General features: G+C 35.1%; 101 protein-coding genes and 1 riboswitch (2 of these 102 only partly in view). Of the genes, 55 read left to right on the top strand and 46 right to left on the bottom strand.

Translation table 11 applies throughout. The features are described 5' to 3' along the window. Nucleotides 1-1,626, top strand: the 3' portion of a protein-coding gene (locus QWY91_RS02910) for a mechanosensitive ion channel family protein (RefSeq protein ID WP_290231536.1). It extends 144 nt beyond the left edge of the window; 1,626 of the gene's 1,770 nt are visible here — the last part of the coding sequence; its start codon lies beyond the left edge, outside the window; it ends in the stop codon at nucleotides 1,624-1,626. Nucleotides 1,627-1,694: 68 nt separating this feature from the next. Then, the gene (locus QWY91_RS02905) at nucleotides 1,695-2,747 is read left to right on the top strand and encodes a mechanosensitive ion channel family protein (protein ID WP_353958644.1); all 1,053 of its coding nucleotides are present in this window, start codon (nucleotides 1,695-1,697) and stop codon (nucleotides 2,745-2,747) included. A 14-nt stretch (nucleotides 2,748-2,761) separates the two neighbouring features. Here the strand turns inward: QWY91_RS02905 and QWY91_RS02900 are convergent, their stop codons facing one another. Continuing rightward, the gene (locus tag QWY91_RS02900) at nucleotides 2,762-4,561 is read right to left on the bottom strand and encodes a glycoside hydrolase family 15 protein (protein ID WP_290231532.1); all 1,800 of its coding nucleotides are present in this window, start codon (nucleotides 4,559-4,561) and stop codon (nucleotides 2,762-2,764) included. A gap of 95 nt (nucleotides 4,562-4,656) precedes the next feature. On the opposite strand from QWY91_RS02900, the gene QWY91_RS02895 reads away from it, so the two are divergent. The 5 genes from QWY91_RS02895 (at nucleotide 4,657) to QWY91_RS02875 (ending at nucleotide 10,410) form a co-directional block, all read left to right on the top strand. Then, nucleotides 4,657-6,864, top strand: a complete 2,208-nt coding sequence (locus QWY91_RS02895) for a bifunctional alpha,alpha-trehalose-phosphate synthase (UDP-forming)/trehalose-phosphatase (protein ID WP_290231530.1) — start codon at nucleotides 4,657-4,659, stop codon at nucleotides 6,862-6,864. A gap of 124 nt (nucleotides 6,865-6,988) precedes the next feature. Then, nucleotides 6,989-7,279 (top strand): YtxH domain-containing protein, encoded by a 291-nt coding sequence (locus QWY91_RS02890; RefSeq protein ID WP_290231528.1) that lies wholly within the window; start codon nucleotides 6,989-6,991, stop codon nucleotides 7,277-7,279. Nucleotides 7,280-7,624: 345 nt separating this feature from the next. Further along, nucleotides 7,625-8,977, top strand: a complete 1,353-nt coding sequence (locus QWY91_RS02885) for a M28 family metallopeptidase (RefSeq protein WP_290231526.1) — start codon at nucleotides 7,625-7,627, stop codon at nucleotides 8,975-8,977. A 320-nt stretch (nucleotides 8,978-9,297) separates the two neighbouring features. Then, entirely contained in the window at nucleotides 9,298-9,495 is a 198-nt protein-coding gene (locus QWY91_RS02880; protein ID WP_290231524.1) for a hypothetical protein, read from the top strand. A 30-nt stretch (nucleotides 9,496-9,525) separates the two neighbouring features. Continuing rightward, nucleotides 9,526-10,410, top strand: coding sequence for a hypothetical protein (locus tag QWY91_RS02875; RefSeq protein WP_290231521.1), 885 nt, complete (start codon nucleotides 9,526-9,528; stop codon nucleotides 10,408-10,410). Nucleotides 10,411-10,455: 45 nt separating this feature from the next. On the opposite strand, the gene QWY91_RS02870 is transcribed toward QWY91_RS02875, so the two are convergent. Beyond that, nucleotides 10,456-12,582 carry a Tex family protein gene (locus QWY91_RS02870; RefSeq protein WP_290231520.1) on the bottom strand — a complete coding sequence of 709 codons (2,127 nt, stop codon included), beginning with the start codon at nucleotides 12,580-12,582 and terminating at the stop codon, nucleotides 10,456-10,458. Nucleotides 12,583-12,656: 74 nt separating this feature from the next. Continuing rightward, nucleotides 12,657-13,625 carry an App1 family protein phosphatidate phosphatase gene (locus tag QWY91_RS02865; RefSeq protein WP_290231518.1) on the bottom strand — a complete coding sequence of 323 codons (969 nt, stop codon included), beginning with the start codon at nucleotides 13,623-13,625 and terminating at the stop codon, nucleotides 12,657-12,659. Between the two features lie 48 nt (nucleotides 13,626-13,673). Between QWY91_RS02865 and QWY91_RS02860 the strand changes: the two genes are divergently transcribed. From QWY91_RS02860 to QWY91_RS02830, 7 genes are all read left to right on the top strand, one after another. Next, the gene (locus QWY91_RS02860) at nucleotides 13,674-14,570 is read left to right on the top strand and encodes a diacylglycerol/lipid kinase family protein (RefSeq protein ID WP_290231516.1); all 897 of its coding nucleotides are present in this window, start codon (nucleotides 13,674-13,676) and stop codon (nucleotides 14,568-14,570) included. Between the two features lie 286 nt (nucleotides 14,571-14,856). Further along, on the top strand, nucleotides 14,857-17,940 hold the full coding sequence (locus tag QWY91_RS02855) for a SusC/RagA family TonB-linked outer membrane protein (RefSeq protein ID WP_290231514.1): 3,084 nt from the start codon (nucleotides 14,857-14,859) through the stop codon (nucleotides 17,938-17,940). Nucleotides 17,941-17,949: 9 nt separating this feature from the next. Further along, the gene (locus QWY91_RS02850) at nucleotides 17,950-19,491 is read left to right on the top strand and encodes a RagB/SusD family nutrient uptake outer membrane protein (RefSeq protein WP_290231512.1); all 1,542 of its coding nucleotides are present in this window, start codon (nucleotides 17,950-17,952) and stop codon (nucleotides 19,489-19,491) included. A gap of 106 nt (nucleotides 19,492-19,597) precedes the next feature. Next, on the top strand, nucleotides 19,598-22,948 hold the full coding sequence (locus QWY91_RS02845) for a VCBS repeat-containing protein (protein WP_290231510.1): 3,351 nt from the start codon (nucleotides 19,598-19,600) through the stop codon (nucleotides 22,946-22,948). Continuing rightward, nucleotides 22,948-26,214 (top strand): VCBS repeat-containing protein, encoded by a 3,267-nt coding sequence (locus QWY91_RS02840; RefSeq protein ID WP_290231508.1) that lies wholly within the window; start codon nucleotides 22,948-22,950, stop codon nucleotides 26,212-26,214. Before QWY91_RS02845 ends, QWY91_RS02840 begins: the two co-directional genes overlap by 1 nt. Nucleotides 26,215-26,216: 2 nt before the next feature. Beyond that, on the top strand, nucleotides 26,217-27,557 hold the full coding sequence (locus QWY91_RS02835; protein WP_290231506.1) for a vanadium-dependent haloperoxidase: 1,341 nt from the start codon (nucleotides 26,217-26,219) through the stop codon (nucleotides 27,555-27,557). Between the two features lie 3 nt (nucleotides 27,558-27,560). Further along, the gene (locus tag QWY91_RS02830; protein ID WP_290231505.1) at nucleotides 27,561-28,454 is read left to right on the top strand and encodes a GyrI-like domain-containing protein; all 894 of its coding nucleotides are present in this window, start codon (nucleotides 27,561-27,563) and stop codon (nucleotides 28,452-28,454) included. A gap of 239 nt (nucleotides 28,455-28,693) precedes the next feature. On the opposite strand, the gene QWY91_RS02825 is transcribed toward QWY91_RS02830, so the two are convergent. Together QWY91_RS02825 and QWY91_RS02820 are read right to left on the bottom strand one after the other, a co-directional pair. Continuing rightward, a complete protein-coding gene (locus QWY91_RS02825; protein ID WP_290231503.1) occupies nucleotides 28,694-29,347 on the bottom strand; it encodes a gluconate 2-dehydrogenase subunit 3 family protein in 654 nt (217 codons plus the stop codon). Between the two features lie 9 nt (nucleotides 29,348-29,356). After that, the gene (locus QWY91_RS02820) at nucleotides 29,357-31,063 is read right to left on the bottom strand and encodes a GMC oxidoreductase (RefSeq protein ID WP_290231501.1); all 1,707 of its coding nucleotides are present in this window, start codon (nucleotides 31,061-31,063) and stop codon (nucleotides 29,357-29,359) included. A 148-nt stretch (nucleotides 31,064-31,211) separates the two neighbouring features. On the opposite strand from QWY91_RS02820, the gene QWY91_RS02815 reads away from it, so the two are divergent. The 8 genes from QWY91_RS02815 (at nucleotide 31,212) to QWY91_RS02780 (ending at nucleotide 38,680) form a co-directional block, all read left to right on the top strand. After that, on the top strand, nucleotides 31,212-32,213 hold the full coding sequence (locus QWY91_RS02815) for a sugar phosphate isomerase/epimerase family protein (protein WP_290231499.1): 1,002 nt from the start codon (nucleotides 31,212-31,214) through the stop codon (nucleotides 32,211-32,213). Nucleotides 32,214-32,222: 9 nt separating this feature from the next. Beyond that, nucleotides 32,223-33,449 (top strand): nucleoside permease, encoded by a 1,227-nt coding sequence (locus tag QWY91_RS02810; RefSeq protein WP_290231497.1) that lies wholly within the window; start codon nucleotides 32,223-32,225, stop codon nucleotides 33,447-33,449. A 15-nt stretch (nucleotides 33,450-33,464) separates the two neighbouring features. After that, a complete protein-coding gene (locus tag QWY91_RS02805) occupies nucleotides 33,465-34,604 on the top strand; it encodes a Gfo/Idh/MocA family protein (RefSeq protein WP_290231495.1) in 1,140 nt (379 codons plus the stop codon). A gap of 19 nt (nucleotides 34,605-34,623) precedes the next feature. Next, on the top strand, nucleotides 34,624-35,679 hold the full coding sequence (locus QWY91_RS02800) for a sugar phosphate isomerase/epimerase family protein (RefSeq protein WP_290231493.1): 1,056 nt from the start codon (nucleotides 34,624-34,626) through the stop codon (nucleotides 35,677-35,679). Between the two features lie 22 nt (nucleotides 35,680-35,701). After that, nucleotides 35,702-36,451 carry a 3-keto-disaccharide hydrolase gene (locus QWY91_RS02795; protein WP_290231492.1) on the top strand — a complete coding sequence of 250 codons (750 nt, stop codon included), beginning with the start codon at nucleotides 35,702-35,704 and terminating at the stop codon, nucleotides 36,449-36,451. A gap of 179 nt (nucleotides 36,452-36,630) precedes the next feature. Next, nucleotides 36,631-37,242 carry a superoxide dismutase family protein gene (locus QWY91_RS02790; RefSeq protein ID WP_290231490.1) on the top strand — a complete coding sequence of 204 codons (612 nt, stop codon included), beginning with the start codon at nucleotides 36,631-36,633 and terminating at the stop codon, nucleotides 37,240-37,242. A 101-nt stretch (nucleotides 37,243-37,343) separates the two neighbouring features. After that, the gene (locus QWY91_RS02785) at nucleotides 37,344-37,874 is read left to right on the top strand and encodes an RNA polymerase sigma factor (RefSeq protein WP_290231488.1); all 531 of its coding nucleotides are present in this window, start codon (nucleotides 37,344-37,346) and stop codon (nucleotides 37,872-37,874) included. Then, nucleotides 37,874-38,680, top strand: coding sequence for an anti-sigma factor (locus QWY91_RS02780; RefSeq protein ID WP_290231486.1), 807 nt, complete (start codon nucleotides 37,874-37,876; stop codon nucleotides 38,678-38,680). Before QWY91_RS02785 ends, QWY91_RS02780 begins: the two co-directional genes overlap by 1 nt. Nucleotides 38,681-38,956: 276 nt before the next feature. On the opposite strand, the gene QWY91_RS02775 is transcribed toward QWY91_RS02780, so the two are convergent. The 7 genes from QWY91_RS02775 to QWY91_RS02745 form a co-directional block, all read right to left on the bottom strand. Beyond that, nucleotides 38,957-39,709, bottom strand: coding sequence for a LytR/AlgR family response regulator transcription factor (locus QWY91_RS02775; RefSeq protein ID WP_290231484.1), 753 nt, complete (start codon nucleotides 39,707-39,709; stop codon nucleotides 38,957-38,959). Between the two features lie 9 nt (nucleotides 39,710-39,718). After that, the gene (locus tag QWY91_RS02770) at nucleotides 39,719-40,015 is read right to left on the bottom strand and encodes a 2TM domain-containing protein (RefSeq protein ID WP_290231482.1); all 297 of its coding nucleotides are present in this window, start codon (nucleotides 40,013-40,015) and stop codon (nucleotides 39,719-39,721) included. Nucleotides 40,016-40,026: 11 nt separating this feature from the next. Further along, nucleotides 40,027-40,305, bottom strand: a complete 279-nt coding sequence (locus QWY91_RS02765) for a 2TM domain-containing protein (protein ID WP_290231480.1) — start codon at nucleotides 40,303-40,305, stop codon at nucleotides 40,027-40,029. Nucleotides 40,306-40,316: 11 nt separating this feature from the next. Then, the gene (locus QWY91_RS02760; RefSeq protein ID WP_290231478.1) at nucleotides 40,317-41,657 is read right to left on the bottom strand and encodes a 2TM domain-containing protein; all 1,341 of its coding nucleotides are present in this window, start codon (nucleotides 41,655-41,657) and stop codon (nucleotides 40,317-40,319) included. 56 nt (nucleotides 41,658-41,713) lie between these two features. Then, complete coding sequence (locus QWY91_RS02755; protein ID WP_290231476.1) at nucleotides 41,714-42,334, bottom strand: hypothetical protein; 621 nt, start codon at nucleotides 42,332-42,334, stop codon at nucleotides 41,714-41,716. A 100-nt stretch (nucleotides 42,335-42,434) separates the two neighbouring features. Further along, complete coding sequence (locus QWY91_RS02750; protein ID WP_290231474.1) at nucleotides 42,435-44,585, bottom strand: TonB-dependent receptor; 2,151 nt, start codon at nucleotides 44,583-44,585, stop codon at nucleotides 42,435-42,437. A gap of 151 nt (nucleotides 44,586-44,736) precedes the next feature. Beyond that, nucleotides 44,737-46,044, bottom strand: coding sequence for an NAD(P)/FAD-dependent oxidoreductase (locus QWY91_RS02745; RefSeq protein ID WP_290231473.1), 1,308 nt, complete (start codon nucleotides 46,042-46,044; stop codon nucleotides 44,737-44,739). Between the two features lie 126 nt (nucleotides 46,045-46,170). On the opposite strand from QWY91_RS02745, the gene QWY91_RS02740 reads away from it, so the two are divergent. Together QWY91_RS02740 and QWY91_RS02735 are read left to right on the top strand one after the other, a co-directional pair. Continuing rightward, the gene (locus QWY91_RS02740; RefSeq protein WP_290231471.1) at nucleotides 46,171-46,665 is read left to right on the top strand and encodes an RNA polymerase sigma factor; all 495 of its coding nucleotides are present in this window, start codon (nucleotides 46,171-46,173) and stop codon (nucleotides 46,663-46,665) included. Between the two features lie 3 nt (nucleotides 46,666-46,668). Further along, nucleotides 46,669-47,310: a DUF8845 family protein gene (locus QWY91_RS02735; protein ID WP_290231469.1), complete on the top strand. Its 642-nt coding sequence runs from the start codon at nucleotides 46,669-46,671 to the stop codon at nucleotides 47,308-47,310. A 26-nt stretch (nucleotides 47,311-47,336) separates the two neighbouring features. Here the strand turns inward: QWY91_RS02735 and QWY91_RS02730 are convergent, their stop codons facing one another. Together QWY91_RS02730 and QWY91_RS02725 are read right to left on the bottom strand one after the other, a co-directional pair. Then, on the bottom strand, nucleotides 47,337-48,149 hold the full coding sequence (locus tag QWY91_RS02730) for a lysophospholipid acyltransferase family protein (RefSeq protein ID WP_290231468.1): 813 nt from the start codon (nucleotides 48,147-48,149) through the stop codon (nucleotides 47,337-47,339). Between the two features lie 100 nt (nucleotides 48,150-48,249). Continuing rightward, a complete protein-coding gene (locus tag QWY91_RS02725) occupies nucleotides 48,250-48,888 on the bottom strand; it encodes an NUDIX hydrolase (protein WP_290231466.1) in 639 nt (212 codons plus the stop codon). Here QWY91_RS02725 and QWY91_RS02720 point away from each other — a divergent pair. Beyond that, entirely contained in the window at nucleotides 48,887-49,645 is a 759-nt protein-coding gene (locus tag QWY91_RS02720) for a peptidylprolyl isomerase (protein ID WP_290231465.1), read from the top strand. The two genes, QWY91_RS02725 and QWY91_RS02720, sit on opposite strands and share 2 nt — an antisense overlap. Nucleotides 49,646-49,916: 271 nt before the next feature. Here QWY91_RS02720 and QWY91_RS02715 read toward each other — a convergent pair whose 3' ends face one another. Next, nucleotides 49,917-50,630, bottom strand: coding sequence for an RDD family protein (locus QWY91_RS02715; RefSeq protein WP_290231463.1), 714 nt, complete (start codon nucleotides 50,628-50,630; stop codon nucleotides 49,917-49,919). Nucleotides 50,631-50,668: 38 nt separating this feature from the next. Here QWY91_RS02715 and QWY91_RS02710 point away from each other — a divergent pair, with 38 nt between their 5' ends. From QWY91_RS02710 to QWY91_RS02670, 9 genes are all read left to right on the top strand, one after another. Then, complete coding sequence (locus QWY91_RS02710; RefSeq protein ID WP_290231461.1) at nucleotides 50,669-51,634, top strand: stage II sporulation protein M; 966 nt, start codon at nucleotides 50,669-50,671, stop codon at nucleotides 51,632-51,634. Beyond that, nucleotides 51,624-52,487, top strand: a complete 864-nt coding sequence (locus tag QWY91_RS02705; RefSeq protein ID WP_290231460.1) for a hypothetical protein — start codon at nucleotides 51,624-51,626, stop codon at nucleotides 52,485-52,487. The genes QWY91_RS02710 and QWY91_RS02705 overlap by 11 nt, the downstream gene beginning before the upstream one ends. Beyond that, on the top strand, nucleotides 52,484-53,251 hold the full coding sequence (locus tag QWY91_RS02700) for a DUF4129 domain-containing protein (protein ID WP_290231458.1): 768 nt from the start codon (nucleotides 52,484-52,486) through the stop codon (nucleotides 53,249-53,251). The genes QWY91_RS02705 and QWY91_RS02700 overlap by 4 nt, the downstream gene beginning before the upstream one ends. Next, nucleotides 53,244-54,482 (top strand): DUF4350 domain-containing protein, encoded by a 1,239-nt coding sequence (locus QWY91_RS02695; protein ID WP_290231456.1) that lies wholly within the window; start codon nucleotides 53,244-53,246, stop codon nucleotides 54,480-54,482. The genes QWY91_RS02700 and QWY91_RS02695 overlap by 8 nt, the downstream gene beginning before the upstream one ends. Before the next feature lie 55 nt (nucleotides 54,483-54,537). Further along, nucleotides 54,538-55,551: an AAA family ATPase gene (locus QWY91_RS02690; RefSeq protein WP_290231455.1), complete on the top strand. Its 1,014-nt coding sequence runs from the start codon at nucleotides 54,538-54,540 to the stop codon at nucleotides 55,549-55,551. A gap of 2 nt (nucleotides 55,552-55,553) precedes the next feature. Beyond that, nucleotides 55,554-56,882, top strand: coding sequence for a DUF58 domain-containing protein (locus QWY91_RS02685; protein ID WP_290237052.1), 1,329 nt, complete (start codon nucleotides 55,554-55,556; stop codon nucleotides 56,880-56,882). 226 nt (nucleotides 56,883-57,108) lie between these two features. Continuing rightward, a complete protein-coding gene (locus tag QWY91_RS02680; protein ID WP_290231452.1) occupies nucleotides 57,109-57,663 on the top strand; it encodes a hypothetical protein in 555 nt (184 codons plus the stop codon). Between the two features lie 233 nt (nucleotides 57,664-57,896). Next, nucleotides 57,897-58,322: a DUF2141 domain-containing protein gene (locus QWY91_RS02675; RefSeq protein WP_290231450.1), complete on the top strand. Its 426-nt coding sequence runs from the start codon at nucleotides 57,897-57,899 to the stop codon at nucleotides 58,320-58,322. Between the two features lie 171 nt (nucleotides 58,323-58,493). After that, complete coding sequence (locus QWY91_RS02670; protein WP_290231448.1) at nucleotides 58,494-59,456, top strand: LysR family transcriptional regulator; 963 nt, start codon at nucleotides 58,494-58,496, stop codon at nucleotides 59,454-59,456. Between the two features lie 62 nt (nucleotides 59,457-59,518). On the opposite strand, the gene QWY91_RS02665 is transcribed toward QWY91_RS02670, so the two are convergent. The 3 genes from QWY91_RS02665 to QWY91_RS02655 all read right to left on the bottom strand — a co-directional run bounded on the left by QWY91_RS02665 (nucleotide 59,519) and on the right by QWY91_RS02655 (nucleotide 61,180). After that, nucleotides 59,519-59,716, bottom strand: a complete 198-nt coding sequence (locus QWY91_RS02665; protein ID WP_290231446.1) for a hypothetical protein — start codon at nucleotides 59,714-59,716, stop codon at nucleotides 59,519-59,521. 127 nt (nucleotides 59,717-59,843) lie between these two features. Continuing rightward, nucleotides 59,844-60,644 carry a TIGR00266 family protein gene (locus QWY91_RS02660; RefSeq protein WP_290231444.1) on the bottom strand — a complete coding sequence of 267 codons (801 nt, stop codon included), beginning with the start codon at nucleotides 60,642-60,644 and terminating at the stop codon, nucleotides 59,844-59,846. Nucleotides 60,645-60,718: 74 nt separating this feature from the next. Further along, nucleotides 60,719-61,180 (bottom strand): DUF4442 domain-containing protein, encoded by a 462-nt coding sequence (locus tag QWY91_RS02655; RefSeq protein ID WP_290231442.1) that lies wholly within the window; start codon nucleotides 61,178-61,180, stop codon nucleotides 60,719-60,721. Between the two features lie 270 nt (nucleotides 61,181-61,450). Between QWY91_RS02655 and QWY91_RS02650 the strand changes: the two genes are divergently transcribed. From QWY91_RS02650 to QWY91_RS02625, 6 genes are all read left to right on the top strand, one after another. Then, the gene (locus tag QWY91_RS02650; RefSeq protein WP_290231440.1) at nucleotides 61,451-61,945 is read left to right on the top strand and encodes a DUF4870 domain-containing protein; all 495 of its coding nucleotides are present in this window, start codon (nucleotides 61,451-61,453) and stop codon (nucleotides 61,943-61,945) included. A gap of 5 nt (nucleotides 61,946-61,950) precedes the next feature. Beyond that, complete coding sequence (locus QWY91_RS02645) at nucleotides 61,951-62,346, top strand: hypothetical protein (protein ID WP_290231438.1); 396 nt, start codon at nucleotides 61,951-61,953, stop codon at nucleotides 62,344-62,346. Between the two features lie 70 nt (nucleotides 62,347-62,416). Further along, nucleotides 62,417-62,761 carry a PadR family transcriptional regulator gene (locus QWY91_RS02640; RefSeq protein ID WP_290231436.1) on the top strand — a complete coding sequence of 115 codons (345 nt, stop codon included), beginning with the start codon at nucleotides 62,417-62,419 and terminating at the stop codon, nucleotides 62,759-62,761. Further along, entirely contained in the window at nucleotides 62,754-64,484 is a 1,731-nt protein-coding gene (locus QWY91_RS02635) for a PspC domain-containing protein (protein ID WP_290231434.1), read from the top strand. Before QWY91_RS02640 ends, QWY91_RS02635 begins: the two co-directional genes overlap by 8 nt. Before the next feature lie 34 nt (nucleotides 64,485-64,518). Further along, nucleotides 64,519-64,674, top strand: coding sequence for a hypothetical protein (locus tag QWY91_RS02630; RefSeq protein ID WP_290231432.1), 156 nt, complete (start codon nucleotides 64,519-64,521; stop codon nucleotides 64,672-64,674). Nucleotides 64,675-64,797: 123 nt separating this feature from the next. Further along, on the top strand, nucleotides 64,798-65,616 hold the full coding sequence (locus QWY91_RS02625; protein ID WP_290231430.1) for a GIN domain-containing protein: 819 nt from the start codon (nucleotides 64,798-64,800) through the stop codon (nucleotides 65,614-65,616). 77 nt (nucleotides 65,617-65,693) lie between these two features. Here the strand turns inward: QWY91_RS02625 and trxB are convergent, their stop codons facing one another. Then, nucleotides 65,694-66,674 carry a thioredoxin-disulfide reductase gene (gene trxB, locus QWY91_RS02620; protein WP_290231428.1) on the bottom strand — a complete coding sequence of 327 codons (981 nt, stop codon included), beginning with the start codon at nucleotides 66,672-66,674 and terminating at the stop codon, nucleotides 65,694-65,696. Nucleotides 66,675-66,859: 185 nt separating this feature from the next. Between trxB and QWY91_RS02615 the strand changes: the two genes are divergently transcribed. After that, nucleotides 66,860-67,489, top strand: coding sequence for a trimeric intracellular cation channel family protein (locus QWY91_RS02615; RefSeq protein WP_290231426.1), 630 nt, complete (start codon nucleotides 66,860-66,862; stop codon nucleotides 67,487-67,489). 136 nt (nucleotides 67,490-67,625) lie between these two features. On the opposite strand, the gene QWY91_RS02610 is transcribed toward QWY91_RS02615, so the two are convergent. The 8 genes from QWY91_RS02610 to QWY91_RS02575 form a co-directional block, all read right to left on the bottom strand. After that, on the bottom strand, nucleotides 67,626-68,039 hold the full coding sequence (locus QWY91_RS02610; RefSeq protein ID WP_290231424.1) for a YeeE/YedE family protein: 414 nt from the start codon (nucleotides 68,037-68,039) through the stop codon (nucleotides 67,626-67,628). 3 nt (nucleotides 68,040-68,042) lie between these two features. Beyond that, on the bottom strand, nucleotides 68,043-68,603 hold the full coding sequence (locus QWY91_RS02605) for a YeeE/YedE family protein (protein WP_290231422.1): 561 nt from the start codon (nucleotides 68,601-68,603) through the stop codon (nucleotides 68,043-68,045). Nucleotides 68,604-68,805: 202 nt separating this feature from the next. Continuing rightward, nucleotides 68,806-69,705 carry an NAD(P)-dependent oxidoreductase gene (locus tag QWY91_RS02600; protein WP_290231420.1) on the bottom strand — a complete coding sequence of 300 codons (900 nt, stop codon included), beginning with the start codon at nucleotides 69,703-69,705 and terminating at the stop codon, nucleotides 68,806-68,808. A gap of 242 nt (nucleotides 69,706-69,947) precedes the next feature. Beyond that, the gene (locus QWY91_RS02595; protein ID WP_290231418.1) at nucleotides 69,948-71,492 is read right to left on the bottom strand and encodes an acyl-CoA carboxylase subunit beta; all 1,545 of its coding nucleotides are present in this window, start codon (nucleotides 71,490-71,492) and stop codon (nucleotides 69,948-69,950) included. Nucleotides 71,493-71,727: 235 nt separating this feature from the next. Next, nucleotides 71,728-73,188: an acetyl-CoA carboxylase biotin carboxylase subunit gene (gene accC / locus QWY91_RS02590; protein ID WP_290231416.1), complete on the bottom strand. Its 1,461-nt coding sequence runs from the start codon at nucleotides 73,186-73,188 to the stop codon at nucleotides 71,728-71,730. Between the two features lie 27 nt (nucleotides 73,189-73,215). Beyond that, nucleotides 73,216-73,701: an acyl-CoA carboxylase biotin carboxyl carrier protein subunit gene (locus tag QWY91_RS02585; RefSeq protein ID WP_290231414.1), complete on the bottom strand. Its 486-nt coding sequence runs from the start codon at nucleotides 73,699-73,701 to the stop codon at nucleotides 73,216-73,218. Nucleotides 73,702-73,891: 190 nt separating this feature from the next. Then, the gene (locus QWY91_RS02580) at nucleotides 73,892-75,229 is read right to left on the bottom strand and encodes an MBL fold metallo-hydrolase (protein ID WP_290231412.1); all 1,338 of its coding nucleotides are present in this window, start codon (nucleotides 75,227-75,229) and stop codon (nucleotides 73,892-73,894) included. Between the two features lie 3 nt (nucleotides 75,230-75,232). Next, nucleotides 75,233-76,120 carry a sterol desaturase family protein gene (locus QWY91_RS02575; RefSeq protein WP_290231409.1) on the bottom strand — a complete coding sequence of 296 codons (888 nt, stop codon included), beginning with the start codon at nucleotides 76,118-76,120 and terminating at the stop codon, nucleotides 75,233-75,235. A 230-nt stretch (nucleotides 76,121-76,350) separates the two neighbouring features. Here QWY91_RS02575 and QWY91_RS02570 point away from each other — a divergent pair, with 230 nt between their 5' ends. Together QWY91_RS02570 and QWY91_RS02565 are read left to right on the top strand one after the other, a co-directional pair. Then, nucleotides 76,351-77,343, top strand: coding sequence for an aldo/keto reductase (locus QWY91_RS02570; RefSeq protein ID WP_290231407.1), 993 nt, complete (start codon nucleotides 76,351-76,353; stop codon nucleotides 77,341-77,343). Between the two features lie 230 nt (nucleotides 77,344-77,573). After that, nucleotides 77,574-79,136 (top strand): M1 family metallopeptidase, encoded by a 1,563-nt coding sequence (locus tag QWY91_RS02565; protein ID WP_290231405.1) that lies wholly within the window; start codon nucleotides 77,574-77,576, stop codon nucleotides 79,134-79,136. A gap of 1 nt (nucleotide 79,137) precedes the next feature. Here QWY91_RS02565 and QWY91_RS02560 read toward each other — a convergent pair whose 3' ends face one another. After that, nucleotides 79,138-79,743 (bottom strand): YidH family protein, encoded by a 606-nt coding sequence (locus tag QWY91_RS02560; RefSeq protein WP_290231404.1) that lies wholly within the window; start codon nucleotides 79,741-79,743, stop codon nucleotides 79,138-79,140. A 40-nt stretch (nucleotides 79,744-79,783) separates the two neighbouring features. After that, nucleotides 79,784-80,815, bottom strand: coding sequence for an MBL fold metallo-hydrolase (locus tag QWY91_RS02555; RefSeq protein WP_290231403.1), 1,032 nt, complete (start codon nucleotides 80,813-80,815; stop codon nucleotides 79,784-79,786). 173 nt (nucleotides 80,816-80,988) lie between these two features. Between QWY91_RS02555 and QWY91_RS02550 the strand changes: the two genes are divergently transcribed. Together QWY91_RS02550 and QWY91_RS02545 are read left to right on the top strand one after the other, a co-directional pair. Further along, nucleotides 80,989-81,402, top strand: a complete 414-nt coding sequence (locus tag QWY91_RS02550) for a hypothetical protein (RefSeq protein WP_290231402.1) — start codon at nucleotides 80,989-80,991, stop codon at nucleotides 81,400-81,402. Then, nucleotides 81,399-81,593 carry a helix-turn-helix transcriptional regulator gene (locus tag QWY91_RS02545; RefSeq protein WP_290231400.1) on the top strand — a complete coding sequence of 65 codons (195 nt, stop codon included), beginning with the start codon at nucleotides 81,399-81,401 and terminating at the stop codon, nucleotides 81,591-81,593. Before QWY91_RS02550 ends, QWY91_RS02545 begins: the two co-directional genes overlap by 4 nt. A 50-nt stretch (nucleotides 81,594-81,643) precedes the next feature. Here the strand turns inward: QWY91_RS02545 and QWY91_RS02540 are convergent, their stop codons facing one another. The 7 genes from QWY91_RS02540 to QWY91_RS02510 all read right to left on the bottom strand — a co-directional run bounded on the left by QWY91_RS02540 (nucleotide 81,644) and on the right by QWY91_RS02510 (nucleotide 88,276). Next, on the bottom strand, nucleotides 81,644-82,699 hold the full coding sequence (locus QWY91_RS02540; RefSeq protein WP_290231398.1) for a glycoside hydrolase family 43 protein: 1,056 nt from the start codon (nucleotides 82,697-82,699) through the stop codon (nucleotides 81,644-81,646). 79 nt (nucleotides 82,700-82,778) lie between these two features. After that, nucleotides 82,779-83,819, bottom strand: coding sequence for a cytochrome d ubiquinol oxidase subunit II (locus QWY91_RS02535; protein ID WP_290231396.1), 1,041 nt, complete (start codon nucleotides 83,817-83,819; stop codon nucleotides 82,779-82,781). 2 nt (nucleotides 83,820-83,821) lie between these two features. Further along, nucleotides 83,822-85,123: a cytochrome ubiquinol oxidase subunit I gene (locus QWY91_RS02530; RefSeq protein WP_290231394.1), complete on the bottom strand. Its 1,302-nt coding sequence runs from the start codon at nucleotides 85,121-85,123 to the stop codon at nucleotides 83,822-83,824. Nucleotides 85,124-85,333: 210 nt separating this feature from the next. Continuing rightward, nucleotides 85,334-86,149 carry a sulfite exporter TauE/SafE family protein gene (locus tag QWY91_RS02525; RefSeq protein WP_290231392.1) on the bottom strand — a complete coding sequence of 272 codons (816 nt, stop codon included), beginning with the start codon at nucleotides 86,147-86,149 and terminating at the stop codon, nucleotides 85,334-85,336. 79 nt (nucleotides 86,150-86,228) lie between these two features. Then, on the bottom strand, nucleotides 86,229-86,861 hold the full coding sequence (locus QWY91_RS02520) for a Crp/Fnr family transcriptional regulator (RefSeq protein ID WP_290231390.1): 633 nt from the start codon (nucleotides 86,859-86,861) through the stop codon (nucleotides 86,229-86,231). Nucleotides 86,862-86,923: 62 nt separating this feature from the next. Beyond that, complete coding sequence (locus tag QWY91_RS02515; protein WP_290231389.1) at nucleotides 86,924-87,568, bottom strand: HD domain-containing protein; 645 nt, start codon at nucleotides 87,566-87,568, stop codon at nucleotides 86,924-86,926. Nucleotides 87,569-87,925: 357 nt separating this feature from the next. Beyond that, nucleotides 87,926-88,276 carry a winged helix-turn-helix transcriptional regulator gene (locus QWY91_RS02510; RefSeq protein ID WP_290231387.1) on the bottom strand — a complete coding sequence of 117 codons (351 nt, stop codon included), beginning with the start codon at nucleotides 88,274-88,276 and terminating at the stop codon, nucleotides 87,926-87,928. Between the two features lie 172 nt (nucleotides 88,277-88,448). On the opposite strand from QWY91_RS02510, the gene QWY91_RS02505 reads away from it, so the two are divergent. Continuing rightward, nucleotides 88,449-89,093 carry a DUF2652 domain-containing protein gene (locus QWY91_RS02505; protein ID WP_290231385.1) on the top strand — a complete coding sequence of 215 codons (645 nt, stop codon included), beginning with the start codon at nucleotides 88,449-88,451 and terminating at the stop codon, nucleotides 89,091-89,093. A gap of 86 nt (nucleotides 89,094-89,179) precedes the next feature. Here the strand turns inward: QWY91_RS02505 and QWY91_RS02500 are convergent, their stop codons facing one another. Then, nucleotides 89,180-90,055, bottom strand: a complete 876-nt coding sequence (locus QWY91_RS02500; RefSeq protein ID WP_290231383.1) for a sugar phosphate isomerase/epimerase family protein — start codon at nucleotides 90,053-90,055, stop codon at nucleotides 89,180-89,182. Nucleotides 90,056-90,256: 201 nt separating this feature from the next. After that, nucleotides 90,257-90,348, top strand: a riboswitch (TPP riboswitch). Between the two features lie 61 nt (nucleotides 90,349-90,409). On the opposite strand from QWY91_RS02500, the gene thiM reads away from it, so the two are divergent. From thiM to tenA, 4 genes are read left to right on the top strand one after another with little or no spacing between them, the layout of a single operon-like run. Continuing rightward, nucleotides 90,410-91,204, top strand: a complete 795-nt coding sequence (gene thiM / locus QWY91_RS02495; protein ID WP_290237051.1) for a hydroxyethylthiazole kinase — start codon at nucleotides 90,410-90,412, stop codon at nucleotides 91,202-91,204. Further along, complete coding sequence (thiE, locus tag QWY91_RS02490) at nucleotides 91,204-91,851, top strand: thiamine phosphate synthase (protein WP_290231381.1); 648 nt, start codon at nucleotides 91,204-91,206, stop codon at nucleotides 91,849-91,851. Before thiM ends, thiE begins: the two co-directional genes overlap by 1 nt. Continuing rightward, entirely contained in the window at nucleotides 91,838-92,671 is an 834-nt protein-coding gene (thiD, locus tag QWY91_RS02485; protein ID WP_290231379.1) for a bifunctional hydroxymethylpyrimidine kinase/phosphomethylpyrimidine kinase, read from the top strand. Before thiE ends, thiD begins: the two co-directional genes overlap by 14 nt. Beyond that, nucleotides 92,658-93,305 carry a thiaminase II gene (gene tenA, locus QWY91_RS02480; protein ID WP_290231377.1) on the top strand — a complete coding sequence of 216 codons (648 nt, stop codon included), beginning with the start codon at nucleotides 92,658-92,660 and terminating at the stop codon, nucleotides 93,303-93,305. Before thiD ends, tenA begins: the two co-directional genes overlap by 14 nt. On the opposite strand, the gene QWY91_RS02475 is transcribed toward tenA, so the two are convergent. Beyond that, nucleotides 93,306-94,157, bottom strand: a complete 852-nt coding sequence (locus tag QWY91_RS02475; protein WP_290231375.1) for a universal stress protein — start codon at nucleotides 94,155-94,157, stop codon at nucleotides 93,306-93,308. A 63-nt stretch (nucleotides 94,158-94,220) separates the two neighbouring features. Next, nucleotides 94,221-95,243 (bottom strand): helix-turn-helix domain-containing protein, encoded by a 1,023-nt coding sequence (locus QWY91_RS02470; protein ID WP_290231373.1) that lies wholly within the window; start codon nucleotides 95,241-95,243, stop codon nucleotides 94,221-94,223. Between the two features lie 295 nt (nucleotides 95,244-95,538). On the opposite strand from QWY91_RS02470, the gene QWY91_RS02465 reads away from it, so the two are divergent. The 3 genes from QWY91_RS02465 to QWY91_RS02455 all read left to right on the top strand — a co-directional run bounded on the left by QWY91_RS02465 (nucleotide 95,539) and on the right by QWY91_RS02455 (nucleotide 99,024). Further along, entirely contained in the window at nucleotides 95,539-96,615 is a 1,077-nt protein-coding gene (locus QWY91_RS02465; protein ID WP_290231372.1) for a glycosyltransferase, read from the top strand. A gap of 74 nt (nucleotides 96,616-96,689) precedes the next feature. After that, nucleotides 96,690-98,447, top strand: coding sequence for a metallophosphoesterase family protein (locus QWY91_RS02460; RefSeq protein ID WP_290231370.1), 1,758 nt, complete (start codon nucleotides 96,690-96,692; stop codon nucleotides 98,445-98,447). A gap of 226 nt (nucleotides 98,448-98,673) precedes the next feature. Further along, nucleotides 98,674-99,024 carry a hypothetical protein gene (locus tag QWY91_RS02455; protein ID WP_290231369.1) on the top strand — a complete coding sequence of 117 codons (351 nt, stop codon included), beginning with the start codon at nucleotides 98,674-98,676 and terminating at the stop codon, nucleotides 99,022-99,024. A 182-nt stretch (nucleotides 99,025-99,206) separates the two neighbouring features. Here the strand turns inward: QWY91_RS02455 and QWY91_RS02450 are convergent, their stop codons facing one another. From QWY91_RS02450 to QWY91_RS02425, 6 genes are all read right to left on the bottom strand, one after another. Beyond that, the gene (locus QWY91_RS02450) at nucleotides 99,207-100,985 is read right to left on the bottom strand and encodes an alkaline phosphatase (RefSeq protein ID WP_290231367.1); all 1,779 of its coding nucleotides are present in this window, start codon (nucleotides 100,983-100,985) and stop codon (nucleotides 99,207-99,209) included. After that, a complete protein-coding gene (locus QWY91_RS02445; RefSeq protein ID WP_290231365.1) occupies nucleotides 100,975-102,093 on the bottom strand; it encodes an alkaline phosphatase in 1,119 nt (372 codons plus the stop codon). Before QWY91_RS02445 ends, QWY91_RS02450 begins: the two co-directional genes overlap by 11 nt. Nucleotides 102,094-102,159: 66 nt before the next feature. Continuing rightward, a complete protein-coding gene (locus QWY91_RS02440) occupies nucleotides 102,160-103,968 on the bottom strand; it encodes a RagB/SusD family nutrient uptake outer membrane protein (RefSeq protein ID WP_290231363.1) in 1,809 nt (602 codons plus the stop codon). A 16-nt stretch (nucleotides 103,969-103,984) separates the two neighbouring features. Beyond that, a complete protein-coding gene (locus tag QWY91_RS02435; protein ID WP_290231361.1) occupies nucleotides 103,985-107,011 on the bottom strand; it encodes a SusC/RagA family TonB-linked outer membrane protein in 3,027 nt (1,008 codons plus the stop codon). A gap of 590 nt (nucleotides 107,012-107,601) precedes the next feature. Continuing rightward, on the bottom strand, nucleotides 107,602-109,365 hold the full coding sequence (locus tag QWY91_RS02430) for a RagB/SusD family nutrient uptake outer membrane protein (protein WP_290231359.1): 1,764 nt from the start codon (nucleotides 109,363-109,365) through the stop codon (nucleotides 107,602-107,604). Nucleotides 109,366-109,368: 3 nt separating this feature from the next. After that, complete coding sequence (locus QWY91_RS02425) at nucleotides 109,369-112,371, bottom strand: SusC/RagA family TonB-linked outer membrane protein (protein ID WP_290231357.1); 3,003 nt, start codon at nucleotides 112,369-112,371, stop codon at nucleotides 109,369-109,371. Nucleotides 112,372-112,810: 439 nt separating this feature from the next. Between QWY91_RS02425 and QWY91_RS02420 the strand changes: the two genes are divergently transcribed. Continuing rightward, entirely contained in the window at nucleotides 112,811-113,890 is a 1,080-nt protein-coding gene (locus tag QWY91_RS02420) for a phosphatidylinositol-specific phospholipase C1-like protein (protein ID WP_290231355.1), read from the top strand. A 74-nt stretch (nucleotides 113,891-113,964) separates the two neighbouring features. Then, nucleotides 113,965-114,501, top strand: a complete 537-nt coding sequence (locus QWY91_RS02415) for a hypothetical protein (protein WP_290231353.1) — start codon at nucleotides 113,965-113,967, stop codon at nucleotides 114,499-114,501. A gap of 77 nt (nucleotides 114,502-114,578) precedes the next feature. On the opposite strand, the gene QWY91_RS02410 is transcribed toward QWY91_RS02415, so the two are convergent. Beyond that, nucleotides 114,579-115,343 carry the 3' portion of a TolC family protein gene (locus QWY91_RS02410; protein WP_290231351.1) on the bottom strand. 717 nt of this gene lie beyond the right edge of the window, so only the last 765 of its 1,482 coding nucleotides appear in the window; its start codon lies beyond the right edge, outside the window — the gene reads right to left on this strand; the stop codon is at nucleotides 114,579-114,581.

Below are 115,343 nucleotides of genomic sequence, written 5' to 3'. Positions count from 1 at the left end.
ATTCCCAAAAATGGCAATTTTGGATCTAATTCTATCAAAGAGTATAATGAAGCCTATTATGTTTTAGATAGACTAAATAATATTACAGGACTTGCCCCTAGCAAATTCAACCTTCAAACGCCACAAGCTGCCTTAGAACACTTTATTATTCAATGTCGGAATGAAAATTATGAAGATGCAGCCTATGCCTTAAATTTAAACCTATTACCGGATAATACGACAAAAGAGCAAGCAGCAACTTTAGCTGAAAAACTTTATTTTGTCATCAATCAGCGCGTGAATGTTCGCTGGGGTGACTTACCAGATCGACCAGATGGGCAAATTGATATTCAAACGACCACCAATCAAGCTGTAGCAGGAAAACCAAGAAGAAGTATTGTTTTTGGAGAAGTAGAGTTGAAAGGTAGAGATATCATCATGCGAGTTCAGCGAGTAAAATACAAAGATTACGGAGCTTTCTGGTTGATATCCCAAAATACAGTTGAAAATATTGATGCCATTTATGCCGAATTTGGACCTAGAAAATTAGATCGTATAATGCCAGAATGGGCACGGATTAAATTTCTAAATATTCCTGTATGGAAATTTGTAAGTACGCTAATCATCGCCATCATCTGTTATTTCTTAGGCAAATTGACTGCTTACGCACTTAAAAAAGTACTTGCCAAATCAAATAAAAGCTGGATTAGAGATATTGCTACAAGATTATCAGCTCCCGCAGGTTTAGCCGTAGGCGTGCTTACATTTTACTTATTGCTTAATCATCTTATTTCATTCGCGGGTGCATTTGCCAGTAGTTTATATGCCTTGTTATTAGTTATAGTAATAAGTTCTATTACATGGTTCTTTATGCGAATGATCGACTATTTTATGCTGAATGTAGCTGAAAATAAAATTGGAGATACTACTCTCGAAGAAAATAGTGACGCCAGAAGAATGTTAACCTATATTTCTGTTGCCAGAAGAGTGGCAACGTTTGTAATCATAATTGTTGGCGCATCGATAGTGCTCTCTCAGTTTAGATCTTTAGAAAAATTAGGAGTATCATTATTAGCTTCTGCCGGGGTTGCAACTGTAATATTAGGTATCGCTGCCCAAAGCACCTTAGGAAATATAATTGCGGGAATTCAAATAGCGATTACAAAACCCGCTAGGATAGGAGATACGGTAATTATTGAAGATAATTGGGGCTATGTAGAAGACATTAGATTTACCTATATGATCGTTAGAACATGGGATTGGAGACGCATAGTTGTTCCGTTAAAATATGTAATTTCAAATACTTTCGAAAATTGGTCTATAACCGCCGCCAACCAGATTCGACCAATTACCTTGTATGCTGATTATCGAATTGATGTAAACAAGATTAGGGAAAAATTCAAGGAGCTTCTGGAAGCTTCAGACGATTGGGATGAGAAAAAACCTCCGGTGGTACAAGTATCAGAAGTAACCGAAACTGCTATAAAAATAAGATGCCTCTGCAGTTCCAAAGATGCTTACACAACCTGGGATTTGCATTGTAGTTTGAGAGAAGATTTGGTTCGTTTTATAGCAGATCTTGAAGATGGCGAACATTTGGCAACATCAAGAATTAGAATTCAGGAATTCCCCCACAAAAATAAATAAACTTAAATAAATCACCCCACATGATTATATCCCTTATTGTTGAAGATAACGCTCTAACCCGCGATAGCTTGAAATATATAATATACGGTATTGTTGGGTTAATGATTAGTTTCTACTTAGCATCATACCTCATAAAAAAAATCGGAAAGGATCCACGTAATATTCTGCCGGTTAATTTTGCACGTCGAATACGAATACCTCTTTTGCTTTTCCTATTGGCAATTTTATTATGGATTGGTAATATATCAGATTTCTCAAATTCCGAAGAATATGAATACGTTGCCAGACATGTAATAATCGCGCTTTTAACTATTTCAATTACCTGGTTTTTGATCGTTTGCTTAAAGGTTTTTAAGGAGCGGATGCTTCGTAAATATGATGTATCTAAAGTTGATAATCTAAAAGCCCGAAAAGTTTATACTCAATTTACCATCCTTGAAAATATTATTATTTTCATTTTAGTGATCCTGGCAATTGGTATTACGCTTATGAGTTTTGAAAGTATTCGCTCTGTTGGAGTTAGTTTATTAACCTCTGCTGGTATTGCTGGTATCATCGTAGGTTTAGCAGCGCAAAAGGCTATTGCTACATTATTAGCTGGAATACAAATAGCCATTACACAACCAATTAGACTTCAAGATGCCGTTATCGTTGAAGGCGAATGGGGTTGGATCGAGGAAATTACGCTTACTTATGTGGTCGTAAAGGTTTGGGATAAACGAAGATTGGTGGTTCCATCTACTTATTTTATTGAAAACACGTTTCAGAATTGGACTAGAAAATCTGCTGATTTAATGGGTACTGTATTTATTTATACCGATTATGATGTTTCTTTTGATGCGATACGGGAAGAACAAACACGATTACTGGAAGGAACTCCTTTATGGGATGGAAAAGTAAACGTTTTACAAGTAACAGATGCTACTGAAAAATCAGTTGAAATTAGAATATTGCTTAGTGCCAAAGACTCACCTACATCATGGGATCTTCGAGTTTATATTCGTGAAAAGATTATCGATTTTATTCGTATAAATTATCCTCACAGTTTGCCTAAAACAAGAGTGGTGTTACCCCAGCAAGACCAGAATCCAGCTGAAACAACACCACCACCTTCAGTATAATTTCTAATTACAATTTAAAAACCACTAAAAGCATTCTCTTCAGAAATATGACCTTTACTAAAATTAGCGGCCGTTTCTATAAGAGCTAAATGCGAATATGCTTGAGGGAAATTTCCTAATAGTCTTTTAGTTTCAAAATCTATATCTTCACTAAACAATCCTAAATGATTGCTATAAGAAAGCAACTGCTCGAACATAGCTTTTGCTTTCTGCTCTTCTCCTATTTTATATAAACTATTGATAAGCCAGAATGTACAAATAGTAAATGATGATGATGGTAATCCAAAATCATCTTTATTTTTGTAACGATACATTAAACCATCGTTACACAATTCTTTCTCTGTAGCTTGTACAGTACTCACAAATCTTGGATCTTTTGCATCAATAAATCCGTAAGATTCCATTAATAAAGTACTGGCATCTAAATCTGAAGAACCATAGAATTGCGTGTAGGCTTGTTTCTCTTCGTTCCATCCGTTATTGTAGATATCGTCATAAATTTCAGCTCTAAGGGCTTTCCAATGGGTATCGTTAATACCCATTCTTAGCACTTCACCAATTTTAATTGCTCTATCTATCGCTACCCAACAAAGTAGTTTGGAAAATACAAAATGACGATCTTCAGTTCTTAATTCCCAAATTCCCTTGTCTGGTTTTTGCCAGTTTTCTTCAACAATCATAACAATTCCACGAACCACTGTCCACAATTCCTCACTATTCTCTAATGAAGTTTCAAATTGTAAGAATTGCTGATAGATAACTTCCATCAAAATTCCGTAGATATCATTTTGCTTTTGGATATAAGCGGCATTACCAGTTCTAACAGGACTAGAACCTTTATAACCATCTAAGTGATCTAGGATATGTTCAGTAAGCTCTTTTTGTCCATCAATACCATACATAATTTGGATTTTCTCATCCTTATCGGGTATAATATCAATAATAAACTGTAAAAAGTCTTTTGCAGATTTTACGTGACCTAGACCGGCCATTACCTTAATTACCATCGAGGCATCTCTAATCCAGCAAAAACGGTAATCCCAGTTTCGCTCCTCTCCTATTGTTTCAGGTAAAGAGGTGGTTGCTGCTGCTAATACAGCACCAGATTTTTTGTAGCTTAATAATTTCAATACTAAAGCACTACGCATAATTTCATTACTGTAGTGAGAATATCTGGTGGTTTTCTCACTCCAGTTCATCCAGTAGGTCTTAGTTCTTTGAAATTTTAGATACGAACGATCTAATGATTGTGTAATTAATTTTTCATGGTAACCTATTAAACAGTAGGCGTTACCTGTAAGCGTTATTTCACGCTGTTGTAAGATATCTTCTAGATCCAGGCTAGAATAAAAAAATAAAGAATCATACTTACCTTCTGTGGTATAACTCTTTATATAGTTTCCTTTATTTTCGTTGTACGTTTCTTCTCTGGCAAAATCCAATCTTGGATTATAGAGTACTTTAAATTTTGGTTTCCCTTTAAGTAATCTTAAAAACCTAATAACATCTGGTGGGGAGTAATAAGAACCGTCATCTCTTGGATAGCGCGGCATAAAATCTATTAATTGGAAAGCATCCTCTCCATTATCAAAAACGGTAGATAAGATGTTTGTTTCCCAAAGGTATTCTTGCGAAATATTGTAATCATCACTAACTTTAAACTCAAAACTACCACCTTTATTCTCGTCGAGAATTTTGGCAAAAACAGCAGCAGAATCAAATGCCGGTAAACAGCACCAGTCCATAGATCCCGTTTTGGATACAAGCGCGCAACTCTTACAATTTCCGATTATTCCGTAATCTAAATTGTCCATATATCTTAAATTTCTTTTAAAAGAATGGTATTCTAAAATGAATTCCCGAAATTTAGTAAAAATCAAATTGGCAACAACAGTCTTAGCATAGAATTATGAGTAAAACTATTATTATTTCTAACCGTCTACCCCTTAAAATTTCTTTAGATGACGACGAGCTTCAAGTCACTCCAAGTGTTGGTGGCCTTGCAACAGGATTGAAATCTTTCCATCGCGATGGCGACAGTATTTGGATTGGCTGGAGTGGTTTAACTGAAGAAGAAATTCCAGACCATTTAGAAGATGAAGTGAAAGAAAAAGCAAAGGCTGAAGCATGTGTCGCAGTAAACCTAAGCGAAGAAGAAGTCGATGGTTTCTATTATGGTTTTAGTAACCGTACCATTTGGCCTCTTTTCCATTATTTTATGGAATATACCGAAGCAGAACATTCTTCTTGGGAGATCTATAAACAGGTAAATATCAAATACGCCAAAGAGGTCCTTAAATATTATGAAGAAGGTGACCGTGTCTGGGTTCATGACTACCAATTATTACTAGTACCTAAACTCATAAGAGATGAACAACCGGAAGCCATTATTGGCTTCTTTAATCATATACCATTTCCTTCTTACGAAGTATTTAGAACTTTACCTTGGCGTGAATCTGTATTAGAAGGGATGCTTGGTGCAGATTTAATAGGATTTCACACCTACGATTACGAAAGACATTTTTTAAGTTCGGTTACCAGAATTTTACGTCACCAGGTGGACTTCAATGAGGTTACATTGCCAGAGCGTATTGTAAAAGTTGACTCTTTCCCGATGGGTATCGATTATAAGAAATTTGAAGATGCTGCACTTAATCATTTCCGCGGAACCGAAGACGAACAATCAGAATTACAACGAAGATTAGATCTACACTTAGACGCTACACCAGATGCCAAACTAATTTTAAGTATTGACCGACTGGATTATACCAAAGGTATTGCAAATCGAATTAGAGCATTCGAATATTTTCTAGATAAATATCCAGAATTTATAGAAAAAGTACGATTGGTAATGTTAGCTGTGCCTTCAAGATCAAACGTACCACAATATCAAAGATTAAAACGTGAGATAGATGAACTAGTTGGTCGTATTAATGGTAAGTTTTCTACGGTAAGCTGGACACCCATCTGGTATTTCTATCGTTCGATGCCATTTGATAATTTAATTGATTTATACACATCTTGTGATATTGCACTACTTACCCCTATTAGAGACGGGATGAATCTGGTAGCCAAAGAATATATCGCTACAAGAACAGATCACACCGGTGTTCTTATTTTAAGTGAGATGGCAGGAGCTGCCCACGAGATGAACGAAGCGTTAATCATTAACCCGAATAATTTTGAGCAAATCGCTATGACCTTAAAACAGGCTATCGAAATGCCAAAAGATGAGCAGATCGAAAGAAACAAAACACTTCAGAAAAGATTAAAAAGATATAATGTTGAAAAATGGGCTAAAGACTTTATGAGCGCTTTAGAACATACTGAAGATAACCGCAAATCTTTTGAATCTATCCGTATCACTCCAAAAATTGCCGATCAATTAGTTGAAGATTATAAAACTTCAGAAAAAAGAATACTATTCTTAGACTATGATGGTACTTTGGTTGATTTTAAAGACAAACCCGAAGATGCCCGTCCAGATAAAGAACTTATCGATTTGGTAACTCAGCTTAACGCTCAGGAGAAAACTGATGTTGTGATTATAAGTGGTAGAGATAAAGAAACACTTGGAGATTGGTGGCAAGGAACATCTATAGAGCTAATTTCTGAACATGGAGCATGGATGCGCCAAAAAAATTGTGAATGGGAATTATCTGAAAATGTAAAAAACGAGTGGATGGATGCGGTTAGACCGGTAATCGAAAGTTTTGTTGATCGTACCCCAGGAACATTTTTAGAAGAAAAAAATTACTCCTTAGCATGGCATTATAGAAAAGCAGATCCAGAACTTGGTGATCTTAGAGCAAACGAACTATCTAATACATTAAAAGGACTGGTTTCAAATCGGGGGTTAAGTGTTTTGGCCGGTAACAAAGTTCTAGAAATAAAAAGTAGTGGCGTAAATAAGGGAAAAGCTTCCTCTAAAAAATTAGTAGGTGACAACTATGACTTTATTTTTGCCATAGGAGACGATTGGACCGATGAATACATGTTCGAAGAATTACCACGGAAATCTTATACCGTAAAAGTGGGTATAAAAAAGACTAGTGCCAATTATTACGTAAACGATACAAAGAGAGTTAGAGAAATTTTGAGGTCATTCTTAGAATAAATGTTAAAATTATTGACAAATCTTAATAAAGTTTATGTCAAGATTAACTCGTTAAGCGAGGCTACGAGGCTGTTTCTAAGTAATTTTACACCACATTAATTTACGAACCAATAAATACGAAACTATGAGATCAGGAGGAAAAATTTTAATAGGATTATTATCTGGAGCTGCAGCCGGAATTGCAGCAGGTTTATTATTTGCTCCTAAAAAGGGTAAGGATACAAGAAAATCAATTGCTACAACTAGCGACAACTATTATAAAGATGCAAGAGGTAGAGTAACAGACTTTTCAGATTCTGTAAACCACAAAATTGATGCTCTTAAAGCTAAAACAAAAGCTAATCTTACCAATTCTAAGTCTGAAGAAAAAATAAATGAAGCTAAAGCTGAAATCCACGAGATGAAAGCGAGCTAAATTTCAGTTTCAAAATAATATTATTAAAGCCTCGATATTTTCGAGGCTTTTTTATGCTTAATATTTGATGAATTAAGGCAAAAATATCTATAAAAAGATTTAAATGATTTTTCTAAAAAATATTGCTGAATTTAGTGAAAATCGATCTAGATTTTTTTGAATTATCTTATCTGCAATTCATAAAAAAGCTTTAATGATTTTTCATTTTATAATGAATGAGATTCGTCGCAGCGACACTAAAACCTATATTATCACTTCAAGCTTTCATATTCAGTTAAAACACCCAATGTATTTGCATGTAAAAGTAAAGTTTGATTAAATTACTAACCTAAATCAGCTTAACTTATGATAAAAAAAATATCTACTGCTTCTCTACTATTAATTAGCTTGTTTTCTCTGAAACCCGCATATTCTCAAGAAACCGATCAAAAGATTTATAATATAATCAATGAAATTTCAGCAGATAGTATAGAATCTGATATCCGAAAGTTAGTCGGCTTTGGTACTCGAAATACTTTTAGCGATACAGTTTCTAACACACGCGGAATTGGTGCTGCTCGACGTTGGATTAAATCTGAATTCGATAATATCGCCTCAGGTTGCAACTGTATGAATGTTTTCTATCAAAAAGATTTTGTAAAAAAAGAAGACGGAAGAAGAATACCAAAAGATGCCTGGATAGTAAATGTTGTAGCCATTCAAAAAGGAACTAAATATCCAAACCGCTACATCATAATGAGTGGTGATATCGATTCTCGTGCCAGCAATACTATGGATTATAAAATAGACGCACCGGGAGCTAATGATAATGCGAGTGGAATGGCCGGCACAATGGAATCTGCTCGTGTTCTGTCTAAATATAAATTTGAAAACAGCATTGTTTATGTTGGTCTTAGTGGTGAAGAGCAAGGACTTTTTGGTGGTAAAGGCTTGGCCGAATATGCTAAAAAGAATGAATGGGATATTATCGGGATATTGAATAATGATATGATTGGTAATATTGAAGGTGTAGATGGTGTGATTAGCAATCGTGATTTCAGGATTTTTTCTGAACCTGTTCCTCCTACAGAAACTGAAAATGAGCGAAAAATGCGACGATTTTATGGTGGCGAAGTAGATGGAATTTCCAGACAGCTCGCCAGATACATTCATAAAAACACGAAAACTTATATGCCAGAGATGAATCCTATGATGATTTACAGGCTTGATAGATTTGGGCGTGGTGGCCATCATCGACCTTTTAACGATCTTGGTTTTGCCGGAGTTAGAATTATGGAAGCGCACGAGAACTATAATCGCCAGCATCAAGATATAAGAACAGAAAATGGTATCGAATATGGCGATGTCATTGAAGGTGTTAATTTCGATTACGCTAAAAAACTAACTGCTGTTAACGCGATTAATTTAGCAAGTCTTGCTTGGGCACCACCCGCTCCTGAAAATGTAGAGATTGGCGGAATTGTAGAAGCCGATACAAAACTTAAATGGGAAGCTGTAAAAGGTAACATCGCAGGTTATAAAATATATTGGAGAGACACTACGGCTCCGCAATGGCAGCACTCCAGATTTGTAGGAAAAGACACAACTAATTTCACCTTAGAAGGAGTTGTGATCGATAATTTTTTCTTTGGAGTTTCTGCAGTAGGTGAAAACGGACACGAGAGTGTTGTGGTATTTCCTTCCGGAACATTTAGATAGAAAAAGAGTTTATTCTTAAAAAGGTTTCATCGAAAGGTGGAACCTTTTTTCGTTTAAGGTAACTTGATAGTTAATCAATATTCGCCAAATTCCTATATATTTCTTCCTATAGAAATACTAAAAACCTGAATTGTTTTCAGAATATCACTTAATAGTGCCCTTCAAATTCAGCATTAATAAATTCCAAAAGCATTCATGATAAATCATATTTCGCTCAAATCCATAGACTTAGTTAATTAACAATAGTTTGCTTTTTACTTAAGTTTAATTGGCAATTTTCAACTCTACCTTAGTTCTAATTAATCAATAAATCAAAACCAATGGCAGAGATAAAGATTGAAAAGAAAAAGAAAATTTGGCCTTGGGTTATCATTATCATTATAGTTGCAGTACTGGCATTTTTATATTTCTACGGAAGTACTCCAGCAGATGATGACGAAAGCACGACAGAAATGGAAGAAATTGGACAAATCCAAACTTCAGCAAATGCATCGTACACCCTAATTTTTGAGGTTTAATTCTATTTAAACACACTAAACTTTTAAGTCATGAAAACAAAAGAGAAGCATTTATATTATCTAAACGAACTTGGAGATTATAAAATATCAAGCAAAGATCCAGACATCCGTAAGTGGGAAGTTAAAGATCGTGATTATATGAGCATAGGTAAGGTGGATAATCTTATCGTGAACAAAGAGCTCGACAGAGTGGTTTATGTTGATGTTGAAGTGAACCAATTAATAATCGATAAAAACCATGATCCTTACTCACCAGATAACAATTCTGGATTTAGAGAATTTATTAATAAAGAAGGTGAAAATCATATCATCATACCGATAGGATTGATAGATATTAATGTAGAAGAAAAATTTATTCATACCGATTCTCTAGATCATAAGATTTTTGCTGAAACCAAAAGATATCGTACGGGAGATCCAATTTCGAGAGACTACGAAAAGAATATAATTTCATCATACAATAGAAATTATACTCCTAATGAAATACAAGGTAAAAAAGCAAAATTGACTGATGATGAATATGTAGTTGATGAATATAGCGCAAGAAAAAGTGCACATGCCTCAAATACTACGGAAGAGCGCATAGCGGAAGAAAAAGCGAATCTACATTACAAATCTGAAACGCTGCATGATCGCGAAAACGCTGAAACTAAGGAAGAGCGCATGGAAAGAGAAAGAGCGCAATTAAGAGCGAATTCTACAGCGAACGATTATCGAAACAGCGACTCGACTATTCCGGCTATGCCAACTTCTAAAGAAGGTATTCGTCCGGAAAAAACGTACGATGATGATACCAGTTGGAACCGAGAAAAACATTTTCTTTCTGAAGAGGAGATTGAATCTAGAGAACGAAAAAGATTAAGAGCTGAAGACGATTTTTACAATCGTAGCGAATTTAAACGAAGAGATCATTAATTATTGAATAACATAAAACTCCCGGAAAAACCGGGAGTTTCTGTTTTAATCTACCATAGAAAGCTGAATCCTTTTTCGATCTAAATCTACATCCAAAACAGTAACTTCAACTTCTTGATTTAAGCGTACTATTTGAGTAACGTCACTTACATAAGTATTCGATAATTTCGAGATATGAACGAGTCCGCTTTGCTTCAATCCTATATCCACAAAACATCCAAAATTGGTGATATTATTGACTAATCCGGCTAATTTCATTCCGGGTTTTAAATCGGTGATTTCGCGAATACTTTCATCAAAAGCAAATGCACTAATTTTTTCTCGTGGATCTACGCCCGGTTTTTCTAATTCAGCAATAATATCTTTTAACGTGGGTAAACCAGTACTTTCAGTAATATAATTTTCAAGTTTTATTTCCTGAAGTTTCTTTTTATTCCCTACTAAAGCTGAAATGTCTACAGAAAGATCTTTAGCCATCTTTTTTACAATGGCATAACTTTCTGGATGCACTGAAGAATTATCAAGTGGATTTTTGGGATTTTTTATTCTAAGAAATCCAGCTGATTGTTCAAAGGCTTTGGCTCCCAACCTTGGCACTTTCAGTAACTCTTTTCTAGATGCAAATGCTCCATTTTCGCTTCTTGCTTTTATGATATTATCCGCTAAAGATGGCCCTAAACCACTTACATAAGAAAGCAATTCTTTACTCGCTGTGTTTAAATTGATTCCTATTTTATTTACCGTACTCATTACGGTGGTATCCAATCGTTGCTTCAGTAAATTTTGATCGACTTCGTGCTGGTACTGCCCTACTCCAATAGATTTTGGATCGATTTTGACCAATTCTGCCAAAGGATCGCTAAGTCTCCTGCCGATAGAAACCGCTCCGCGAACAGTAATATCGTAATTAGGAAATTCGTCTCGCGCCACTTTCGAAGCTGAATATACCGAGGCTCCAGCTTCGTTCACCACATAAACCGCTACTTCATGATCAAATGTAATCGATTTTACAAACTGCTCTGTTTCTCGGCTTGCAGTCCCATTTCCAATAGAAATAGCTTCAATATTATACGTTTTAACTAGCGATTCAATTTTCTTTGCAGCCGCACTTTGCTCCCGTTGTGGCGGATGCGGATAAATATTCTCATTATGCACTAACTTTCCACTTTTATCTAGGCAAACAACTTTACAACCCGATTTAAATCCGGGATCGATCGCTAAAATTCGTTTTTCTCCCAGTGGTGGTGCCAAAAGCAATTGCTCCAAATTCAATGAAAAAACTTTTATAGCTTCTTCATCTGCTTTTAATTTTGTTTCATTTAAAAATTCAGTAAAAAAAGAAGGTTTTAGCAGTCTGGAAAACGCATCGCTTGCAGCTGCTTCTATTAAATCTGCAGATTGCGAATTTCTGTTTTTAATGAGAGATTCAGTAATTATACGTAAAGCTTCAGCTTTTTCAACCTCAATTTTTAGCTTTAGAATTCCTTCTTTATCAGCACGAAAAATAGCTAAAAATCGATGCGACGGAATTCTTTTTAAAGGCTCCTGCCAATCAAAATACTGCTGAAATTTTTGTGAAGCATCTTCCGTAGCTTTTGCTTTTACAACTTTCGAAACTATTTCAGCTTTTCTAGAATATAATTGTCGAATTCGCTTTCTAATAAATTGATTTTCGTTAATCCATTCCGCAATAATATGTTTAGCGCCTTCTAGCGCTTCATCCTTAGAATTTACTTTACTTTTTACGAATTTCGATGCTGCCGCATGGATATCTGGCGAGTTTTGAGCCATTATCATTTTAGCCAATGGCTCTAAACCGTTCTCTCTGGCAGTATCTGCTTTTGTTTTTCGTTTTTTCTTAAACGGAAGATATAAATCTTCTAAAACAGTGAGATTTTCAGCGTTTTCAATTTTCGATTTCAACTGATCGTTAAGCGCATCCTGATTTTCGATCGCTTCTAAAATGGAATGCTTACGTTTCTCTAAATTCTGAAAATATTGAAGTTCTTCTGAAATTTGCTGAATTTGAGTTTCATCTAAATTACCGGTTTGCTCCTTTCGATACCGCGCAATAAAAGGCACCGTTGCATCTTCCTGAAGTAATTGTACTGTATTTTGAATGCTCTTAGCCGGCAGGCCAAGCTTTTTAGTTATAAACTGATGTAAATTCACATTGAAAAATTTAGCGGAATGCGAAGATAAGATTCCGCTTCTAAAAAATGATGCTCTAATTTGGCAATTTCAGCTTAAATAATATTGATTTTATCTGAATGCGCAATCGCCTCGTGGCTATCTTTAAAATAACAGGTCGCGACATCCAGACTTTCGATATTCTTTAAAGTAGCGCTTACCTCTTCGTTTTTGTTTTTTCCGGTTTGTCTTATGTAGATCGATCGTACGTTCGTGGGATATGTTTTACAAATGCGCTCGTAAATATGAACATCCTGCTGTGAATCGTCACCCAATAAAACATAATCCAAATTTGGATAAAATGAGATAATATCTTTTACTTTCTGAAATTTATGATCGTGACTTCCCCTACCCGTTTTTATAAAATCTGAAATTCCTGTTTTTATTTTCTTCAACTTAATCACCGCTTTTGGTAGCTCGTGCATTTCAGCAAATTCAGCGATAAAATCATACAAATTCCACTCGCTACTGGAAACATAAAAAAAAGAGTTCGATGCTTCTTTACTATCTTGTCCAGCTTTACTAAGAGATTTATAGTGGTCTACAACATCTTCAAAGATTTTCCTGCGGTTTACGTTTTTAGATAACATCACATAAAGCTTTTTAAAAAAGCTATTACTATGAGATATTAAAAATGTATCATCGATATCAGAAATAATTCCCAGCTTACTCTCGTATGGTTTTAGCAACTCCCCTTTTTCGATAATTCCAAAACGATCCTCGGTCTTAGCGATAACCTCATACTCATGCCAACCACTTTCTAAGTTTTCCTGAAAAGGAACCGTAAATCTAAAGTAACCATCCTCCATGGTTTTGGTTTTCCATTTTTTTCCTCTAAAGCATAACTGAAGTTCATAATTCGATAAAGGTTTTATTCTAAACTTATGAATAATGGCAGAGGTGTGTTTTATTCCTTTTCTGTCTAAGCGGTATTTATCGGGAGCCCAGCTTTTAAAAAGATGGCCAAAAACGACCAATTCTTTGTCATTAGCGTAACCGCGATAAAGTTTTAAGTCAAGTTTCAAATTATTTAATTTTTTATAAAGAGTAGGCCTGCTCCAAATTAGTTAATTTTGAATATAATTTTATACAAAATGGGAGACTTTAGGAATATTTTAATGGTTGTAAACCCGGTTTCGGGCGGTGAAGAAAAGGATAATCTTATTACTGAAGTTCGCAAAGAAGTTGAAAATAAGAATTGGAAATTTCATCTTTATAAAACTGATGGTAATAATGATATTCAGAAAATAAAGCAAGAAGTAGATAAAGTTGAGCCAGAACGAATGTTAGTTGTTGGTGGTGACGGTACCATTAATATGGTTGCTGAAGCTTTATTGCATAAAGAATTACCGATTGCCATTTTCCCAGCGGGATCTGCCAATGGTCTTGCTCTAAATCTAGGGATACCAAAAGATCGAAAAGAACAAATTAAAATTGCTTTAGGAGATAAATTTACAAATTTAGATGTATTGCAAATTAATAATCAGTTGTGTTTACACCTAAGCGATATTGGCCTAAATGCTGAGTTAATTGAAAATTACGAAACAGCGGCTATTCGGGGTAAATTTGGTTACTTGATGCAGACTATTCCCACATTGATAAAGAGTAAATATCCTTATGAATATGAAGTGGAAATTGATGGAAAGATCCAAAATCATAAAGGAATTATGCTAGCTATTGCCAATTGTAAGAAATATGGTACCGGCGCCAAGATTAATCCTGAAGGCGAACACGATGATGGAAAATTTGAAATATTGATTTTTAAAAATTTAGATATTCCTGAAATATTAGGTACACTTCGAGAAGAAGTAAAATTCGACTCAGACTTCGCTGAAACTATCTCTACAAGTGCTGCGAAAATTAGCTGTAAAAAGCCCATAGCTTTTCAAATTGATGGAGAATTTATCGAAAACACACAGAATATTGAAGTAAAAATTGCTGCAAAAAGCTTAAAAATTGCTGTTAAGTAAAGAATTTAGAAAAAAATAATTTTATTAATTTCTATTTTATTCAAAAACGTTAAAAATACGCTTATTTTTCGAAAAAATGTGCTTAAACCGCATGAATGCTATTAATTATTGAAATAAGTGTGAAACGCACACAATTATCATATTAATATTTTTACAGGTTTTAAACATTAGTTTATTCAGAAAAACACCTTTTAAATTAAATAATATTCATTTTTTTATCTAAATTTTATTAATTTTATATCTAGGAATTATAAAGTTTAGTTAATCAAATTGTAAAATTATTTGTATGAAAAAAGGATTACTCAGGTTTAGTCTGTTTCTTTTTGTTGCGCTTTGTTTTTCTTTTGCAAAGGCGCAATCGATTTCGGGAACAGTTACAGATGGTTCTATGCCAATTCCAGGAGTGAATATTCTGGTAAAAGGCACCTCAAATGGAACCACGACAGATTTCGATGGAAACTACAGTCTAAATAATGTTGGAGAAAATGCAACACTGGTTTTTAGCTTTGTAGGATACTCACAACAGGAAATTGCCGTCGAGGGTAGATCGACTATCAATGTAACTTTATATGAAGATGCTGCTGCCTTAAGCGAAGTCGTAGTTATTGGTTACGGATCTACCACCGTTAAGGATGCAACAGGTGCCGTAGCAACCGTTTCTGCTGAAGATTTTAACCAGGGTGTTATCTCTTCTCCTGAAGAGTTAATACAAGGTAAAACTGCGGGTTTACAAATCACTACCACTAGTGGTGAGCCAGGAAGTGGCGTAAACATTAGAATTCGTGGTACTTCTTCGGTAAGAGGTGGTAACAATCCACTATTTGTGGTAGATGGTGTTCCTTTAGCTGGAAATGAAGTTTCTTCTGGTGGGGACGATGTAGGTTTTGGATCAAGTTCAGCAAAAAATCCGCTTAACTTTTTAAATCCTTCAGATATTGAAAGTATGAGCGTTTTAAAAGATGCTTCTGCTACCGCCATTTACGGTTCTCGTGGTGCGAACGGAGTGGTAATTATTACTACCAAAACTGGTAGAGGAACTGAGTCTAGACTGGATTATGGTACAACCTTAAGTTTAGCCTCTCCCGCCAATACGTATGATTTATTGGATAGAGATGAGTATTTAGAAGCTGTATCTGAATTAGGTGGAGATCTTGCTATTTTAGACCAAGGCGCAAATACCGATTTTCAAGACGAAATTACCAGAACGGCTTTTTCTCAGATTCATAATTTGTCGTATTCCGACTCATATAATAGTGGTAATTATCGCGCTTCTTTAAGTTATGCAGATCAACAAGGTATTGTAGAAAATTCTGCTCTAGAGCGTCTTTCTGGAAGATTCAATATTACTCAGCGTTTGTTTGACGATAAATTAAAATTGAATGTACAGTCTACTCTATCAAGAGTAAACGATACCAGAGCACCAATTTCTAATAACGCAGGATTTCAAGGAGATTTATTAGGCGCAGCTTATCAGGCTAATCCCACTTTCCCAGCAGATCCAGATTTTCAGCCTCAGGGAAGCATTATAAATCCTTTATCACTATTAAAATACTTTTCAGATGAATCGGAAACCGATAGAGTGCTTCTAAATTTCTCTGCCGATTATGAAGTTATTGAAGGCTTGAATGCTAAAATAAACTTTGGATATGATACTTCTGAGTCGAACAGAGAAGCAGCAATATCTGGCGGTTTAACCGGGATTCAATCTGGCGTACCAGATAATGGTAGAGGCGCGCTAAATCAAGTTGAAGCTACAAACCGTTTGATGGAATTTACTTTGAATTACGAAAAGATGTTTGAGAACTCGAAGTTTGAAGCTTTGGTTGGATACTCTTTCCAAGATTTCGAAAGAAAAGGTTATAATGTAAGTGGTTTTGGATTCCAGAGTGAAGATTTAGGAGAAATGACCAGTAGTTTAAATGATGCAAATAACATCTTAAGAAATAATATTTCTGGTTCTTACCAACAATATGGATACGATCCTAATGGTTTTTTTGTAACCAGATTGTTCCCAAACATCGCAACGGAAGATTTGACATCTCCTTCAGGAATTGGGCCAACTTCTGTAGCTTACGATAGTTTTAATATTACAGATGAACTACAGTCTTATTTTGCTAGAGTAAATTTTGAGCTTACAGGAAAATATTTATTTACAGCTACGCTAAGAGCTGATGGTTCTACCAGATTTGGAGGTAACAATAAATATGGTGTTTTCCCATCTGGAGCTTTCGCATGGCAATTAGCAGAAGAAGACTTTATTCCTGAAGCCTTTTCTACTCTTAAGCTTAGATTAGGTTATGGTATCACAGGTAATCAAGAAATTCCTTATAATCAATATACTGTTAGAGAACGATATGCCGATTTTGGTATTCAGGATAATGGAAATATTAATCGCCCAGGTGTTACGCAAGTATCCTTTGCCAATCCAGATTTGCAATGGGAAGAAACAAGCCAGACCAACCTTGGTTTAGATTTTGGCTTTATGCAGGATAGATTAAGTGGATCTTTAGACTTTTATTATAAAAATACAACAGATCTACTTATTCAGGTATTCTCTGCGCAGCCTTCACCTCAACCATTCGTTTATCAAAATTTAGATGCACATGTAATTAATAAAGGTGTTGAATTTGCTATTGATTATAACATTATAAATAATGAAGACTGGTACTGGAATTTCGGGTTTAATATAGCCTACAACGACAACATGGTTGAAGATTACGCAGGACAAAACAGAACAGGAGAAATTAATGGACAGGGGCTTACCGGTGCATTTGCTCAATTACTCGCTGGTGGACAACCTTTATTCTCCTACTACTTAAGAGAATTTGGTGGCTTTGATGAGAATGGGCAAAGTATTTATCCTAATGGTGATGTTCAAACTTTTATAGGAAAAAGTGCACTTCCAACAACTAATGTTGGTATTTCAACAAGAGTAGAATATAAAAACTGGGATCTTTCCCTATTTATGGCAGGACAGTATGGTCACTATATCTATAATAATACTGAAAACGCATTTTTCACAAAAGGAGCCTTAAATAATGGTCGTAATGTGACACGCAATGTAGTTGATAATGGCGAATCTGCTTCAAACGCTCCAGATGTTTCTACAAGATTCTTGGAAAAAGGAGATTTTCTAAGAATGCAAAATGCCACTTTAGGGTATAACTTCGATCTTAACGAAGATAGCATGTTCAAGACTTTAAGATTATACTTAAACGGTCAGAATCTATTTGTAATCACAGATTATTCTGGTTTAGATCCTGAGGTTGATACTAACAAAGCATTGAACGGAATTCCATCTGCCGGTATCGATTATACTGCTTATCCTAAGCCAAGAACATTCACTTTTGGGTTGAACGTATCATTTTAAAAAATTATTATGAAAAATAGATTTATAAAACTTTCAATACTCTTAGTAGCACTGGGATCTTTTATCGCGTGTACAGACCTGGAGTTAGAAGACACAGATTCTGTATCGCGCGTGCAGACTACTGGAGACTTTACTGGTGTTTCTGATGTTGCTGGATCTTTAAGTAACGCCTACAATAGCCTTCGAACAAATGTAGAAACCCATGAAAATTTATACGGACTTAATGAAGGTACTTCAGACGAGTTATTAATTCCTACCAGAGGAACTGACTGGGGGGATAATGGAGTTTGGAGAACGTTACATCAGCATACGTGGGATGCGAACCACAACTTTGTTCTAAATACATGGAACGAGTTTAACTCTGCTATATTCAATCTCACTGAAATAATTGCTCCAGAGAGCGATGCAAATGTACAACAAATCGCAGAAGCAAAATTCTTAAGAGCATTTCATATGTACTGGATAATGGATCTTTATGGACAGGTTCCTTTTAGAGAAGTTGATGAAGGTCCAGATGTAAATCCTCGAGTAATGACAAGAAGTGAAGCTTTTGAATTTGTTATGCAGGATCTTAACGAAGCTATGCCAGATTTACCAAGTATAGGACCTGGTAATGGTACAGTACAGGCTTCTAAAGCAGCCGCTCATTATTTATTGGCCAAATTATACCTTAATAAGCATATTTATTTAGCGACGGCATCTGCTGAAGCGGCAGACATGACAGCGGTTATAGATCATGTTGATGCAATTATAGGCGCAGGATTTGAACTCCAGGAAGGTTTTTTTGAAATTTTTGAACCTTCAGATGATACAGAGACCATTCTTTATACAACATCTAGTGCCGGAAACCGAATGTGGTCTACGCTCCATTATGCGCAGGGAACAGATGATAACGCCGCTGGTGGATGGAATGGATTCTCAACTTTAGCAGAATTCTATGATCTATTTGAAGGTGATGAAAACGTAAATACGCCAGGATCTGGACAGGAAGAAAGACGCGGTTACGTACCTTTAAATGGTAATTCGACTGGTACTTATATAGGCAAAGGTTTTCTAATAAATCAGCAATATGCTGCCGATGGTAGCGAGCTTACGGATAGAGCTGGTAATCCATTAGTTTTTACCAAAGATCTCCCAGGTCTTTTAGGCAACAACGAAAGAAATGGTATACGTGTACTAAAATATCACCCTTCTAACGGTGCTTTCACTGGCCATGTAGTTGTATTTAGATTTGCTGATGCATATTTAATGAAAGCTGAAGCAATTATGCGAGGGGGTTCTAGCTCTGATGATGCACTAACTATGGTAAATAACTTACGTACCATAAGAAAAGCTGCACCATTATCTTCATTAACTGCACAGGATATGCTAGATGAGCGCGGACGTGAACTATATACTGAATACTGGAGAAGACAGGACCAAATTAGATTTGGAACTTTCAATTCTACTTGGGAGTTCAAGGATAATACGGAAGAATTTAGAGCATTATTCCCGATTCCTTCTGTAGCCTTAACTTCAAACCCTAATTTGACACAGAATCCGGGATATTAGACTTAATCATTTTTAGAAGAGACTTAAGAGACGGCTAGCCGCCACTTAGGTCTTTTTTATTTTATTTTTTAATTTACTTGGTATTTTTAATCAGCGTACCCCAACAATGAACAAATTTTCAGCGATTTTAAGTTTATGCTTTAACAGGTATATAGGTATTGTCATCTTATTATCTTTTTTATATGGATGTAATAAAGATTCCAAAAAGCAATATAAAGAACCTAACGATTTTCTATTTACTGCTATGCCAAAAGATTCAACGGGCATTTCTTTCATCAATCAGGTAAAAAACGAAAAAGATTTTAATATTTTCAGATATCGCAACTTCTATAACGGCGCGGGTGTAGGAATTGGCGATATCAATAACGATGGACTTCCAGATGTTTATCTTACTTCAAACATGGGTAAAAATAAACTATACCTTAATCAAGGTGATTTTAAGTTTAAAGATATTTCTGAAACTTCAGCAACTCAGGGAAATCGTTCATGGTCTACCGGTGTCACTATGGTAGATATTAACAGCGACGGTTTGCTAGACATCTATGTTTGTAATGCAGGCAACATTGAAGGTGAAGATCGTAGAAATGAACTTTATATAAATAATGGGGATCTTACTTTTACAGAAAAAGCTTCAGAATATAATCTCAATGAAAATGGTTTTACTACTCATGCTGCATTTTTCGACTATGATCTAGATGGTGATTTGGATGTTTATATCCTCAACAATAGTTTTATTCCTGCATCAAGTCTTGGTTACAATAATAAAAGAGAACTTCGTAGTAAAGACTGGAATTTACCAGAGGTTTTTAAAGGCGGCGGAGATAAACTATTACGAAATGATAATGGAAAATTCAAAGATGTTAGTGAAGAAGCCGGTATTTATGGTAGTCTAATTGGTTTTGGGCTTGGGGTGACCATTGGTGATGTCAATAATGATATGCTGCCCGATATCTATGTTTCAAACGATTTCTACGAGCGTGACTATCTATATATTAATGAAGGGAACGGTACTTTTAATGAGGGAATAAAAAATAGAATTTCGCATTTAAGCATGTTTTCTATGGGTGCTGATATTGCTGATATCAACAATGATGGATTACCTGAAATTTTTGTAACTGATATGCTCCCCAAAAATGATGAACGCATAAAAAACACTACTGAATTTGAACGTTTTGATCTTTATAAATTAAAGCAAGATCGCGATTTCTATCATCAGTTTATGCAAAATAGTCTTCAGCTAAATACTGGAAATAATAGTTTTTCTGAAATCGCATTTTATAGTGACGTAGCGCAAACAGATTGGAGTTGGGGTGCCTTAATCTTCGATATGGATAACGATGGTTATAAAGATATTTATGTAAGTAACGGCATCTACCACGATCTTACTAATCAGGATTTTATGGATTTCTTTGCTAACGATATTCTTCAGGATATGGTGCTTACCGGGCAAAAAAAGGAATTTGACTCTATTTTAAACGAAATGCCCAGCACGGCTATTCCTAATTTTGCATTTAAAAATAATGCCGATTTAAGTTTTTCTAACACTACAGAAGATTGGGGATTTGATACGCCAAGTTTTTCTAATGGATCGGCTTATGGCGATCTAGATAATGATGGCGATTTAGATCTTATCGTGAACAACGTGAATATGGAATTGTTTGTTTACCGCAATGAAACGAACAAGAAGAGAGATCATAACTGGACTAAAATTGAGCTAAAAGGGAACGATAAAAACACCTTCGCTATTGGTAGTAAAGTGGTAGTTTATACTGAAGATAATCAATTTACCCAACAACTTATTCCTACGCGTGGTTTTCAGTCTTCAACAGATTACAACTTAACTTTTGGTATAGGAGCACAAGAAAAAATTGATTCGATACGTATAACATGGCCTGATAAAATGGCCTCTTTAAAAACTAATGTTGAAATTAATACACTTTTAGTTTTCGACCAGACTGAAGCAGAAGAATTCAGTCTTTCAAAAATCAATTACAATCAATATTTCAAAGAAATCGACACCGATTTTACTGCACATAAAGAAGATAACTACATAGATTACGATTACGAAGGTTTGATCAACAAAATGCTTTCTCGCGAGGGGCCTGCAATTGCTGTTGCCGATGTGAATAATGACGGAAATGATGACTTTTACATGGCAGGAGCGCGAAATCAGTCGGGAGTACTTTATATTCAGCAGTCTAATGGTAGATTTTTACAAACGATTCTGGATAACACCGAAGAATCTAAAGTTTTTGAAGAAACCGGTGCTATTTTTCTTGATATTAATAATGATGACTTTGAAGACCTAATTATAATTTCTGGCGGGAATACTATTTATGCTGATAAAGCGCAATATGAAACTCGAATTTATCTGAATGATGGGAATGGAAAATTCAGCGAAGAAAATTCAGCTCTTCCTATCAATGACCAAAACGCAGCTGTTATTGCAGCAAATGATTTTGATAATGATAGAATTACCGATCTATTTATTGGATATCGAAGCGTTCCTGGAGTTTATGGTATTAATCCCATGCATCAATTGCTTAAGAATAATGGAAACGGACAATTTACCGCGTTAGATACATCTAATCTCGACAATCTGGGAATGATCACCGATGCGAGCTGGGTAGATATCAATAACAATGGGACTGCTGAACTAATCGTCACGGGAGATTGGAAGGCACCGGCAATTTTTAAAGTTCAGAATAAAAAATTAACTCAAATAAGCTCTAATCTTAGTGAATACGCTGGTGCATGGAACAGTATGAAAGTTGCCGATCTTAATAAAGATGGACTCCCCGACTTGATTTTAGGAAATCGCGGCACTAATTCTTTTTACAATGCAAGTAAAAAAAAACCGGTGAAAGTATACATCAGCGATTTTGATGATAATGGCACCACAGAACAAATTTTCACGAGACCTATTAATGGAAAAGACGTTCCCATACATTTACGTAGAGAACTTTCTGGCCAGATTTCTTCGGTTAAAAAACAAAACTTAAAATTCGCTGAATATGCAACAAAATCTATAGATCAGTTATTTTCTAAAGAGGTTTTAGCCCAAGCTTTAGTAAAGGAAATTAGCAGCTTTAAAAGTGTTATAGCGATCAACAAAGGAGATGGAAACTTTGACATTAAGGAAATGCCGCCTATGGCACAATTTAGTTCTATTCATGCCATCGAAGTCATAGATGTTAACAATGACGAAAATTCGGATATTATTATTGCCGGTAATGACTACGATCTAAAACCTCAGTTTTCAAGATTAGATTCTAATTATGGACTTGTTTTAGTTAACGATGGAAAAGGCAATTTTAAAGCCGAAACTTCAGAAAAAACAGGTCTATTTTTTAAAGGTCAGGTTCGGGATCTAAAAATTATTCAAAATAAAAAAGGCGAAAATTTACTGTTAGTGGGAATTAACAACGAAAAACCGAAATTGTACAAACTTCAGTAATGAAAAAGCTTTGCTACATATTGATTTTGGTGATTATGGCGGCCTGTTCTAAAAAAGAGATAGAACAGGACGATACTGCTCCTGCCCTATTTAAAGAATTGGATGCAGAAATCACCAATCTTAATTTCAGTAACACACTCACTGAAACAGATAGCCTCAACATTTTAGATTACCTGTATTATTATAATGGCGGTGGCGTTGCTATTGGCGATATTAATAACGACAGCCTGCCTGATATTTTTCTTACCGGAAATCAGGTCCCCAACAAATTATTTTTGAATAAAGGAAACCTGCAATTTGAAGATATTACTGAAACTGCCGGAGTTTCTGGAAATTCAGATTGGAACACGGGTACAGCGATAGTGGATATTAATGGGGACAATCTTTTGGATATCTATGTTTGCGCCGTTGTTGGTATTAATGGGCTAAAAGGGAAAAATGAACTCTTTATCAATAATGGCAACGGAACTTTTACTGAAAAAGCAGCCGATTTTGGTTTAGATTTCCAGAATTATAGTACCAATGCTGCCTTTTTTGATTATGACAACGATGGCGATTTAGATATGTATTTGCTGAATCATGCTGTGCATACGGTAAACACCTATGGTCCTGCTGAAATTAGAGAGAAACGGAATAAAAAAAGTGGCGATAAACTGTTAAGAAACGACGGCGATCATTTTACCGATGTTAGCGAAGAAGCCGGGATTTACGGTGGCTCAAATGGTTACGGACTTGGGATAGCTACAGCCGATTTTAATAACGATGGCTTTACCGATATCTACATCAGCAACGATTTTCATGAAGACGATTTTTATTATCTGAATAATGGTGACGGTACTTTTACCGAAAGTCTAAAATCTAAATTTGGGCATACCAGCAGATTTTCTATGGGTAGCGATGCTGCCGATGTGAATAACGATGGATTTTTGGATATTCTCACCTTGGATATGCTTCCTGATGATGAAAAAGTGATTAAAACGAGTATGGGCGATGATTCCCCAGATATCCATAAAATGAAGAGTGAACGTCTGCATTATCACGATCAATTTAGCCGCAACATGTTGCAAATAAATCAGGGAGGTGAATATTTTCAGGATCTAGGATTAATTAGTGGTCTGGCCGCTACCGATTGGAGCTGGAGTGCGCTTTTTGCTGATTATGATTTAGACGGAATACAGGACGTTTTTATTTCAACAGGAATCCCAAAGCGCCCAAATGACTACGATTATATAAAATATGTTTCGAATAATCAGATTCAAAAAGAACTGAGTAAAGGAAATAAAATCGATAAAAAAGCGATCGAAATGATGCCTTCTGGAGCGGTAGCAAACCGTATTTTTAAAGGTAGTAAAAGCCTGAATTTTAAAGATCTTTCTGGCGTCTGGATCTCAAAAGACAGTATTATGAGTACCGGCTCGGCTTATGCCGATTTAGATAACGATGGCGATCTGGATATTATTACCAACAATATTAACTCGCCGGCACGGATTTATGAAAACTTAATTACTAAAAACAATAAGAATTATCTGAAAATAAAATTGGAGTACAAAACTTCAAATATTCAGGGAATTGGCAGTAAAGCAATTGCTTATCAAAATGGGAACCGACAAATAAAACAATTATTTACTACACGCGGATTTCAATCGGCTTCAGAGGCTGTAATACATTTTGGCTTTCCGGAAACTACTAAAATCGATTCTCTTTTAATTATTTGGCCCAATAATTCTATTCAGAAATTATCGAATATCGACTTGGGGCAAACACTTTATCTAAAGCCAGAGGAAAATCTAAAAAAAGTAAACTACACTACCCTTTTTATAAAAAATGAGCCATGGTTTACTAAAGTCGATTCGTTGCCAGGGCTTGATTACGAGCATAAAGAGAATCGCTATCAAGATTTTGATCGCCAAAAACTAATTCCGTATAAAATTTCAGATCGTGGCCCGGCCGTTGTGGTAAAAGATATCAATGGCGATGGGAAAGAAGATATTTTCTTCGGAAGTGCAAAATTCGACAATTCAGCAGTCTATTTTCAAACCAAAAAAGGCTTCGAAAAACAAACAATTTCGGCTTTAGAGGAGGATATTCACACAGAAGATATTTCGGCAGTAATCGAAGATTTTGACAATAATGGAGAAAATGATTTGCTTATTGTTTCGGGGGGCGGAGAATATTATGGTGAAAACAAAGCCTTATTAGATCGATTATATCTCCAGCAAGATAAAAACTTCAGTAAAAGTAAATTTCCGGAATATTTTGAAAATGGTAGCGTGGTAAAAGCAGCCGATTATGATAGCGATGGCGATATAGATCTTTTTGTAGGCGGCGCTGCAGTTTCTAACGATTTTGGTAAAATTTCGCAGTCATTTTTACTGAAAAACGAAAATGGAAATTTTAGCATCGATCAAAAAAATAATCTTGGACAAATTGGAATGATTACCGATGCTACCTGGACCGACTTTAATAATGATGGGCAGATCGATCTTATCGTAGTTGGCGAATGGATGGCACCAAAATTCTATGAGAATCAAGGAGGAAAACTTACAGCATACAAAATTGAAGGTGATTTAAAAGGATTATGGCAAACTATCGCCGCATTTGATATAGACGATGATGGTGATAAGGATTATTTGCTAGGAAACTGGGGATTAAACACAAAATTGAGCGCAAATAGAGAGAATCCGCTTAAAATGTATTATCTTGATTTTGATACTAACGGAAGTACTGAAACCATTCTAGCCCAGGAAAAAAATGGCAACTACTATCCCGTTAATGGTTTAGATATGCTGGTGGGACAATTGTCTTATCTGCGTAAAAAATTCCCCAACTATAAAAGTTTTGCAGGTAAAACGGTCGAAGAAATCTTTAGTAGCGAAAAGCTGAATAAAGCGGAAATTTTGGAAGTTGAAACACTTGCTTCAGGATATTTGCTAAATGAAAATGGAAATTTCAGCTTTAAAGCTTTTAAAAATCCTTTACAAATATCCCCAATAACATCATTTTTGGAGTACGATTTTAATAAAGACGACAAAACTGAAGTGCTTATTGGCGGTAATTATTTTGGAACGATACCATATCATGGCAAATTCGATCAACTCGCCGGCATTATGCTGCAATCTGTCGACACTTATATCGAAGCAAAAGATCTTGGTATTAATTTTACACAAAAGGCGTTAATTAACCTTGATATTTTAAATTTTGAAAACCAGGATTATTTACTAGTAACCTTTAATAACGATAAACCAGAAATTTATAAACTCAACTAAGCATGAGAAAAGCTCTAATGTTACTTTTAAGTATAGCAATACTCAGCGCCTGTGCAGATGATAAAAATACAAATATTGAAGCCCTAAACATAAGCGCTTTAGATTATCACGCCTCTTTAGACCAAATTACCAATATCATGGTGCATGATATTTTCTCGCCACCGGTCGCAAGCCGAATTTATTCGTATGCTAACCTTGCTGCCTACGAAATTGTAGCGCAACATAATCCCGAATTAGAGTCCCTCACAAAAACTATAAATGCAGATATCAAAATCCCGGTATTAGATACTACCAAAAATATAGATTATAAAATGGCGGCCTTAATCGCACAATTAGAAATTGGGAAGACGCTTATTTTTTCTGAAGCCGAAATCACCAATTACAGGGATAGTTTATTTGTACGCTGGAAAGAAAATAATGAGGAAATCTTTTTAAATTCTGAAACCTACGGAATGCAGGTCGCTGATGCTTTCAAAAGATGGATCGATAAAGATAACTATAAGGAAACGCGAACCATGCCTAAATTTTCGGTGTATACTGAAGATGTTTCGCGTTGGCAGCCTACTCCCCCAACCTATATGGATGGGATAGAACCACATTGGATGAAAATTAGGCCTTTCACATTAGATTCGGCTTCGCAATTTAAACCAAAGCCTCATCCTGAATTCTCGATGAAAGTAGGATCCGTTTTCTATAAAGAGTTAATGGAGGTTTATGAAGTAAGAAATCAAATGGATAAAACCGGGAACAAATCTGAAGAGCTGTCTATCGCTAAATTTTGGGATTGTAATCCTTATGTTTCAACTCAACGTGGACATTTAATGTTTGCCACAAAAAAAATTACTCCTGGCGGTCACTGGATTGGTATTACAAAAATCGCAAGTCAAAAAGCCAATCTTGATTTTGATAAAACCGTTTATGCCTATACCACTATAAGTATAGGTATTGCTGATGCTTTTATAAGTTGCTGGGACGAAAAATATAGCAGTAACCTTATACGTCCAGAAACACTTATTAATAAGTTTATAGATGACCAATGGAAACCCGTTTTACAAACACCTCCATTCCCAGAGTACACCAGCGGACATTCTGTTGTAAGTGGAACTTCTGCAGAAATATTAACGCAGTTATTTGGTGATCAATTTCAGTTTTTAGATGATACAGAGGTACGTTATGGCTTACCGCAAAGAGAATATACATCATTTAGAAATGCAGCTCAAGAAGCTGCGCTAAGTAGACTCTATGGTGGCATACACTATCGTGCAGCTATAGAAAATGGATTGGAGCAGGGAATCGATCTAGGAAAGCATGTTGTGAATACTTTAAATGTAAAAGCGTTATAGATAATGAAGAAACTACTTTTGGGACTATTCATCGTAGGCTTAGTTGGTATTTCTATCTGGTATCTTGCTGTTAAACCTTACGACTATAGCATTGCCTTTACCACCAATACTCCAAGTGGTATTATTTACGAAAAATTACAATACTGGCAATATGACCATTTCAGCAATGCCGAAATTACTGAAGAAAGCCTGAATAAAAAAGTAACGCATAAACTCGATTTTGAAGATAAACCCTTACTAATCGATTGGAATATTTCAACTTTAAATGACTCTGTAAACCAGATAAAAGCAGTTGTGCATCATCCACAAAATCGTATTTCTAATCGGCTTTCTTTATTGTTCGGAGAAAATAAAGAACAAGATAGCCTTAAAGCAGAACTCAAGATTATTCGAAAATCTATTGAAGCAGATAAAAGCAATTATTCTATTAAAATAATTGGTAAGGCAAAAGCGCCAAAAACAGATTGTGCGTGCATGAGTTTAAAAGGGCAGTTACAACAAAAAGCCATGCTCATGATGACCAATATTGGTTATTTATCAGACTATGTTTTAGAACATGAATTGGAAATGCCAGAAAAACCAAGGGTTTTGGTTAAAAGCTGGGATAAAGTAACGAATGAAATTAAATTCGATTTTTGTTTTCCTATTATACAAAAAGAAGGTTTATCCGAAACCGAAAAAATCAAACTAAAAACGCTGCCATCATTTAATGCAATGCATGTGGTCTTTAATGGGAATTACCTATTCACGCATTTCGGCTGGTATAAATTACAGGATTATGCTAAAAAGAATAATTTAAACCTTAGTGACCAAGTATTAGAAGTTTTTAATAGTAATCCAGAAATGGGAGGAAATTCTATTGATTGGAAAACTGATATTTATACTTTGGTTAGATAGGTTAAATATTCAGTAAAAAATATCTACTATAAATATCTAATTTGGATATACTTTAATAAAATCTTTTTTCGAATTTGAAATACTATTAGAAATTCTTTTAATTTCCAAATCCGCTTTTTTGAAATCAAAAAATTGCTGTAAAGTAAAAAAGCTGTCCTAATTAAAAGGACAGCTTTTTTTATATAACAATTAGCACAACCAAAATGCAAACTAATTTTATAAAAAACATTAAAAAGGTTCTAAAGCGACATTGCTTTTCCTCCTCCAAATTCTTCTACTGTTCCACAAGGAATGTATTCTCCGGGGATTGGATCGTACCAAAGTACATTTTCTCCTATTTGTTCACTTGTTAGCCAAGCCCAAATCCCGACATCTCTAACAATTTCTAAATATGCTAGAGCACCAGAATCATGGTTTTCAGCTATATCTTCTTCAGGAGCTCTATCTTGAGGATCCTGAGTTTCAGTATTCCTTTTTGGCATAAAACGTTGCTTTTCTTCTGGACTGGCTTTTAAGTATTTTGCTATAATTTTATCATATTGTTCAGTCGTACCATTCCCAGGATTTTCAGCGAATTCTTTTTCAAAAGCACTCGCAAAAGCATCAGCGGATTTCTGGAATTCTTCTTGTTGTGATTCTGGAGCGACCTCAGCCATATAAGAATCTATAAATTCAGCTAAATTTAAGTCGCCGGCACCAGCGGTATCTGTTTTAGGCAAAATTACTTCTAAAACCTCTTTCAGTATAAATCCATTTGCAGCAGATAAAAAAGTAGGATTCCAATCGTAAGTTGGATCGCTCTTACAACTTTGCAATAAGCTTAGTGTACTGGGGCCAACAAATATCACTCCAGCTCCCAATCCAATATTTCTTAAGGCTTGTCTTCTATTCATGATTTTCGATTAGGAGTTAGACGATTTTTTAAAGTTTTTAGAGGCGTGATCTGCGGCTCTGGCAGTCATTGCCATGTATGTAAGCGATGGATTTTGACAACCTGAAGAAGTCATAAATGCGCCATCGGTAACATAAACGTTTTTAACAGCGTGTACCTGATTATTTCCGTTCAAAACAGAAGTTTCTGGATCACGTCCCATTCTTGCTGTTCCCATTTCATGGATACCAAGTCCCGGAGCTCCTAAATTATCGTAAGAAGAAATATCACGGCAGCCTGCTTTTTCTAACATAGCGATAGCCTGCTCTTTCATATCCTTACGCATTTTAATCTCGTTTTCTTTAAATTCAGCATCAAATGTAATTGTAGGAATTCCCCATTTATCGAGCTTATCGTAATTCAAAGTCATTTTGTTATCATGGTAAGGCAGGCATTCTCCAAAAGCTAAAAGACCCATCGTCCATCCTCCCGGTTTTGTAATGGCTTCTTTCATCTCCTTACCATATCCCAATTCTGCAATAGTTTCTTGCCAGTTATCACGACTAGCACCTCCCTGGTAGCCATATCCTCTTATAAAATCTAAGCCTTCATTATCACTTAAATTTCTGAAACGTGGCAGGTAAATTCCGTTTGGCTTTCTACCCTTATAATAAGAATCTTCAAAACCATCATACTTTCCTGAAGCTCCAACCTGAAAGTGATGATCCATAATATTGTGTCCCAGTTCTCCACTATCGTTTCCTAAGCCGTCAGGAAATCTATCAGATTTGGATTGCATTAGAATGCTGGTAGAAGCCATTGAAGAAGCGCAAAGGAATATGACATTGGCATTAAATTCCATCTCTTCTTTAGTTTCCGTATCGATTACTTTTACACCTGTCGCTTCTTTAGTATCGGGATCATATAACACTTCACTTACAATAGAATAAGGTCTCAGGGTCATGTTATTAGTTTTGCTTGCCGCCGGCAATGTAGAAGATGGGCTGCTAAAGTAACCGCCATAAGGGCAACCTCTAATACAACGATTTCTAAACTGACAATTAGAACGTCCTTCAAATTTCTTATCTCCGGTTATATGGGCTACTCTCCCTGCGGTTAAAACTCGGCCTTCAAAGTTTTCTGCAATTCGCTCTCTTACATGCTCCTCTAAACAATTTAGATCCATAGGAGGCAAAAAATTACCATCTGGTAATTGGTTTAATCCTTCTTTGCGGCCACTTACCCCTATGTAGGATTCTACATAATCATACCAGGGCGCAATATCTTTATAACGAATAGGCCAATCGACACCTACTCCATCTTTTTTATTTGCTTCGAAATCTAAATCACTAAGACGATAGCTATGACGTCCCCACATTATTGATCGACCTCCTACATGGTATCCACGCATCCAGTCGAATCTCTTTTCTTCGTTATACGGGTGATCTATATCATCTACAAACCAATGTGCACTAGCCTTATTCGTAGAATATCCTGTACGGGCTTGTTTCTGTTGGCGCGCAGCTTCTTCGCGAGTTTGTTTTCCTTTAAATTGATAATCCCAAGGATCATCATTCATCGTGGGATAATCTTTCACGTGTTCTATCATGCGTCCTCTTTCTAACACCAGAGTTTTAAAACCCTTTTCGCACAATTCTTTTGCGGCCCATCCTCCACTAATTCCTGTACCAACCACAATGGCATCGTAGGTCTCGTTTTGATAATAGCTTTTGCTCACAATTTTGTTATTGGTTAATAATTTGATAATCGAATCATCTCAAATATATAAATTATTGAGTATAATTTCACATCTTTACAAAAAACAATACTTTTATAACTGAAATAAAAATTATTCTTCAATTTATTATAACATATTAAGAGAATTTATGAACATCAAAACATCCAGGTTTCGAATCATATTTTTAGGCTTTATTGTCTTCAATTTATCATTACTTTCTTGTAAAAATAAAGAAACAGAAAATAAAGAGAATACCTCCGCATCCATTGATTCTACTGTAAGCAATAAACCTTTCTTCAAATTAAGTTTGGCGCAATGGTCTTTAGAAAAACCAATTCACAGCGGAAAATTAGATGCAATTGATTTTGCTGAAAAAGCAAGTCAGTTAGGTTTTGAAGGAGTCGAATATGTAAATCAGCTTTATTTTGATAAATATCGAGATTCAGATAATCCTGAAGCTGCATTCTCAAAACTTTTAGACACTTTAAAAGCAAAAAGTGAGCAATTTAATGTTGAAAATGTGCTGATAATGGTCGATGATGAAGGAGATTTAGCAGCGATGGAAGATGAAAAAAGAGAAGAAGCCATCCAAAAACATAAAAGATGGGTAGATGCAGCTCAATTTTTGGACTGCCATGCCATCAGAGTAAATCTGTTTGGAAGTAATAAAGAAGCAGAGTGGAAAACAAATGCGGTAAAAGGCTTAACTGAATTATCTGAATATGCTTCTACCAAAGGTATTAATGTATTAGTGGAAAATCACGGCGGTTTATCTAGCAATGCTAAGCTTTTAGCTGAAGTTATGGACGAAGTTGATTTACCAAACTGTGGAACATTACCCGATTTTGGTAATTTTTGCCTGCGCAGAAAGAATGGTGAAATGTGGGGTGCAGAATGTGTTGAAGAATATCCCACCTATCAAGGAATAGAAGAAATGATGCCTTACGCAAAAGCCGTTAGTGCGAAAACTTATGATTTTAATGAGGAAGGAAAAGAGTCTTCTATGGATATTTCAAGAATCCTTAAAATCGTAAAAGAATCTGGATACAAAGGTTGGATAGGAGTAGAATTCGAAGGATCAAATCTAACTCCAGAAGAGGGAATATTAAAGACAAAAGAATTATTACTCGAAGAGGCCGCGCAACTCTAAATTAAAAATATGAAAAAACGGATTAGATTTCAGTTATCCCTTATGATGTTCCTAGAATTTTTTATCTGGGGCGGATGGTTTGTTACCTTAGGCACTTTTTTGGCTGATAATTTGCAAGCTACGGGAGCAGAAACTGCGATGGCATTTTCAACACAATCTTGGGGAGCAATTATCGCCCCTTTTATCATTGGTCTTATTGCTGATAGATTTTTTAATGCTGAAAGGATTTTAGGCGTTTTGCATCTAATTGGTGCTATTTTAATGTATTTGATGTACAGCTCTGTAGACTTTGGAAGTTTTTATCCCTATGTGCTAGGATACATGATATTATACATGCCAACTTTGGCTTTAGTAAACTCTATTTCATTTGCGCAAATGAAAGACCCATCTAAAGAATTCTCTAATATTAGAGTTTTTGGAACTATCGGATGGATTGTCTCAGGAGTGGTTATTAGTACAGTGTTTGCTTGGGATGCACCGGAAGCAAGAGCTGAAGGGATGCTAAAGTATACATTCTTAATGGTGGCTATTGCATCAACAATATTAGGCCTTTTTAGTTTCAGCTTACCTAAAACTCCGCCTTCTGGTAAAGGAGAGAAAATTACTATTAAAGATATACTGGGATTAGAAGCTATTGGATTACTGAAGAATAGGAACTTTTTAATGTTCTTTTTATCTTCAATATTAATTTGTATTCCTCTAGCCTTTTATTATCAAAATGCAAATCCGTTTTTAGCTGAAATAGGTATGGGATCGCCTACTGCAAAAATGGCTATTGGTCAGGTTTCAGAAGCTTTATTTCTTTTATTGATTCCTTTTTTCTTTAAGAGATATGGTTTTAAAATCACGCTTATTGCCGGAATGTTGGCATGGACCATCAGATACCTATTATTTGCTTACGGAAATGCAGATGAAACAGTTATCATGCTTTATTTAGGCATCGCTTTACATGGGATTTGTTATGATTTCTTCTTTGTATCGGGACAAATTTATACCGATTCTAAAGCTGGTCCAAAAATTAAAAGTGCGGCCCAAGGACTTATTACACTAGCAACCTACGGAGTTGGAATGCTTATAGGGTTTTGGGTAGCAGGTCAAATCAGTGATATGTATCTTAATGCCGATGGAAGTCACGATTGGACGAATATCTGGATAGTTCCTGCCGGTTTTGCTTTTGTGGTGATGATCTTATTTGCTATCTTCTTTAGAAATGAAAAAGTAGAATACTCAGAATAAAATTTAAAAAATAGCATGGGAAAGAAAATAAAACTAGGCATACTTGGTGGCGGTAACAACTCTCTTATTGGTGTTTTGCATCGGGTAGCTTCTTCAATGTTTGATAAGTTTGAACTTGTTGGTGGTGTTTTTAATACCGATTTCAACGAGAGCATAAAGTTTGCAGAAGATATAGGAATCAATACTGGTAGAGTTTACAAATCTCTAGACGAGTTTATAGAAAAAGAAAATAACCTTCCGGAAGAAGAAAGGGTTAAAGTTGTTTCTGTTTTAACTCCTAATTTCCTTCATTTTCCTATGGCAAAACAGCTGCTGGAAAATGGTTTTCATGTGATTTGCGAAAAACCACTGACAACTACTTTAGAAGAAGCTAAAATTCTAAAAGAAACTTCAGATAAAACAGGAAAAGTATTTGCGGTAACTTATACGTATACGGGATATCCAATGGTTCGCCAGATGCGAGAAATGATTACTTCTGGGAAACTTGGTAACATTCAGAAAATAGATGTTCAATATTACCAAGGATGGATTAACCCAATAATTCATGATAAAGAACAACGAAACAGTATTTGGAGATTAGATCCCGAGAAATCTGGCATTAGTTGTTGCCTTGGGGATATTGGTACGCACGCTTACGATATGATCGAGTATGTTACCGGTATGGAAGTCAAAAAAATTCTTGCCGACCTTAATTATCTTTATAAAGATAATGAGATGGACATTGATGGAACGGTTTTACTCCGCATGGATAATCAGGTAAAAGGAGTACTTAGAGCCAGCCAAATTGCTACAGGCGAAGAAAATAATTTTACGGTAAAAATTTACGGAGATAAAGCCGGATTAAAATGGGAACAGGAAAATCCTAATTATCTTTATTTATTAGAAGAAAATAAACCTTTACAGGTACTCAAACCAGGACATGCCTATAACAGTGAATTTTCTTTAAGCGGAACAAAATTGCCACCGGGCCATCCTGAAGGAATTTTTGATTCCATGGGAAATATCTATCATGGAGTGGCTAAAGCAATTTTAGGTGAAGATGGATTTGATGGTGAATATCCAACGATTACTGATGGTTTACGAGGTATGAATTTTATCGAAAAAGCCGTAGAAAGCCACAAAAAAGGAAATGTTTGGATAAGCATAGACAATTAACCTTCAAAAAAACTAACTAATGAAAACTATTAAAGGACCAGCTGTTTATTTAGCTCAGTTTATGGATTCTAAAGCTCCATTTAATAGCTTAGATGGGCTGTGCCAATGGGCTGCAGATTTGGGTTATAAAGGAATACAAATTCCCACATGGGAATCTGCACTTATAAATCTAAAAAAAGCAGGAGAGAGCAAAACATATTGTGACGAACTAAAAGGAAAGGTCGCATCGTATGGTTTAGAAATTACAGAACTCTGTACCCATTTACAGGGGCAATTAGTAGCTGTACATCCTGCTTATGATACCATGTTCGATAATTTTGCGCCAGATGATTATAAGAACAATCCAAAAGCGAGAACGGCTTGGGCAATAGATCAGTTAAAAAGTGCTGCTAAAGCGAGTAGAAATTTTGGTTTGGATGTGCATGGAACGTTCAGCGGTTCCCTCCTATGGCATACGGCTCACCCATGGCCGCAACGACCAGATGGTCTGGTAGAATTAGGATTTAAAGAACTGGCAAATCGCTGGTTGCCTATTTTAGATGTTTTTGATGAAAATGGAGTTGATCTTTGTTATGAGATTCATCCTGGAGAAGACCTTCACGATGGCGACACTTTTGAGCGGTTTTTAGCCGAAACCAATAATCATAAACGCGCAAATTTATTATATGATCCTAGTCATTTTGTGTTGCAACAACTGGATTATCTAACCTATATCGATCACTATCATGAATTTATTAAAATGTTTCATGTTAAAGATGCCGAATTTAATCCTACGGGAAAAAAAGGAAGTTTTGGAGGCTATAATAATTGGGTAGATCGAGCCGGTCGTTATCGTCACCCTGGTGACGGACAGGTAGATTTTAAAACTATTTTCTCTAAATTAACGCAATATGGTTGTAATGTTTGGGCAGTAATGGAATGGGAATGTTGCATTAAATCACCAGAACAAGGTGCAAAAGAAGGTGCTCCTTTTATTCAAAGTCATATTATTGAAGCTACACAGAAAAAATTTGATGATTTTGCAGGTTCCGAAATTGATGAAAATCATCTTAAAACAATTTTAGGGATTAAGTAAGTCTCAACCTTAGCTAAGAAAAATGAAGAAACTAGGAATAGCGCTTATAGCAAGTGCTTTTACAATAGTTAGTTGTAAAAATTCTGAATCAGATAAATCTGAAAAAGTGGCTAATGAAGAATCAACTGCCGAAATTGAAAAACCTGCAGAAGATTGGATTGATTTAAGCACGAGTAATATCAATGACCATTGGAAAGCCTATAATCGCGATTCTATCACGCAATGGACAAGCAATGATGCAACGTTTCATCTACTTCCGAAAGAAGGACGCAATCAAACTGAGAATCTAATAACTAAAGAAAAATATACCGATTTTGAGCTTTCTATGGAATGGAAAATTTCAGAGGCTGGGAATAGTGGTTTCATGTGGGCTGTCATAGAGGATAAAGAACTGGATGAGCCCTATTTAACCGGTCCGGAAATTCAGGTTTTAGACAATGAGAAACATCCCGACGGAAAAAATGGCCCTAAGCGCCATGCCGGTGCACTTTACGACATGATAGCACCTTCTGAAAATACAACGAAACCAGTTGGAGAATGGAACAGCATCATTCTAAAAATAGATCACAAATCAAATAAGGGTTCTGTTATGCAGAATGGTGTGAAAATCGTCGAATTTCAGGTTGATGGCGATGGCTGGGAAGAGTTGGTTGCAAATTCTAAATTTGCAGATTGGGAACAATTTGGAAAAGCAAAATCAGGCCACATCGCTTTGCAAGATCACGGAAATGAAGTTTGGTTTAGAAATATTAAAATTAAGCGATTGGACTAATTAGAGAAAAAAATAATTTTATAGATAATTAATATTTTTCTGAAGTCCTTAATTAGCTGAACTATTGCTGAAAGCACGCGAATACTGAAACTTCGCAATGTTAAGCTATACTTAAATCTTTGCGAAAGCACTATATTCAAAGTACTTTAGTACCTATAATCACAAAACCAATCATTATTATGAAACGTATTAGCTTATCGCTACTATTCTGCGCTTCACTTTTTATTACTAGTTGTAAAAACGAAAAAAAAGATAACGAAGAAGCAGAAGTAGATGATCAAAACACAGAAATGACTTCTGAAATGGACGAAGATATGGATGCCGAATCTTCTGAGAAAAAAGAAGTTATGGTAACCTTAGAACCTAAGAGTGATAGCAATCTTTCTGGAGAAGTAACTTTTACTGAAGAAAACGGTGAAGTAACTATGGAAGCAACTATCATGGGACTTTCTGAAGGTAAACATGCAATCCATATTCACCAAAAAGCAGACTGTTCTGCTGCAGATGGAACTTCAGCTGGTGGACACTGGAATCCTACTAACGAGCCTCACGGTAAATGGGGATCTGAAGAAGGATACCATAAAGGAGATATTGGAAACTTTGAAGTAGATTCTAGCGGAAAAGGTACAATCACTGTAACTACAGACGAGTGGTGTATAGGATGTGGAGATGACACTAAAGATATTCTTGGAAAAGCAATCATCGTACATGATGGTGTAGACGATTTCACTTCTCAACCATCAGGTGCCGCTGGTACTCGTGTAGGATGTGGAGTTATTGAAATGAAATAATTTTAGTAGAAATACTATAATATTTTAAATAAAAGCAGCTATTCATTTAGCTGCTTTTATTTTTTTATATATTTTTAAAGAAACTAACCACATTCAGATTTATGCAGCAGGATGAACTTATTCTTGAGTTACAAAAAGGGAATCAAAAAGCCTTTGAGCGTATTTACCAGCTCTACTCAGAAAGTACTTATGGAATTATCTTTAGTATAATTGGTGAAAAAGATATCGCCGAAGAAGTGTTACAGGATGTTTTTATGAAAATATGGGAAAATGCATCGTCTTACGATTCTAGTAAAGGCCGTTTTTTCACTTGGGTACTCAATATTGCCAGAAATGCATCTATTGATAAAATACGATCTAAAAGCTTTAAAAATAAACGACAAAACCTAGCTGCAGATAATTTCGTAAATATATTAGAATCAAAAACTAATTTTAGTTCTACTATAGACGCTATAGGATTGAAAAAATATATTGAAGTTCTAAAGCCAGTTTGTAAAAAATTAATCGACCTATTATTCTTCAAAGGATATACTCAAAAAGAAACCGCTGAAGAATTGGAAATGCCTCTGGGAACTGTAAAAACCAGAAATAGAGCCTGTATAAATAAATTAAGAGAAATTGTAGGAAACTAATGGCTGAGATCGAAGAATACATATCATCTGGAATTCTGGAACTTTATGTTTACGGTGCACTTAGTGACAAAGAAAGTCGCGAAGTAACTGCTGTACTTAGAGAATATCCTGAAGTAGAAAAAGAAGTTGAAGAAATTGAAGATGCGCTTCAAAAACTAGCCGCCGGTATTGCTCCATACAATCCGGAAGCGCTATTGTCGACATTAAAATCTAAATTATCTTCCCGTACTCCTGTAAGGCAATTAAGTCCTGAAAGTAGCCAGCGCACAAGATGGGTTAGTTATATAGGATGGGCTGCAAGTTTAGTATTCTTGATAGGGTTATTCTTTTTATTCCAACAGAATAGTGAACTTAGAAGATCTTTAACTGAAGCTGAAACGAAAAATAGTATTATCGAGCAGCAAATCGCAGATATACGTGACGAAGCTGAAAATACCAAACAAATTTTAGCAGCAATAAGAGATAATAATATCTCCAGAATACCATTGCAAGGTCAGGAAGGTTTTTCTGAGGCTTACGCAACGGTTTATTGGAATGATATAGATGATACTGCATATATTGATGCTAAAGGTTTACCAGAACCACCAAGAGGTCAGGTTTATCAGGTTTGGTCTTTAACAATGCAACCGCTCACTCCTACTAGCTTAGGATTATTGGATGATTTTGCTGGAGATGAAAATAAAATCTTCAGTCTGGAAAATGCGAATCAATCTGAAGCCTTTGGTATCACGCTAGAGCCAGAAGGTGGTAGTGAAACGCCAACGATGGATCAATTATATGTTTTAGGTACAGTTGCTGCACCTTAAAATGTATTTAATATTATAAAATTAAAAAGCCCGGCAATCGCCGGGCTTTTTTCATAGGTGTTTATCATTCAATTTTCAGACAAACTGAAAGGCTTGCCGAAGCAAGCCTTTCACTCTAACCAACCAAAAAAAATCAAAACTTAAATCAAAAATTCGACCAAAAAAAAATGATTCAAGCCTGAGAAGCATTTCTCACTTTGCTTCTCATTTATATTTACGTAGAAAAAGCCATCGCGGTTTTTAAAAGTTTGATTTTTAACATTTAAGCCTGTTTTTTTAAGATATCCAATTCTTGAAATCTTTAACGCGTTCCCTACTCACAATGATCTGAAATTCATTGAAGTTCGTAAGCTTCAGTTCTAATCTAGAATTTGTGTAAGAAATTATATCTTTAATAGCTTTAATATGAACAATACACTTTCTGTTAATTCTAAAAAACTTTTTAGGATCGAGTTCCTTTTCAAGCTGCTCTAAAGAAACATCCATCAAATATCCTCTTCCTTCACTATTATGAATGTAGGTTGCTTTATTTTCAGAATAAAAACATACAATGTCTTCAACATCAATAATTTTTAGATGCTGCCCAACCTGAATGGTGAATCTGGATTTATAATTTTCAGAGGAAGAAAAGCTAAGCAAACTTCTAAAATCATCTACATTTAGTTTTATCGATTTCGATTGGTAGGTTTCTTCAAATTTCTCGATCGCTTCATCTAACTCTTCATCATCAATCGGTTTCAATAAATAGTCTACACTATTAAGTTTAAAAGCTTTAAGCGCATATTCATCGTAAGCCGTAGTAAAAATAATAGCACTTTTTACCTTTACGGCTTCAAAAATTTCAAAAGATAATCCGTCACTAAGCTGAATATCCAAAAATATTAGATCTGGATGCTCATTTTCAGAAAACCATTGTATTCCCTCAGCAACCGAGTGAAGCATTACTTCTACTTCTAGTCCTTTTTTATTCAGTAAACGATTTAACCGTCGTGCGGCCGGCTTTTCGTCTTCTACAATTACTAATTTCATGTAAATATCTTATTCCCAGCGTTGTTGATCTTGCTCTTTGTTCATGTATTCGTTTATCTTTCGTTGTTCCCAATCTTTATTGAAAATTGGATTTTTATCAAAGGCTTTTAAATAATCGAATACCAAACCTATTCCCCAGCCAAATAAAACCCATAAAAACCAAGGATATTGTAGATTGATTGTGTACCAATTTATTCCGAATAAAAAGAGATTTACTACTATAAACACCGTTAAGTGCGAATAAAACTCTTTCATTTTTTTTACCTTCTTACGTGCCTCTAGGTATTTTTCTTCTGAATTATTCATAATCGATAATTTTAGTCCTTTTGATTCATTATTTCTTTGATCTTACGCTTTTCCCAATCTCTTGCTAAAAACAGATTTTTATCAAATGCTTTTAAGTAGTCAAAACCTAAACCTATTCCCCAGCCAAATGTTCCCCATAAAACCCAAGGAAATTCGATATAGTTTTTGTAATAATTAAAACTCAAAAAAACAAGGTTAACGAAAACGAAGATTATTAAATGGGCATAGAACTGTTTTAAATTTTCCATTTTTTCTCGTGCCGCAAAATATTTTTCTTCTGAATTATTCATAATCGATGATTTTAGCCCTTTTTATTCATTATTTCTTTAATCTTACGTTCTTCCCAATCTCTTCCTAAAAATGGACTATAATTGAAGGCGGAAAGACCATGAAACAGAAGTCCAAGTCCCCATCCCATAGCTGGGAAGATTACCCATAAAAAATCTATGGTTAGGTAATTAAAAACTCCTAAAGCAGGAATAATAATACAATAGGAGGTTAAATTTCCATAAAAATCTTTTTCTTTTTTAACCTGCTCCTTTGCGTATAAATAATTTTTATTCGCTAGTTCCAAATCTTTCATTTTTTCAGTTTTAAATAATTGTGCGTGCTTAGTTTTTTTCGTCAATAACGGAAGACGTACCATAAACTCGCTTTCAGTTTTAATAATCTCCATCGTTCTTTCAGTAAGCAAATTATAACGCTCTTTAATATTTAGAAGCCCTACACCGCTCCCGCCACTTCTTAGAATTTCTTTAGGTTGAAGATTATTTTTTACCACCAAAACTTTATCGGTCTCGTAAATAGTAATTACCAGTGGAGATTCTGGTGTGATTTTATTATGCTTTACGGTATTTTCCAATAATAGCTGAAGCGATAACGGAACCACCTTAGCTTCTAGATTCGAAATTTCTGTAGGAGGATTATAAATGATAGAATCTTCAAATCTCATCTTCAATAGATTCATATACACAATTGCGAATTTCAACTCTTCTTCTATTGTAACTAGCTCTTTACTTTTTTGCTCTAGAACATAGCGGTACACTTTTGATAATGAACCGGTAAATTTTTGTGCTTTATCAGGATCTTCATCAATTAAAGAACTTAGCACATTTAAACTGTTGAATAAGAAATGAGGATCTAGTTGGTTTTTAAGCGCATCGAATCTTGAGGTTGCTGTACCCGCTATAATTTTTTGCTCGTTCATTTTTTCTTCCTGTCGCGACTTAAAAAGATAAATCAAATGAAAAAACAGGGTTATCGCGGTACTAAACAAAAGCGGAAATAAATAATATCTTAATTTTTCTTCGCTAACAAACTCTGCTATTGTCTTTGTGGGAACAAGCCACACTAGATGTGTTAACCTGCACAAAAAATAAGCAACAAGTGTAACTATAATTGCACCTAAGGCCGAATAAAATATTCGTCTTGTTCCTGCATTTTCCCAACCAACATATTTTTCAAAAAGATCGGCATACAAAACATTAACGATAGTGATCGATATACTATAAAAAACCATCACTCCCCAGTTTTTTATATCTCTAAAAAATTCTATATCAAAATCATTAAATATGAAGTTAATAACGAAAACCAGAATACATACAACAATACTGATCCTGAAAATTTTAAGTAAACTTTGCATAAGCGAAATGTTATGGTTCTAAAAATACTATAAATTTTAATTACGATCTATTTCATTTATTGCTGGCAACTTTCTAAAGCTTTTATGGCCTGGTCTTTTCCCCAGTTTGGATAAAATGGTGTATCGTTTTCAAATTCTTCAAAAAGGACGATAGAAGTCTCAATATCTTTGCAAATTGGTGCAAGATCGTTTCCAAAGAATTTTGCGCTCCCCATGGCAAATTGCGCTTTTTCAAACTTCACCCGTGGATTCTTTGGCTCAAGTTTTTCAGCTTTGGTATAAATTTCATTGATTTTCGGCATATATTTTTGTCCGTTAGTCATGGGATTCTGCATAATTTTCACCGTATAAATCAATGCTTCCAAAACTAATAGCTCCGCGTTTTCTTCAGTTTTTAATAGCGCAGATTGTAAGGCACCTTCGGCCTTTTTAAGTTGAGCTTCAACTTTCTTTTTGTCCTTGGTATTAAATGCTTCCGTAGTATTCACCAGCCCTAAATAATAATCTGGTAACCAGTTTTCTTGTTCTGCCGCTGCAACACGCTCAAAAATAGCGCTAGCGCTTTCGATATTCCCTTCCTCCCACTGTTGCATGCCTTTTTGCATCACTTCCTGGTATGTTTGTGCAGAGATAACTTCTGCAGCCGTAACTAATAATAAGATAATAAGTGCTTTCATGTCTATGATTGATTTTATTTGTAGTGTAAAATTGAATAAATACACTCGTACTTTAAAGAATAGGTTACTGAACCGTCAAAACTTTATACTGAATTGTATTTTAAAGTTGATCTAGCTGATTTCGGTTTTTATTATCACTAATTGTCCAAAAGAAACCAACAAAGAAAAACCGATCTGCCGTGGGTCTAACAGCTGTAGCGGAGTATCTACCTGAAGCATTTGGAGTATTTGAATACTCGTATCCAAAAACATTTTCGGTTCCTAAAACATTAGAAATGGAAACATATAAAATTTGCTGTTTGCTAACTAAATACGCCCAATTGAAATTTAAGCTATGATAAGATTTGGTTTTGCCAGCCATAAAACTAGAAGTATTTGGATCGTTAAATGGCCTACCTGAATTAAAATTATAAGTAAATCCTGCCTGACTTCTTAAAGACTCGATCCAGTATTTACTGACTATCGACAGGTTATGATTGGCGACAAAATTAGGAATAACTTTCTCCGGATAATTTTGATATTTTCTTTCTGAATCTATAAAGGAGTACGAAACCCAATAATCTAAATTTCTGTAGTGCCCATCTCTCCAAAAAATATCAATTCCTTTAGCATATCCCGAACCTGAATTTCCGAAATTAGAATCGTAGGTTATTTCGTTACCGGTATGCGTAAGTAGATCTCGATATTCTTTAAAATAAGCTTCTGCTCTCAAGGTTTTTGAAGCTTTAGAATATTGATAATTCAGAATATAATGCGTTGCTTTTTGCTGAAATAAATTCTGATTGAATTTTAAGTATTCTTGCGAAGCCTGCTGTTTAAAATTTCCAAAAGCAGTTGAAATTTGTTGATTTTTATCTAATTTATAAGCTAGCGATATACGCGGACTCACATAAACATCATCTAACAAAGCATCTTGCGTTGCTCTAAGTCCAACTTTTGCTGCAAGATCTTGTGTAAAGTAAATGTCCGCTTCAGAAAATATTGAAAATAATCCTGAAGTATAATTTGGATTAAAATTCCCTTCTTCCGATTGGTAAGATTGGTCAAAATCGGTATTAAAATATTCAGCTCCAAAATTCAGTTTTATCTTATCAGTAAACCTTTTGCTCACTTTGGTCTTTAAATGGAAGCTATTTTCAGTATCATCAACAGCTTCTGTATCCAAATCAATATCGTTTTGGCTATTTCCGTAACTTATTCCGCTAAATAAATGCCATTTGTTTCCCAGAGCGTGATCGTAAGAAGAATTCAGATAAAAATTATTATTATTTAAATCGACAGTTCGGCGTATTCCGTCTATTGGCTGGTTTACTTTAAAAGAAGTATAATCGTAAGCGGTGTAAACCTTTAATAAGCCATTTTTCATTTGATTTCTATAAACTACTTCTCCTGCAATAGACTGAAATGGTTTATCAAAAGTTATATTTTGATTGATTAGTGATTGATAAGGCCCTAAATTGGTATAACTAGCATTTAAAGTAATCGAGCTTTTCTCCCAATTCTTGGTTTTTCCAATTCCCAAACCTAAACTCATAAAACTAAGCTCGGTATTATCTTCTTCGGCTTTATCCTGAGTATCCATTACTAAAATACTGGAAAGGGCATTACCATATTCGGCACTGTAGCCACCGGTAGAAAATGACATTCCTTTAAATAAATAAGGCGAAAATCGTCCTCTGGAAGGTATATTTTGAACTGATGCATTATAAGGTTGCGCCACCCGAAGGCCATCGACAAAGGTTTGGGTTTCTGTAGCATCGCCACCACGCACAAATAATCGTCCACTTTCACCTACACTTTGTGTACCGGGGAGTGTTTCTAGCGCAGCGATGATATTCCCTACACTCCCGGCAGTAGTAACGATATCCAAAGGTTTTAACACGGAAGCTTCTGAAGTGCTTCCTGCTTCAAAATTACCAGCGTTGATCATTACCGCTTCTAAAACATCAAATTGTTCAGAAAGTTGAATTTCTAAATTATTGAAATTATTAATTTCTCCAGATATTTCTTTCGTTTTAAAGGAAAGAAATGAGATGATAAGCGTTTGAATTCCTTTTTTTTCTGAAGTAAAAGAAAATATACCATTTTCATCTGAAATTGCTCCGTCGTAAGTTCCTTTCAGATATATATTCGCACCAGCAACAGGTCGTTGTTTTTTATCGGTTACGATACCCGAGATTTCCTGCTGCGCAAAAGATACATGCGCAATAAAAAAAGTGAAGTAAAATAAAGCGAAGTAGTTGAAGTTCATTTTTGATTGATTTTATACTTCAAAAATGCTTCAGAAAAATCCAACTTCGTAAAAAAGAAAACTGAACTGTAATTTTTTAGGGATCAACTGAAAAAACAAAACCCGAATCTCTCGATTCGGGTTTCTTCTATCTTTATTCTGTATTGAAATTTTATACTTTTTTCTGGTTGGTTTCCAAATTTTCTCTATTCGATTTATACGGTCTTATAATAAGTCGTGCCGCTCGATCAAAATTAATATAATTGTATACCCAGTTACAAAATGTTACTAATCTATTTCTAAAACCTATTAAAAACCAAAGGTGTACGAACATCCAGATAAACCAGGCAAAAAAGCCTCCAAATGTAGATTTTCCTATATCTACAACGGCTTTATTTCTTCCAATAGTAGCCATACTTCCTTTATCAAAATAATCAAAAGGTTTTAATTTCTCACCATTTATAAGTTTCTTTAAATTCTTAGCTAAATGCTTTCCTTGCTGAATAGCCGGCTGTGCAACCATTGGATGCCCTTTTGGATATTCTTCAGTTTGCATCACAGCAATGTCGCCTATAGCAAAAATATTTTCGTAACCATTAATCTGGTTAAATGCATTTACTTCGTAGCGATTTGCTTTTTCGATCATAGCAGAAGCATTTAAACCTTTTACGGGCGCTCCTGTTACTCCGGCAGACCAAATTAAGGTTTCAGTCTTTAAAGCCAGATCTGTATTTGTGGTAACCAAATGGCCATCATAACTTTCTACCATGGTATTTAAATGAATCTTTACTCCTAAATCTTCTAAAAATTTCTGAGATTTTTCAGAAGATTTTTCACTCATAGGAGGGAGAACACGCCCTAAACCTTCTAATAAGTGAATATTCATTTCTGCTGGATTAAGATCGGGGTAATCTTTAGGCACGATATTATTTCGAAGGCCGGCTATAGCTCCACTCAATTCAACTCCGGTAGGACCAGCACCCACTAAAACGAAATTTAATAAGGATTTACGCTTTTCTGGATCTGTTTCAATTACAGCCTGCTCTAAATTCTCTAAGATGAGACTTCTAATATTTAATGCCTGCGGAATCGTTTTCATCCACATAGCATTCTTTTCAACACTCTCATTTCCGAAGAAATTCGTTTTAGATCCAGTGGCAATCACCAGGTAATCGTAAACAAGTTCTCCAATATTAGAGTGTATGATATTATTTTCTGCATCTATAGATTCAACTTCTGCATTTCGAAAGAAACATTTTTGCGAATTCCTTGTCACTTTTCTTAAGGGATAAGCAATAGAATCTGGTTCTAATCCAGAGGTTGATACTTGATATAAAAGGGGTTGAAAAGTGTGATAATTGTTACGGTCCAGTAAGACCATTTGAACTTCCTCGTGTAATAACTTTCTTGCCAGCGATATTCCGGCAAAACCGCCACCAATGATGACCACCCGGGGCAATTCGGTTCTGGGTATATTCATAATTATTGATTGCTTTACCGTAAAGTTACGGCTTAAACCATAAAAAAGAAGGGCATTAACGGTATTTTAAAGTTTTTGTGTAACAAAAAATAGTTTATTGCTACCTATAGAAGCTAATCAATCAATGTGGAGAAGGAATTAGAACATCAATTCGTCACAAATTTAGAGCGACATCAAAATATTGCGCATAAGATTTGCAGATTATATACGCACGATAGAGAGTCGCATAACGATTTGTTTCAAGAGATCACCATCCAGCTATGGAAGGCATATCCTAAATTTAGGGGTGATGCTAAGTTTAGCACCTGGATGTACAGAGTAGCATTAAACACCGCCATTACGTTATATCGAAAGAAAAAACGCGGTATTGCGACTCAGGATTTTGATACAGTACATTTCAAAATAAAAGCAGAAGATTATGATGACGAAGCAGAACAACAATTAGGATTGATGTACAGTGCGATTAAAGAATTAAATGATATTGAAAAAGCGCTTGTTTTTTTATATCTGGAAGACAAAAATTATAAAGAAATATCTGAAACATTAGGAATAAGTGAAGTGAATGCGAGAGTGAAAATGAATAGAATTAAAACGAAACTTAAAAGTGTTTTAAATCCGTAAACTATGGATGGATTAGAATTATTAAAAAAAGACTGGAAAAAACAGGAAGTAAATCTTCCTAAAGTTTCCTATGATGAGCTCTATAAGATGATCTGGAAGCGATCTTCTTCGATTGTAAAGTGGTTGTTTATCATTAGCCTTTGCGAGTTTGGGCTGGGTATTGCACTTAGCTTTTTCGTCATGGACGATAATTACTGGAAAAATATGGATAAAGTAGATTTAAGAGAATTTACTATCGCAACTAGTGTTATCCATCTAGTAATCTGGTTATATTTTGTGTACAAGTTCTATAAAAACTATCAAAAAATATCTTCTACCAGTTCTACTAAAAAACTGATGCAAAATATTCTAAAAACTAGGAAGACTGTTAAGCATTATATAGCCTACATCTTAATTTCCAGCGCTCTATTATTTATTGTCTATGCTTTCCTAATTATTTATCATTACGTTCACGAAACTCAAATTGCCAATAATCCTATAAGAAATTTCGAAACTTTAGATTATTTTAAATTTATAGGGCTAATCATACTTCTTTTAAGTGTTGTCCTCGGGGGAACTTGGCTATTCTATCGTCTTATTTATGGTATTTTACTAAAGAGACTGAAGAAAAACTATATGCAACTAAAAAATTTAGACAGCAATTAACACCTATGATTATACAAAAAACGCTGTTATTCTTCTTTGTAAGAATAGCGGCGTTTTTCATTTAAATGTTCGATTTCCACTAATTCCTCTGCTGGTATTACTTTTAAGAATGAAGAATGCTGCTCTATTGCATGTTCCAACTTTCCAACAATTTCTTCGACAGTATCATTCTCATAATCGATCTCCAAAGGTTCTTTTACCTGAAATGATTGCAGTATTCCACGTTTTTTAATGCGTAGCCCTTTTTTGTCGAAAGAACGTCTAAAACCATCGATAACTATAGGAACAACAATCGGCTTATATTGCTTTATAATATACGCTGTACCTTTACGAATAGGCTTAAATGGCGTCGTAGTTCCTTGCGGGAAGGTAATTACCCAGCCATCGTCTAAAGCTACACCTACATTTTTGGAATCATCTGGATTTACTTTTCTTTTTACTTCTTGTCCTTTAGAACGCCAGGTTCTTTCTACTTTAATAGCACCGGCATACGCCAAAACTCTGGCTAGCAATCCAGCTTTCATCGTTTCTTTGGCAGCAACATAATAGATGTTCATTTTTGGCTGCCAGATATAGCCTACATTTTTTATACTATCTACTCGCCCACTAAGACTCGCATTAAATACATGAAACATTGCCACAACATCGGCAAAGTAAGTTTGATGATTAGAAACAAATAAAACTCCCCTATCTGGTAAGTTTTTAATAATTTCTGAACCTTCAATATTTAATTCGTTGAATCCTCTATAACGACGATGTGTCATTAATCCGAATACACGAATAAGCCATTTTTTAATAAATAATATATGTCCAAATGGATTTTTTTTGAATAATCCCATAGTTTAGTTGGTCTATTGGTCGGAATTGAATCGTTTAATTCAGAATCTTAAATTTTACTTCATTTTTTCTGAAAAACCCACAAATATAAGAAATTCGATTTTATAGAATTTCCTGAAGCATTTCTCGAAGTTCACCGAGCATCATACCTGTAGCGCCCCAGACGATCTGATCGTTTAATAAGAATGCCGGAACATCAATATTTTCCATGTAAGAAGTACTCAAATTCTCGGTCACAAAATTTTTATCATCTAAAAAATCTTCAAGTTTTACTTCCAAAATAGCTTCTACTTCGCTTTCCTGCGGAATAAGATTGGGAGTTTCTGTCATTACCCCAATGTAAGGATGCACCCAAAAATTACTGGGCGGAATATACAATTTGGTTAAACCTCTAATAACTTTAATTTTATCTCGAGGAATACCTACTTCCTCTTCAGTTTCTCGCAAAGCGGTTTCTTCTATATTTTCATCTTCCTCTTCTACCCTGCCACCAGGAAACCCAATTTGGTTAGAATGCACTCCTTTATAAGTTTTTCTAAGAATCAAAACGAAATAAGTTTGCTCGTTTTTCGGATAAAAAACCGCCATTACTCCGGCGCTATTTGTTGTTTTTGCTGAAAAGTCTATTTTTTTAAGTTCCTGAACTCTAATAGAAGGCGCTAATTTATTGTGCGCAGCCTCGCCGGGCAGTTCAATTTTTTTTAAATTTGAAATTCTATTTTTAAACTCGAAAAATTCCATGTTTAAACGTGTATCAGTAATCGTAATTTTGGTTGTTAGTGTTTTCGCAAGTTGTGAAGATAAGAAAACTTCAGGCGAAAATAATTCAGAAAACACCTCAGAAGCCGTTAAAAATAGCATAAAAAGCGAAGATTCGGCAAAAAACAAAGTCGATTCTTCAGAAATTGAAAATAACGAACAGAAAATAAAAACTGCGAAAGACACCGCTTTTCCCATTCAGCAAGAAAAATTGATACCTTTTTTAACCGAATATGGAAAAAAGAATCCAGAGAATAAAGTACGTATTACCACCTCTTTTGGATCTTTTGAAGTCACTTTATATCGTGATACCCCACTGCACCGTGCTAATTTTATTATGCTTATAAAAAATAATTATTTCAACAATACTTATTTTCATCGGGTAGCGCCAAATTTTGTGATTCAGGGAGGTAATTCAGATAATGCTTCTACCAACAAAAAAAGATATGCTATCGGTGATTACCTAATTCCGAATGAATTAAATGCAGGACACACCCATAATCGTGGAGCTTTTTCTGCAGCAAAGTATGCCGAACAGAATACCAGCAAAGCATCGAGTCCGTTTGAATTTTTCGTTGTTCTCAATCCCAACGGCGCACATCATTTGGACGATGAACATACCGTTTATGGTTATGTTTCCAAAGGAATGGATGTAGTCGATAAAATTTCTCAAGTCGAAACCGGACAATCAGAATGGCCAATCGATAATATAGAAATGCAGGTGGAAATTATTGAATAGTTTTTCAGTTTGCAGTGAGCAGTCTCAGTTGGTAGAGATCAATTAACAGTTAGCAATTATCAATAATCTAAGTTTTACAGTTCAATTTTCAATGAAGAATGTCTGGTTTCTAGGCTCTAATATCTTAACCTTTAAGAGCGTTTTAGTCAATTGACAGTTTCAGTGAGAAGCAATCAATTAACAGTTAGCAATTATCAATAATCTTAATTCTGGAGTTCAATTTTTAATTAGGAATGTCTAGTGTCTAGAATCTCAAATCTAACTTCTAAGTTTACTGTTGCGTAAAATAGTTGTAATCTTCAATCACTCGTTGTACAAAAACCATTGGTTTTTCTTCAAATTTCACTCCGAGTAAGTTGGATAATTTTTCAGCTAAAGCGATAATAATATTATGATTGCCTTTTATTCGAGCATTTCTATAAATCTCTTTAATTTCCTGTACATCCCTGTCGTTCAAAACTGTTACCTGAGGATATTTTGGGAAGTAATCTTCAGGAATTTCAACTGCTAAAGTATTGGCTAAGCTCACTTTTCTTTTTTCAGAAATCACCGTTGTTTTTGCAGCCATATCGCCTAAACGCTGTCCTTTACCATTTAGTAAAATAGTAACTACAGCGATGCTTCCACTTCCTAAACTAATGTCGATAGTTCGCAGCAACCAGCGTATCAGATAATTTGAAAAAGCAGGTCGAGATCCATCCAATTTCACCACGCGTATTTTCAATGCAGATTTTCCGGGAGTTTTCCCATCCCAAAAAGTTTCGAATAATAAATAATAAAGAAAAATAGGCAAACCTATCACCACATAGTACACGCCTTCGCCAAAACGATCGGCTTCTAAACCTGCCAATAATAGCATGCTAAGAATACCGTAGGCGGCAATTATAAAAAAATCTACTAAAAATGCTAAAATTCGATCACCAATAGAAGCCGAATTTTGCTGAATTCCGATATTTTGAGCGGTTTCAATTTGAAAATTATCCATTAAATATGTTTCTTTGAGGATCTAATTTAATCCTGAATATGCGCGAGGCTGCTTTTGTGAAGCAAAATAAAGATAAATGGCTCAAGTTTGAAAGTCTCCTGAAAAATAATACTAATATTTCTCCGGATCAGCTTTCTGCTGCCTATGTAGAAATTACAGATCACTTAAGCTACGCCAATACTTTTTATACAGGAAGTAATACTGCTCGCTACCTTAATGATCTTGCATCCTCTGCGCATCGTATGATCTATAAAAATAAAACGGAATCGAAGAATAAGTTTCTTTTATTTTATACGAAAGAGTTTCCGTTATTTTTCTACCAATATCAAAAACAGCTTTTATTCAGCTTTTTGGTATTTGCCATATTTGCCACAATTGGTGCTTTTTCTGCGGCAAGCGATGCTAATTTTGTACGTGCTGTCTTAGGCGATGCTTATGTAAACGCTACGTTAAATAATATCGAGAATAACGATCCCATGGCTGTTTACAAGCAAGCATCAGAAACAGATATGTTTTTGGGGATCACCATAAATAATGTTAGGGTTGGCTTAATGGCTTTTACCCTTGGCGTTCTTGGCGGTTTAGGAACGTTGGTAATAATCATGCAAAATGCAATCATGTTAGGTTCATTTCAGTATTTCTTTTACGATAAAGGCTTACTTTGGGAATCGGCAAGAACCATTTGGATACACGGTACTATAGAAATTTCAGTAATAATTATTGCAGCATGCGCCGGTTTGGTTGTGGGGAAAAGTATTTTATTCCCAAAAACTTACAGCCGATTGCATTCTTTTGTAACCGGTATTAAAGACGGATTAAAAATCATCATTTCTACCGTTCCTTTTTTTATTATTGCAGGATTTTTAGAAGGATTTGTAACAAGACATACAGAAATGCCAGATGCGCTGGCTATTTTAATTATAAGTTTATCGTTAATATTAATCGTGTGGTACTATGTAATATTGCCACATCGCTTGCACAAAAAAGTTGTTGATGGAAAATAATGTTTTCAGATTTAGAAAAACAAGAGATTTTGGAGATCTGTTAAGTGATACTTTTAAGTTTATACGGGAAAACGCAAAAAACTTTTTCAGTATAAATTTAAAAGTCTGTGCTCCGTTTTTGGTAGCACTAATCCTGACTAATGCCTACTATACATATATGACCATTGGCATTGGCTTTGAAGGTTATACAAATTTAACAGGATTTCTAATCCCGGCGCTCATAAACATGCTCGCTCTTTTTGTCTATATCACCGCACTTTATCTAAGCGTGTTCAACTATGTAAAATCATATATTGCGAATAACGGAATTGTAAGCGAGGAGGATGTCAAAAACGGACTCAAAAATGATTTAGGCAGCGGTTTAGCAATTAATTTGATTGTTGCGATGCTTATCTTTATCGCATTTATTTTCTTAATTATACCAAGTATATATTTGGGCGTTGTCTTTACTGTTGCTTTACCGATTTTAGTTTTTGAGCAAAAAAGTGTTGGTGATACCATATCTTCTTGCTTTAAGCTTATAAAAGATAATTGGTGGATAACCTTTGGTTTGCTCATAGTCTTTGGGATAATTATGTACGTGATAAATGTGGTTTTCCAACTTCCGCTAATAGTTTATATGCTTGTAAATATGATCTCGGGGATAGATGCGGGCGTAGAAACAATTGCCGAAAATATGGAAAACAAAGATCCTATTATGATGATATTATCCATATTGGCTTCGATAGCACAATACATATTATATATTATTACGCCTCTATTTATGAGTCTTGTGTATTTTAATTTACACGAAGAGAAAAACTTCACTGGTACTTTTGAAAGTATCGATAAGCTTGGTAACGATCAAGAATGAGAATATTAATCTATTTTCTTTTATTGCTGAATTTCAATTTCGCGTTTTCACAGCAGGATTCTATTGCTGAAAATAAAGCGGAACTACAAGAGGTACGCTATGATGAAAATAGCAATCTTAGTCCGCTTCAATTTGAAGAAACCACTATTAAAAATCTTAAACAAAACGAAGATTTTAATTACTTAGAAGAAGAACAGCATAAAAACTGGTGGCAGCAATTTAAAGAGTGGATCAATCAAAAATATCAACAATTACTAAATTGGTTATTTGGCGATTATGATGCTGGTAGCTTCTTTGGCTTTATTATAAAAATAATTCCTTATATCCTTTTAATCGGTATAATTATTCTGGTGATCTGGCTATTTACCAGAATGAATCCCGGCAAGAATATTTTACAGGAATCACAAACAGCAAAGGTTTACCTGGACGATGAAGAAGAAATTATCCAGAATGCAGATATTCCCGCTTTAATAAAAGAAGCTATTGAAAATGGCCAATATCGCTTGGCTGTTCGTTACTATTATCTACAGGCGTTAAAAGAATTAGATCTTAAGAACTTTATCGATTTTGAAGCTCAAAAGACCAACGACGATTATATTTCAGAAATAAATAATACGCAATTAAACAGCATTTTTAAAAAAGTTACTCGCATTTACAACTTTATCTGGTACGGCGATTTTCGGGTTTCTAAGGATGACTTTCTATTGGCAGAGAAAGGATTTTCAGAATTAAATACCAATATCAAAAACACCAAGAATGAGTAGATTTTATAAAATTGCGCTTGGTGTTTTTATACTCCTAATAGCATTCCTAACCTATCTGGAAGCTATCGAGCCTACTCCTATAAACTGGTATCCCAGCTACGCCAAACAGGATAAAATTCCATTAGGAACCTATGTTTTTTATGAAAACTGGAAAGCCAGCAATACTGATAATTTTAAAGAGATTAACATCCCTCCTTTCGAGTATTTAAGCGATAGTGCGAGTATCGAAAATGGCACCTATTTCTTTTTAAATAATTATGTGAATTTTGATGAAGATGAATTAAATAAATTGCTGAATTGGGTTGAAAAAGGAAATACCGCTTTTATAGCTTCAGATGTTTTTGGGGAGCATTTTTTAGATACACTAAATTTAGAAACAAAACCATATAACAAGAAGATTGAAAATGAAATCAGTTTTATTCCCAAAACCGAATTAGATCTGGTAAATCCAAATTTTAGCCAGGATGGGCCGTTTGAAGTTCCGCATGAGTTTAGTTCTATTTACTTCAGCAAAATAGATACGTTAAAAACGACCATTTTAGGAACGGTAAAATATGATGATGATACGATAAGTGAACCGCAAATAAATTTTATTGAAAATGAATTTGGCGAAGGAAAGATCGTCTTGCATAGCACTCCAGAAGCTTTCGGTAACTATTTTATGCTGAAAAATAACAATTTTAAGTATGCTGAAAATGTATTAGCTTATATCGATCAAGATCAGCCAATTTACTGGGATAATTATTACAAAACCGGTAAAGCCCAACCTACAAGTCTGTTGTATATCATCATGCAAAACAAGCCATTCAAATGGGCATATTATCTTATGATCATTGCATCGGTGCTATTTATTATTTTTGAAGGAAAGCGGAAACAACGCGCAATCCCGGTGGTAAAACCTCTAAAAAATCAGTCGTACGAATACACACAAACTATTGCCGATCTTTACCTTGAAAAGAAACAAGTAGACGAATTGACTAAAAAGCGTATTCAGCATTTTAAAGAATATATTCGTACAGAAATGAAGCTCGATCCCGATAAAAAAGGAGATGAATTTTATCCAATTTTAGCTGATAAAACAGAAAATTCTATAGATTTTATAAAGGAATTATTTGAAAATATAGAGGCGGTAGAAAATAAGAAAGCTACAGCACAGGATTACGAAAATATAAGTAAAGGCATTCATAAATTTAAATATGCGAACGCCAGAAAAACCAAAAATATCGTTTGATTTTCTATAAAATCAACTGAAAATATAACTTCGAAAGAAGAAAAATAGAAACCCAATGGAAGAACAAAATATACAACCAGAAAACGAAGCAACTAACGAACTGAATTTTGATAATCGAATTCCGCTGGAAGACTTAAAAAATTCAGTCGAAGATTTAAAATCTCAGCTTTCGCAAATTATCGTAGGCCAAACCGAATTTGTAGAATTGCTTATTGTAGGTTTACTTTCTAATGGCCACGTTTTGATAGAAGGTGTTCCCGGTGTTGCTAAAACGATAACAGCAAAACTTTTTGCGAAATGCCTGCAAACCGATTTTAGTAGAATTCAGTTTACACCAGATTTGATGCCGAGTGATGTTTTGGGAACTTCGGTGTTAAATATGCAAAGCTCTAATTTCGAATTTAAACCAGGTCCCGTTTTTTCTAATATCGTGCTTATCGATGAGATTAACCGTGCCCCTGCAAAAACACAGGCTGCGTTATTTGAAGTAATGGAAGAACGCCAGGTAACTATCGATGGAGCCTGCCATTCTTTGCAAGATCCTTTTATGGTTTTGGCTACGCAAAATCCGGTAGAACAAGAAGGAACCTATGCACTACCGGAAGCACAATTGGATCGTTTTCTTTTTAAAATTGAAGTCGATTATCCAAAATTAGAAGAAGAAATTGAAATTCTTAAAGGTCACAACGGAAGAAAAGGCCAAAAGCCGGAAAGCAGCATCACCCCTATTCTTTCTCCTGAAAAATTAAAGGAATTGAAAATGCAGATTTTCGATATTAAAATTGAAGAAAAGCTATTGCATTATATTGCCGAGATTGTAAGTAAAACGCGCCAGCATGCGCATCTCTATTTAGGTGCTTCACCAAGAGCTTCGATTGCGATTATGAATGCAGCTAAAGCTTTCGCAGCCATTAATGGACGTGATTTTGTAATTCCGGAAGATATTAAGAAATCACTAAATCCAGTTTTAGGACATCGTATTATCCTTTCGCCAGATCGTGAGATGGAAGGCATGAAAACCAAAGATGTGATTCAAATGATTAGCCAATCTGTAGAAATTCCGCGATAGTGATTAAATTTCTTAAATCCTTATACTTAACAAAGCGTTTCTTTTACGCGATTGCTGCGATTGCCGTACTTTTACTATTTTCGTTTTGGATTCCTGCGATCTATCCGGTCATTTGGGTGATATTTGTAATTTTAAGCATTGCTTTATTATTTGATATTATAGCTTTATTTCAAGGAAAGGGTTTAACTGCAAAACGAATTTTACCAGAGAAATTCAGTAATTCTGATGCGAATTCAATTAAAATTCAGATTAAAAATGCGTATTCTTTTAAGGTTTTTGCTGAAGTTATTGACGAGCTTCCAATTCAGTTTCAAAAAAGAGATTTTTTATATACTTCCGAAGTAAAACCTACTAAAAACTTCGAATTTGAACATGAAGTTACCCCTTTAGCGCGTGGCGAATATATCTTCGGAAAACTAAATATCTACGCACAAACCATTCTGAAATTAGCCAAAATCAGACAGGTTTTTGATGCTGAACAAATGGTGAAAGTTTATCCGTCGTTTATTCAGATGAAGAAGCTTGATTTCCTGGCGATTGATAATAGAATTTCGCAATCCGGACTCAAAAAAATACGCCGACTTGGGCATACGATGGAGTTCGAGCAGATTAAGGAATATGTTAATGGAGACGATGTAAGAACTATAAATTGGAAAGCCACCGCGAAACATCGAAATTTGATGGTTAATCAATTTCAAGATGAAAAAGCGCAGCCGGTTTATTCAGTAATCGATACCGGTAGAGTGATGAAAATGCCTTTTGAAGGTCTTAGTTTGCTAGATTATGCGATTAATAGTAGTCTGGCTTTTTCGAATATAGCCCTACGGAAGAAAGATAAAACGGGATTAATTAGTTTCTCTTCTAAAGTTGAAAAAATACTGAAAGATTCCTCGAGGATGAGTCAGTTGCAGCGCATTATGGAAAGTCTTTATAATGTGAATACCGATTTTAAGGAATCTGATTTTGGAAGTTTATACGCCGGTATTAATCGGTTTATTACGCATCGCAGCTTATTAATGCTCTACACTAATTTTGAGCATCCATCGGCCTTAGAACGACAACTACCATATTTAAAAGCGATAAATAAACGCCATGTTTTAGTGGTTGTTTTCTTTGAAAATACCGAAATCACTAAATTGCTTCACTCCTACCCCGAAAATCTTAGCGAAAGCGCACATCAGGGAATCGCTGAAGAATTTAGCCAGAATAAAGTGAAAATGGCTAAAGAACTTCAACGAAATGGTATCCAAACCGTACTTACAAAACCCAAAGAATTAAGCGTAAATACCATCAATAAATATCTTGAGATTAAAGCGCGAGGTTTGATTTAGAGACTGCATTTGATCGTTTGAAGTTTAAAAATTCAGTTCAACAGAAATTTGTATGCTAATTTCAACTTTGAATGCCGAAAATGGCTTTTTTAGTATGGAAGGAATTAAAAATTCCTAGATTATTATAAAACTGAAATTAGTAATATTCCACCTAAAATTGATTAATTTTAATTAGAAGTCAGAGATCTTAAATTAGCTGAAATCTGAACAGCCATAATCTTGTCGCATGGAAGAAATAAAAATTCTATTTTTCATATTGGCATCCTTTTTTGGAAGGGAAGATGGCCGGATTGCTGCTGAAAAAACTACCGTTACCATAAATCCTGAAAAGAAAACCATAGAAATTATTCAAGAAGATCTATTTGCGGTTATTCAATCACAAGAAGACAGTATAACCGTTTTGAGACAATGGGAAGAACTTATTTCTTATCAAGAAAATACACCGAAATGGTCCAAAGAATTGGCTACTCTTCCTTCTAAAAAATTTGATTTAAAATCTATCAAAAATGAAATCCAACCTCATTTGATTTTAAACTATTCACAGGAAGAAGATTTACGTCCTCTGGGAATCTGGTACAATAAAGAAAAGAATCAATTTACAATAAATAATATTTTAAAGGATTATATAAAAACCGACGATGGCAAGCTAGAAGGAAACTACTGGGTTTTTGAGGGGAATCGTACGTTTAGTTTTACCATAGAACCTTTTCTGGATACGCACAGCAGCTATGAAAACTACAAAATGCCTTTAAAAGATATAATTGACGATCAAGGTCTGTAATATTAGAATTAAACTTTAACTTTTCAATTCTAATTTTCGATGCCTCGAATATTGGTCGACTTCGATAAAACTTCATATTACAAGCTTTTCAACCCTCTTTAAGTTTTATTCTCTTATTCAATAAAAGAAAAAACAGTTCAGTAGTGAAATTCTACAACTCGGTCATCTGTTTTATTCTGCGCTTCATATTTCAGGTAAGTTTACTGTGTTCAATTAAATAAAACCAATTAGATATGAAGACTTTAGCAATTATTTTCGCATTACTTATTACAGGAATCTCTTCTGCTCAGGAAAGTAAAACAGCCAAAACCGGATCTATTTCCGTAGAAATTCTAAACGTAACCAGCGATGATGGAAAGATCATGTACGCCATTTACACTAAAGACAGTTTTATGAAAAAGCCCAATTACTCTAAAAGTGCAACGATCGAAGATGGCAAATCTATGATTACTTTTGATGATGTTCCTGAAGGCGAATACGCTGTGATTTGCTTCCATGACAAAAATGATAATGATAAAATGGATTTTGAGTCTAACGGAATGCCAAAAGAAGATTATGGCATTTCTAATAATAAATTAAATCCCTACGGCCCTCCAACCTGGGAAGAAGGAAAATTCACTTTCGACGGTACGGAGAAAGAATTAAATATTCGACTATAAAAACCGCGACGATAGAACTCCTCCCATAATTAGTTTGCACTAGTTATGGGATTTCGTCATAGATAAACTTTAGCTTTTATAGATTACTAATAGAAAAAACTAATATATTTGTAAGAAGACATTCGAGATTGAAAATCTCGAGTTATTAGTATAAAATATTTCATTTCGATTATGACGATTACACAGTTACATTACGTTTTGGCCGTTGCTGAACATAAAAATTTCACCAGAGCTGCTCAAAAGGTATTTGTTACCCAGCCCACTTTAAGTATGCAAATACAGAAACTGGAAGAAGAGTTAGATATTCTAATCTTTGATAGAAGCAAAAAACCTATTGAGCTTACTGAAACTGGGAAGAAAATTGTGACTCAGGCTCGGAATATAGTAAATGAAAGTGATCGAATTCAGGATATTGTAGATCAGCAAAAAGGATTTATTGGTGGTGCATTTAGGCTGGGAATAATCCCAACGGTAATGCCTACTTTACTACCAATGTTTATTAATAACTTCATTAAAAAATACCCAAAAGTTAAGCTTCAAATTGAAGAATTACATACTGAAGCTATTATAGAAAAACTTAAAGAAGGACATCTTGATGCTGCAATTGCAGCTACTCCGCTAAGTATTGATGGCATTAAAGAGAACGTTTTATATTATGAGCCTTTTGTAGGTTATATTCCGCCAAGCCATCGATTACATAAAGATCATAAAATTGATGTAGGCGATTTAGATATCGATGATATTCTTTTATTGCAGGACGGCCATTGCTTTAAAGACGGCATTATTAATTTATGTAAAACGGTAAAATCTACAGAAGCTGAACATTTTAGATTACAAAGCGGAAGCTTTGAAACCTTGATCAAATTAGCTAACGAAGGCTTAGGTATGACGTTGTTGCCTTATCTACACACTATGGATCTCCCAGATAAGGATAAGAGTAATTTGCGAATGTTTAAAGATCCCGTACCGGCTAGAGAAGTCAGCTTGATTTACAATCGTAGCGAGCTAAAAATGCAAATTATCGATGCGATGCGCAAGGTAATAGGATCTGTAGTGAAAGGCGCAATCGCCTTCCAAAACGTAGAAATTATAAGTCCTACACAACAAAAGAAAAAGAAAGAAATACAATATTAAAGTTATACTTACTTAAAAAAAGAAAAAGCGGCTAAAAGCCGCTTTTTTAATTTTTTATCATTTTACGAATTTAAATAGATTAAGCATTGATTTAGTTCTGGATTCTGTTTTGTAAGTGCTTCCAACCAAATTTTAAGTTCCTCAACTTCATGAGGTAATAATCTCGAAATCGCTTTTTGAACTTCTTTACAGAATAAATTAGCATCAAAACTCACCTTATCTAAGATGATTTTGGTGTAATCAAACATCGCTCTCGCCATAATTTGACAATTTTAAAAATACATAGTTAATTAAGAAAATGTAATTTTTTCTATAGGCTGTATAAATTGTATGTTTAAATATACTAAAAATCAATGTTTCATTTATAATTAAACATTTTTTTAACATTTAAAATCTGTTGTCTCCGCTAATAATATCACCTAAACCTCCCAAGATGTTTCCTTCACCTTTATCTTTGCCCCCAGCCTGCGGCGCTGCTTGTAACACTCTGTTGGCTAATCGACTAAAAGGCAAGGACTGAATATAAACCACTCCGGGTCCTGTTAGGGTCGCAAAAAATAATCCTTCGCCGCCAAAAATGGTATTACGAATGCCACCTACAAATTCTATATCGTAATTTATAGTTTGTGTAAACCCAATAATACAACCGGTATCAACTTTTAAAGTTTCGCCCATGGCCAATTCTTTTCTAGCCATTGTTCCGCCGGCATGCACAAATGCCATCCCGTCGCCTTCTACTTTTTGCATAATAAAACCTTCTCCTCCAAAAAATCCTCTTCCCAGTTTTCGGCTAAATTCAATACCGATCGAAACTCCTTTGGCAGCGCATAGAAAAGCATCTTTTTGACAGATAAATTTACCGCCAAATTGTGTAAGATCGATTGGAATAATCTTCCCTGGATATGGCGAAGCAAAACTAATTTTCTTTTTCCCCTGTCCTATATTAGAAAAAATAGTCATAAACAAACTTTCGCCGGTGAGCAATCGCTTACCTGCACCTAAAACCTTTCCTAAAAAACCTTCATCCTGACTGCTGCCATCACCAAATATGGTATCCATTTTAATACCATTATCCATCATCATGAAATTTCCAGCTTCAGCAATTGCAGCTTCCTGAGGATCTAACTCTAGCTCTACATACTGCATTTCTTCTCCAAAAATTTCGTAATCTATTTCGTGCGCATTCATATTGTAAGTTTTAGCGGTTGTATTTATTAGAAGTGAAAATGAGCAAAATGTTACAACATTTTATATCAGAATAATTATTTTTTTGTTTTCAGCTTAACCGTCCATTCGAATTCGAAAGTAGATACTTCAACTCCATTTTCATTGGTTCCTATAGATTTCATCCAAAAAGTTTGTCCTGCTCCTGTCTTTAAAGTTTCCTGAATTGCCTTATCGATTAATTCACCATCAGCACATTTAAATTGAATTTTTCCGGTTGCCTTTTTAGTAAAAACCGATTTATTCTGTGCCACCAACATCGATATTGGTTCTTTTTGAGCTCTAATCTTTGCGATCACTAAAGCACCGGTACTTAATTCTGCTGCCATCGCTTGCACGGCAAAATACATACTTCTAAAAGGATTTTGATTAATCCACTTATGGGTTACTCCAACACTGCAATCAGTTTCAGAAATAGCTTTAACCCTTACACCACATAGCCATGCGCTGGGTAATTTCAGCATTAAAAATTGATTGAGCTTCTTTGGGCTTATCTTCATAATAGTAATTATTTCTTCTAAAGATATCTAATTTAATCCAAAAGCATACGTGAGCTTCAATCTTAATTATTTGTTAAATTTTAGTACTATGCTTTGCAAAATACCTTCTTTTAACCATATATTTGTATTAGCAATTAATCGGTATAGTACTTTTAAAATACAAATACTTAGAAACATCAATCAAAATTTATCCTTCATCAGGAAATTAAAACCGGACTTAAAAGCATCAATAACCATCAATTTTGAGTCCGGTTTATTAAAAAATCAATTATGGAATCATCAGCAATCAAAAAACAAGATCAAACACTTTCCACAATTATCCACTTGTCGGTTTTCTCTAAATTATTTATTCCTTTTGGGAATTTTATCCTTCCTTTAATTATCTGGCTGGTAAACAAAGAGAAAAGATTTGTAGATCATCATGGGCGTAACGCAGTTAATTTTCAGCTAAGCTTAATCCTATATTATCTCGTTATTGCATGCCTACTCATTATTGCAATACTTATTTTAGGTGCCAGAATTCCAATAGAATTTTTAGAATTTAATGAATACAATATTAGGATTGATACGATAGATAATGAGCAGGTTCTTCCTTTGCTAGTCATGCTTATTACCGGCGGTTTCTTTCTTTTTGGACTGATAGTTTTTGAACTCTATGCAGTAATTAGCGCCGCAAAAAATGCTAGTGAAGGTAAAGAATTTAAGTTTCCGCTATGCATCAATTTTATCAAAGAAGATAGTACCGAAAACCAACCATTAAAATAATCATCATGAAAAAACTACTAAGCTTCAGCCTAATACTAATGTTATTCTTAAACATTTCTTGCGTTAAAATTAAAAATGAAGTTGCCGATACCGAGAATTATAAACTAGACGGAAATTGGGAATTGTACGATGGAGAAAATGCAATAAAAAATATTGTATTCAATAACAACAAAGTAATTCTGAAGAAAAACAGCGAAACGATTAATGGCAAACTAACCTTAACCACGACCAGTTCCTCTTCAGTAGATTTAATAGTTTATACCAAAACCACTACTAAGAATATTCCCACCATCGAATATTTTAAAAATGGTAAAAAAATTAAAATTCCAATTCAATACGAAAGTATAGACGATGAGGCCTTTATAACCCTAAATGATGTAGTCTATCAAAAAGTAAATTAGTCATCAATTTTATCACACATAATCATCAATCAAAAAATGAACATTTTAACAACATTCAAAATCAAGCGCTATGAAGATAGAGAACACCAAAGCACAAATGCGTAAAGGTGTACTGGAGTATTGTATACTTTCGGTTTTAAGAGATGAAGATGCTTACGTAGCTGAAATCTTAGACACCTTAAAAGATGCCAAATTACTGGTGGTTGAAGGAACGATATATCCTTTATTAACCCGACTTAAAAATGCAGGTTTACTCTCCTATCGTTGGGAAGAATCTACTAGCGGACCACCAAGAAAATATTATGGATTAACCGAAACTGGCAGACTGTTCTTAACCGAACTTTCCTCGACCTGGGATGAGCTGCAAACCGCAGTAAACATTGTAACTACTCAAAAAAAGAAAAATCATGAATAAGACGATAAATATAAATCTTGCGGGCATGTTCTTTCACATCGACGAGGATGCCTTTAACAAACTTCAGCACTATCTGGACGCCATCAAACGATCATTTACCGATAAGCAGGGTCGTGACGAAATAATTATGGATATCGAAGCCCGGGTTGCAGAACTTTTTACTGAAAAAAGAGCAAATAAAAGTCAGGTAATCAGCTTAAAAGATGTAGACGAAGTAATCGCAATTATGGGGCAACCTGAAGATTACATGGTCGATGAAGATATTTTTGAAGACGAGCCAGAACAACCGTATACAAAATCAAGCAAAAAAACGTCTAATAAGGCATTATACCGCGACACCGAAAATAGTTATGTAGGCGGCGTAAGCAGTGGTTTAGGACATTATTTAGAAATTGAAGCTATCTGGATTCGATTAATTTGGGTGGTACTTACAGTAGCTTCAAGTGGTGTTTTCCTATTTGTCTATATCGCTTTCTGGATTTTTACTCCGGAAGCTAAAACTACTGCCGAAAAACTTTCGATGCGTGGTGAAGATGTTACTATTTCTAATATTGAAAAAAAAATCAGAGAAGGATTTGATAATGTTTCAGAAAAAGTAAAAAATGTAGACTATCAAAAATATGGTAATCGAGCAAAAGCAGGTGCAGGAACAGCTGCAACCGCTTTTGGATCTATAGTTAATATAATACTTAAAGTTATCGTAGCATTTGTAGGCATCGTGATATTGTTAACTGCCGGCTCTGGATTGATCGCTCTATTTATTAGTCTGTTTACCTTTGGAACATTCGGTGTTATAGAAGCACCTTGGAACGATGAACTGATGATGCATATTTCAGGAACTTCCATTTGGGTAGGTGCGATATTTAGCTTTTTTGCTGCTGGTGTTCCTTTGTTCTTTCTATTTATTTTAGGATTAAAAATTTTAGTCAAAAACCTAAAATCTATTGGAGTTACAGCCAAATTGGTGCTTCTGGGCTTATGGATTCTTTCAGTGATAGGATTAGCCGTAATTGGTGTAAAAGAAGCCACCAGTAGAGCTTTTGATGAAGAAGCGATGGAAACTTATGTGATTCCTACTAAAGCGCAGGATACCTTAATAGTTGAAATGAGAAACAACACGCAATATTCGTCTAATTTTGGTTGGTCTTCTAACGACTTTGAATTGAAGTATGACGAGAACGACAATAAAGTATTGTATAACGAGGATATTGGTCTTGTAATTCGATCTACTAAAGACTCTGTTGCAAAATTAGAAATCATTAAATCTGCTGAAGGTAGTAGTGTTTTAGATGCTAAAAAGCGAGCCGAAAACATCGAATATCATTTCGAATTTTCTAAAAACACGCTCTACCTCGATAGCTACTTTCTGGTAAAAGAAGATCTAAAAGCCAGAGATCAGGAGATTGATCTTGTGCTATGGCTGCCAGAGCAAAGTTTTTTAATGGTAGATGCTAATACAGAACAATACCATAGAAATAGTTATTCATCTTACGATATTTTACAAAACGGACAGGAAGGCTATACCTTGCGTGTAGAAAACAACAATTCGATATGCTTAGATTGTCCTGTTGAAGTTATTGAAGATGAAGATGTTTTTGATACTGAAGAAAATATAGATGAAGACGACAACTTTTCTGATGACGATAGTGAGCTTAAGGAAGATGAATTCGACACTTCTGATGATTTCGATGCTCCGGTTCCAGACAAGGAAGAGATGAATTAAATTCAATTAACCATCAATCAAAAAACAACCAATTATGATTAGTCTTTTAAATTTCATCATCAGTATTATTCTCTTTGCGCTTTCATCGTACATAGAGATGGCAAAACAAAAAGAAAAAATCATTGATATTTCGAATAAAATCGAGTGTAATTATCAGGAAAACGAGCTTGAAGATAACCATCCAGATTAGAAAATAAAGCCTCAATGTTGAGGCTTTATTTTTGGTTAAAGTAGATTTCGTACTTTAGTTTCCAATACATTCAATTTTGTGGCGTTCTTTTTGATAAATGCTAGTTGAATTAAATAATTAACTATGAAAAAAAGTCTTAGTCTTTTCCTATTATTTGTAAGTATAGCAGCGCAAGCCCAAGTGGTTGGGAATCGAAATGTGATTAATAAGAAGAGAAATCTTGATAATTTTACTGAAGTTAATATCACTGGCGACTTCGAAGTAACTATAGTTCGTGGAAATTCAGCTTTAGCCGAAGTTGAAGCCGATGAAAATCTACACGATCTTATTCGTACAGATGTGGTAGATGGTAAGCTTTATATTAAACCAGCTAAAAGAATAAAACGTTCTAAACGACAAGAAATTAAACTTGAATTCCCTGAAACGATTACAAAAATTAAACTTGAAGAAGATGCAGAATTAGACGCTTCTAAGGGCCTAGTACTTTCTGATCTGGAAGTTGAAACTTCAGGAAAATCTAAACTTTATTTAACGGTAGAGCTTTCTAATTTCAAACTAAACAATAGCGAAGATGCAACTGTGGAATTAAATGTAAAGGCTAAAGAAGCTTATTTTCAGTTGAATGGAAGTAGCAAGATAAAAGCTCTTGTAAACTCATCTTCATTCAAAATAGATAGTTATGAGCGCGCCGATGCTGCTGTTGAAGGTACGGTTGAAGATTTTCAATTAAGAACAGAACATACCAGTACTTTTGAAGGTGAAAACCTTACTGCTACCAATGCAAAAGTTATTGCTGAAGGTCGCTCTAAAAATGAAATATCGGTTACCGAAAATCTAACAATTACTGCAAAAGATCGTAGTGAAACCACGATTTTTAATTCTCCAAAAATAGAAATAGAAACCTTTGCAGGAGAAGCAGTTTTAAAAAAGGCTGAATTTTAACGAATGTCAAATACTATAAAATAAAAAACGCCGGAAAAATTTCCGGCGTTTTTTATTTATTTTCAATTAGTTACTTATTATGCAGTAACTTCTTTTTCCTCTTCTTCTGTAGTTTCAATTTCAGCGATATAACGCTCAGCATCCATCGCAGCCATACATCCGGTACCAGCAGCTGTAATTGCTTGTCGATATTCTTTATCCTGCACATCTCCTGAAGCAAATACTCCTGGAATATTTGTTTTGGTCGATTTCCCCTGAGTAATCAAGTATCCTGTCTCGTCCATATCCAAATGTCCTTTAAACACATCTGTATTTGGTTTATGACCAATTGCGATAAATAAACCAGTGATCTCGATTTCTTCTTTTTCCCCGGTTTGATTGTTTATCATTCTTAAACCATCAACAACCTGCTCTCCTATTACTTCGTCTACTTCAGTATTATAACGAACTTCAAGGTTTTTAGTATTGTTTACACGATGTTGCATAGCTTTAGATGCTTTCATTTCGTCTTTTCTCACCAACATGGTCACTTTTCTACAAATATTAGCTAGATAAGTTGCTTCTTCCGCAGCAGTATCTCCGCCACCAACAATCGCAACATCCTGATTTTTGTAGAAAAATCCATCACATACAGCACAGGCTGAAACTCCGCCTCCTCTTAATTTCTGCTCACTAGGCAAGCCTAAGTATTTTGCTGTAGCTCCGGTAGAAATAATTATAGTTTCGGCTTCTACCCACTTCGAGTTATCGATACAAGCTTTATGCATTCCTCCTACTTCTTTACTAAAAGCGACTTCAGTAACCATTCCCATTCTAACTTCGGTACCAAAGCGTTCTGCTTGCTTTTGCAAATCCATCATCATAGCAGGACCATCGATTCCCTCAGGGTATCCCGGAAAATTATCAACTTCGGTAGTTGTTGTTAATTGCCCACCAGGTTCCATACCGGTATACATTATCGGTTTTAAATCTGCTCTGGCTGCATAAATGGCTGCAGTATATCCCGCAGGCCCAGATCCTATTATTAAACACTTGATTTTTTCGATAGTCTCGCTCATATGTTGATTAATTCTTATTCTTAATTTCAGATTGTAAAAATAGTAACTTCATTTAAAAACTTATGGCAAATCGTATATAGATTTACTATACGTCTATAATTACATCACATTGGTCTGTCTTACTGATCTATAATTACTTACTTCTATTCTGCAAATTTAAAACAATAAAATTACCTTTGCCAATTATGGAGTGGAGCCTATTTAACATCCTAGATATTTTGGGTACGGCAGCTTTTGCTATTTCTGGAGCATTATCTGCGATGAATCGTAGGCTAGATCTTTTTGGGATTTTTATTATTGCTTTTGTAACCGCCATTGGCGGAGGAACTCTGCGTGATGTTTTAATTGGCAATACCCCGGTAACCTGGATGGAAAATACTTTTTACATCTATTTAATTAGTGGTGTTACCGCTATGGCTCTGATTTTCAGAAACTACTTAAATCACCTTAAACGATCTTTATTTTTATTCGATACGATAGGTCTTGGCGTTTTTACCATAACCGGAGTGGAAATTGGTATACGGAATGAACTTGACCCTATAATTTCTATAGCGCTGGGCGGAATGACAGGAGCTTTTGGTGGTGTAATTCGGGATATATTATGTAACGAAATTCCCGTGATTTTTAGAAAAGAAGAAATTTATGCCACTGCCTGTTTAGTTGGCGGACTCATTTTCGTGATTATGGACAATCAAAATATCAATACTGATATTACTTACTTAGTGACCTCGCTAACCGTAATTATTTTAAGATTGCTGGCTGTAAAATATCATATCACCCTCCCCGACTTTTATCCTGAAAAAGAGCAAAAATAAATTGTAAGTTTGGTTGAAGAATCCGTAAAATCTTCAATTAAAAATTCATCTTCAAAACTTCAAATTTCAACTAAACAAAAACAGCAAATTAGCTGTAGGGAACTAATTGCTGCGATAAATCATATTGGTATAATTCCTAATGTGGTAATTTCTTCCGAAGTAATCCGTACAAAAATGTTCCTAACATAGCACCAGCAAAAACCACAATTATAGGTAAATATCCTGCTCCCAGCAATACATAAATGGGTCCCGGACATGCTCCTGCTAATCCCCAACCTAAACCAAAGATGATTCCGCCAAACATATAGCGACTAAAACTTTTATCCTTCGGAACAAAGCGAATTGGCTGACCATAAAATGATTTCAAGTTCTTGCGTTTTATAATTTGTATCCCGATAATGCCTAAAATTAAAGCAGAACCAATAATACCGTACATGTGGAACGACTGAAACTTAAACATCTCGTAGATTCTGAACCATGATGCCGCTTCAGACTTAAACATCACTATCCCGAAGAATATTCCTATCACTAAATATGCTAACTGTTTCATTTTTTAAAAAATTAAAGGATAGATAAAATGAATCATAACCAAACCTCCAATAAAAAAGCCAATCACCGCAATTAACGAAGGCAACTGTAAGTTACTTAAGCCAGAAATGGCATGTCCTGAAGTACAACCACCTGCATATCTCGCTCCGAAACCAATTAAAATTCCACCGACTAAAAGCAGTACTAAAGTCTTAGGTTCAGAAAAAACCGCGGTAGAAAATAATTCAGTTGGTAAATAGGCGTTGCCAGCACTTTCAAAACCAAGATTGTTTAAATCTAGAATAGTTTCTTCGGAAATTGCTACACTTGCGCTCTCTGCATTCAAATAAAAATTAGCGATAAAACCACCAATAATAGCACCTAACAAGACAAGTAAATTCCATTGTTGGGATTTCCAGTCGAAATTAAAAAAGTCTGCTCTTTTATCGGCACCACACATACTGCATAAGGTTCGCAAGTTGGAAGACATTCCAAACTGGCGTCCCATAAAAATCAGTAAAAACATTGTGAGCGCAATTAGTGGTCCTGAAACATACCACGGCCAGGGTTCTAAAATGCAGTTCATAATTTTATTTTGTACAAATAAACCGTAAAATAAGAAAACTGCTTGTAACAAGAGTTACATTAATGCTTTAACGTAAATTATTGCAAACAATATTCTCGCTATTCCGAACTTACTCCAAAATCTCATCATCAGTCGAAAAAAAATCCAATGAAAAACCCTGAATCATCTTCAGGGTCACACGAGTTCATTATAACTGATCACCTTATTCCTGAAGGTATTCTTTAAAATTATTCAGTACTTTCTCTGATAATCGCTCTTGAGTTTTTTGAGTCCACCCAGCACTTTTCTTTCCAATGATCACATTCTTCATTTGCCGTACATCTTCTGGCATATCTTTTTTGGCGTCGCCATCAAAGATTCCAAAATTACCAGAAGATTTTATCCAATCTCGAAAAGCATCTAAATCGAAAGGAAGTCCGAGGGAAGTATTTATTAGTATTTTTCCTTCCCCGAAGGTATCAAAATGTTCCTTTTGAAGTATCTCTACGTTTTTAGGCAAATGAATTGAAATGATCTCTACGGTTTCCAAAAGTTCTTCTAACTCTAGATACTGAAGTCCTTTCTGCTCATATTGAGGCTTTTTGCTTCTGCTGTAATAATACAAATCGGCACCAAATGGCAAAAGACAGTCTGCCAATAATTGTCCGGTTACACCTAAGCCTATAATTCCTATTTTACGATCGGTAAGTTCCTGCGGAATCTCCTGCCATTGCTTTCCTGCATAACCGTGAATAAGCATGATTAATTCTGAAATCACAAATTCGGCCACTCCGGGGTCGCCATAATCAAAAATGCCGGTTACCGTAATTCCTTTTTCGCGGGCATAATTTACCGCAACATTGGCTGAAGCATCGTCAAAAAGACTACAGCACATTCCAATATATTTCAGATTTGGACATTCTTTTATAATTTCTTCGGTGATCTGCGTTTTCCACGAAACAAAAATCACCTCTGCGTCTCCAATTCTTTTTAAAATTTCCTCGTTACTTTCCGGGAAATCATCAGGGTGGATAACTTCTTCTTCAGAATATTGCTGAAGCTCAGCAATAGCTTCATTATTCATCTTTGTATAATCGACACAAGCGATTTTATTGAATTTCATCTATATTTTTTGGAAACTTAAGAAAAAACTGAAGAAAACCATAGTTTACGGTTAACAGTTTACAGTAAACAGTCGTTTCGTAATGATGGGATAAAGAAACTTATTCTCAAATTTATGTTTCGGTCTAGTGTAAAAAAGGAATTGTTTAATTAATAATCTCGCTTCCTGAATTCAGAATTAAAAATCTAATTTCTAAAATCTAACAGCGAAGCGATCTAAAATCTCAAATCTAGTGTCTACATCTACAAAGGAATATTCCCATGTTTGCGATCTGGTCTTAGTACTGTTTTATTTTCCAGCATACTGAAGGCTTTCAGTAATTTTCTTCGAGTGTGTTTAGGCATAATCACTTCATCTATAAATCCGCGCTGTGCCGCTTCAAAAGGATTTGCAAACTTCTCGGAATATTCAGCTTCTTTTTCAGCTAATTTTTTTTCAGGATCATTAGCTTCTTTTATTTCTTTTCTGAAGATAATTTCACTCGCTCCTTTCGCCCCCATCACAGCAATTTCAGCACTAGGCCAGGCAAAATTCATATCTGCACCAATATGCTTACTATTCATTACATCGTAGGCGCCTCCATACGCTTTTCGGGTAATCACAGTAACTTTGGGTACGGTCGCTTCACTAAGTGCATAGAGCAGTTTAGCGCCATTCAGGATAATCCCATTCCATTCCTGATCGGTTCCCGGTAAAAATCCGGGTACATCGACTAAAACTAAAAGCGGAATATTAAAACAATCGCAAAAACGGGTAAATCTGGCTGCTTTTTTAGAACTGTCTACATCCAAAACTCCAGCTAAACTCATAGGTTGATTGGCTACAATACCAACACTTCTACCGCCCAATCTTGCAAAGCCAACGATAATATTATCGGCGTAATTTTTATGTATCTCAAAGAATGAATCTTTATCAATAATTCCATCGATCACCAAATGCATATCGTAAGGCTTATTAGAACTATCAGGAATAATTTGCTCCAGTTTTTCTCGAATTTCATCTTGAGATTCAAAAGCTAACTTTGCAGGATTCTCAGTATTATTTTGAGGCATATAGCTTATCAGCTTTTTGATATCCTCTAAACAACTAATATCATTAGTAGCTGTTAAATGGGTTACGCCAGATTTTGTAGAATGCGTGCTAGCGCCACCCAATTCTTCTGAACTTACATTTTCATTGGTTACGGTTTTTACCACATTTGGACCGGTAACAAACATATAACTGGTATCTTCTACCATAATCGTAAAATCTGTCATTGCGGGCGAATAAACAGCACCACCAGCGCAAGGTCCCATAATTGCTGAGATCTGCGGAATTACACCCGATGCTTTTACATTTCTATGAAAAATATCAGCATAGCCGCCAAGAGATTTAACTCCTTCCTGAATTCGCGCACCACCAGAGTCATTTAAGCCAATCATTGGCACCCCGACTTTTACCGCAAGATCCATGACTTTGCAAATCTTTTCTGCATGAGTTTCTGATAATGCACCACCAAAAACCGTAAAATCCTGAGCAAAAATATAAACCAAACGACCATCGATCGTACCATAACCGGTGATTACGCCATCGCCATAAAACTTTTGATCTTCCATTCCAAAATCAGTTGTACGATGAGTTACCAAAATCCCGATTTCTTCAAAAGAACCTTCATCCAATAAATAAGCTATACGTTCTCTAGCAGTGAGCTTTTTCTTTTCATGTTGCTTTGCGATTCGCTTCTCACCACCACCCAGATGAGCTTCTTCTATTTTTTGGTTTAATTTCTCTATATTTTTCTTACTCATGGGTTTTAATTTTTAGCTGTCAGCTTTAAGCTTTAAGCTCTGCTTTCGCTTTTAAATTTAAATTGATCTTGGTTTAAGATTTCTCCGTTTCACTTTGTTTCAGTCGAAATGACAATACTCTGCTACTCAATTTCGAATTCTTAGAATTTTCAAATCGACAAATCAGCACATTTTCATATCAAACTTTACTAAAAACTGCAAACTGTTCCTGCCCACTGATAACTGCCGCTGCCTACTAATTTTTCTCTCTTGCTTCAGTAATTGGCAATCTTAATTTTTCCTGATCTTGTAGATATTGTTTTAAGGCAACCAAAGCAGCGAGCTTCGACTCCTCTTCGATTTCATTTTGTAGCTTTTCAGGAGAATAATATTTTTTTACAAAATGGGTATCAAAATTTCCCGATCGAAAAGCTTCATGCTCAAAGACAAATTTCCCAAAACTCAATGTTGTAGAAACGCCTTCCACCTGGTAATCACCGATAGCTTTAAGCATTAGCTGTATAGCTTCTTCTCGATTTTTGCCGTAAGTAATTAGCTTAGAAAGCATAGGATCGTAATAAATCGGAACATCCATACCTTCTTCAAAACCGTTATCTACTCTTATTTTTTCTCCGGAAGGAATTTGGTAACGCTCCAATTTCCCCACACTTGGTAGGAAATTATCCATTGGATCTTCGGCATAAACTCTTAGTTCTAATGCATGACCACTAATTTTTAAATCATCCTGACTAAAACTTAGTTTTTCCCCTCGTGCGATTTTGATTTGTTCTTCTACCAAATCGATTCCAGTGATATATTCCGTTACCGGATGCTCTACCTGAAGTCTCGTATTCATTTCTAAGAAATAAAAGTCTCTATTCTCGTCAAATAAAAACTCTACTGTGCCAGCACCAACGTAATCACAGGCTTCTGCTACTTTTACCGCTGCTTTCCCCATTTCTTCACGAAGTTTTTCGTCCAAAACTATTGAAGGTGCTTCTTCAATTACTTTTTGATGTCTACGTTGTACTGAACATTCTCGTTCAAATAAATGCAAGGTATTTCCATGAATATCGGCCAAGACCTGAATTTCGATATGGCGTGGAGAAGCTACATATTTTTCTATAAAAACTGATCCATCACCAAATGCCGACTCGGCTTCGCTAATGGCACGTTTCATTTGGTCTTCCAAATCTTTTTCCTCTTCAACTACCCGCATTCCCTTTCCGCCACCACCGGCAGAAGCTTTTATTAAAATAGGATAGCCAATTTCAGTGGCAATTCTTTTCGCTTTTTCAGGATCTATTATTGCTTCATCAATCCCAGGAACCATAGGAATATCATATTTTTTCACCGCATCTTTTGCAGCCAATTTGCTTCCCATAATCCGTATTGCTCTACTACGCGGACCAATAAACGTGATTCCGGCTTCTTCAACAGCTTCAGCAAAATTGGCATTTTCACTTAAAAATCCGTATCCTGGATGGATTCCGTCTACTTTTAATTTTTTGGAAACTTCAATAATTTTATCACCTAACAAATAAGATTGATTAGAAGGTGCCGGTCCAACACAAACCGCTTCATCCGCAAATTTTACATGTGGTGCATTTCTATCGGCTTCAGAAAAAATAGCTACGGTTTTTATGCCCATTTTCTGAATGCTTTTCATCACTCTCAAGGCGATTTCACCACGATTAGCTACTAATATTTTCTTCATATTTTTAGAATTTTAATGGAATTTGAATTAATCCATTCCGATAAGCAGTTGATTTTTTTCTACAGTGTCGCCTTTTTTTATCTGAAGGCTTTTTACCACGCCATCTTTGGGAGCAGTAATGGTATTTTCCATCTTCATCGCTTCTAAAACCAATAAGTAATCACCTTCCTTTACCTCACTTCCCTCTTCTACATTTACTTCCAGAATTAAACCTGGCATTGGAGCTTTAATATCGTTAATAACCTGAGAGGCGCCCAAAGACAAACCCATCTCTTCAATTAAAAGGTCTAAATCGTTTGAAATATTGACTTTGTAAATATTCGAATTGATTTTTACCGAATATTGCTTATTTAGAAAATCTTTCTTTTCTATAGAAGCTTTGAAAGACTTATCGTTGTGAAGAATGTGCAAACCTGAAGTTCCGTTAGGCTGAATATCTAGCGAACTCACCTGATCTTTTGTAAACTCAAATTCAGATTTATCATTTACATTTACCTTAAATTTTTCATTCATATTCAATAAATTCTAATATTACAGACAACCTAACCTTGTAAATATAAAAAAATAATGAATTTTTATTGAAGTATTAATAATTTATTAGATACATATTAATTAAAGATCTAAAATGAATTTTGAAACCAAATAAAAACCCTGACTTCTACTTGGAAATCAGGATTCATATTCTTAATAATTTGTAGCCTTTTTATTTAAACTCTTTTACAGCATCGCTAAGATCAAAAATCGCTACTCCTTTTAAGTTTTTTTCTAAGATACTACTACCGGCAGCAGATCGATACCCACCTGCGCAATGCACGACTATCGGTTTATCGGTAGAAATTTCATCACTGCGATCTCTTAACTCCTTTAAGGGAACCGCAACGGCATCTTCGAAGAATTTACCCTTGGCTACTTCAGAAGTGTTCCTAATATCAACTATGGTATAATTGGAAAGGTTTTCTTTAAATTGATCAATATCTAAAATCGCTGTGCTACTTTCAAGATTTTCAGCCACAGTAAAAATCGCTTTTAGATGTTTTTCATAACCTATTTTTGCAATACGCTCTAAGATTGCATCGATCTCCTGAACCGAGTCTACAACCAAATAAAAAGCTTCTTCAGGCTGAATTATAGCTCCTAACCAGGTTTCAAACTTTTGCTTTGGTGAAGTTGCCATTATATTGATGGCACTGCTTAAATGTGATTTTTTAAATTTATCCTCATTACGAGTATCTACTACTGTCAATTCTTCTTCTACTTCATCTACATTCAAAAATACCGGCACACTGTATTTTGCCTTCTGAACATTTGGAGCACCCACTTTATTTATGTCGACATCAAAACCGAAATAAGACGGAATAAAGGGTTGATCTTTTAAAATTTCCTCTACAAATTCATCTTCAGTTTGCTCTTTAAATGCCCAATTTCCCATACGCTCATTTCCTAAAGTACTGGAGGAATCACTACTCATATTCTTACCACACAACGAACCTGCTCCATGTGCAGGATAAACAATCGCATCATCTGGTAAATGATTGAATTTAGTTTGCATTGTGTTATACATTTGCTTGGCTAAATCGATGCGCTTCGCCTTCATGTTCCCTGCATTTTCACGAAGATCTGGTCGACCAACATTGCCTATAAACAAGGTATCGCCTGTAAAAAGAACTGTTTCATTGTTGTGCTTAGCAATTACCGTAATACTGTCTGGACTATGCCCAGGCGTATTTAATGCTTCAAAAGTTACATTACCTAATTCGAAAGTATCGCCTTCATCGAAAGTTTTATGATCGTAATCTGCACCAACCAGCTTACTAACATAAATAGTTGCTGCTGTTTCTTCGTGTATCTGTAAATGACCACTTATAAAATCGGCATGTGGATGAGTTTCAAAAACAGCAACAATCTTTGCATTATGATCTTCTGCAAACTCATAATATGGCATTGGATTTCGTGATGGATCTACAACTGCCATTTCTCCTTCGCTAATAATGGCGTAAGAATAATGCGCCAATGCTTCATCGTTAAACTGTTTTATAATCATCTTTTATTCTTTTGATTCATTATTATTTTTAAACGGAAAAGCCATCTGTTCCTTAAAACTTCTTGGAAATTCTTCGTCTCCCTTAAAACCAAGTTCTATAGTTTTCCCGCTCTCGGGAATATATGCTGTTTTAAAAATATAATCCCAAATGCTTAAACTTAACCCGAAATTCATTCCGTAGGGATGAGATTCTGGTAATTCTTTGGAATGATGCCAAATATGCATTTTAGGATTATTAAAAATGTAACCTAAAAATCCATAATTCCATCCCACATTTGCATGATTTAAATGTCCTACTAAAACACTAAACATGTGAACGATAAAAAACTCCTGAATTCCAAAACCTATCATAGCCAAGGGAACATATTGTGCAGTTTTATAAATGATAGTTTCCATGAAATGAAATCGAAACTGCGCCGCAAATCCCATCTCCTTTACACTATGATGCACTTTATGGAATTGCCATAACCACGGTCTTATATGTAACTGCCGGTGAACATTCCATTGTATAAAATCTGCGATAACAAACATGATGAGCAGTTGCGACCAAACCGGTAAAGTTTGGATATTTACCGCGACTATATTTTCTATTTCAAATAATCCAAGAAAATCATTAAAAACTGCAACTCCAATATTCGAAAGTGCATTGTAACCTATTAAGGAAAACAGGAAAAAATTGAATAAAATATAGAAGCCATCTAACCAAAAGCCTTTTCTAAAAATAGATTGATTTTTTCGCCAGGGTAAGGCAATCTCTATTATCCAAACACATAAAGAAATTGCGATTAGCCAATAAAAATAATTAGTCCAGGAAGGATTTGTAATTTCCTGCATCAGATAATTAAAATATCCGGTAAACGAATCCTGAATTATTTTTAAATATCGCTCCATTTCGATTTTATTCCATAGCAAAAGTAACCAAAACCTAAAGGAACGCTAGTAACTTTTGTTACAGTCTTATCTTGTTCTTCTCAGGCAAAAAATATATTAGAGTCTAAAACCTCCGTACACCTTAACAATCGAAAACCTTTAAGTGTTATAAAATATGTTATAAGCCGTTAAAGCAGCCTGAAGTAAAGGAATTCTTTATTAATTTCATTCCAAAATTAGAACGTAACGATATGAGTAATAAGAAAAATCTAAAATTAGAAAAACTGGCTTTTGGTGGTGTAGCCATAGGTACAGGTTTCGAAAAAATAGATGATAAACAAGCTGGCGAAGCTTTAGAATCTGCTTGGAAAAGCGGGATTCGGCAATATGATACTTCACCATGGTATGGATTAGGTTTAAGTGAACGTCGCATGGGACATTTCCTTAAAAACAAGAATCGTGAAGATTATATTCTTTCTACCAAAGTAGGGCGCCTATTTTCTCCTACTAACAACATTCCTGAAACACAGTGGGTAGATCCTTCTCCTTTTGATTACCGCTACGATTACACTGCTGAAGGTGTTCGACGTTCAGTAGAAGATAGTTTGCAGCGACTTGGTGTAGAAAGTATTGATTATGCATTTATCCACGATCTTTCTCCAGATAATAATGCCGATCTTGGTGATTGGGAAGAACATTTTGAAATTGCTAAGAAAGGCGCAATGCCAGAACTTACCAAAATGCGGGAAGAAGGACTTATTAAGGGATGGGGACTTGGCGTAAATACTGTAGAACCTATTATTAGAACGATCGATTATGCCGATCCAGATTTATTTGTTTCCGCTATTCAATATTCGATGATCGATCACAAAGCTTCTCTAGATCGACTTTTCCCTAAAATTCAGGAAAGCGGCGCAGGTCTTATCGTGGCAGCTCCTTTTAACGCAGGATTACTAGGCGGACAAAAAAGATATAACTATGCCGGAGAGATGCCAGAAGATGTGGATTCTCGATATAAAAAGATGATTAAAATCGCCGATAAGTACGATGTTGATTTGGCTAAAGCAGCGATTCAGTTTTCTTACGCACCAAAAGCTGTAGATACCGTTTTAGTTGGAGCCAGCAAACCATATCAAAACATCGAAAACGTAAAAGCTTTTAATATTCAGATTCCTAAAGATTTTTGGGTAGATCTTAAAAGTGAAGGATTAATTGACGAGCGTTGTGAAACCCCGCAGTTTTAAACTTTTAAATGAATTAAATGTTAGCCAAAGGTCACTATGGTGTTACAGTCACCCTGACCTTGGTTCAGGGTCTTATTCTATAATTTTGTTATATAATATTTATGAGATTCCGGATCAAGTCCGGAATGACGAATAGTTGATTACTGAAAAAGCCGCTTTTTAATTAGAAGCGGCTTTTTTATTTTCTAGCTGAATTGAAAACATTAATTTTGAGTTCCAAAAACGATAAAATGAAACGCAATTTTTTTCTTCTCTCTATTCTGAATATCCTGGCTCCTGCTCTATTTTTTGCGCAAAATCCTAAAGTCGATATTCAGGAATACGAATTTCATTTAAAACTGAATGATCAAAATAATATTATCGAAGGAAAAGCGATTATCGATTTTAAATACACTGAAAGTTCGGATGTTCTCGAATTAGATTTTGCTTCGGAAGAAAATGGAAAAGGAATGAAGGTCGATAGTATTCTTCAGAAAAATAATTCATTAAAATTTAGTCAGGAATTAGAGAAACTCAACATTAACACTTCTTCTGCGGAAGAAATAACCACTTATTACCACGGAATACCGAAGGACGGACTTATAATCAATGAAAATAAATACGGAGATCGTACTTTTTTTGGTGACAACTGGCCTAACCGCGCACACCAATGGTTACCAATTATCGATCATCCTGCAGATAAAGCAAAAGTTTCATTTTATGTAACGGCACCATCAAAATACCAAGTGATTGCAACTGGAACGCTTCAGGAAATTACCAATATTGATAATGAAAATTCACTTTACGTCTATTCTAGTCCGCTAGAATTATCTACTAAAGTCATGGTGATCGGCGTAGCAGAATTCGCAGTTCAGCATCGTGGTAAAATTGGAGAAATCCCTTTATCCACTTGGGTTTACCCGGAAAATAAGGAGGCTGGATTTTATGATTATGCGCAGGCTGAAGAGATTTTAAATTTCTTTACTGAAAACATTGCGCCTTTTCCTTTTACAAAATTGGCCAATGTACAATCGTCCACCCGCTATGGCGGAATGGAAAATGCAGGAAATATTTTCTATTCTGAAAGTTCTGTAGATGGTAGACGTTCTTCTGAATTTTTAATGGCTCATGAAATTGCGCATCAATGGTTTGGAGATTCTGCTTCAGAAATTGACTGGTCGCATCTTTGGCTAAGCGAGGGATTTGCCACTTATTTTACTGATTTATATGCCGAGCATAAATATGGGAAATCAAAATTAGATGAAAAATTACAGCAGGAACGCCGACAGGTCATAGGATTTAGTCAAGGTACAAAAACTGCGATAATCGATAGTTCGCGGACCGATTTAATGGAATTATTAAATCCTAATTCCTATCAAAAAGGCGCTTGGGTATTACATATGCTAAGAAGAAAAGTAGGTGATCAAAATTTTTGGAAAGCAATTCAGCAATATTACCAGAAATATAAATTTAGCAATGCAACTTCAACTGATTTACAAGCAGAATTTGAAGAAGTTTCAGGAAAAGATTTAGAAGCGTTTTTTAAACAATGGATTACACAATACGGACAACCAAAATTAAAACTTGAGGATACGTATAAGAATGGAAAATTAAAAATTACTGTGCGTCAACTTCAGAAAAATGAGTTCGAATTTCCGTTACAACTTCAGCTAAATTACAGTGAAAACAGGTCTGAAATTATCGATTTTGATATTACTAAAAAGAAACAAATTTTTGAGATTAAAACTTCAGAAAAACCGGTTTCGATAGATCTCGATCCAAATACCAATCTGCTATTTGAGGAAGCGCTCTAAGCTATTCAGCGATCATAAACATAGAAGGAAATCTTGTAGAATAATATATCACAAACTGCTGTCCCTGCAATCTAGTACTAAATTGACCATTTCGATAATCGATAGATTTTCTTATTAATTTCTTCCGGAGCTTAGGATTTAGCTTAATTCCCTGATTTTCGATGGTGCTGTAGTTATTCCGATATTGGAAAACGGCAAACTTTTCGTAACCTTTGTCACTAATATTTGTTTTAATTGGTTGTTCCGCGGTAACGGTAGCTGTTGTTTTTTGGTAAGAATTGGTAATAATCGTCTTAGTCAAATAATAGTTTGCTCCTTCGGCTATATGCTCTGTAACGATTGCAAAGCCAGCTACCCCAACGATAAGTATAATTTGCATTAATGTGACCATGCTATAGGTTACAGGATCTTTTTTGAAAGTTCCTTTTTCTATCTTTTCAGATCTCACAAAAATGCCTGCAAACAAGAAGCACAAGCCTAAAAAAATAAAAATGACACTCACATGTTTTACTAAAGCCCAGTAATCTATCAAATGCGTAAAAAGCATTTTAATTAAAAAACCGATAGCCAAAAATCCTAATCCAGTTAAATACCTAGTTTTTAGCAAATTTTAGAAGTTTGAAAAAAGATAGCTAAATTTCTAAGAATTATTCAAAATCCCACCAAACTTCCTGTTCAAATTTCTGATTGAGTTCATATAACTCTCCAATCTTAGGACTCACATAAGAAAGATTTTGATCGTTTGCTGCTTTTGTAAATCGTTTAATAGGTTCATTCCAAGGATGCGTGGCAAGAGTGAATTTTGCCCAATGCACGGGAATTACCTTTTTTGCTTTTAAGTCCTTGGCAGCAGTTACCATTTCTTCTGGAAAATTATGAATTTTAGGCCAGTTTTCGTTGTACTGTCCGCATTCCATAACAGCGAGATCAAAAGATCCAAATTTATCTCCAATCTCTTTAAACTGCGGACTATAGCCAGAATCTCCGCCCAAATAAAATACATACCCAAAAATTTCAAAAACGAAAGATGACCAGAGAGTATTTCCGCGTGTAAATAAGCGTCCAGAAAAATGCCGTGCTGGTGTAGCTGTTATTTTAAAATCATCGATAATTTTGACAGATTCCCACCAATTAAGCTCGGTAATTATAGCTGCTGAATATCCCCAATATTCTAAATGAGATCCTACACCTAAAGAACATACAATGCGCTTCACTTTACTTTTCAGCTTTTCGATGGTTGGATAATCCAAATGATCATAATGATCGTGCGTTAGCAAAAGAATATCAATCTGTGGCATATCTTCTACCGTATACTCATTTGCGCCATCGTACGCTTTACCAAAGAACGAGACGGGCGAAGCATTACCGCTAAAAACAGGATCTACAAGAACAGTATAATCTTTTACCTTAAGCAGATAAGAAGAATGACCAAACCATACAAAGGAAGGTTTATGGCCATCAATGCGCTTAAGATTCGTTACTACTGAAGGAATTTTTTGAGAAGGATTTACCGATTTTGGTCGATTCATCATCTCTTTAAGAATACTAAATGTTGAAGCATTTTCAGCGTTTACTGAAGTGGGCACTGCATTTTGGAAACTACCATTTTTATAATTATCGCATTGCTCAATTCTTTCTAATCGCATTCCAGATGGTGCTTTTCCAAATTGTTGAATCATAATTGTCAAATATAACAACACTTATAAATGTTGGCTTATAAAAGTATCTATTAACCATCAATTAGCTTATTAATTATGTATGAAAATTAAAAATGTAAATAAAACTTGACATTTGTGAAAAGACAACTATATTTGTAAAACAAACTTTACTTTTAATCAAAGAGACTTTACTTATGGAAGCAGAAAAAAATAATTGGCAAAGGGAACTAAAAAAAAATACGAAAGCCTTGGCCGTATGGACATTTTTATGGGTTTTCACTTTAGCATTTGTTGCATTTGGCCCAAAATTTATATGGAATGAGAATAAAACCATCACAATAGTGATGATCATTGTAAATACACTTATTGGGGTGGGCATGATTTTAATTAATCGTAAACAGTTAAAGAGACAAGATCCTTTACAACGTAAAATAACTATGGATGCTATGGCTATAACTTTAGGTATTACGTTAATTTTAGGAATTAGTTATTCTATGCTGGATATAACTAATCTAATTGCTTTTAATGCAGAAATTTCGCACTTGGTTTTCATTATGGGTATTACCTATTTAATCGCAATGCAAATTGGAAATGCTCGTTACAAATGAAAAATAAGATTAAAGTATTACGAGCTGAACAAAACATCACGCAGGCAGAACTTGCCAATCGTGTTGAAGTTTCAAGACAAACAATAAATGCTATCGAAAAAGGCAAATTTGATCCCAGTTTACCTTTAGCGTTTAGAATTTCGAGATTATTTAATGCAAGGATCGAGGATATTTTTCAGGATGAGAAATAAAAAAAGGCTGTCTTACCGACAGCCTTTTTTTATTATTTTTTCAGCTAAATTTAATCAGCTTTATTTTGATAAAAATCTGGAAATCCCTTTTCATCCCAACCAAAAGTTCTTGCCCTAGTATGGCGATTAAAATCATATAACGAATTTCCTCTTATCTTTTCGTAAACTCTTGCATGATAAATTAACACATCGGTTTCACCATCCTCAGCCACTGTAAAAGAGCTATGACCGGGACCAAATCTTCGTACTTCAGGATTAGTTGAAAATACCGGCTCTTCAGACTTATGCCAAGATTCTGGATCCATTAGATCGGCATCTTCATCTGCCCACAAAAGTCCCATCGCGTAATTTGAATCTGTAGCGCTGGCTGAATAGGTCATAAAAATTTTACCGTTTCTTTTAATTACCGCCGGCCCTTCATTTACTAAATAGCCGATACGTTCCCAATCATATTCAGGATTTGTAATTTCTATTTCTTCACCCTTTAGGCTTGTTGGTGTTTCCATTTTGGATAGCAAAATTGACGTTCCGCCTTCTTCTCTTACGGCCTGCGCCCAAGCATAATAGTGTTCTCCGTTATGTTCAAATGTTGTTGCATCCAAGGAAAAAGAATCACGAGATGTTGCTATTTGTCCTTCTTCTTTCCATTCTCCCATCATAGGATCTTCAGAATCATTGGATAAAGCGAACATTCTAATTTTCCATACATCTTCTGCCTGCCCCGCAGCAAAATAGATGTACCATTTTCCATCGATTCTATGCAATTCTGGTGCCCAAATATGATGACTCATCACTCCATTTTCATGCTTATTCCAAAGCACCTTTGGTTCAGCAGTACCAAGATCATTTATAGTTTTAGCAGCACGCATTTCTATACGATCATATTCTGGAGCAGTGGCAATAAAGTAGTACGTGCCATCTTCTGCTTTTAAAACCCATGGGTCTGCACGCTGCCCTACGATAGGATTATTATAAGTAATTTCTTCTGAAGGGGATCCTTCAGCTGTTTTTTGCTGTTCACTAACTTCAGCATTTTTACAACTACTAAACGTTGCAATAATTACACTCAGCAAAAGATAGCCTGAGATATTCAATTTCAATGACATTTGAGATATTATTAATTTATCTCCTAATATCTAACAATTTACCAATAAAAAAAAGATAAGTGCGAATTTTACACTTAAATTATTTCTGAAACTGCTGTTCTTCTCGATCAAATATTTTAATCATTTTAAAGGACTTCATTAAATGAAATAAGCCGGGCAAAATAACTCCGCCACCTATGATCAGCGAAATACCTAAGACCGTGATCACACTATCGGGAGATATATCTGCCAACAAATTAACTTCTTGGTTTGAAGTAATTATCACATTAGGAAAATGAGCTATTAAGGCAGCAAAAAGGACTAAGAAAACCTGTAATCCTGCAAAATATCTACTTAAAATTCGGCGACCAGAACGTATAAACTTCCAAAGTGGAAATAATAGAATTCCTGAAAGAACGATACACACCAGGGAAATAGGATTAGTTACAAAATCCCAGATAAAGGCTATTTCATTAAAAAATCCATAAACAATTAAAATAAATCCCAGCAGTACTAAAATTCCTGTTGAAATCTTCGATTTTCGGATATACATATTTTTGATATCACCTTCACTCTCTCCAATTAATAATGTTGAAGCTAAAAAAGCGCAAAGCGAAGCATAAAAGAGTCCCATTAAAATTCCAAAGGCGTTAAACCACGGAGCCATAAATAACTCATAGAATGTATAATTTGAATAATCTTCAGTAATAATAATTTTTCCACCAACTAAAGCTGCGAAACACATTCCCAAAAATACTGGAGTTATAAAACTAGAAAACCTAAATAAGGCGTTATATATTAATTGTGATTTATCTTCAAAAGCATCGTAATGTCTAAACACAAAAGAAACTCCACGCATTGTAATTCCTAGAAGAACCAGTGTTAAAGGTACATGTAGATGGATAATGAGAATATTGAAATACATAGGAAATGCTATCCAAAGAATAACTATAAGTATAATTAACCAAATATGATTTGCTTCCCATATAGGCCCCATTACCCGATAAATAGTATCGCGGTTGACTTTTTTATTTTCACGAGACGAAAACAACTCGACAATACCCGCACCAAAATCGGCACCACCCAAAAGCACGTAAAGCAACAGAGAAAAGAATAAGAAAAATAAAACTACGTATAACATAATTAATCTTTTTGGGTATTTAGAGCCTTAATTTGTCTTTGCATTAACCAGGTCACCGTAATAGCTAATAGTATATAAACTGCGACATACATAAAAAAGCTAAACTTCATTCCCGGCATTGGAGTTACCGCATCGCTGGTACGCATAATCTGATAGATTATCCAGGGTTGGCGCCCAACTTCAGTAACCACCCAACCGGCTTCTAAAGCGAAGAAGCCAAGTGGAGCTAAAATCATATAGAACCACCAGTATTTTTTACTATCCATCCAGGATTTTTTCTTCAGACTTATAAAAAATAGCAAACCTGCTAATGCTAATAATGTACCTATTCCCACCATAATCTGGAAAGCATAATGTACTATAGCCACGGGAGGAATTTCATCTTTAGGAAAATCATTCAGCCCTTTTACTTCGGCATCAAAATCACCAAAAGCAAGGAAAGAAAGCGCTTTAGGAATTTCTATTTTATAATTCACTTCCTGATTTTCTTCATCTACCACGCCACCAACATATAAGGGAGCACCTTCTTCGGTCTCGTAATGCGCTTCCATAGCAGCTAATTTGGCCGGCTGTCGTTCTGCAACATCTTTGGCAGAAAGGTCTCCGCTTAAAGGTTGTAAAAGCGCTGCAATTGCTCCAAAGAATATGGATATCTGAAATGCTTTTTTATGCACTTCCTTAGATTTACCTCTTAAAATTTGAAATGCATGAATCCCGGCAACTCCAAAACTGGTTGCTACGAAAGCCGCCAGCGTCATATGCAAAGCCTGAGTAAACCATGCAGGATTCAGCATAGCTCCAATGGGATCTACATTTGTAAATTCACCGTTAATATATTCAAATCCGCTTGGAGCATTCATCCAACCATTTGCAGCCACTACCAGAATACCAGATAGCACTCCAGAGATTCCTATGATTACACCGGTAAACCAGTGAAATTTTTCTGGAAGTTTATCCCAACCATATAGATAGAATCCTAATGCAATTGCTTCTACAAAAAAGGCAGCTCCTTCAAGAGAAAATGGCATTCCTATAATGGGGCCGGCGTGTTTCATAAATTCTGGCCAGAGCATTCCCAATTCAAAAGATAGCGCAGTACCGGAAACGGCACCTGTAACAAAAAAAATGGCTACTCCTTTTAGCCAGGCTTTGGTAAGTTTTAGGTAAACCGGATTGCGGGTTTTTATGTATTTATGATGTGCTACAACCATAAAAAATGGCATTACCATCCCTATACAAGCAAAAATAATATGAAAGCCTAATGTAAAGGCCATTTGAAGACGAGCGTAATCTAAATTTTCCATTTAGTAAATTTTGAAACACCCTTAAAAACAGCGTGTTATCGTGATGAGGAAAAACTTTATAATTACCCTTAAATTTAGGTAATATTACCGCTATAGCCTTACTGAAGTTCAGGAAATTTAGTCAGAAATCTGTTAAATCATATATTCTAACCTATGATGAAAAATTAGTGAGAATTTAATAGTCGGTTTTGTGAAGTGGAGTTTAATATATCAAATACCGCTTGCCGTAAGTTCTTTCCAAAGAATATAAATTCCCATCACCAAAACCATATAACCAAATGCCTTTTTCAATTTCTGAGAATTGATAAACCGGCTAAGATATATTCCGAAGAAAATACCCACCATGGATAATAATGTAAAGATGAAAAGAAAGATCCAATCGACTTGCAGATGACCTAAATCCCCAAGAAAACCGATGATCGAATTAATTGAAATTATAAATAGTGAAGTTCCTACAGCTTCTTTCATCCTTAACCCCGCTAAGAAAACCAGAATCGGAACAATAATGAATCCTCCGCCAGCACCAACTAAACCGGTAACGATCCCCGTTAGTGCACCCAAAAACATCATCAACAAATTTATAGGATTTGATTCACTACCAGAATCTTCGCTACAAGTTTTATCTTTTTTGAAGATCATGGAAATGGATGCTAGTAGCATTAAAATTCCAAAAAAGATCATGATCATTAAATCTTTTGTAAGCTCAAAATCGCCTAGATTTAAAATATGATCTGGTATTGCCGGAAGTAGAAATTTACGTGTAGAAAATATTGCAATCACGGCCGGAAGCGCAAAAATGATTGAACTTTTAAAATCGATCCTACCCTTATTAAAATTATCGATTGCTCCTACAGCAGAGCTGGATCCTACCACGAAAAGAGAATATGCAGTAGCTGTTACAGGATTTATATGCAATATGTATACAAAAACAGGAACGGTAAGTATAGAACCACCACCGCCGGTAAGTCCTAAAACTAAACCAATGATTAGTGCGCCTATAAATCCTATTACCTGAGCTAGCTCCATTGTTAATATTTGTCGGCAAATATACTAGTCACAGTGGAAGTATGCGGTAACCTTTGTTACAAAATTTAACTTTTTTTAGTTATAGATCTAGAACTTCGATTTGATTTCTATATAACCTTATTTTGGCATCGATTTCTAATTTTTTCAAAATTCTGGAAACCACAACTCTAGAAGTGTGAAGATCGTACGCAATTTGCTGATGGGTACTATTCACCATTTCATTTTGATTTATCTTAGCTTTATCCCGTAAATACTTCATGATACGGCCATCCATATTTAGAAAAGCAAAAGTATCTATAGTATCTAGCATTTCCGTTAAACGCGTGTGATAGCTTTCAAAAACAAAATTTCTCCAACTTTTATATTTAGATGTCCATTCTTCCATTTTTTGAATAGGAATCATGATCAAACTCGTATCCTTTTCAGCAATCGCTCTAATTTCGCTTTTTGTAGTTCCTAAACAGCAGCTTAAAGTCATAGCGCAGGTATCACCACGTTCTAAAAAATAGAGCAAAAGCTCGTCCCCGTCTTTATCCTCTCGCAGTATTTTAATCGCCCCACCTAATAGAAGTGGCATTGATCTTAGCGTATCGCCAAAATCAATAATCAGTTCACCTGCTTTAAAATGTTTAATTTGGCCAGATTTTTCAATCTCTTTTAAAAGCTCATCTTCGAATATAAAATGATAGGCTTCATGTAATTTTTCAAACATTTGGCTTTAGAGTTATGAGTTTTTAAAACAAGTACGTGAGTAAAATCTGTAGACTTATACAACTATTTTTTAGCAAGTAATCTGGAATATGCCTGCTTTACCAGCTGCAAATTTTTTTCTTTCTTCGGAAGTAAAATTTCATTACCATAATTCGTGAAATAGGAATGAGATTCTAGAAAACAGATATTATTTTCTAACCATTCAACATCACTATAGTTTTTATTGAAGCATTTAAACCATTCAGATCTTAATAGTTTATTCTTAGAACGGAAAGAATTTGTGCCTAGATGAGCTAAATCTGCATCGCATAGAACTTCTTCCAATTTATTTTTTGGCGCTTGTGGCATTTTAGTCGCACAAATGCAAGAGATCACTTGTTGTATTTTCTCGTGAGGATATCCTACGCTCTCTAAGAAAAGTTCAGCATTTTTAGCACTTATTTTTTCGTGCTCTTTATAAGAATTACTGTTACCCGTATCATGAAACAAGGAAGCCAAAACCACAATTTCTTCATCATCTTTAGACAAAGACTCATAATTAGCTATCTTTTTAGCATATTGATACACTTCAAAAGTATGCTGAATATTATGATAAGGCAGTTTAGAACACCTACTGTTTTTCAAAAGGTTATGACAATAATCCATAGCCTTTCGTATCACAGAGGTATCTTCCTGATATCTATAATTCAGCATCTCTAGCAGCATCATCGGGTAATTTGGGACTTATCTATAACAAGTATTTTGCCAAAAAATTATATAAAACATTTTATTGAGGATTAAATTAAGAAAATTATTGTAATCCTAAAACTAAATTTAAAAGTTGAAAGAAAATTTTAATTAAAATTATAAAATTTCTAAATACTTTACTTCCCACTAGCCAAAAACTAGGCAAAAAAAAGCCTTTCTTATCGAAAGGCTTTGTAAATCCACGTTTGATTAGGCTAATTGTGGTTAATCAATAATGAAAAATTCAGCAATATGAATTTCTCTATATAATAACGGTACTTTTTACGTTTTATTTTATTCTATTGAAATCATTTTCGGAAATATGATAATTCAGTAAAATCAAGAGCGTTCATCAATTAGTTTTTGACGATGCTTTTTTCCCCACGAGCTTAGGGCTTCTAAAATTTCTGAAAGAGAATTACTGTACTCTGTTAATTCGTATTCAATGACTATTGGCGTTTCCGTATAGACTTTGCGTTCTACAAATCCGTTCAATTCCAAATCTTTTAATTCTCTGGATAGCATTCTAGCAGAAATATTCAAGGCACGCTGTAACTCATTAAATCGCTTATTGCCTTCTTTTAGAGCTATAATTATCTTTAATTTCCATTTCCCACCAATCGCGTAGAGCGCATCATCTATTGCTCCTAACCTACTCTCACAAGCCTTTTTTTCTAATAATTGTCCCATAAAATCAATACTAACAAGATCTTTATTACTTACTTATAAATTCTAACTAACTTTTGTAAAGCAAATGTACAAATATTAGTGTTATTCACCTCAATCACTGTAAGCATGTGCGATTAGTAAAGACCAAAAGAAATAGTTTATGGATTATTAAACTGTCTATCGAAAATCGGCCATGAAAAGAACAATTACACAACTTCCTTACCTTATAAATCCTATTGGATACCAGTCTAAAGTTTTAAAAGGAACAATAATTATTCCTGATATTAGTGGTTTTAGTCGCTTTGTTGAAACTACAGATTTTGAAACCGGAAAAGTTATAATTTCAAAATTACTAAACGCGATTATTAAAAGTAACACCTTAGATCTTCAAATTTCGGAAATTGAAGGTGATGCTGTTCTCTTTTTTAAATACGGTGAGCGTATTTCAGCAAAAGAAATTTTAAACCAATTTTGTCTTATGAAAGAAGTATTTAACCAAGAAATTGGGTTTCTAGAAGAAGAATTTCAGTTAAATATCGATCTATCTCTAAAAATGATTGCCCATTATGGGCCACTCGCTCAATACAATATAGGCAAGTTTGAAAAGTTATATGGACAAACAGTGATTGAGGCTCATCATTTGCTTAAAAATTCAGTAGAAAGTAAAACCTACGTACTGCTATCTGATGAATTATTAAATTCCGAAGAAAATTCAGAATTAAAAAATTTCAGCCAATTTATAGAAAATACAATTTGTGAGATCTATGATGATTTTAAAGAGATTTGCTATACCTTTTTTGACTTTGAAAATGATCGCTGCAAAAAATGTATTGCTTAATAGTAAACTCCTACTCTCAAGCAATTTATAAATAAAAAGCCCTCTGAGAATATCAGAGGGCTTTTTATTTATATTTTTTTAAAATCCTATTTTTTAAATTTCACTTTGTGAAAGCCAAAATCGCGAAGATTTTCATGGCTAATTTTAATGGCTTCTAAAGGTTCTAAATCGAATGTATTATCTTGTTCTACAATATAATATTTCATTCCAGATTCCTTTCTTTTGTCTAATATTCTCTCAAAATCTATAGTGCCTTCACCTACCGGAGTAAAATTACCCGCTTCATCCATATCTTTTACATGCCATAATTTAAACCTTCCTGGATATTTTTCGAAATAAGCAACAGGATCGGCACCCGCTTTTGTTACCCAATATAAATCCATCTGAAAATTCACCAAATCTGGATCTGTATTCTCTAAGAAATATTCTATCGGTACTATTCCGTTTTCATTTTCTTTAAACTCAAAATCGTGATTATGATACAATAATTCTATTCCGGCTTTCTTACATTTTTCACCTATAGTATTAAAGGTTTCAACCAAAAGATCCAGGTCATTTTCCATTCCCATTTTACCTCCAAAAGTAAAATTATCTAATGGCGGAACAGGAATCACAAAATATTGAAAGCCGGCTTTTTTAACGTCGGCTATCATTTGATCTACATTTTCCATAGTAACGCCACCCTGATGCGAACTCAAAGGTTTGGTATGGTATTTAGCTAACAATTTTTTAAATTTCTTAGGCTTCAATCCATAAAACAGTCCGTCACTATAACCGGCTGCTTCAATATATAAATAACCAATATCTGCAACTTCGTTGATGGTTTCCTCTGGTGATTTCTTCATTTCTTCCCGAACTGTATAGAGCGTCGCAGCACCAAATTGGCGTTGTCCCACCATAGCGTAAGAAGCAAATAGTAATAAAAAGAGAACTGCTTTGTTGAAATTTTTAAAAGCTTTCATATAATGAAATTTAGTAAGAATAGAACGTACAATGAAACTTCAAATATTGAAGTACAACCTCGAAATATTCAGTTTAAATAAATATTCACGCTAAATATAGAATAATTAATGTTTCAGGTAGAAACATTTGAATAGAAAATTAAGTCTTAAAAACTTTAGCTATTTAAAAATTTTCTCAGCCTTCATTTTTACCCTACTTTTACGGTGCTTTAGGGGTATTCTGTTAAGAATTGAGATAGTCCCTTTGAACCTGATGCGCTAAAATCGTCGTAGGGAAAAGTTTACTGATCCAAAATAGATCAGCTCTCTACCTTTGTGCCAGAATTTTCCCTGAAGCCTCAAAAATTTATGATGATGGAAAATTTATTATGGCAACATATTCAACATGTAAAAAAATCGGTGCCTCTAATACACAATATTACCAATTATGTGGTAATGAATAATACGGCCAATGCCTTATTAGCTGCAGGAGCTTCACCAATAATGTCACATGCCCAGTCTGAAGTAGAAGATATGGTTAACATCTGCCAGGCTTTGGTGGTCAATATTGGTACGCTAGATGAATATTGGAGCTTAAGCATGATTAAGGCAGCGAAAAAAGCTAACGAACTCGGTAAACCATGGATTTTAGATCCGGTGGGTGCCGGCGCAACGCCTTACAGAAATGATATCCTTACCGAGCTACTTCAGTTAAAACCAAAAATAATTAGAGGAAATGCTTCAGAAATCATGGCTCTGGCGAAGGCATCTGATCTAAAAACCAAAGGCGTAGACAGCACTGCAGCAAGTAGCGAAGCTATCGAAGCTGCCAATGCGCTTAATACTGAATACGATAGCGTGGTTTGCATCTCTGGGGAAACTGATATTATTATCGACGGAAATAAAATAATGATGCTGAATAATGGCGATTCTCTTATGGCTAAAGTTACGGGACTTGGCTGTTCGGCTTCAGCGATCACAGCAGCATTTGCCGCGGTAGTTGAGGATAAATTTGAAGCAACCTTAGCCGCAATGGCTTTATTGGGAGTTTGTGGCGAACTTGCTGCTAAAACTTCAGCAGGACCGGGAACTTTGCAATTAAATATTCTCGATAAACTTTATAATATTACTGAAGAAGAATTTATGTCTACTCTCAAAATTAGCGAATAATGCATCCAGATTTTCCTTATCAACTTTATCTGGTAATTTCAGAAGAAAGTTCCGTGCATCATTCGTTATTAAAAGTTGCTGAAATGGCTATTGAAGGCGGTGTCGATATTATTCAATTAAGAGAGAAAAATCTGAATACTTCAGACTTTATAAAAAAAGCTGAAAAACTGAAAAAGCTTACCGATAGATATAATATCCCGCTTATAATCAATGACAATCTTGAAGTTGCTAACGCTGTTGATGCTTTCGGTATTCATGTTGGGAACAGTGACACTCCGCCTTCTGAAATTCAGCAAATTTGGAATCATAATAAAGCGATTGGATATTCTATAGAATATCTAGAGCAGTTAGAGACCGAGCAAACGAAGATTGCTAATCATTTAGGTATTAGCCCGGTATATAGCACCAGTACAAAAACCAATACAGTAACCGAATGGGGAATCGAGGGAATTAAAAAAATTCGGAACTTAACTAAAAAACCCTTAGTGGCTATTGGTCGCATGAATGCTAGTAATGCTGCTGAAGTAATTAAAGCAGGTGCAGATTGTATTGCTGTAGTTTCAGCTATTTGTGCTGCTAACGATCCTAAAGAAGCTGCAAAAGAAATAAAAAATCAAATTCAGAATCATCAAAATGAAAACATATAAATATCCTTCAGCCTTAACTATCGCCGGTTTCGACGGTAGTGGCGGCGCAGGAATTCAGGCCGATATTAAAACATTTTCGGCATTGGGTTGTTACGCAACCTCTGTATTAACTGCACTACCGGTACAAAATACAACGGGCGTAAAAAATATATTTCCTATTTCCTATCAGGCTGTTTCAGAACAAATCGATAGCATTTTTGACGATATTTTTCCTGATGCGGTAAAGATTGGAATGGTACACACACCAGAACTCGTTAAAACTATTGTTGCTGCATTGCAAAAATATCCAAAAACAGCATTGGTTTTTGATCCTGTAATGGTTGCTACAAGCGGGCATAAATTAATTGAGGATGAAACCGTAAAAATGATCATTGAGCAATTATTTCCATTAGCCGATGTCATTACTCCTAATATGGATGAAGCTGCGGTTTTAGCTGAAATGAAAGTTGAAACGCTGGAAGACATGAAAAAAGCAGGAGAAAAAATTATGAAACTCGGCTGCAAATCTGTTTTAATGAAGGGAGGTCATTTAAAAAGTGATCGAATCACTTCGCTTTATTTTGCTGAAAATGGAGAAATTCACTCTTACGAATTCAAAAGATTCGATACGAATAATACGCATGGTTCTGGCTGCACATTATCTTCTGCTATCGCTTCCTTTTTAGCCAGAGGCGAAAACTTAATCGATGCTATAAAATTAGGGCAGGATTTTGCACATCAAGCTATCGAAAACGGAAAAGATGTAAAAACCGGCGAAGGTAATGGCCCATTAAATCACTTTTATAATCCACAAAAACTAATCAAAAATGAGTTGGAGTAAAGATACCTGGCAAACGATAAGTCCAATATACAACCGAATTATAAAAATGCCATTTATAGAAGAATTGATGGATGGCAGTTTACCTTTAGAGAAATTTCAGTTTTATATGAGCCAGGATTCGGCTTATCTGGAAAATTTTGGACGCGCTTTAGCACTAATTGGTGCGCGAGCTTATGATACTCAAAATATGCTTACTTTTCTTCAATTTGCTGAAAATGCTATTATTGTGGAAAGCGCTTTGCATGAATCATATTTTAAAGAATTTGGAGTTTCAGAAAAAGCAATTGTACAACCTGCCTGCCACCATTATATTAATTTTCTAAAAAGTACGGCTGCTTTAGATAATCTTGAAGTAGCAATGGCCGCGGTACTGCCATGCTTTTGGATCTATAAAGCGGTTGGTGATTACATTCTGGAAAATCAGAAAGATGGAGAAAATACCTACCAAGCATGGATCGATACCTACGCCGGAGAAGAATTTGGTGAAGCGGTTACGAAAGCGATCCAGATTTGTGATGAACATGCCGAGAAAACCACACCCCAAATACGAGCTAGAATGACAGAAGCTTTCGTTACGGCTTCCAACTTAGAATATCACTTTTGGGATGCTGGATATTCGTTAAGAACCTGGTAGTTAACTAAGTTCTTTTAATAATAAAACAGGGACATTTGGATCGAACTCAATATCATCGACTTTAGATTGCGAGAAAAGTTTAGAGAAAAATCCCTGTTTTCTTTTATACAATGCTAGCATCGTACTTTGACGACTTTCGATAAATAAATGAATTCCGGTTGACGGAGTTGTTTTGGTAAGCCTGTGAAAAGAATGCTTAATTGTTGTAAGATGTCCTTCGAAATTAGATTGAAGCGCTTGCTGATCCTCACTAAGCCCTTTACTGTCACTATCGATATACAAAATTCTTATAGGAGATCCAGAATTTGAAGCCAGATCCTTTAATGGATCTAATTCTCGTTCTTTAAATGGATATCGAAGTGTTGTAGGAAAAACAATTTCATTTAAAGGTTGGGCTGTAAGTTCAATCTCTTCAGGAATAAAAAGCATAGCACAATTTTGTATGCTGTTAGCCAGTTTAGACAATTTTGATTTGTACGAACTATGAATATTTACATTGGCACCTTCGGCACCCAAAAGAATAAGGTCTATCGCTCGAGTATTGACAATTTCCTGTACCGCATCATCCAAATCACCTTCTAAAGATAAAATTTCAAATTCATGGTTAGGATTTTCTTTTCTAAAACTTAATCCCTGCATAATTCGGTCTAAACCACTTTTAGATGTTTCTTTTGTATTTGCATCATCTTCAGATTTCACACCTACAATCCTATCACCTAAACCGTGACTATCCTCGTAAACATTCAGTAAAATGAATTTACAAGGTATTTTTTTATATAATTTAAGACCAAAAACTAAAGCATTCCAAGCATGTTTTGAAAAATTGGTAGGCACCAAAATTTGCTTCTCCATAAATTCTGATTTTTATGACCAATTTACAAATAAGAATTCCATAACTACATTCCTTACAATTTATTATTCCGAAGCTTCGGTTAAATTCTTATTATTTAATACATCTTTAGGCAAAATTCCGTAGCGTCTTTTAAAAATCTTCGAGAAGTAACTACGGCTGGATAAGCCTAATTCGTAAACTACTTCCCCTACTCCTTTTTCGCCGCTTAAAAGCAAATTCATAGCTCTTGTTAAGCGTACATCCCTAATATACGAATTAACTGTTTTCCCATAAACTTCTTGAAAACCATCTTGCAACTTATTCACATTTACGCCGCTCACTTTCGCTAATTCCTGTACCGTGCCGGTATTAGAAATATTTTCATTAATATGAGTAACTGCTCTCTCGATAGCTTTAAGGTCGCGCTTTTTTAACCGTGGTTCTTGCTCCTGTGATCCTTCTCTAAACTGCATGAGCATATGAGAAAGTATTTCTAGAGCTTTACCGCCTAAATAATTTATTCTTGGAAAACCTTCCAGGCTACAATTTTCAATTTCTCTAATAGTATCTAACGTACGAAGACCATAACTACCGGTCTGGAAAATTTCATTATCGCCTTCAATATCCCCAAAAAGCTTAAAGTACTTTTCTCCGATTTCGTTAAGATCAAAAGAAAGGTAATTTTTAAAAGATAAACGATTAATTTCTAAATAACAGACTAAGACACTATCGCCTCCTTTAAATTTAAGACATTGTATCCCGGTAGAAGTAGTTGCAGCAATTAAATGCTGGTGACTTTTAAGCACACATCCATTATCTTCTTTAAAATAAGCATCCAGCTCACCATTAACACAATATATAAATCGAATAGGACACACATCGGGATGATTTATCTTAATACAGGTATCTTCTAAAAATTTTACATTTAGAGTATATAATCCGATACCGTTAGGGAAATTTATACAGCTAACTTTACCACTCCCATAATCGGAAGGTATACTTACCGAAAATTCTCCTAATTTATTCTTAAATCCTATTCCCAGCTTATCTGCAAGCTGCGGTACAAAATCTTCGACATCATTCAATTTTAAATGATACGTATTCATTGCTATGCTTGATTTTTAAAACTGATTAAAAAACATCATTTTTTTTCAATTGTTCTAAAAATTTACATCGTTACGTTTAAATATTCCGTTAAAATATTATTAAAAATACCTTTTGTTACCATACTCTTAGCAATAGAGCACATAATCGCGTCTAATTTTTAGGAACTTACAGTAAAGTTTTCTTCTCAATTTTATTGATAGCTAGAAAATTTTGTCCAGAGGCGATAGATTATATTATAATCATAATCTTAGCGCTTACTGGATATACTCAATTACCAACCAAAACTTACCAATTATGAAAGTAGCCATAATAGCCGATCATCGCCATCCTTTAAAGAAACCATATGCAGGCGGCCTTGCCATGATTACTCACAAAATGGTGCAGAAACTAGCAGATAAAGGTATAGAAGTCGACGTTTATGCGAAGTCGGGCTCACAAAGCGAAAATTTACAAAACTTAGATCATCACTTCGCTGAAGACAGTTCTCTATCGTGTAGCTATCCTGAAAAAAACAATCCATCCCAAATAAAAAATGCGGTTATTTATGCTGAAATTTTCCAAGATTTAGAGCGTTACGAATACGATATAGTACATAACCAAACCCTACATTACCTTCCCATCATTTTAGGAAATAAACTGAAAACTAAGTTTGTAACCACGTTACATACGATGGCTTTTCCTGAGATTAAATTTGCATTAGATTATGTAAAAAAAGATCTCGACCAGGAATTTGTAGTAGTAAGTGAATCCTTAAGAGATCAATATTCAAAATTTTTAAACTTTCCTAAAGTAATTAGGAATGCTATCGATCTTGATGATTGGGAGCCAAATTTTGAAAAAGATAATCAGTACTGTATGTGGTACGGTTCTATGTGCAAAGAAAAAGCACCTCATTTAGCTATCGAAGTTGCCATTAAAGCTAACAAACCAATAATTCTTGCGGGTAGAGGTAAGAACAGCGAATACTTTGAGCGCTTTGTAGCTCCTCTGCTAAAAAACCCATTAGTTTCTTATGTTGGTGAACAGGACAAAACACAGATAAATCGCCTCCTAAGAAATTCAATGGCGCTATTATTTACCAGTGTATGGGAAGAACCATCAGCTTTGGGGATTTCAGAAAGTCTGGCTTCAGGAACACCTGTCCTTAGTTGGGATAAAGGCGTTGCTCCAGAAATTATAACTGATGAAGTTGGGCAAATTTTTGATCCTCTAGATACAACCGGAATGGCTGAAGCTCTTAAAAATATTGAAAGATTTGATCGTAAAGCATGTAGAAAACACGCAGAACAACATTGTAATATCGATAACATGATTGATAATTACGTTGAATTTTACGAAGCGCTGGTAGAGGAAAATGCGGAAGTTTACTAAAATCAATCAAATTAACTTAAAGATAATATCGAAATGATCTTTTGATTGTATCATCGCATTAAAATTCATTAAAAATGAAGCGAATTTCGCTAATATTGATTTTAATGTCATTGACCATGCCTGCGCAGCAAACACCAGATAAAATTGCTTTTGTCGCCGATATTCACCTGCTTGATATTTATGCGGATTACGAAAATTTCAACGGACTCGAAATTGATGGTATTACTAATAAAGCTAAAATAAGAAGCATGAGTGCGCAGTTGCATTCAACGAGACTTTTTAATGAAAATTATTTTGTACTGAAAGCTGTGTTAGATGATATTGCAGCTCGCGGGATAAAATTAGTTGCTTTTCCAGGCGATTATACCGACGATGGACAACCCATTAATATTAATGGTCTTGCTGAAATTTTAAAATCTTACGTAGATCAATATGACATTTCGTTTTTTATAACCACAGGAAATCATGATCCGGTGCGTCCCTATACTATTGCGGCAGGTAAAAAGGATTTTTTAGCCAAAGACGGTAGCAATCAGCCGATTTTTAGCGAAGCTAATTTATATCAATCAAAACCAGATGAGCATGATGCTATTATAGAACCCAAATTGGAAAAAGCGGGATATAATTTTATACTGAATGCTTTAGCTGATTTTGGTTTTTTTCCGAAGAAAAATTACGAATATTGGGAAACTGCTTTCTCTACTTATAATCCTCAAAATTACACTTTTGAAAAAGCTAAAATGGCTTCTCAAATTTCAGAAAGAACCTATAAAATAAATGATTCACTTTCTATCCCCGATGCCTCCTACGTAGTCGAACCTAAGGAAGGTTTATGGCTTTTGGCAATAGACGGAAACTCTTACGTACCGCAGGAAAATGGCAGTCTTAGTAGTGCAAGTATAGGATATAACCAAACCATCGCTCATAAAAAGCATCTTTTTAAATGGATAAAAACGGTTGCAGAAAATGCTAAAAAACTAAACAAAAGACTCGTTGCATTTAGCCATTATCCCTCGATAGATTTTAATGAAGATGCCTCTTCGCTATTAGATGAATTTCTGGGAAAAAATAAATGGCAATTAGAACGAGTGCCTAAAGAACGTATTGCTAAAACACTAGCAGAAGCCGGAATAAAACTTCATTTTGCGGGACACATGCATATTAACGATACCGGAAAGCGAGAATATGAAAATGGAGATTTTCTTATAAATATTCAAACTCCTTCCCTAGCCGCTTATATTCCTGGTTATAAAATTTTGAACCTAGAAGACGATTTTGCTGAAGTTGAAACTGTCTCAATTTCCGAAGTTCCAAGGTTTAATGAGTTATTTCCGCTCTATAAAAAAGAACTTGAATATCTAAAGAATAATAACTTAGACACTTGGGATGATGCTATTTTAAAAAGCCAAAACTATCATGATTTTACCGAATATCATCTGGAAAATCTGGTAAAATTAAGATTTCTACCAAATGACTGGAATGTTGAATTTGAAACTTATCTTTCCAATCTTACCGGTAAAGAATTATTTAAGGTTGTTTCCAACAATGCTCAAATTCCGCAAGATTTTTCAGATTGGAAAGCTTATGATATGATTTTGGATTTCTATAAGATCAGAAACGCCGATAAATTAGCTTTTAAAGATATTCCTGAAAAAAGATTAGCAGCCTACAAAAAGATTATAGCTGCAGCAAAAACTAAGAAGGATTTCCAAAATAAAAATGAGCAAAAACTACATCAGTTTTTACTGATTTTTGATAAATTTATTAATGGTTTACCTGCTACCCATTTTAAAGTTGACTTGAAAACGGGTGATATTCAGGAATTAGAGTAATTTACACTTACACTTCAGGTTTAAAAATGAAAAAGAAACTTTCAATTGGTTTATTAATTATTTCCTGTTTTCTATTAACCGGCTGCCCGGATGATCGCAGTATTACGTATCTACCATTAAAAGTGCAAGACCTTTACTTTTCTCTTTTCAGGAAAATGGAATTTATCCATATTTAGATGAGTTTAATCGAGAAGAATTAGGCATTTCTATAGCTCCAGATTCAACCATGGATAAACGGATCTATTTTAGTGCTTTTCTATCAGATCTACCGACCTACGGAAGGAGTGATCCAAATGAATATGTTCAAACTAACCAAATAGATTCTGTAAACATCTTTACGGTATACGATTTTAATGAAAACTATCCTGCAGGCAGCAACGTAAACGAAATGCTTCTGTTCCTTGATCATATGGGAGAAACCTCGCCTATAGAAGACTTAAACGAACAGAAATTTATATCGCTTAGTCTTAAGTTTTCAGAAATTCCATCTTATGATACCTTGCAATTTCGGGTGACCGGAAGAATAAGCGATGAAGGTATTTTTGAGGAAAATACGAAATTGGTAATATTGGATTAACCTTTTAAGCAAACCACGTCAGGGCCAGCCGATGAATTATTGCTTTGAAAATCCGCTTTATTTCAAGGCAGATCTCGCAGCATTTAATCTCGATTATGGAGTAAGAAACCGAACTCAGCTTTATTTTTATTCTGAAAAAAGTTACAAAAAACAACAAAACTGAGTTCAGGGTTTCAACTATCCTATTTCTCCATATTCAATGCTTCTAAAATTCTATGGAAAATTTCAGTATTTTCATAAACACCGTTGAAAAGTTCTGCTTTAGGTCCATAAGAAAATAACGGAACCATTACCGCAGTATGATCGTTCGTTAAAAAACCGCCTTCCAATTTCCCATCTTCAAGATTGCCTTGCATAATGCCAAAACCTGAAGTTTCATGATCGGCAGTAATAACCACCAACGTATTTTCATTCTTATCGGCTACTTTTAGAACCTCAGCAATGGTCTTATCAAAATCTAGTATTTCTTGTACAATTCCGCTTGCATTATTGGTGTGTCCATTTTTATCGATCTTAGCGCCTTCAATCATTAAAAAATAAGGTTTTTCTTGATTTTCTAAATTCTGAAGTACTTTTTGAACATACGTTGGAAACTGATTCCCACGATCCTCAACACCACCTAAACTTTCTTCGGAAAGAAAAACAGAAGTTCTATCTTCAAAATCGTTAAATTCACTTAGCTCTTTTTGTACAAATTCATCTTGAATTTTATTGAAGTCGCTCGATCCGGCAGCTACGAAAAAATCAATATTACTGGTTTTAAGATCTTCTAATATCGCATTGCTATCATCACGTTCTACAACATGGGCATAGAAGGATGATGGCGTTGCTCCTGTAATATAATCGGTCGTTAAAATGCCATTTAAATATCCTTTTTCATTTAGAATCTCGGTTATAGCTACTAAATCTTTTCCTTCAGCATCGGTGCCGATCGCACGATTATTCGTCTTTTCTCCAGTTGCCATAGCAGTTCCGCCAGCAGCCGAATCGGTTACCAAATCATCAAAACTTGATGTTTTTACAAAGCCTAGATTCTGTAATTGTGTAAGCGTTAATTCTCCCCTGTTCGCAATCATTGCTGAAGAAATTTGGCTTAAACCATTCCCATCCCCAATCATCAAAATAATATTCTTTGGCGTTGAATTTTTATCAAAATTGAATTTTGGATGATACACTGAAATTGGATCTTTCAGCTCAACATTTCTATTATCAAGACTTTCCAAATAGGCTGAAGCTTCTGCCGGTTTATCGGTATTGATAAAATCAACGCCCATTGCTGCAAATCTACTCCACGCTGTTTTAGTGTCTGGAGCTCCCCAAAAACGAAAAGGCTTTCCCGCATCGTGAGCCTTTTTTATCACTTCTTCAACTTTCTGAAGCTCTGGAGCCGTAATTCTTCCTAAACCATTCCAAACCGAATACTCTTTGAAGCTTTTACTAATTAGAGCAATTTTACTTAAATCGGCTTCATCTAAATTTGAAACATCCTGATGGTCAAATTGAATAAAATCGGGATAGTTTTTATATTCAGAATTCCCCGGTCGATTGCCTGAAATAACGAAGCTTAAATTATCGATTTTGGTTAATTCAGGATAGTTTTTTAAAAGTTTCATCAGCACCTTTAAAGTAGGCTGGGCTGAAGATTTTAAATCGATCAATAACTGGGTTTTCCTTAATTTTCCACTTTTCGCTAATTCAGAAAGTGGTTTCAAATAGAGATTCTCTAGCGTAAGATTCGGTTCTATTTCCTCTTCAGTATGAGTAACAAATAATTCTTCATCTTTCAGAAAAACATCTGCTTCAATAGAAGAGGCTCCATGGATATAAGCCTTCCAAAAAGGAAATTCCTGAGCGTAGTCATTATGAGAATGAAATTGATAACTACTTTGCGCTGTTGAAATTCCGCTTAAAAAAGAACAAATTAGTACGAATATTAGTTTTTTAAAATGCTTAATTTTCATCAATCGCTTGCATTAATTTGTGATAGATTTCATTATTCTCATAAATCCCTCTAAACAATTCTTCTCCTTTACCTTTTGCAAAAACAGGAATCAACTCGGTACTATGTTGATCGGTATTAAAATAAACCTGAACCTGCTGCGGAATTTCTTTCCCGGACTCGTCGTAGGCTTTACCGATACTTACACCACCTGTTTCGTGATCTGCAGTGACTACAACTAATGTATTTGGATGTGCTTTTACAAAATCTAATACCACTCCAATTGTTTTATCGAAATCCAAAACCTCCTGGATCATCATATTATCATCTTTGGCGTGTCCTCCCCAATCGATATATGATCCTTCGATCATCATAAAAAATGGTTTATTATTCGCCGCGAAATAATCTAATCCTAATTTGGACGCTTGCTGAAGAAAGTCTTTGCGACCTTCAGGTTTGGATGGTAAACCTTCTTCAGTTAAAACATACGCGTTACGCCGATCATTGTTTGGTTTACTTAATTCTAAAGTATCCAATTTATATTCTTTAGCTTTTAGGCTATCAAAAAGATTCATACCATCTTCTCTAGTTCTGAAGTATTTTTTACCTCCTCCGGCAAAAAAATCAACTTCAGCATCTATAAGCTGTTTTGCAATTTCCTCGTGCATATCACGATCTTCAACATGCGCATAAAATGCAGCGGGTGTGGCATGCGTAATGGAAGTTAAACTTACCAAACCGGTTTGATATCCTCGATCTTTTAGCTGCTCTAAAATTGTTGGAAGCGGTAGCGTATCTGAAGACACTCCGATTGCTCTTTTATACGTTTTCTTTCCTGTTGAAAAAGCCGTAGCCCCGGCAGCAGAATCGGTAATTAAATGGCTGGTACTGGATGTGCGACTTAACCCAATATTTTCAAATTGTTTAAAATTAGGCTCCCCTTCACCAAAATAAAAAGCACTGGAAACCTGCGGAATTCCCATTCCATCCCCTACCATAAAAATGATATTTAGCGGTTCTTCTTCCGACTCTTTAGTAGCTGCTGTTGTTTTTTCTTCGGAAGTTTTTCCGCAGCCTATCGCTATTGATATTGCTGAAAAAACCAGTATTTTTTTGAAATCTCTCTTCATAACTTTATATAAAATAGCGGTAGAAGCTCAAAGAACTCCTACCGCTTATCAAACAATTACATTTATTTAGTATCCTGGATTCTGTAACAAGTAACCTTCTACGTTTGAAGCTCCATCGATCGCCTCTTGCGGAATCGGGAACAATCTATGGTTAGGATCACTATCTGATTTTGAAGTCCAGGAATCCTCGTACTTTCCAAATCGAATTTGGTCTTGTCGACGGTGCATTTCCCAATAGAATTCGAAACCAAGTTCTCTATACAAGCTCTCTAAATCGATAGATGACCATGCTGCCGGTGTTTGATCTGGTCTTGCATCTCTAGAAGTTCTTACCGTATTTACATCTTGCAAAGCACCCGCATTATCGCCCATTCTTAATTTAGCTTCAGCTCTCATTAAATAAACATCTGCTAAACGTAATAATACTAGATCTACACTACTGTAATTATTACCATCGTCTGATGTTTTACTGAATTGCCATTTCGCAAAACGGTAACCACTTGCATAACCTGCGCTACCATCCAGGCTAATATCCAACGTATGGTCTACATAATAAGTAATATCTTCTTCTTCAGAACCATTTTCACGTGCTTCAGCTAAAGGAAAAATTTTAAATCCTGAGTTTCCGTTAGCATCTGTACCGGTCATAAAACTACCAGAGCGAAATTCCGTTTTTCTTGGTGCCCACATCGTACCACGAATAATTCCGCGATCAATTTCAAAATCAGAACCTGCAACAAAATAATGATCCTTGTCACTTACTTTTCCTAAAGTATCATTTTTATACGGCGTTAATCCTGAAATATCTTCTAACTCAGCAGGAACTTCAGCATTCTTTTTATAGAATCTGGCATCGGCATCGGCAGGATCGGTATCACCATAGGCATTCACCCAGGTTTGGTAAAAATCTGAGGTCATTGCAGGACCATCGGTACCATCCATACTCAAATAAAATTCTCCCGGTCTTGGAAATAAAGAGCCCGACATCGACCAATATGCCCAACGGTTGTGATCATTATTAAGAACACCGCGAAGATCTAAAGCAAAAATCAACTCAGAATTATCGTGATTCTCATCATTAAATAGATCAAAATATTCTGAGGATAACGAATAGCCTCCGTTATTAATAATATTATCGGTATAGTCTACTACTTTTTGCATATCTGAATCGCTGAAATTTGGAGTTCCGTAAGGATCTCTATAAACCGCTGCATTCAAATATAATTTTGCTAAATATCCATAGATAGCATCCTCTGTCATTCTACCAGGACCACGATCGTTATTGATATTTTCTAAGGCTGTTAAAAATTCAGATTCGATGTAAGCAACTGCTTCTTCACCTCTTAAAATTTCAGAAGTTTCTGAAGTCGTTTCTTTACCAAAAGCTAATCCCCAACTATCTAAAAATAGCATATTCTCATAAGCTCTTAAAGCTCTCATTTCAGCTAATGCCTGTACTGCTTCTGCGTCTCCATCTTCAGCCATTGGTGTAATTACATCTATTGCAGCAACGGTTCTAAACAAAGCAGTCGTTAAATAGCTCCAGGCACCTGTTACTAAACTATTATTTGAAGACATTAAATGTCTATGTGCAGTAGTATACGTATCATTATCTGCCCACTGCGTCCCGCCAAGGCCTGTTCTTGGAGGCAAGATCGCTTCATCTGAAGGGATTTCCTGCAACCCAAAATATCGAGTATGTCTAAAGGTTTGTGGAAGAATACCGTAAGCTGCAGCCATCGAACCATTAATGGGTTCAACAAGACCTTCAGATCCGGTTAATGATTCGTCTAATATTTCTTCTTCTAAATCTGTACAATTTGTAAATGCTAATACGCTAAGTCCCGCAAATACAGTTAGAATTCTATGTTTCATTTTTACTTTTTTAAAATTAGAAGGATACATTTAAACCAAAAACAAACGTTCTTGCTTTAGGATAGGTGTAATAATCGATACCAAAAGACTTCGCATCTCCAGAAGTTCCTGTATTAAGTTCAGGATCAAAACCGCTATAATCGGTAATTACAAATAAGTTTTGCCCTGTTACTGATAATCTGAAGCTGTTTAACCAATCTCCCAAACCTATAGTTTTAGGATCTAAATCGTAAGCCAATGTTGCGTTGTTTAGACGTAAAAAGCTTCCGTCTTCCAGATATCTGGTAGAAACAGTATTAGTGTTACTAGGATCTTCGTTTGCAAACTCGATCGCTTGGTCTGTAGTGTTTAAGGAATTTGAAATCTGAGTTTTATTAAACAAACTCATTCTGGTATGGTTATATAATTTATTACCACTTACTCCGTTGAAATTCAATCCTAAAAAGAAATTTTTATAATTGAATTTAGTGTAGAAAGCATAAATAAAATCGGGAACGGCACTTCCTGAAGATGTACGATCACTATCATCGATCTGCCCGTCACCGTTGATATCTGTAAATTGGCTAAGCCCATCTGCGCCAATGCCTTCAAATTGTCTTACAAAGAAGTTACCGATAGGTTGATTATTCATATACCCATTTATCGTTGCTCCCGTTTGTCCAGACCCTTGTGCTGTACCCGTAGTTACGATAGTAAATGGGGAATCGGTAATTTCGTTTTTGATGTATGAAAGGTTACCGCCAATATTATAAGAGAAGTCTCTTGTTTTATCACTTTGATAGTCTAAAGAAAATTCTAAACCTGAATTTTCGATTTTCATATCAGGAATATTTTGCCACGTATACCCAACCTCATCAATAGGATCCTGAGTAGAGAAATAAAGCAAAACATCTGTGGTTTCTTTTAAGAAATAATCTACCGTACCGGTTAATCTCTGATTAAAAAATCCAAAATCTAAACCGATGTTTGTTTGCGCTGTTTCTTCCCACTGTAAATCCGGATTGGCAGTACGAGCAAACACTAAACCATAAGGATAGCTTTCGCGGGTAGTTTCATCACCATTCATTGGGTAAATATCATTATCCTCAAAACTCTCTCCGTAGCTTAAATTAGTTTGTTTAGAAGGAATTTCTTGATTACCTGATTTACCCCAACTTGCTCTTAATTTTAAATTACTAATAGCCGAGTTTTCCAGAAAATCTTCTTTATAAATATTCCATCCTAAAGCAAAAGATGGGAATATTGCGTATTCATTGTTTTCTCCAAACTTAGTAGAACCATCAGATCTCACGGTTGCAGTCACTAAATATTTATCATCGTAACTATAATTTACCCTTCCAAAGAAAGACTGTAGTTCGTTTTGAACTGCTTCAGAAGACTGAGTATTATCTTCCCCTCTGGCTTCGCCTAGTTGATATCTTGGTTCGATACCATTATCAGGAAACTTAGAAAAATAATATTCTTTTTCATGAATATAGAATTTTTGATAAGAATGACCTGCTAAAAGGCTTAAACCGTGATCTCCAAAATCTGCTTCGTAATTCAGCGTATTTTCAATTAAAGTGTTTCGGTTTGTAGTAAAAGTTGAAGTTATAGAGCCATCTGCAAAATCTGGATTTTCGGAATATGGGATGGACTGCTCGTCTCTATCAGTTTTAGAATAATCTACCCCTAAATTCAATTTATAAGTTAAGCCATCGATAATTTCAAGAGAAGGAGAAATATTAGCAATCATACGATTGTTAAAAGAATAATCTCCATAGATATCTTCAATAATCAATGGATTAATTCCCGTTCCAAAAACGGTAGGTTCTCCATTAGTGTAAGCCGGTCTTGTTGGGTTTAAAGACAACATATTGCTAACCATTGTTTCGGTATCGGGACGCTCATTTTCGGTTCTAGTAGCCGATAAATTTAAATCTACTTTCAAACGATCATCTAGACCTTTTTGGGTAACATTAACTCTACCTGAATACCTCTTGATATCACTATTGTTAAGAATTCCCTCTTGGTCTCTTGCGCCTAAGGATGCGAAGTAAGAAGTTTTAGCGGTTCCTCCACTCATCGAAAAATTAACATCGTTCGTAATTGCAGTTCTTGTAAGCTCTTCTTGCCAATCGGTATCTGCTCCGTTATCGCTTAAGCTTCCTCCAATTTCCTCAACTACATTTCTAAACTCATCTGCAGAGAATACATCGATTTTATTTGCAATGGAAGAAATTGCTGTTGAAGCAGAAAAATTGATTTGTGTTCTTCCTGCTTTTCCCTTTTTAGTGGTAATTACAACAACACCATTCGCAGCACGCGATCCATAGATTGCAGCAGCTGAAGCATCTTTCAGAACATTGATCGATTCAATATCCTCTGTATTAATAAAGTTTAAAGGATTAGTGGGCATCCCTGTAGATGAATTGTCCAATACAAATCCATCAATTACATATAAAGGAGAAGTTCCAGATCTTAAGGTTCCTACACCACGAATTATAATGTCTTGACCAGAACCTGGCTCTCCACTTGCATTAGTAACATTTAAACCAGAAACTTTACCTTGTAATAAGTTTCCAGGATTTGTATTGATCCCTTTATTAAATTCTTCGTCACTCACTGAACTTACTGAACCTGTTAGATCAGATTTTTTTTGAGTTCCGTAACCTACAACTAGAACCTCATCTAAGGATGCACTATCGGTCTCTAACTGAATATCGAAATTCGTTCTCCCAGAGACATTTATTTCAAAGGTTTGGAAACCTACAAAAGATGCTTGCAGAATATCACCTTCCTGAACATCAATAGTATATTCTCCATCAAAATTAGTAGTAACACCATTATTGGTTCCTTTTACCATAACGGTCGCTCCGGGAAGTGGTACTCCCTGATCGTCTGTTACTACACCACTAATTGATCGCTGAATAGATTTGCTAGTGATCGTAAATTCTGTCGAGGGCTTTTTAACTGGAGCAGCCTCACCAGTTTGAGAAAAAAGTAACACGGAAAGACCAAAAAGTACCTTTTTCGAGTTTAATTGTGTAATTTTAAAATACATGTAGTTAATTAATTGGTTGCACAATGCTTAATTAAATTACCGCGGTTCCTGTTGGTACCTACGATTTAGTAATGTTTGAATCGCCTATTTATAGCATCAAATACTAGAATTAGGTTTTTATTAACACGCCGCTAAATAAGGAAGAAAGAGCTGCATAAAGTTTAATTGAAGTTTATGTATAGTTTAATTAACGTAGATGACTCCTAAATTGGAACCAACCATGTTTTTTTAGCCTTTTATCCTTAGATATTCCTAAATCCTAAGCTTATACCCCTAAAGAATGATAGATTGTTACTGAATAAAGGAATTTTTGAAATTCGTGATGCTAATTTTTAACTGAATTGGATTAACATACATACGACTAGGCTAACATTAGAGAAATTTAGGCTTAACATTGACTTAAAATTGATAATTTCAAGAATATAATGAATTAAGCTTTTGATGTTTGAAGAAAAAAAGATGGAGATCGATCATGCTCTTAAATCGACCGTTATTTAAAAATAAATAAAAACCAAAATCGTCGAATTTCAGCATAAAAAAAGGAGCACTTTACAGCACTCCTTTTCAATTTTAATTCTAAAAGGATACAATTAATATCCCATATTCTGTGTAATTTCAGCAGTAACATCGATAGTTTCCTGCGGAATAGCAAACACTCGCAAATAAGGTTCTGTTGCTGCTTTAGCGGTATATGCTTCATCGTAAGTTCCGAAGCGAATCATTTGCTTTCTTCGGTACATTTCCCAATACATTTCAAAACCAATCTCGTTGTAAAGTGTTTCTTCATCTAAAGAAGAAATCGCTTTTCCTGGCTCATTATTAAATAAAGCCTCTCGAGTTCTGCTGGTTCTAAGTAAATTAATATCCTGTAAAGCTGCTGCAGTTTCTCCATTTCTAAAGTAAGCTTCAGCTCTCATGCAATAAATTCCACCTAATCTATATAAAGGAACATCTACCGCGCTTGTACCATTACCATATTCAGGATCGAATTCCCATTTAAAATTTCTTACTCCGCGATTAATCTGATCCTGACTAAATACCGCAGAAAGCGAATTGTCAAAATTAAGATCTGGCGTGTAATCCATAGGAACGGTCGTGTTCTTTTCCATCATTAATTTGCTGATAGCAATTCTACCGTCTGAAGTCATATCAAATCCTCCTTCACCGTCTAACGTTGGTCCATATTGCTGGCCAACCTGTAGGCCTCTATTAAAATGAAACCATGCGCCACCAGTATCAGGACGAGCATCTTCTGCAGGCACACTACCTGTTGTCCCATCATTCATAAACCAAGTTCCATCAGCATATTGATAATATCTGTGAAAACGAGGATCATCATGATTTCCTTCCCAAGTGTAATAGAATTCTGGTTCTACACAAGAAGCATTGGTACCTCTATTATCTGGAGTTGGCTTTTGGGCTCTACCTGTAGACATGTATGCAAAATCATTATCACTTCTACGAATGTTATCATTCTCTTGTGCTACTGCAAAAATAATTTCTGAACCATTCTTATTATCAATCGCAAAATTGGCAAAATAATTACTTTCTAGACTGAAGTTTCCTTCGATTAATAATGACGTATAATAGATCACCTTATCCATATCACTACCATCATTATCTACAGCAGCTTCAGTAAAATTAAAGCTAGATGAAGTATTATATCTGTCTTTTAAAACAGCACGATTTAAATACATATCGGCTAGCAAAGCATAAGCGGCTTGTTTGGTGAAGCGTGCATTAAAGGTTCTTTGCTCTCCTAAGTTTGCCAAATCTGGAATAAGAGACTCTACTTCGATAATTAAATTATCAATTTCAGCATCTGCCTGAAGAAATTCTAATTCTGCATTCTCTGTAAATGGATCTCTGTAAGGTGCTTGTTGAAATAAATCGATCGTATTATAAACGTACAATGCTAAAAGTCCTCTAGCTTCTGCTAAAAATAGCTCGTAATTTTCATAATCTGGATTTGCTTCCAAAGATTCAATAGCGGTAAGGGTTTTAGTGATACCACTATTTAAAGCATTCCATGTACTAGCAACGGCTGCATTGTTGGTTCCCCAGGTAAATTCGGTTAAGGCTCTCCATTTCCCACCATCTCCCCAGTCACTACCTCTTGTAGGTAGCATACACTCGTCTGTTGGATATTCCTGAAGTCCAAATACATTCCCGTGATCGGTAAATGTTCCTTCTGCTAACTGTCCGTAGGCTGCCGCCATGGCACTTTCGGGACTGGAACTTTTTCCTCCGATTACTTCATCAATTACTTCTTCTTCTAAATCTGTACAACTAAATAAAGTTGCAGTGAAGCAGATCGCAATTATAGCTTTAGTTGATATATGTGAAAATTTCATTTATTATAATTTTAAAGTTGCACCAATCATATAAGATCTTGAAGATGGGTAAGTTGTATAATCGATCCCAATAGATTGATTACCTCCTGTTGATCTTGGACTATTTACTAAAGGATCGAATCCTGAATAATTGGTTATAGTGAATACATTTTGAGCGCTTAAGTAAAGATTAAGACCTTTTAACCAATTAAGATCTGCTGTGCTAAAAGTATAGCCTACTCTTGCATTATTTAATCTTAAGAAATCAGATTTCTCCATATATAAAGTAGAAAGCTGTGGTGTATTTTGAGGATCTGCACCTGCTTCGTAAAATTCAGAAAGTACATTTCTATCTGAAGCGAGGTTATTAATATTTAAAGCCAAATTGGTATTATTCACTAAATAACCACCTGTTTGGCCAATAAATGCCATACTTAAATCCCATCTTTTGTAGCTTAAACTTGTATTTAAACCGAAAGTAAAGTTTGGTATAGCGCCTTCAAAAATCTGGCGGTCGTCACTATTAATTACTCCGTCATTATTGATATCTTCAAAAATATCATTTCCGCTTTCGTCAAAACCAAGATGCTTTAGCATAAAGAAAGAACCTGCCTCGTAACCGCTCTTGTAGATATTTGCTGCTACTCCCGTTAAACCAGGGCCGGCAACACTACCAGAGTATAATTCAGAAACTGGTAAATTTTTGATTTCGTTATTTAGTGTAGCACCATTAACATCAACAGACCAGTCAAAATCTTCTGTGCTTACAATTTTAGATCCTAAAGTAAATTCAAAACCTTTGTTTACAATTTCTCCTTCGATATTTTTCCAAACTGAAGTTGTTGGGCTTAAAGGTTCAGAAGGGATATTTAAAATCGCATCGGTAGTTGTTTTATTGTAATAATCTAATGAACCGTATAACTTATTATTCCATAAACTGAAATCTACACCGGCATTAAACTGTGTAACTACTTCCCATTTTAAATCGGGATTCGCTGTACGATTTACAACAACACCATTCATTAAGTTATAGTCGCTATAAAGATAGTAACCACCTGCTGCCGACTGTGAATAACTTGCCTGCGTGATCTTATTTTGAACTTCCTGGTTACCAGTTTCTCCCCAGCTAGCTCTTAATTTTAATTGATCTATTTCATTAAAATCACCAAGGAATAATTCTCTATCTATATTCCACCCCAAAGCGAAAGATGGGAAATAACCGTATTTACTATTTTCTCCAAAACGAGTTGAACCATCTGCTCTTAAAGAAGCAGTCACCAAATAGCGATCATCAAAAGTATAATTAACTCTACCAAAGTAAGATTGAAGCTCATTTTCCTGAGCGTAACCACTTACACCAGACTGTTCTCCGGAATAACCGGGATTATATTCTGGCGCTACACCTTCGTCCATAGGACTGATGTTGGTTGTAGAAAAAGAAGTTCCTGAAAAATTGAATTTTTGATAAGAGAACCCTCCCAAAACTTCAAAATTACTTCTATCAATATCGAAATTGTAGGTTAAGTAATGTTCTACTAAAGAGCTTTGTGAATCAAGATTATTTTGAACATAAGCACCGAGAGGTGTTCTATCGGTCACGTTAGGATATATAGTTGAATTTCTCTCTGAAGTAGAGCGATCAATACCTAAATTGAATTTATATTCTAATCCTTCAACAATACGGAAAGTAGCTTCAATATTCCCTAAAACTCTTAATGTTTCGGTTTTATCTTCATAGATATTTAGCAAATACATAGGGTTGTAATGCGCATTCATATTGAAGTTGGTATAATCGCCGTCTGCATCAAAAACCGAACGTGTAGGATTTGCCATTAAAGCATGCATTATTACCTGCCCGTCTGATCCTGCATCTGCTCCGTTTGGAATTCCGTTTTCATCAATTTGGCTGGCAGTAAGATTCATTTTCACCTTCAACCTTTTATTATCGAAGAAAGATTCTTCCGCATTAATCCTAGCCGTAGTTCTTTTAAAGTCGCTAGTCTCTACAATCCCTTCCTGATCCATATGAGAAAGAGATGCATAATAGTTACCACTCTTTGTTCTTTTGGAAAATGAGAAATTGTGATTTTGGGTAATTGCTGTTCTAAACAATTCGTCTTGCCAATCTGTACTACCACCATGATCGTATGATGGATCGTCGATAGCATTTCTATATTCAGAAGCGGAAAGTACATCTACCTTATCTATTACATTCGAAACATTTAAATAAGAATCTACCGTTATTGTAGCGTCTCCTTTTTCTCCTTGTTTTGTAGTTATAATCACAACACCATTAGAGCCTCTAGCCCCATAGATCGCCGCAGCAGATGCATCTTTAAGAACAGTAATCGATGCAATATCGCTCGTGTTTAAAAAGTTAAGCGGGTTTTTAGCAGCAGTATTTCCTAATCCAAAATCTGGACCACCAGCGCTTACATTCTCATTACTTAAAGGAATCCCATCTACTACGAATAACGGTGTGCTTCCACTACGAATAGATCCAATACCACGAATCGAAACATCTACCCCGGCTCCTGGTTCTCCGCTAGATTGTACAACACGTACACCAGCAACTTTTCCCTGGATTAAATTATCTGGAGAAACATTAACTCCCTTTTTAAAATCTTCTGAAGAAAGTTGGCTTACAGCTCCCGTTAAATCCTTCTTTGTTTTTTTACCATAACCAACCAACACAATCTCATCGAGATTGGCGGCATCGGCAGCTAAGGTTACAGTGATTCCGTCTTTAGCTTCAACCTGAATACTTTTAAAACCTAAATAAGAAACTTCTAAAGTTGCATTATCAGAAACCTCTATTGTAAATTGACCATCAAAATTGGTCACAACGCCATTATCGGTGCCAGATTCTCTAATAGTTGCACCCGGTAAAGGCATTCCTTTGTCGTCTACTACCGTACCGGTAATAGTTTGTTGAAATCTGCTAGAACTAATTTTAGTTTTGGCATTCTCATAATAAATACCGCTGTTTGCTGCAGTAGTCATTTGAGAAGCTAGTAAAACCGACATTCCAAAAATTATTTTTTTCGGTTTTAATTGTGTAATTTTAAAATACATGTAGTTAAGTAATTGGTTGCACAATGCTTAATGAATAACCGCAGTTGTTGGTAGCAACTGTGGTTCTTTTTTCTTTCGTGTTGATTTGTTAGAACATCTTAAATTATTGATTTTGGTAAAAGGTTTTACTTTAAATTTCAAGCCGCTAAATAAGGAAATGTTAATTTCTTTCACATTTTTTTAATCTTACTAAAGCTTTAAGTAATTCTGTATTTCCGCTATATTTATTAACCTTTCCCTACTACCTAAATAATTTTCTCTTAATATTTAGCTCGGATTTATTAACTACATAAAGAGCCAAGCTTACATTTTCTTAACACAACTTATTCTTAAGATTACGTTCAGCTCATCTTAAAAATCTAGATTTAGCGGCTAAAATTTAATTACTCCAATGATCAATAAGCTATCTATCACCCTATTCTCATTAATTAGTATCTACTTTTTTTCTGCATGTTCAGATAACACCAAAGCCAAACAAAAAATAAATGAAGTTCAGGTTATTGGATCTCATAATAGTTATAAGAAAGCTATTGAAGACTCTTTATATACCTATTTAGAAAGTCAGGATACCACCGGAGGATTAAAAGGTTTACAATACGAGCATATCCCAATGTTGGAACAATTAAGCATGGGACTTAGAAATTTAGAGATTGATGTTTATATTGATATAGACGGTGGTAAATTCTCGAATCCCAAAGGTTTATCTTTAGCTGAAGACCAATCGGAATATGATCCTGAAAACAAATTAGCGCAACCAGGGTTTAAAATGATCCATATACCAGATATCGATTTTAGAACTCAATATTACCTTTTTGAAAATTGTTTGAAAGATTTAAAATGTTGGTCTGAAGAAAATCCAGATCACACACCAATATTTATTACGCTAGAGCCAAAAGATGGTGAAGAGAATAATTTTGGTACCTCACCAGAACCATTTACTGCGGAAGCTTACCAAGAATTAGATGATGTTATTCTGAAATTCTTAGGTAAAGAACATTTAATTTCACCAGATGATGTTCGAGCTGATTTTAAAACCTTAAATGAAGCTATAATCGCTGGAAATTGGCCAACTATCGATAAGGCTAAAGGCAAATTCATGTTCATTTTAGATACGAAAGATGAAAAAAAGGAATTATATATCGAAAATCATCCTTCTTTAAAAAACAGAATAATTTTCACCAATTCTAATGAGAATTCTCCGGAAGCAGCAGCTATGATCATTAATGATCCTAATGATTCACGAATATCAGATTTAGTAAAAAAAGGCTATATTATTAGGACAAGAGCCGATGCAAATACTACTGAAGCCAGAAATAATGATTATTCTCGCTTTGAAACGGCTAAAAAATCGGGTGCACAAATTATCACCACAGATTACTATATGCCTAGTACGTTCTTTGAATCTGACTATCACATTGACTTCGGTAAAGATAATTTTTCTAGAAAAAACCCTATAAATAACAAATCTTAACTTACAAATATCCAGTAATTAAGAATATATTTTAGAACAGAGCGTTATCTTTAATATCTCTTAATCACTATATCTTGAAGTATCGTCTAATTGTGTTGCTTTTGCTTTCTTTCCATTTTGTAAGTGGGCAGGAAAGAACTTCTACGGAAAAAGGATTAACCGCTAAGTTCAGTCAAAATAAAGTCTCAGATCGTTTATTTGGGGTTGGCGCATTTTCTCATTTCCAGAATAATTTTGAAATAGTTCAACAAAATTTTTTGAAACTTGAAGCTTTTGTTGGATTGTTAGAACGCTATGATTTTATGAGCGCGAATAGGTCGTTGCACTATTCCTATGGGGCGAGATTAGACATGCAGGTAGCGCCCAAAAGTTTATTTTATATTTCAGCACAATATATTTCAGCGCCATTTGATCAAGTTGAGATGCAATCTACTACACCTATGGATCCATTCTTTCCAACTTCAGAGTTTGGATTCGGTTTAGACTTTCAGATTAACAACAATATCAATCTTGATATCGGAAACAAAACTTTACTACCCGGTGACAACAATGCGATATTTAATCCTACACCTCTTAATATGACAAGAGCCAAACTTAAAATCGGATTTTAGAAAAAAATAAAAAAAGCTCCCAGGTAATAAAATCTGGGAGCTCTTCCAACAATTCAAATAAACAAACAATAAAAAAACTAATTTTTCCAGCCGCCCCCTAGCGCCTGGTACATATTTACTACCGCATTCATTTGCTTCATCTTGGTCTCTACAAGATCAAATTTAGATTCTAGAGCATCACGCTGCGTCATTAAAACTTCCATATACTCTGCTCGAGCATTTTTGAATAACTTATTCGAAATTTTAATTGATTCGGTTAGCGCATCAACTTCAGAAGATCTTAGATCATAACTTTTCTTCAGATTATCGATTTTGGATAATTGATTGGCAACTTCTATATATGCCTTTAAAACCGTTTGCTCATAATCAAAAGCGGCTTGCACTTGTTTCGCATTCGCTGTTTTATAAGCTGCTTTAATCGCGTTTCGATTTACCAAAGGTGCCATCAAATCACCCGCAACCGAGTAAATTAAAGATTCTGGCGTATTTAACAGATAATCTGGATTAAATGCTTGGTATCCTACATTAGCAGAGATTCCCAAAGATGGATAAAAACGTGCTTTTGCTACTTTAATATCCAGTTTAGAAGCTTGCATATCGTATTCTGCCTGTCGAATATCAGGACGATTTTGTAATAATTGCGAAGGTAATCCTGCGTCTATTTGTTTAGGAATCATCGCTGCAAAATCCTCTGAATTACGCTGAACTGGTTGTGGATAGCGTCCCACTAAAAAGTTCAGTTTATTTTCTGTTTCCACTATTCGCTGCTGAATGTCGAATTGTAAACTTTTAGTATGCAAAACTTCAGCATTAAATTTACTTACCGCAAGTTGGGTAACTCG

Source organism: Zunongwangia endophytica, from assembly GCF_030409505.1.
Lineage (GTDB): Bacteria > Bacteroidota > Bacteroidia > Flavobacteriales > Flavobacteriaceae > Zunongwangia > Zunongwangia endophytica.
The sequence above is the reverse complement of the archived record's forward strand: the minus strand, read 5'-3'. Positions and strand labels throughout refer to the sequence as shown.

What these genes read in the sequence shown, in the direction of transcription:
- QWY91_RS02900 (WP_290231532.1), bottom strand. Translation starts at nt 4,561, where the DNA reads ATGGACAATTTAGATTACGGAATAATCGGAAATTGTAAGAGTTGCGCG.
- QWY91_RS02895 (WP_290231530.1), top strand. Translation starts at nt 4,657, where the DNA reads ATGAGTAAAACTATTATTATTTCTAACCGTCTACCCCTTAAAATTTCT.
- QWY91_RS02890 (WP_290231528.1), top strand. Translation starts at nt 6,989, where the DNA reads ATGAGATCAGGAGGAAAAATTTTAATAGGATTATTATCTGGAGCTGCA.
- QWY91_RS02885 (WP_290231526.1), top strand. Translation starts at nt 7,625, where the DNA reads ATGATAAAAAAAATATCTACTGCTTCTCTACTATTAATTAGCTTGTTT.
- QWY91_RS02880 (WP_290231524.1), top strand. Translation starts at nt 9,298, where the DNA reads ATGGCAGAGATAAAGATTGAAAAGAAAAAGAAAATTTGGCCTTGGGTT.
- QWY91_RS02875 (WP_290231521.1), top strand. Translation starts at nt 9,526, where the DNA reads ATGAAAACAAAAGAGAAGCATTTATATTATCTAAACGAACTTGGAGAT.
- QWY91_RS02855 (WP_290231514.1), top strand. Translation starts at nt 14,857, where the DNA reads ATGAAAAAAGGATTACTCAGGTTTAGTCTGTTTCTTTTTGTTGCGCTT.
- QWY91_RS02850 (WP_290231512.1), top strand. Translation starts at nt 17,950, where the DNA reads ATGAAAAATAGATTTATAAAACTTTCAATACTCTTAGTAGCACTGGGA.
- QWY91_RS02845 (WP_290231510.1), top strand. Translation starts at nt 19,598, where the DNA reads ATGAACAAATTTTCAGCGATTTTAAGTTTATGCTTTAACAGGTATATA.
- QWY91_RS02840 (WP_290231508.1), top strand. Translation starts at nt 22,948, where the DNA reads ATGAAAAAGCTTTGCTACATATTGATTTTGGTGATTATGGCGGCCTGT.
- QWY91_RS02835 (WP_290231506.1), top strand. Translation starts at nt 26,217, where the DNA reads ATGAGAAAAGCTCTAATGTTACTTTTAAGTATAGCAATACTCAGCGCC.
- QWY91_RS02830 (WP_290231505.1), top strand. Translation starts at nt 27,561, where the DNA reads ATGAAGAAACTACTTTTGGGACTATTCATCGTAGGCTTAGTTGGTATT.
- QWY91_RS02825 (WP_290231503.1), bottom strand. Translation starts at nt 29,347, where the DNA reads ATGAATAGAAGACAAGCCTTAAGAAATATTGGATTGGGAGCTGGAGTG.
- QWY91_RS02815 (WP_290231499.1), top strand. Translation starts at nt 31,212, where the DNA reads ATGAACATCAAAACATCCAGGTTTCGAATCATATTTTTAGGCTTTATT.
- QWY91_RS02810 (WP_290231497.1), top strand. Translation starts at nt 32,223, where the DNA reads ATGAAAAAACGGATTAGATTTCAGTTATCCCTTATGATGTTCCTAGAA.
- QWY91_RS02805 (WP_290231495.1), top strand. Translation starts at nt 33,465, where the DNA reads ATGGGAAAGAAAATAAAACTAGGCATACTTGGTGGCGGTAACAACTCT.
- QWY91_RS02800 (WP_290231493.1), top strand. Translation starts at nt 34,624, where the DNA reads ATGAAAACTATTAAAGGACCAGCTGTTTATTTAGCTCAGTTTATGGAT.
- QWY91_RS02795 (WP_290231492.1), top strand. Translation starts at nt 35,702, where the DNA reads ATGAAGAAACTAGGAATAGCGCTTATAGCAAGTGCTTTTACAATAGTT.
- QWY91_RS02790 (WP_290231490.1), top strand. Translation starts at nt 36,631, where the DNA reads ATGAAACGTATTAGCTTATCGCTACTATTCTGCGCTTCACTTTTTATT.
- QWY91_RS02785 (WP_290231488.1), top strand. Translation starts at nt 37,344, where the DNA reads ATGCAGCAGGATGAACTTATTCTTGAGTTACAAAAAGGGAATCAAAAA.
- QWY91_RS02780 (WP_290231486.1), top strand. Translation starts at nt 37,874, where the DNA reads ATGGCTGAGATCGAAGAATACATATCATCTGGAATTCTGGAACTTTAT.
- QWY91_RS02775 (WP_290231484.1), bottom strand. Translation starts at nt 39,709, where the DNA reads ATGAAATTAGTAATTGTAGAAGACGAAAAGCCGGCCGCACGACGGTTA.
- QWY91_RS02770 (WP_290231482.1), bottom strand. Translation starts at nt 40,015, where the DNA reads ATGAATAATTCAGAAGAAAAATACCTAGAGGCACGTAAGAAGGTAAAA.
- QWY91_RS02765 (WP_290231480.1), bottom strand. Translation starts at nt 40,305, where the DNA reads ATGAATAATTCAGAAGAAAAATATTTTGCGGCACGAGAAAAAATGGAA.
- QWY91_RS02760 (WP_290231478.1), bottom strand. Translation starts at nt 41,657, where the DNA reads ATGCAAAGTTTACTTAAAATTTTCAGGATCAGTATTGTTGTATGTATT.
- QWY91_RS02755 (WP_290231476.1), bottom strand. Translation starts at nt 42,334, where the DNA reads ATGAAAGCACTTATTATCTTATTATTAGTTACGGCTGCAGAAGTTATC.
- QWY91_RS02750 (WP_290231474.1), bottom strand. Translation starts at nt 44,585, where the DNA reads ATGAACTTCAACTACTTCGCTTTATTTTACTTCACTTTTTTTATTGCG.
- QWY91_RS02745 (WP_290231473.1), bottom strand. Translation starts at nt 46,044, where the DNA reads ATGAATATACCCAGAACCGAATTGCCCCGGGTGGTCATCATTGGTGGC.
- QWY91_RS02735 (WP_290231469.1), top strand. Translation starts at nt 46,669, where the DNA reads ATGGATGGATTAGAATTATTAAAAAAAGACTGGAAAAAACAGGAAGTA.
- QWY91_RS02730 (WP_290231468.1), bottom strand. Translation starts at nt 48,149, where the DNA reads ATGGGATTATTCAAAAAAAATCCATTTGGACATATATTATTTATTAAA.
- QWY91_RS02720 (WP_290231465.1), top strand. Translation starts at nt 48,887, where the DNA reads ATGTTTAAACGTGTATCAGTAATCGTAATTTTGGTTGTTAGTGTTTTC.
- QWY91_RS02725 (WP_290231466.1), bottom strand. Translation starts at nt 48,888, where the DNA reads ATGGAATTTTTCGAGTTTAAAAATAGAATTTCAAATTTAAAAAAAATT.
- QWY91_RS02715 (WP_290231463.1), bottom strand. Translation starts at nt 50,630, where the DNA reads ATGGATAATTTTCAAATTGAAACCGCTCAAAATATCGGAATTCAGCAA.
- QWY91_RS02710 (WP_290231461.1), top strand. Translation starts at nt 50,669, where the DNA reads ATGCGCGAGGCTGCTTTTGTGAAGCAAAATAAAGATAAATGGCTCAAG.
- QWY91_RS02705 (WP_290231460.1), top strand. Translation starts at nt 51,624, where the DNA reads ATGGAAAATAATGTTTTCAGATTTAGAAAAACAAGAGATTTTGGAGAT.
- QWY91_RS02700 (WP_290231458.1), top strand. Translation starts at nt 52,484, where the DNA reads ATGAGAATATTAATCTATTTTCTTTTATTGCTGAATTTCAATTTCGCG.
- QWY91_RS02695 (WP_290231456.1), top strand. Translation starts at nt 53,244, where the DNA reads ATGAGTAGATTTTATAAAATTGCGCTTGGTGTTTTTATACTCCTAATA.
- QWY91_RS02690 (WP_290231455.1), top strand. Translation starts at nt 54,538, where the DNA reads ATGGAAGAACAAAATATACAACCAGAAAACGAAGCAACTAACGAACTG.
- QWY91_RS02680 (WP_290231452.1), top strand. Translation starts at nt 57,109, where the DNA reads ATGGAAGAAATAAAAATTCTATTTTTCATATTGGCATCCTTTTTTGGA.
- QWY91_RS02675 (WP_290231450.1), top strand. Translation starts at nt 57,897, where the DNA reads ATGAAGACTTTAGCAATTATTTTCGCATTACTTATTACAGGAATCTCT.
- QWY91_RS02670 (WP_290231448.1), top strand. Translation starts at nt 58,494, where the DNA reads ATGACGATTACACAGTTACATTACGTTTTGGCCGTTGCTGAACATAAA.
- QWY91_RS02665 (WP_290231446.1), bottom strand. Translation starts at nt 59,716, where the DNA reads ATGGCGAGAGCGATGTTTGATTACACCAAAATCATCTTAGATAAGGTG.
- QWY91_RS02660 (WP_290231444.1), bottom strand. Translation starts at nt 60,644, where the DNA reads ATGAATGCGCACGAAATAGATTACGAAATTTTTGGAGAAGAAATGCAG.
- QWY91_RS02655 (WP_290231442.1), bottom strand. Translation starts at nt 61,180, where the DNA reads ATGAAGATAAGCCCAAAGAAGCTCAATCAATTTTTAATGCTGAAATTA.
- QWY91_RS02650 (WP_290231440.1), top strand. Translation starts at nt 61,451, where the DNA reads ATGGAATCATCAGCAATCAAAAAACAAGATCAAACACTTTCCACAATT.
- QWY91_RS02645 (WP_290231438.1), top strand. Translation starts at nt 61,951, where the DNA reads ATGAAAAAACTACTAAGCTTCAGCCTAATACTAATGTTATTCTTAAAC.
- QWY91_RS02640 (WP_290231436.1), top strand. Translation starts at nt 62,417, where the DNA reads ATGAAGATAGAGAACACCAAAGCACAAATGCGTAAAGGTGTACTGGAG.
- QWY91_RS02635 (WP_290231434.1), top strand. Translation starts at nt 62,754, where the DNA reads ATGAATAAGACGATAAATATAAATCTTGCGGGCATGTTCTTTCACATC.
- QWY91_RS02630 (WP_290231432.1), top strand. Translation starts at nt 64,519, where the DNA reads ATGATTAGTCTTTTAAATTTCATCATCAGTATTATTCTCTTTGCGCTT.
- QWY91_RS02625 (WP_290231430.1), top strand. Translation starts at nt 64,798, where the DNA reads ATGAAAAAAAGTCTTAGTCTTTTCCTATTATTTGTAAGTATAGCAGCG.
- trxB (WP_290231428.1), bottom strand. Translation starts at nt 66,674, where the DNA reads ATGAGCGAGACTATCGAAAAAATCAAGTGTTTAATAATAGGATCTGGG.
- QWY91_RS02615 (WP_290231426.1), top strand. Translation starts at nt 66,860, where the DNA reads ATGGAGTGGAGCCTATTTAACATCCTAGATATTTTGGGTACGGCAGCT.
- QWY91_RS02610 (WP_290231424.1), bottom strand. Translation starts at nt 68,039, where the DNA reads ATGAAACAGTTAGCATATTTAGTGATAGGAATATTCTTCGGGATAGTG.
- QWY91_RS02605 (WP_290231422.1), bottom strand. Translation starts at nt 68,603, where the DNA reads ATGAACTGCATTTTAGAACCCTGGCCGTGGTATGTTTCAGGACCACTA.
- QWY91_RS02600 (WP_290231420.1), bottom strand. Translation starts at nt 69,705, where the DNA reads ATGAAATTCAATAAAATCGCTTGTGTCGATTATACAAAGATGAATAAT.
- QWY91_RS02595 (WP_290231418.1), bottom strand. Translation starts at nt 71,492, where the DNA reads ATGAGTAAGAAAAATATAGAGAAATTAAACCAAAAAATAGAAGAAGCT.
- accC (WP_290231416.1), bottom strand. Translation starts at nt 73,188, where the DNA reads ATGAAGAAAATATTAGTAGCTAATCGTGGTGAAATCGCCTTGAGAGTG.
- QWY91_RS02585 (WP_290231414.1), bottom strand. Translation starts at nt 73,701, where the DNA reads ATGAATGAAAAATTTAAGGTAAATGTAAATGATAAATCTGAATTTGAG.
- QWY91_RS02580 (WP_290231412.1), bottom strand. Translation starts at nt 75,229, where the DNA reads ATGATTATAAAACAGTTTAACGATGAAGCATTGGCGCATTATTCTTAC.
- QWY91_RS02575 (WP_290231409.1), bottom strand. Translation starts at nt 76,120, where the DNA reads ATGGAGCGATATTTAAAAATAATTCAGGATTCGTTTACCGGATATTTT.
- QWY91_RS02570 (WP_290231407.1), top strand. Translation starts at nt 76,351, where the DNA reads ATGAGTAATAAGAAAAATCTAAAATTAGAAAAACTGGCTTTTGGTGGT.
- QWY91_RS02565 (WP_290231405.1), top strand. Translation starts at nt 77,574, where the DNA reads ATGAAACGCAATTTTTTTCTTCTCTCTATTCTGAATATCCTGGCTCCT.
- QWY91_RS02555 (WP_290231403.1), bottom strand. Translation starts at nt 80,815, where the DNA reads ATGATTCAACAATTTGGAAAAGCACCATCTGGAATGCGATTAGAAAGA.
- QWY91_RS02550 (WP_290231402.1), top strand. Translation starts at nt 80,989, where the DNA reads ATGGAAGCAGAAAAAAATAATTGGCAAAGGGAACTAAAAAAAAATACG.
- QWY91_RS02545 (WP_290231400.1), top strand. Translation starts at nt 81,399, where the DNA reads ATGAAAAATAAGATTAAAGTATTACGAGCTGAACAAAACATCACGCAG.
- QWY91_RS02540 (WP_290231398.1), bottom strand. Translation starts at nt 82,699, where the DNA reads ATGTCATTGAAATTGAATATCTCAGGCTATCTTTTGCTGAGTGTAATT.
- QWY91_RS02535 (WP_290231396.1), bottom strand. Translation starts at nt 83,819, where the DNA reads ATGTTATACGTAGTTTTATTTTTCTTATTCTTTTCTCTGTTGCTTTAC.
- QWY91_RS02530 (WP_290231394.1), bottom strand. Translation starts at nt 85,123, where the DNA reads ATGGAAAATTTAGATTACGCTCGTCTTCAAATGGCCTTTACATTAGGC.
- QWY91_RS02525 (WP_290231392.1), bottom strand. Translation starts at nt 86,149, where the DNA reads ATGGAGCTAGCTCAGGTAATAGGATTTATAGGCGCACTAATCATTGGT.
- QWY91_RS02520 (WP_290231390.1), bottom strand. Translation starts at nt 86,861, where the DNA reads ATGTTTGAAAAATTACATGAAGCCTATCATTTTATATTCGAAGATGAG.
- QWY91_RS02515 (WP_290231389.1), bottom strand. Translation starts at nt 87,568, where the DNA reads ATGATGCTGCTAGAGATGCTGAATTATAGATATCAGGAAGATACCTCT.
- QWY91_RS02510 (WP_290231387.1), bottom strand. Translation starts at nt 88,276, where the DNA reads ATGGGACAATTATTAGAAAAAAAGGCTTGTGAGAGTAGGTTAGGAGCA.
- QWY91_RS02505 (WP_290231385.1), top strand. Translation starts at nt 88,449, where the DNA reads ATGAAAAGAACAATTACACAACTTCCTTACCTTATAAATCCTATTGGA.
- QWY91_RS02500 (WP_290231383.1), bottom strand. Translation starts at nt 90,055, where the DNA reads ATGAAAGCTTTTAAAAATTTCAACAAAGCAGTTCTCTTTTTATTACTA.
- thiM (WP_290237051.1), top strand. Translation starts at nt 90,410, where the DNA reads ATGGAAAATTTATTATGGCAACATATTCAACATGTAAAAAAATCGGTG.
- thiE (WP_290231381.1), top strand. Translation starts at nt 91,204, where the DNA reads ATGCATCCAGATTTTCCTTATCAACTTTATCTGGTAATTTCAGAAGAA.
- thiD (WP_290231379.1), top strand. Translation starts at nt 91,838, where the DNA reads ATGAAAACATATAAATATCCTTCAGCCTTAACTATCGCCGGTTTCGAC.
- tenA (WP_290231377.1), top strand. Translation starts at nt 92,658, where the DNA reads ATGAGTTGGAGTAAAGATACCTGGCAAACGATAAGTCCAATATACAAC.
- QWY91_RS02475 (WP_290231375.1), bottom strand. Translation starts at nt 94,157, where the DNA reads ATGGAGAAGCAAATTTTGGTGCCTACCAATTTTTCAAAACATGCTTGG.
- QWY91_RS02470 (WP_290231373.1), bottom strand. Translation starts at nt 95,243, where the DNA reads ATGAATACGTATCATTTAAAATTGAATGATGTCGAAGATTTTGTACCG.
- QWY91_RS02465 (WP_290231372.1), top strand. Translation starts at nt 95,539, where the DNA reads ATGAAAGTAGCCATAATAGCCGATCATCGCCATCCTTTAAAGAAACCA.
- QWY91_RS02460 (WP_290231370.1), top strand. Translation starts at nt 96,690, where the DNA reads ATGAAGCGAATTTCGCTAATATTGATTTTAATGTCATTGACCATGCCT.
- QWY91_RS02455 (WP_290231369.1), top strand. Translation starts at nt 98,674, where the DNA reads ATGGATAAACGGATCTATTTTAGTGCTTTTCTATCAGATCTACCGACC.
- QWY91_RS02450 (WP_290231367.1), bottom strand. Translation starts at nt 100,985, where the DNA reads ATGAAAATTAAGCATTTTAAAAAACTAATATTCGTACTAATTTGTTCT.
- QWY91_RS02445 (WP_290231365.1), bottom strand. Translation starts at nt 102,093, where the DNA reads ATGAAGAGAGATTTCAAAAAAATACTGGTTTTTTCAGCAATATCAATA.
- QWY91_RS02440 (WP_290231363.1), bottom strand. Translation starts at nt 103,968, where the DNA reads ATGAAACATAGAATTCTAACTGTATTTGCGGGACTTAGCGTATTAGCA.
- QWY91_RS02435 (WP_290231361.1), bottom strand. Translation starts at nt 107,011, where the DNA reads ATGTATTTTAAAATTACACAATTAAACTCGAAAAAGGTACTTTTTGGT.
- QWY91_RS02430 (WP_290231359.1), bottom strand. Translation starts at nt 109,365, where the DNA reads ATGAAATTTTCACATATATCAACTAAAGCTATAATTGCGATCTGCTTC.
- QWY91_RS02425 (WP_290231357.1), bottom strand. Translation starts at nt 112,371, where the DNA reads ATGTCGGTTTTACTAGCTTCTCAAATGACTACTGCAGCAAACAGCGGT.
- QWY91_RS02420 (WP_290231355.1), top strand. Translation starts at nt 112,811, where the DNA reads ATGATCAATAAGCTATCTATCACCCTATTCTCATTAATTAGTATCTAC.